Genomic DNA, 115,343 nt, shown 5'->3' on the forward strand with positions numbered 1-115,343 from the left:
GGGTACGTGTTTCTCTAGTTGGTATTGAATTACTTGCAATCGAAGCTCGGATCGTTATTGCTTCTGTTGAAACCTACTTGAAATATGCAGAAGCTATAGGCTTAACACAGTCAGCTGCTGTACCTGCTTAATTATTAAGTAGATACAATCAAATTAGAATTGCTCAAACCATTTCTTTGTGAAGTCAGCTGTGGCAGATTTCCTGGATAACTCATCTCCTTGTGTTTTTCTCTTTGCAGTTCGTTTTCATTGATTGCACATCAGCCTATCTTCATAGAGACTTGGTAGAAGTGATTCTGATTGGTCTTCCGTCTTTCGTCGATTATCTTGATACTTCTCAATCAAGATTTATCAAAGGATAAAATGCCAAGAGCAGATATTGTTTGAGCTACATTATCTGGATATTAATTGTCCAGTTAATGTAGTTTATTCACGATTTTAATAATATTGCGGAGAATCTCATGACGGCTTTAATGGAAAAAATCCGGCAAGAGCATAAGTCGATAGCTGAGGAAGTATCTCAACTATTTAAAGAGACTCATGAATTCTTGTCCACTACAACAGCAAATAGAGAAGAGCAAGCCAAAAAGCAAGCTCAATATCTTCATCAGTTCCACCAAGAACTTAAGCAAACAACCCACGAGTTTCTCACAGAAACTACTAAAGAAAGGCTTGCTCAAGCTCAAGCTCTTCACCAAGAACTTGAGCAAGCAAACCGCGAGTTTCTCACAGAAACTACTAAAGAAAGGTTTGCTCAAGCTCAAGCTCAAGCAAAGTTTTTGCAGGAGTTCTACCAAGAACTTGAGCAAACAACCCACGAGTTTCTCACAGAAACTACTAAAGAAAGGTTTGCTCAAGCTCAAGCTCAAGCAAAGTCTTTGCAGGAGTTCTACCAAGAACTTGAGCAAACAACCCACGAATTTCTAGCAGAAACAGCAAAGAACAGAACTGAGCAAGCCAAAGCACAAAAGCAATATCTGCATCAATTTCGTCAGGATTTGTTTGTGAGCATTTTTGGCACGCACATTTAGTCGTTAGTCAACACTCTGACCAAGGGAGTTAATACCCGTTCTCTAAATTACAGTTCATCCCCCTTTGCTCCTTGCTGTACATCCATAGATTTATTTAGAGAATTGGTAATCTGTTGGCAATACGGTTCAGATAAGCTTTTTTCTCCCCCCCTGCATCCCCTGCATCCCCCTGCTCAAGAACTGCCTGCCTCAACGGATAAATTTCTTAACTGAACCGTATTGAATCTGTTGGCGGACTAGATTAAATAGTAAAACCCCCTAATCTTGCAGTTAAATAACTGGTCAGAAAAGGGGGCAAATTCAACAATGAGTTTTAGTGTAAAAGTTTAGATATTCTATTCTCTCTATTAATTTAGTGTTACTAAGTTATCAAGTCTTAAAGTTTTGCTTGAGCTTGGTTTTTAGAACTAAGAAGCATTAACTTCTGGCTTGGTAATCTGCTTAATTAGAATATCATATCAAGTTACAAGTTGCAACATTCTGAGTTTTTTGTCTCGAAAAGCTATTTTTCATCATCGTAATCTATGACTATCACTGCAAATAACAACAAAAGAGCTGTTCTTCGTGTCCGTCCAGGGCAATTTGTCATCACACCAGCGATTGAGCAGGTAGTAATTCGGGCATTGCGCTATCTCGCATCAGGTTTTGCGATTCACTTGCGTGGCCCAGCAGGTACTGGGAAAACAACCTTAGCCATGCACCTGGCTAACTGTCTAGATAGACCAATCATGTTAATTTTCGGTGATGATGAATTTAAAAGTTCTGATTTGATTGGTAGTGAATCAGGTTACACCCATAAAAAGTTATTGGATAACTACATTCACAGCGTTCTCAAAGTCGAAGACGAATTTAAACAAAATTGGGTTGATTCTAGACTAACTCTAGCTTGTCGAGAAGGCTTAACCTTGGTCTATGACGAATTTAACCGTTCACGACCAGAAGTGAATAACGTCTTGCTCTCTGCTTTAGAAGAAAAAATTCTGACTCTTCCTCCCAGTAGTAATCAGCCAGAATACCTGCACGTTCATCCCCATTTTCGGGCTATTTTCACCTCCAACCCAGAAGAGTACTACGGAGTCCATGCGACTCAGGATGCTTTAATCGATCGGTTGGTCACTATTAATATGCCAGAACCGGATGAGCTAACTCAAACCGAGATATTAGCTAATAAAACAGGCATCAATAGACCAGATGCTCACTTAATTGTGCAGTTGGTTAAAGCATTTCGCTTACGTACAGGTGGCGAGAAGACATCAGGATTGCGGTCTTGTTTGGTGATTGCTAAGGTATGTGCGGAACACAATATTTTGGTATCAGTAGAAAATTCTGATTTTCGGGAAATTTGTGCAGATGTGCTGTTCAACCGCACTAAGTTGTCTGCTAGCGAAGCTACAACGATTTTCCTAGAATTACTGAGCCATATACGCGTACTGGCAGTGGAGAAATCGCAAGATAGTATCACACCAGAGGATACAGATGCGATACCTACGGCGATCGCCTCTGATAGTGAAGAGAGCGAAGCGATCGCTGAAGGCGGATTTCCAACCATCATCGATTCTAATTTTAGCGATCTTCATCCAGAAGACCCAGAACATCCAGCTGTAGATAATTCTGTTCCCTTCGAGAAGGAAATTTATCAGTACCTACAACAGCGCAAAAGTGCAGCATTAGTTGTGATTCAAAAAGAATTCAACCTCAACCGGATCTCAGCAACTAATGCTCTCAATGCTTTAGAGCAAAAAAGATTAGTGAGTAAGAACAACCGTTTATATACAATTGAAGAGCCGAATTAATTGTGACTACTACCCCACTACACCCAACACGTCCTCAAGTTAACTCAAATAGAGTAGTTCCTACATCTACGCAAGGCTCCACCTTAGCAGATATTCTCGAAAGAGTTTTAGATAAAGGAATTGTGATTGCTGGTGACATTTCTATATCTATTGCCTCAACTGAACTGATACATATTCGGATTCGTCTGTTAATTTCTTCAGTTGATAAAGCTCGTGAGATGGGTATAAATTGGTGGGAAAGTGACCCATATCTCAGTACCAAAGCTCAACGTTTAGTTGAAGAAAACCAACAACTTCAACAACGGCTAGAAAGTCTAGAATCACAGCTACGTTTACTCACATCTGCAAATGTGAAAGATGAAGCTACATTCGCAGCGAATAATCAAGACGATCTCCAGCCGATATACGAAGTAAATGGCCAATTGGAAAAGGATTCCCAAGTTGAGGCTTAATCAATTTTTGGAAATGTCAAAGCAATCTATGTCCAATTTATACCAAGATTAAGTCGAATTCAATACTTTTAGAAAAGGTAGATAGCATCATGGCAATGGTTTGTACTCCCTCTGAAAAGTCTCCTGATTTGCTACCTACCACTTCTAAAGCTAACAGCAAAGCGGGTTTAGCTCCTTTACTTTTGACTGTAGTGGAACTAGTACGCCAGCTGATGGAAGCACAAGTAATTCGGCGTATGGAACAAAACTCTCTCAGCGAATCTGATTTAGAACGAGCAGGCGAAAGTTTGCAAAAGCTAGAAGAACAAGTTTTAAACTTGTGTGAGATTTTTGAGATTGAACCAGCAGACTTGAATATACATTTAGGAGAAGTTGGTAGTCTTTTGCCATCACCCGGATCTTATTATCCAGGTGAGATTGGGAATCAGCCTTCTATACTGGAACTACTAGACCGTCTTTTAAATACCGGAATTGTTGTGGACGGTGAAGTAGATTTAGGTATAGCTCAACTCAATCTCATTCATCTTAAGTTGCGGTTAGTTTTAACCTCAAGGCCGTTGTAATTACAAATAAGACTTACACAACCAGCACTCTAGAACAAGAATGAAGCTGGTCAACCAATTTTGGATTTTAGATTTGCGATAGCGTAGCGTTAGCGAGTCCGCGTTCTCGCAGCGTCTCGTAGAGAGCGTCTTTTGGATTGACCCCGACCACTGTCTTCGTAGCGGGACGAAGTACGGGTGCGGGGCTTGGGGATTTTAGATTGACGATTTTAGATTTTTCCACTCCATGTGGGGTGGGGCTTGTACCCCAAAAAATCCAAAATCTAAAATCTAAAATCTAAAATTCGCAGGGTCAATAGTCCACAGTCAAAAATTAAATCAAGTTGGACTATTAACTCTTGATATCCTCATCAATAAATCTCTAATACTTGGGTAAGTTCTGATAATTCCTTTAGTTTGAGTATTCTTTAGCATTATGACATTTGGTCTTTACGTCTACGGGATTTTTCCTGAGCCAATTCCAGAAACAGTTGCTCTTAAAGGATTGGATTCTCAACCTGTCTATAGTCAAGTAATCGATGGATTTACTTTTTTATATTCAGAGGCACAACAGGAAAAATATTTAGCTTCACGACGAAATTTAATCAACCACGAAAAGGTTCTAGAGCAAGCTATGCAAGCTGGATTTAGAACCTTACTGCCTTTACGTTTTGGATTAGTTGTGAAAAATTGGGAAACAGTATCTACACAACTACTTCAACCATATAAAGAGCAGTTACAAGAGCTATTCCAAAAATTAGCTGGGCGCCGAGAGGTCAGTGTTAAGATTTTTTGGGACAGTAAGTATGAATTACAGGCCTTGATGGAGTCTCATAAAGACTTGAAAAACAAGCGAGACCAAATGGAAGGAAAGACATTAAGTATGGAGGAGGTAATTCACATTGGACAATTAATTGAAAATAATTTAGCAATTCGTAAGGAATCAATAATTCAAGTGTTTTTTGATGAGTTAAAACCATTGGCAGATGAGGTGATCGAAAATGCTCCAATGACAGAAGACATGATTTATAATGCTGCGTTTTTGATTCCTTGGGAACAAGAATCTATATTTAGCGAACAAGTCGAAGCGATTGATCAAAAATTTGGTGAACGTTTACGCATTCGTTACAACAACTTTACTGCACCTTATACTTTTGCTCAAATTGTTTCATAGGAGTCAAGATTATGCTAGGGAAAATCTTACTATTACCACTCATGGGCCCAATTAGTGGACTTGTGTGGATTGGAGAACAAATTCAAGAACGGACTAATACTGAGTTTGATGATCAAGAAAATCTCCATAAACAATTATTAAGTCTGCAATTAAAGTTTGACATGGGCGATTTTTCTGAAGAAGAATTTGATGCTCAAGAAGAAGAACTTCTCTTAAAAATTCAAGCTTTGGAATTGGAAGAAGAGTCTCGCCTGGCTCTAGAAGCTGAAAATGAAAATGATGAATATGAAGATTATTCAGTGCAATCTGAGTTTATAGATGTATCTGAAGAGAATGAAGTTTACCAGCAGCAAGACGTATTTATAAAAGAATATGAAGATAATAAAAATCTAGTCTTATCACCATAATAACTAGTCATTATAACGGATGAAAAAGCTAGATACTAAAGGTGAGAAATTAATTTTTTGTTCAGCACTGGATACTAAGCTTCTGACTACAAAAGTTAATTTATTTACCTCTAGCTAGTTAATCTAGAAAATTAAACAATTAATAACCCGCTTTTGCGGGTTAGTTGTTTACTTTTTGTTCTTAATTGCAACTAATTTGGTAAGGACTGAGAGCTTAGTATTCAATGTCAAAAGCCTTGTAGTTATTAGTTTCAAAGAAGATTTTTGGACGCGCTGCTGGAAGAACTCTTGACTCAGAATTACGGAAATGCTTAATATTATCGTCTGTCGTATCTATCTGGGTTTGGAGTATAGACAAACGTTTTGTAAGTAGCCCTTTTCGCTGCTCGATAAAAGCTAACTCTTGCTTAATTCTTTGTTTTTCTGTGATTAGCTTATAAAGTTCTAATTGGTTAGATGCCTCAGATTGATTACGAGGCATAGTGCTAATTTTAGGTCTAATTATTCCTTGGTTACGTATTTTTCTCATGGTATTTATCTGTAGATTTGATAGTATTATAACTAAGATTTAAAGAATGTAAATAGTTTAATAAAATTCAGCAGTTTTTTTATTTTTATGCCAAGATGATTGTTTTAGTTACTATGGTTTATTGTTAAGTTTTTTATCTGGTTAAAATTATGCGATCGCAGAATTTCTACACTTACGCATTTTTCAATACTCCTGATTTGCCTGTGAATTTGCCATCTGGTAATCTTGGTGAATTACTTCTGATTAATGGCAAGAACATCTCAGCTGTTGTAGAACCTGGAATATCTTTAGAATTAAGCCAAAATAACGATGAGCAAGTCATCAAAATGGTTTTAGCTCATGACCGCGTTATCTGTGAACTATCTCGTCAGATAACAGTTTTACCTTTGCGCTTTGGCACTTATTTTATTTCTGAAGATACATTGCTAAATCATATAGAATCCCATGCTCAGGAATATCAAGATAAGCTAAATAACATTCAGGGAAAAAACGAATATACTTTAAAGGTCATTCCCCAGAAAGTTGAAGAACTTGCCAAGCCATCTGGGGCAAATGGCAGAGATTATTTTTTAGCTAAGAAACAATATTATGAGGAGCAAAAAAGCTTTTTTGCTGCCCAAAATGAAGAAAAATCTCATCTAATTAATGTAATTACAGAAACTTATCAATCATCTGCGATCGTTCAAGATCATGCAGAAGAAGTACGGCTGCATCTTTTAGTCGATCGCCATGATAAAGCTTTACTTTTAGAACAAGTATTAACTTTGCAAAAAAAATGTCCTCATTGGAATTTAATCTTGGGAGAACCTCTTCCTCCTTATCACTTTATTTAATTACAAGTTTTGCAAGGACTTTTTAATTATGAACTACTATGATTCATTACATCTAGTTATGTTTAGCGGCAAAGGTGGGGTTGGTAAAACTACCATTTCTTGCAGTTTTGCCCGTTATTGGGCACGAAAGTTTCCTCAAGAAAAAATTCTGTTAATTTCTACAGATCCGGCACATTCTTTAGGTGATGTATTGCAATCAGAAGTTAAAGATATTGCTTTACCATTAACAGATTTACCTAACTTGAGCGTTCAAGCGCTGGATGCTGAAAAACTATTATTGGCATTTAAAGCCAAATATAGCTATTTTTTGGAAATACTGGTAGAACGTGGCAGTTTAGCCGATGGAGGCGATTTAGCGCCGGTATGGGATTTAAACTGGCCTGGCTTAAATGAATTAATGGGATTGCTAGAAATTGAACGTTTACTGTCTGAAAAAAAGGTAGATCGTGTAGTTGTAGACATGGCTCCTTCTGGACATACCTTAAATTTATTAGGCTTAAAAGATTTTTTAGATGTTATTTTAAATTCCTTAGAATTGTTTCAAGAAAAACATCGGGTTATCACCAAAACTTTTTCAGGTAGTTATACGCCTGATGAAGTTGATAACTTTTTAGTAGACATGAAAACCGAATTAGCAGAAGGCAGACGCTTACTGCAAGATGAAAAATTTACAGGTTGTTTGGTGGTGGGTATTTCTGAACCCATGTGTTTTTTAGAAACTGAGCGGTTTTTAAATAGTTTAGAAACTTTAGAAGTTCCTTATGCCGGATTATTCATCAATCGAATTTTGCTAAATTCGGAGCTAGAACCAGATCGTTATGCTGAACAGCAAAATCTCCTGAAAAAATACTTAGAACTTAGCCCTAATCACCCTGTTTTTATCTTACCGGAGCAGAGGGTAGAACCTTTGGGCGACGTGGCTTTAGATTCTCTAGCATTTCAGATTAAACAAATTGAAAGTGTTGAACTTGCTCCACCACCATTTATTCAATGGCCTGCTAAAGTTTTACCTAGCTTCCCTGATTTTCTCAATGAAGGATGCAAATTAATTATTGTTGGTGGTAAAGGAGGTGTAGGTAAAACGACAGTAGCAGCCGCTATCGCTTGGGCTTCTTCCCAACAGCATCCAGATAAAAACATTCGGGTCATTTCTATAGACCCAGCGCATTCTTTAGGAGATGCTTTTGGGACAAAATTAGGACATGAGCCTATATCTTTAGCATCTAATTTGACTGCCCAAGAAATTGATGCTCATCGAGTTTTAGAAAAGTTCCGCGTAGATTATCTTTGGGAATTAGCGGATATGATTAGTGGTGAAGGTTCGCAAACAGATACAACATATAATGTTGCTTATGTTCCAGAGGCATGGCGGCAGATTATGTCTCAGGCTTTACCAGGTATTGATGAGATGCTAGCCCTGATTACTGTGATGGATTTATTGGAGAGTAAGCAGCAAGATTTAGTTATTTTAGATACAGCACCAACTGGTCATCTTCTCCAATTTTTAGAAATGCCATCGGCTTTAGGTGATTGGTTATCTTGGATATTTAAATTGTGGATAAAATATCAAGATGTTTTGGGAAGAGTTGATTTTATTGGACGCTTACGACATTTACGCCAACAAGTTGTGCAAGCGCAAAAGAATTTAAAAAATCCTCAACATACTCAATTTATTGGTGTAATTCAGTCGGAAGTTGCAATCATCTCTGAACACATTCGTTTAACAGAATCTCTCAAAAATATGGGTGTTAATCAGCGTTATGTGGTTCAGAATCGTTACAGTCGAGAGGTAGAAATTGATGGCAGTCTATTTCCAGAGCAAACTATGATTCGCCTAGCTAGTTTACCCCGTTCTGTGGAGCCGATAGCCCGGATTCAAGGAGCGGCAAATCTTTTATTTGAAGTTGAGGAATTAACTAAAAATAAAAGATGAAAAACTCCACGCCACTTACGGGATGGAGTTTTTGGGCATGGGAAATCGGGCAAAAGTAAAGTAGATTTTTGGAGTTATTGTATGAGTGATTTATTCAAGGGATTTGAACAGTTAATTGAATTAGTTAAGACTTTAGAAGAAAAAGTAGAAAAGGGAGAAATTAAGACGGATTTCCAGATTAACTCCCGTTCTATGAGCAATATTCCTCGGTCTGGGAATATGCCGCGTCCTAATAATATGGCTAACGATGTTGGCACAAGCCGTATCCGCACCCAACCCTCTCCTAATTCTGATGCAGGGAATGGAGCTGCACCTGACATTGTTCCACCACCTGATTCTCCTTCTGGTAATGCTTTGAAAGATATCGGGGGACTTAATGAGATTCTCAGAGAACTCAAAGAACTCATTGCTATTCCCTTAAAACGCCCCGATCTGCTAGCTAAACTGGGGCTAGAACCAACCAGGGGAGTACTTTTAGTTGGCCCTCCTGGTACTGGTAAAACCCTGACTGCGCGTGCTTTAGCTGAAGAACTCGGCGTTAATTACATTGCTATTGTGGGGCCGGAAATCATCGGTAAATACTACGGTGAAGCCGAGCAAAGACTGCGCGGCATCTTTGAGAAAGCTGCTAAGAATGCTCCCTGTATTATCTTCATTGATGAAATCGATAGCCTAGCTCCAGACCGCAATTCTGTAGAAGGTGAGGTGGAAAAACGCGTTGTGGCTCAACTATTGGGTCTGATGGATGGTTTTTCTCACAGTCCAGGTGTGATTGTTCTGGCTGCGACAAACCGCCCCGACCATCTTGACCCAGCTTTGCGTCGTCCTGGACGATTTGACCGTGAAGTGCAGTTTCGGATTCCAGATGCTAAAGGACGCAGAGATATTCTGGAAATTCTCACCCGTGCGATGCCTTTGGATGAGACGGTTAACCTAGATGTCATCGCTGAAGGGGCTGTAGGATTTGTGGGAGCAGACTTGAAAGCTGTTTGTCAAAAAGCTGCTTACATAGCCTTGCGTCGGCAAATTCCTTCGATTGAGGGACAAATCCCTGAAAACATGACGGTTAACCAAACCGACTTTTTGCAAGGACTCAAAGAAATTAAACCGGCTGTGTTGCGGAGTGTGGAAGTGGAAGTTCCCCATATCGCCTGGGAAGATATTGGCGGTTTGGATAAGATTAAGGAAACTCTACGGGAATCAGTAGAAGGGGCGCTACTGTATCCAGAACTTTATCTGCAAACGAAAGCACTAGCGCCCAAGGGAATCTTATTATGGGGGCCACCAGGAACGGGTAAAACTTTATTGGCTAAAGCTGTCGCTTCCCAAGCCAAAGCTAATTTTATTAGTGTCAACGGCCCAGAATTACTCACCCGTTGGGTAGGTGCGAGTGAACAGGCTGTGCGGGAATTATTTGCTAAGGCGCGTCAGGCGGAGCCTTGTGTAGTATTTATTGATGAAATTGATACTTTAGCCCCGGCACGCGGCAGTTACAATGGTGATTCGGGAGTGAGCGATCGCGTAGTCGGTCAATTACTGACTGAGTTGGATGGTATAGAAGTGGGAAGCACTATCTTGGTGATTGGGGCGACAAATCGACCTGATGCCCTTGACCCAGCTTTGTTACGAGCTGGACGCTTGGATTTACAAATGAAGGTAGATTTGCCAGATTTAGCTAGTCGCTTGGCAATTCTGGAAGTCCATAGTCAAGGACGACCCCTAGAAGATGTAGATTTAAACTATTGGGCAGAGATGACCAAAGACTGGAATGGTGCAGATTTAACTTTACTGTGCAATCAAGCGGCAGTAGAAGCAATTCGGCGTTTCCGCTCCCAAGGGTTGACAGAGCCAACTGAAATCAGGATTACTACTGATGATTTCAATTATGCTTATCAGGTTCTAACTCAACAGCGCCCAGATTAGCTTTTTCCGAGATCAAAACATAGGTTTTTAGCGATTTATTAACGTAGGGGCAATTCATGAACTGCTCCTACGTTAATACTCAGTTTATCGTAAATTAAAGGGTTTAAGAACCTGCAATCTACATGTAGCACCCATTTCAGTCGGGGTTTGTCTTGAAAAATCGCTCCACTTGGGATGCATCCCAAGACCGCGTTTCTTGCTAAATCCCCGTCTGAAATTTCTTTAATTTTGAATTTTGAATTTTGAATTTTGAATTTTGAATTTTGAATTTTGAATTTTGAATTGTTAAGTCTTATACTTCTGGTTCAATGCCTAAAGTACGCAATTGGGCTGTTAGGCGATCGGCTCTTTCATCACTACTCAATAACAAATTACCTGACAAATCCCACCAGCGTAGCCAAGGTAATTCTACATTTTGATATTCTCCTTGCCATAAGCCTAACTCAATGCCCAAAGGAGTAATTGGATAATGTCCCCGTTCATTTGCTGGTAATAACTGATATTGTCCACCAATTAATTCATAAACTTCCACACTGGCTTTATTCACTTCATAAATGCCGTAAAACGGAGTGCGAATCACCTGCTCATAAATCCAAAATTTACCCTTCCAAGGGGTTTGATCTCGCTCCTCACTTCCATTGCCAGAGACAAATTCCAATACAATCAATGGGGCGATATACTCTTGCCACATTACATAAGAGCGTCGCGTTAGTCCATTTAACAAAAGTGGTACATTTGGTACATAGAACCAGTCAGGAGCCTCTGCACCTCGTTCTGGCGGATCAGTAATACGCCAGTAGATGCCTAAGTCCTGACCAATACAATATTGATTATCAGGATTTAATTGCTTGAGGACAGGTGTAATCGAGTCAGTCAATAAAATACTTTGGGGATGTTCTTGCCAGTTTTTCACAAAAGTTCCATCAGACTCTGGAAGTTGAGTATGGTCTGGGAGGGTAGTTTCAGAGGTGGGTGGGTTGATTGCAGAGGTCACGTTGCTTCGCTCCGAATTAAAAATTAAAAATTAAAAATTAAAAACTAACAATCCCCATAAATAATATTGGTTCTATCATGAGTCTTTTTCGGTCATAAGGCTGCCTTTGTAAGAGTAAGGGTTGTTTTTAGTTTAGCAAAGGTAGACTTGACTACTCTCTCGACTTAAGAGAAAAGTTTTGGGCGAATATAATTCGCTACTACACAATGGCAATCTTGTGACTATTAGACCTCTCCGAAAATGAATGTAGAGACGTAGCAGTGCTACGTCTCTACAAGGGTTTTGGATAACGCATATTTAATTTCTGGAGATGTCTATTGGGGGAAGTGAATGTAGAAGGTAGTACCGCGATGTCTGTGAGAGTTTACACCTTCACGCTCTAAAATAATATTGCCTTTTAGCTGTCTAACTAGATTTTTCACAATTCTTAAGCCTAAAGAGTTGCTATTTTCCCAATCTAATGTTTCGGAAATGCCAATACCATTATCTTTAACTACTAGAGCTAATTGATTTTCTGGGGATTGTTCGAGACAAATTGTAATATTTCCTTTCTCTTGTTCGGAAAATGCGTATTTTAGACAATTAGAAACCAATTCGTTAATTATCAATCCGCAGGGAATAGCTGTATCAAGGGGTAATTTGATGCCATTGGTTTCTATATTGAGAACAATATTTTTTTGACTGACTCCATAGGAACGAAATAAGCTATCTATCAGACTTTTGATGTAGTTATCAAAGTTGATTTCATAAACATCTGCTGACTGATACAGTTGCTCGTGAATCAAAGCCATTGATTGTACACGATCTTGAGATTCTTTAAACAGCAACAAAGTTGTTTCATCACCAGAGCGTCTAGATTGCATCCTGAGCAAACTGGAGATAATTTGCAGGTTGTTTTTGACTCGATGGTGAATTTCTTTAAGTAATGTTTCTTTTTCTTCTAGCGATCGCTGAATTTGTTCTACTGCTTTTTTGCGCTCGCTAATATCAGACAATCGCACCAAATTAATCATCTTCCCGGCGACAGTAATTTGTTTAGTTGCTAAATTCCCCCAAAATAAATTCCCTTTGCGGGTGACATATTCAATTTCCCGACTCCAAGAAGATTTTTGATTCACTTCCTGGATAATTTCATCTAATTCTTGGGGAGTAAATTGGTAACGTTGCAGTGTATTCCCCTTAATATTAATTAATTCTTCCTTTTTTGAAACCTCAAATAACTCAACTGCACGGCGATTGCAATCAAAAATCAAATAGGTTTCGCTGTCTACTAAAAAAAGAGCATCGGTTGATTCATTAAAGATTGCTTCTCGCAAATCACGGTGGTGATTAACTTCTGATTCAATTTCTTTGCGAATGGTGATATCTGTCAGGGTTCCTATATAGCCGACAAGCGTGCCACTGGGGTTGTTTTCGGGTACTATCTGCATATAGAACCAGGAGATGCAACCATCTGGACGCAAATATCTGACCTCTTGCCGATAGGTTTCATGTAGCCCACATCTTTGTTCACAGGGGTCAGACCAGTCTATCAGCAGGCGATCGCACTCTTCTAAATGTATATTTTCTAACCACCCTTTTCCCAATGCTGCTGCTGTTGGTTTACCCATCATCAGACCCCAGCGCTCGTTGACGTAGATACAATTACTAGCAGCATCAAGGCGGAAAATAGCAACTGGGGCTGCTTCTGTCAAGGTAGCATAAAGGTGTTCACTCTCCCGCAGAGCTAACTCTACTTGTTTGCGATCGGTAATATCATAGTTAATACCAACCATGCGCTGTGGTTCACCCCGCTCATTGTGTTGAATTAGAGCAGAGGCTTTGATAAAGCGGATACTGCCATCGGCAAGAATAATCCGAAACTCCGTATCAAGTTCTTTTACCCGTTCTACAGCATTTTGAAAAGTAGTTTCTGCTACAGTTCGATCATCTGGATGGAGCCTATTTGCCCACTCTTGATACGCTAAAATCACGTCAGACCGTTGTAAATCATACAGTTCATACATTCGATCATCCCAGTCGAGATCGTGGAGCATATTCCAGTCCCAAATACCAATATTGGCTGACTTGAGCGCCAAGCCCAATCGATCTGAAAGGTTGCGTAGTTGTTCTTCAGTTTGCTTACGTTTGGTGATATCCAGGATAGTGCTAATTAATTGACATGGTTGATCGTTAATATCTAAGATGAATTCGCCACGTGATAGTAAATAACCCAAACTTCCATCTGCACGATAAAAACGATACTCTATTTCATAAGGCTGTCTCTGTTCAATCGCTTGTAGCAAAACCAAATCACAGCGATCGCGATCGTCTGGATAAATCCAATTGAGCATTTGGTTGTAGCTTGGTGTACCAGACTCAGGATTACGGCCAAATATGCGAAATACCTCTTCTGACCAGATTAATTGTTGCGTTTGTAAGTCCATTTCCCAACGACCCAGATTCGCAATCCGTTGTGCAGATTCGAGGTTAGCCGCATTTTTCCAAAGTTGAGCTTCAATTTGTTTTTGCTGAGTGATATCTTTGGCAATCGCGACACGGCCGATAATTTGTCCTTCTAGATTACACAGGGGTTTAACCGATAGAGCAACAGGAAAGCGCGAACCGTCTTTACGAATGAAAGTCCATTCTACCTCGCAATTATCTTGCTGGGTTTTCAGCATAGATAAATCTCCAAAGGGAATTTCCCTGCCCATCTCCCGCGAGAGTGCATCTGGATCGTGAAACCTGTTTAGTGTTAACTGACCAATAACCTCATTGGCTGTATAACCCAACATTTTCTGAGCAGCCAGGTTAAAAGTTTGAATTATTCCCTCGGAATTGGTAGAAATAATCGCATAATCAATGCTAGCGAGAATAGCCTGTTTCAATCTGGTAACGGCTAATAATGCTGCTTCCGTCTGCTTCCGTTTGCTAATATCCGTTGCCGAGCCACTCATGCGAATGGCATTGCCGAATTCATCCCACAATGCCTGACCCCGGTCTAATATCCATATATAAGAGCTATCTTTGCATTTTATCTGGTATTCTTCTTGGAAAAAGGGTGTTTTATGGGCTAAATGGTCAGCGATCGCCTTCATGATGCGATCGCGATCGTCGAGATGAATTCGGTTTGACCATGCTTCAAAATTGTGGATAAGTTCATTCTCAGCAAAGCCCAGCATTTCTGACCAACGAGCCGAAAAGAAAACTTCACTAGTTTTGATGTTCCAGTCCCAGATACCATCATTGCTGCCTCGTAGTGCCAAGTGCCAACGTTCTTCACTTTCGCGTAAAGCCGCCGTGCGTTCTTCAACTCTGGCTTCGAGTTCTAGATTGAGTTGTTGCAATGCCCGCTCTGCACGAATTTTATCGACTTCTGCATGTTTGCGTTCCGTGATGTCCTGATCTACACCACTCATCCGCACAGGATTACCCTTTTGGTCATAAAAGACACGACCTCTACCTAGCGCCCAATGTAGAGTGCCATCTAATTTGATAAATCGAAATTCGATGTTGTAATCTTCTCGCTCATACACAGCACGATTAATTGCTAGTACAACTGACTCGCGATCGTCCGGGTGGATCATCGTCATAACTGTTTCATACTGACCATCGAAGGTTCCGGGAACCATACCAAAAAGTTTTTCCAAGTTCGCCGACCAGTGAACTTCTCCTGTGGTAATGTTCCAGTCCCAGTTACCCATACGCGCAGCTTCTAGAGCCAGACTCAACCGCTCCTCGTTTTGCCGCAGGGCTTGCTCTACTTGCTTACGTAAGTGAAACTCGTCGTAGACATCGCTAATATCTACACACCAGCCAATATAGCCAAGAAACTCTCCTTCACTGGTGAAACGAGGAGTGCTAGTATCCAAAATCCAACGATATTTTCCATCAAAGCGTTCGAGGCGATATTCCATTTGAAAATGTTGGCGCGCATCAAAGGCATTGATATAGGTATCTAAACAATCTTGTAAGTCATCGGGATGTACTCTTTGCGCCCAGCCATCGCCTACCTCTTCTTCTAAGGTTTTACCAGTAAATTCTAGCCAGGTTTTATTGAAGTATTGACAAGCTTTATCCAATCCAGCCATCCAAATCAGCACCGGAGCAGTATCAGCCATCTGCCGAAAGCGTTGTTCGCTCTCTTGTTGCCGACTTTGTTCTAACTGCTGGGTCAGCAACTTCAGTTCCACGGCATGATGAATGGCACTTTGCAAGATTTCCGGTGTGAGATGGTTTTTCAGCAAATAATCCTGAGCGCCTTTTTTCATGGCACGGACAGCGATCGTCTCGTCTCCTTGTCCTGTGAGCATAATGACGGCAGATTGGCTATTATTCAGGTTTTCTCTCAGGTTTTGCAGAAATCCTAATCCATCGTCATCGGGCAATAGATAATCCAGCAAAATCACATCTGGTATCTGTTGCTGACACCATGTCATCGCCTGTTTTGCTGTCTGAAACTCTAAAATATTATATTTATACAATGTATCTTGTTGCAAATACTGATGATATATCTCCCGATCTTCAGCGCAATCATCAATCAATAGGATGGTTAGGTGGGAACGATGACTCATAAATCACACATATAAACGCGATCGCATTTCATCAAAAAATTGAAATTCTCTATTTGCCAGATTCAAAAGTTTTCTGATATCGAGTCAACCCTGAATAGGGTATTAAAAACAGAATAAATAAAATTCCTGAAGTATTAATACTGATACAAGTCTCTATAAAAAAGTTGTATATCGAGTTTTCAGTATAGTTGAAAATATGTACGTTTTTTTTACAAAGCCTCAGAATGATTAGACATCTCCGAAAATGAATGTAGAGACGTAGCAGTGCTACGTCTCTACAAGGATTCTGGATAACGCATATTTAATTTCTGGAGATGTCTATTGGAAACAAAAATTAAAGTTATTCAAGTAAATCAGTTGCTTACTCCACCTACTTTTTGGATAGCGCACTATTTAGCTAAAAAAAATACTTAACTAGGTAGGCGAGAAAATTTATAACTATATAACTACGAACTGAGTGAAGCGAAGTCTTCGCGTAGCGTCTCTAAGAGTTGCGATCGCAAGGGTTTCAAGCATTTTGTATTTCGTTACATAGTTGGGTTGATTTATGCCTTATTTACTTACTAATATTATAGCAATCCTATTTGATTTGTGAATCACTCGTAGGGAGAGGGAATAGGGAATAGGGAATAGGGAATAGGGAGTAGGTAATAGGGAATAGGGAAGAAAGATGTACTAAGTTTTGTTCAAAAATAAAATAGGAGTCCTATATAAACTACAAATATTTCCAGCTATTTTGCCGACCGAAACAAAAGGGAAGTATACTAAATGCAAGCATCTTGAAAAAGCTAGTAGTAAAGCTTATTCTCATTGCAGTTGAGCAAGTAGCTGCGAGAACCAAAATTTAATGACTGCAACAATCTGTAGATCCTTTACTGCAAGGATCAAGTGATTTAATAGAAGAGGCCAAAAAATATAAACAAGATTAATCATTTTTGTTCGTGAATATTATGACTTTGTTGGCAAAAGTTGGCAAAATATAATTTAACAATTGGACTGCCAATAAAAAACCGTTTCTTTGAAAAATGTTAGGTTTTGATTTAACTTCGTTCTACCAACCTAGTAAATAATCAGAGTTTCAGTAATTCCCTAACAAAGTCATATTATTTGCAAACAACTATTTTTTGTCCCAAGTCCAAATACTAAAACAGATAATACATCTCAAGTAATGACAAAAATCTTAGTAATTGAAGACCAGGAAGATATCCGTAGCGTTATCGTAGAAATGCTGACTGCCGAAAATTTCTATGTTATGGATGCAGAGAACGGAGAAGTCGGCATTAAATTACTACAAGCAGAAATTCCAGATTTGATTATCTGCGACATTACAATGCCTAAGTTAGATGGATATGAAGTTGTTAGCTGGTCTCGTGAAAATCCAGAAACTGAAGCAATTCCTTTCATATTTCTTACAGCTAAAGCTTCTCAGAGTGATATCCGTCAAGGCATAGAATTAGGTGCAGATGATTATCTGATTAAGCCGTTTACAAGAGCAGATTTACTGGGTGCAATAACAGCGATATTTGAAAAGCAAGAAATAATTAATAGACAAACTCAAAGAAAAATAAACAAATATTACAACTGTATTACTCAATCGACTAGCAACGAGTTGTGTAATCCTGTTCAGGAAATTATGTCTATTTCCAAGAAGCTGATAGATAACTATGAATTAATAGATAAAGAGGAAGTATTAAAAAATCTCAAAGAAATTTATAGTTTCAGCGAAAGATTACAGGAAATAAATCTAAATAAATTATGAATCCTATCCAAATTTTGATAGTTGAAGATGAGCAGTTAGTTGCTGATGACCTGAGAGAAACTCTAGAACACTTGGGATATAATGTCCCTGCCTTAGTTGCATCAGGAGAAGAGGCTATTTTCATAGCAGAAACTTTGCAGCCTGACTTAGTACTAATGGACATCAGACTAGAGGGCGAAATGGATGGAATAGAAGCCTCTTTAGAAATCCAGTCTCGCTTGAATTTACCTGTAGTTTACCTAACTGCTAATGCCGATCGAGCGACACTAGAGCGAGCTAAGATTTCCCAACCTTTTGGTTATATTTTAAAACCATTTGATGAAAGAATACTAGCTACCACAATTGAGATGGCTCTTTCCCGACACCAAGCAGAGATTGAAGTTAAGAAAGCGCTGGTTGCTGCCAAAACTAATCAGCAAATTGCTGAGTCCAAAAGTCAGATCAAATCTCAGCACTTTTACATGGCAGCACATGAATTTCGTAACCGTTTGACCACAATTCAGCTTAGTACTGAAATGTTGAAAGCCTATGGCAGTCAGATGTCAGAACAAAGAAAACAAAATCATATCAACGGCATTGATTCTGCCACGCATAGCTTGACAAATCTTTTAGAGAATATACTCACACTAGGCAGATCCGAATCTAACAGTTTTGTATTGAACCCCACACCAATAGATGTGGTAAATTTCTGTGCAGAAATAGCTGAATCTTTGCAGTTTACACTTAAAGATCAGTATGAAGTTAGTTTTTTAGCAGATGCCGAAAGTTGTATTGCCTGTCTAGATGAACAGCTACTATGGCATTTACTAAATAACTTACTTTCCAACGCAGTGAAGTACTCTTCAAAAGGTAGTACAATCTCGTTATCGCTAACTTGCGAAGAGAATAGTGTGTGTTTTCAAGTAACAGACCAAGGAATAGGGATTCCAGCAGAATCTCAAGCTAAACTATTTGAACCTTTTCAACGTGCTACCAATGTTGCTAAAATTCCAGGCTCAGGATTAGGGCTAGCAATTGTTAAGCAATGTGTGGATCTGCACAAAGGCACAATACACGTAGATAGTATACTAGGTAAAGGAACAAGTTTTGTAGTTAGACTTCCATTGAAAGTAGATTCTGTATCTGTTTGATTTTGATAAATAAATTGATTACTTAACAAAAATTAACTAACAAAAATTAACTATAGGACTCATATCTGATTTTTGAACAATATTTCAGATAAAATCCTTATAAAACAGGCTTTTCAGTCTCAGTATGTTTTCAGAAATCAAATCGGAGTCCTATAGTAAGCTCATTTAATCTTAATTAAGATTACCTGAATTAATGAAAATTAAATGGCATGTTTGGAAATTATGTCTCTCTAGACTAAGTTTATCGAACTAACTTTTTCAAAAATTCAACTATATTTCTCTGTTTTTATTGACAAAGGGCAAGATCATACACTAGTATAAATAATTCACTTGTCGCTAATTTAAAAAATTGAATACAATTGATGTCAATTAATTCTTTAATTGAATAAATTTCTGATATCAGCATGGCCAAACGATCTCTCCAAGCTTCAGATGAAGGTATTAGAAAAGCCAAGCAGGCTTTTAATCATAAAGGTTGGACACAAGAATATCTTGCAAGTCAAGTTGGTTTAGACAGCCGCCAACCAATTTGGAAGTTTTTTACTGGCAAACCTGTTGCCCGTCAAATATTCCATGAAATTTGCTTGAGTCTAGCACTAGAACCAGAAGATATTGTTCAAAAACTGGAATTTGAACCAGATGAAGACTTAGCATCTCAGCAGATAATAGAAAGTAAAAATTCTACTATCATTGACCTTTTAGTGATTAAAGTACGTGCTGCTCACTCGGAAAAAATTCAACACCAATGTGGTACGATGCGGTTGCTAGATGTTGCTCGTACTGTAGAATTAGATGAATTATTTGTTGAAGTAAATGTAGTAGAAGAAATTAACAGTCAAAGATGGCTAGATATTTCAGATTTACAAAAATTTGATAATAAAGCTTTAGATAAATTTGACTCTGAGGAAGTTAGTACCAAGAGAATTACAGGTTTACAAGCTATTGACAAATCTTCTAAGCTTATCTTACTTGGAAAGCCAGGAGCAGGAAAAACTACTTTTTTACAATCAATTGCTATCCTTTGTAATCAAGGTAAATTTCAGACTCAAAGGGTTCCCATTTTTATTAGTCTGAAAGATTTTGCTGAAAACATGGATTATGATGATAAAAATTATTTATTAAGCTACTTAATTCAAGAATTTAGCATTTGTAAAATAACTCAACAAGAATTAGAATATCTACTTCATGAAGGTAAAGCTTTAATTTTGCTAGATGGTTTGGATGAAATTGCCGATAAAAATAGTGATAGAATCAATAAAGTAATTAGCAATTTTTTGGATATTTTTTATAAAAATATAGTAATTATTACTTGTCGGATTGCATTTAGACATCAGAAATTTAAAGGGTTTGCGGAAGTAGAAATTGCTGAGTTTACAAAATCACAAATTTCAACTTTTGCTAACAAATGGTTTGCAGCATTTGCTAAAAATAATCTCCGCTTAAGAAAAACATTAGCCTCTAAATTTATTGATACAATAGCGCTTCCCGAAAATCGGCTGGTTCAAAACCTAGCATCTACACCTCTTTTACTAAATCTCACTTGTTTAGTTTTTCAATATTTAGGCGATTTTCCGACTAAGCGTTCCGAAATTTATCAACAAGGATTAGAGTTATTACTGGTACGTTGGGATGAAGCAAGAGGTATAAAAAGAGATGAGGTTTACCGTAATTTAACTTTAACTCAGAAAATTAAATTACTTAGTTATATAGCTGCTATTTCTTTTGAAACAGGGGATTACTTTTTTGAAGAAAGTAAAATTTGTCAATTAATAGCTGACTATCTCTATTTGCTACCCAATGCACCGACTGATATAGAAGATTTGCAAGTAAATAGTAAAGCTGTACTTCAAGCAATTGAGTTACAGCATGGATTATTAGTTGAACAAGCTAGAGGGATTTATTCTTTTTCTCATTTAACATTTCACGAATACTTCACTGCGAGAAACTTTGTTGCTAATGGCGATCAAAAAACATTAGAACAAGTTGTCAATCATTTGTTTGATAAACGCTGGCGTGAAGTTATTTTGCTTACATCTGAAATGCTCAGATCGTTTGATAATTTATTCCAGTTAATGAAGCAACAAATTGAGAAATTAGCTGTTAGAGATGAAACATTAAAGCGTTTTCTCGCTTGGGTGCTGCAAAAGTCTTCAACAGTTACCTCAGATTGTCATCCATCTGCTATCCGTGCTTTTTACTTTACCCTCGTCCTACCTCCTCATTATTTTTTATCGCGCAACCAAACTCTAGCTATATCTTTAGATAACCATCTTGCTGGAAAATTAGCTGATGATTTAGCTTTAGACTTAGCTTTAATCCATATCCTTGCTGTTAGCCTAGCTTTGACTCCAGAGATTTTTTGTAAGCGCATCTCTGCTATAAAATTAGCTCTTGATATTGATTATTTATTACAAGATCATTCATCTTTATATGAATCTCTGCAAAGCCTCAAAAATGAATTGCCTAGTTCACAACAAGATAGAGAGATATTAAAAACATGGTGGCAATCTAACGGGCAATCATGGACTACACAATTAAATGAAGCGATCACAATTAACCGACAGATAGGTTATAATTGGCAATTTAGTGATGAACAGTTGCAGTTAATTCAGCAATACTGGGAGGCAAACAGTTTACTAGTATATTGCTTCAGCACTGCTAGTAATGTTACTCCCAACTTACGAGAGATGATTGAGGAAACTTTGATTTTACTGCCAGATACAACGATGACAACACAGTAGACATCTCCAGAAATTAAATATGCGTTATCGAACAGAATTCAGGAGTCAGGAGTCAGAATTCAGCAATGTTTTCTGTGCGACTGGCGGATGAATAATTGGCGTTTTTGCACCCCCACCAAATTTTCAATTTGGTGGTCTTCAATTCCTGCGCGGTCTGAATCCCCGACTGATTTATTCTGACTCCTGAATTCTGACTTCTGAATTCTTCTTCAACCAGAATCCTTGTAGAGACGTAGCACTGCTACGTCTCTACATTCATTTTCACTCCTATGTCTAATGACTTGCGACTACCTCTCCTTCAAGGCGAACTAGTCGGTCTGCCAAAAGTTTCTCAAGGTCTTCTAGTGCCTTGGTGAAACCTTTGATGCCCTCGTCTAGTTTGTCGGTTGCCATGCGGTCAGCAGCGTGCAATTTGTCATAAGTAGCTTTGTCAATGGATATCTTTTCAATTTCCAAATTTGCTACCTTCGCAGGGTCAAGCTTACGTGGTAGTTCTCCAACAGTTGACTGCAATTCAGACAAAAGTGATGGAGAAATGGTCAGCAAATCACTACCTGCGAGTTCAGTAATTTCACCAAGGTTACGGAAGCTAGCTCCCATAACTTCGGTTTTATAGCCGAATTTCTTGTAGTAGTTGTAGATTTTGGTGACAGACAAAACTCCTGGATCTTCGGTTGCTGGGTAGCTATCGCGTCCGGTATCTTTTTTGTACCAGTCGAGAATCCGGCCAACGAAGGGAGAAATTAAAGTAACGCCAGCTTCGGCACAGGCGATCGCTTGGTGAAGACCAAACAACAAGGTAAGGTTACAGTGAATACCTTCTTTCTCCAGGATTTCCGCAGCGCGAATGCCTTCCCAGGTAGTAGCAATTTTAATCAAAACGCGATCGCGGCCAATTCCAGCAGCTTTATACTGGGCAATTAATTCCCGTGCCTTTGTCAAGGTAGCTTCGGTATCGTAAGACAAGCGAGCATCCACTTCTGTAGACACGCGACCAGGAATAATTTGTAAAATCTTTAATCCAAAGGCAACTGCCAAACGGTCAAAAGCTAAAGAAACGATCTGTGCTTGGGTGGCTCCGGCTCCAGCATCTTTCTTTGCCTGGAGTAAAGTTTGATCGACAATTCCCTGGTATTCCGGCATCTGCGCCGCAGCAGTAATCAGAGAAGGATTGGTGGTGGCGTCTTGGGGTTTGAACTTTTCAATTGCCTTGATATCCCCCGTATCTGCGACTACAACAGTCACTTCTCGCAATTGTTCCAGTAAATTCTTAGACATAAAATACTCCGTGATGTTTGTTTAGGATTTACTAGCGAGTGCTGAGTGCTGAGTGCTAAGTGCTGAGTTAGGAGTAGAGACACGATTTCGCGTCTGTACAAGAGTTATTAGTCTCCTCCTTGTCTCCCTAGTCCTTAGTCCCCAATCACCAGTCCCCAGTCCTTAGTTCCTTCAATTTTGATTCTGGCAATTTTTCAGAATCATTGCCTAAGTTTGCTTACTATTGAGAGCCACAGCCTTATTCTAAGTGCCTTATGCCGAAATTGGCTGTCCAATGGAATGCACTTTGATTAAACTAGTTGTTCCTGATTTACCAATTGGAACGCCAGAGGTAATTACCACTTTATCGCCCTTATTTGCTAAACCCATATCTACAACTGTGTTCACCACATTGGTAAACATCTCTTCGGCATTGTGAACTGGTGGAATTAGTAAAGGTTCCACACCCCAAGAAAGGGCTAGCTGGCGATAAGCGGTGATGTCAGGGGTTAAGGCAATAATTGGAGAAGTTGGGCGGTATTTAGACACCATTCTTGCTGTACTCCCTGAAGAAGTGTTACAGAGAATTGCCCGTGAGCCTGTTTCATAAGCGATGCGACATACCGATTCTGCCACAGATTCGGTGACGCTGAGACTGCCTGCCTCATGACACCAGGAATGTCTGCTACCTTCATCTAGAGCCTGTTCTGTCCGCACAGCAATATTGTGCATCATCTGGACAGCGGCGACGGGATATTCTCCGACAGCTGTTTCACCAGAAAGCATTACTGCATCTGTACCATCAAGGATGGAGTTGGCAACATCCGTTGCCTCGGCGCGGGTGGGGTCAGGAGAACTAATCATCGACTCTAGCATTTGCGTGGCTGTAATCACCGGTTTGCCAGCATGATTACAACGGCGAGTTATATCTTTTTGAATCAGAGGGACTTCATGAATGGGTATTTCTACTCCCAAATCGCCACGGGCGATCATAATCGCGTCGGCAACTTTCAGAATAGAATCAAAGTTTTCTACGGCCTCTGCTCTTTCGATTTTGGCAATTAAGCGGATCGAAGCACCAGCAGCTTCAATCATTCGTCTGGCGGGTTCTAAGTCTTGTGGCGATCGCACAAAGGACACCGCTACCCAGTCTACACCCAACTGAATGCCAAAGCGCAGATCCAGCAAGTCTTTTTCGGTGATGGAACTCACAGGTAAAGGAGTTTGGGGAAGGTTCACTCCCTTGTGGGTGGAAATTAAACCGCCAATTTTTACTTGTGCCCGAATGCGATCGGCATCACGAGCAGTAACAACTAACTTGACGCGACCATCATTAATTAAAATTGGTTCGCCTGGTCGCATCATTGCGAACAAAGTCGGCAATGGTAGAGGTATTTCGTCAATACTCTCACCCTTTTCTTGCAAAACAAAAGTGACTTCAGTACCAGATTCCAGATTTAACCCTTCCGGTGGTAAAGTTCCCAAGCGAATTTTGGGGCCACACAAGTCTTGCATAATTGCGATCGGCTTTTGTCGCTCAGTGCTAATCTGTCTGAGATAGTGAGCCGTTTGGGCGTGGAATTCATAAGCTCCGTGGGAAAAATTTAGCCGCGCCACATTCATTCCAGCTTCTACTAAGGCTTGCAGCTTTTCAGGTGCAGATGTAGCCGGCCCAACAGTACAAATGATTTTGGTTCGACGCATAGGGATTGGGGGTTGAGGAGTAACCTGCAAATTTGGATGCCTCGTACCAATTCGTAATTCGTAATTCGTAATTCGTAATTAAGAGACTTCAGATTTTATTTGGGTTGCCCAGTTTAAATCTTTGCGTCATCGCCCAAAACATCCAAATTTACACGTGCTTCATATCACTGGTTTGCTAAAAAAAGATACTAGATTACGTTTTATTTTCAGGGTATTTACCATCTGACCCAAATCCCAAATTGGGTACTGGGTACTGGGGACTGGGGAAGAAACTTCATAAAGAATGCCCTATGCCCCATGCCCTATGCCCAATTCCCAATGACTAATCAAACCACAGCCGCGATCGGGGCGAGTTTTTCCTTCTGTGACATAGACAACATCAGGTCAATCACGCGATTTGAGTAACCCCACTCGTTGTCATACCAGGCAATTACCTTGAAGAAGTTGGAATTCAACTCAATCCCAGCACCCGCGTCGAAGATACTGGAATGGGTATCGCCTTGAAAATCTGTGGAAACTACTTCTTCATCCGTGTAGCCCAAAATACCTGATAGTGAACCTGCGGCAGCCTCCTTCATCGCAGCACAGATTTCCTTGTAACTGGTGGCTTTGGCAGTTTTAAAAGTTAAATCAACTACAGAGACATCAGGAGTTGGAACTCGTAATGCCATACCAGTTAACCTGCCCTTCAATTCTGGTAAAACCAGTGCTACGGCTTTAGCTGCACCTGTGGAAGAGGGAATAATATTTTGAGATGCACCTCGACCACCCCGCCAGTCTTTTTTGCTGGGGCCATCTACAGTTGGCTGAGTGGCAGTCATGGCATGAACTGTGGTCATCAACCCTTCAGTCAACCCAAAGTTGTCATTAATGACCTTAGCAATGGGAGCTAGACAGTTTGTAGTGCAGCTAGCATTGGAAACAATGATATCCTTGCCAGGGTCAAATAGGTGATGATTGACACCCATCAACAGGGTAGCAACTCTATCTGGATCTTTGGTGGGAGCGGAAATTATCACTCGCTTCGCACCTGCCTTCAGGTGGTTTGCGGCTCCTTCGTAGTCAGTGAAGAGTCCCGTAGATTCTACCACATAATCTGCACCTAATTTACCCCAAGGTAACTCGGCGGGATTCCTAACTGACACACAAGGAATGAAATGTCCGTCAATCAGGATACCGTCTTCTTTGGCTTCAACCTTGTGCTTTAATTTACCGTGGGTTGAGTCGTACTTTAATAGATAAGCGAGGTTATCTGGTGGTACTAGGTCATTAATGCCTACAAACTCAATGTTGGGATTATCAAGACCAGCCCGAAGCACAAGTCGCCCGATTCGACCGAAGCCATTGATACCGACTTTTAATTTAGTCAAGATTAAACCTCCCGTTGTGGAAAGTTGAACAAAAGGAGAAAGTTAAAAGTCAAAATAGATTGCCTTTTACTCTTTACTCTTTGATCCTGACAGTCTCAGTCGGTTAAGGCATATTTACTTGGCATATTTTAAGGATTGGGCATTGGGGATTGGGGACTGGGGATTGGGGACTGCGTAAAAAAGACCTCTCCCTGGTTTTACTACGCAAAACCGTCCCTCTCCGATTCGGAGAGGGAGGATTGGTGTCAACTTAACGTGAAAGCAAGTCTAGAACTAGTTTTTAGATTGCCTCGTTGCCTCGTTCCCAGTCGGAGACTGGGAATGTCTTTGAGGCTCCGCCTCTCTTTCCTGGCGGCAGAGCCGCTTTTGAGTTGCATTTCCAGGCTTCGGCTGGAAACGAGATTTGAAAAGGGTTTTAGCTTAAGTTGACACCAATGGAGAGGGAGAGACTTGAACTAAAGTTCAAGGCTAGGGAGAGGTTTATTGAACTCACGCTAATACTGAGCGAAGTCGTTGGCGCAGCCTCTCGTAGAGAAGTATTAAGATTTGGTTAGGGTATGAACCCATATACTTATTTTCCCAATCCCCAATCCCCAATCCCCAGTCCCCAATCCCCAGTCCCCAATCCCCAGTCCCCAATCCCCAATCCCCAACTCAAGTTGGTTGAACAAATCGCTTAATTTCACCACAGGCAATATAAGACTTGCCATCGGGTGCGGTTTTGACTTCATCAACGACGTAAAGCATTCCTTCTTCCCGAACCGATCGCGGAAAACGCATGTTCCAATCTGGTTCATATCCGTCGGAAACTACCCTCGCACGTAGCTTGCTGCCATCTTTGACACACTGAACTAAAATGCTGTCTCCGACACTATCCGTTGAGGGAAGATCGGCGGCACTGGCGGGGCCTTTGGAAGCTTTACCTGTGTTAGTGAAATTCGATTGTCTAGGGGCAACAAAAATATCTGTTTCGCCGGGTTGAGCAAAACGGGTGATATTACCACGTACACGGTAGAAAGTGGCATCGCTTGAAAGTTCCAGTCCTTCAACAACATAGCGTGCCCCCTCGGCACGAATGGCCCGAGGAAATTGGATGTTTTTGGTGGAATCGTAGCCTTCAGACACGACTTTCACCCGTAGTTTACCCCCTTCACGAATGCAGTGCAATTCAACACCTGAACCAACTTCATTGATAATCGGCATTGCATACACTTCATCGCCAGCAGTCACACCGCGACCCACTAAATCGCTGCGATTGCGTGTCATCGTTTGGTAAGTCTGATCGCGCATCTCTTTGCGTCCGGCATTGCCTAGAGCTTTTTGGGCGATCCGACCTGCGAAATACTCAAGCTGATCGATCTCTTCAGCAATTTCAAAATTCTCGTTTAACCCTTTATCTCGCAAATCTTTCACAAGGGTACGGAGGGTTTCTTCCGCTTCCTGATGCTTGCCATATTCGGCGAGACTAAGGGCAGTCTCCTTGGCTTTAGCGATGGTGAGGCGACTCAGTTCAAGAATGATCTGGCTGGTAGAGGCAAAAGCGGCTTCCTCAACGGTGCCAATTTTGGCGATGACATCTGCTGTACCTGAGATATTTTGAATAACATCATCTTGCACAACATCGGCGCTGTAATGCAGCTTCATCACAGGTAAATTACCAACTTGAGCGCTGGCGATCGCTAAACTTAAACCAAGGAGTTTGTCTTCACCTTCGTACAGTTCTCCCAAGGTGAGGATAGCTTGACCAGCATCATTTTGGCTAACTTTAGCAAGACTTAAGGTATCAACCAAGGTGACACCATCAGCCAATTCCAATGTCACCTTGAGATTCTGTCCTACTACTGCTCTGAGACTATCTAACTCAATACTAAACACTTCAGTTGCTTCATCGATGCTCTGAATGAAGTAGAAGTTGCCCGTAGCAGCCCTTGCCATCCCAATCAGCAGGTCTTCATTGAAACCCTGAGCAAAACCTAAGGTAGTCGTGATAATGCCTTCCTCAGCTTTTTGCCCTGATGTCGCCGTCAGTATTTTGGGGTCTTGAATGCCCATATTAGCGTGACCATCGGTCAGCAACAGAACCCGGTTGATTTTTTGCGGATCGAGTTGCGTCTTTACGTGTTCACAGCCTTTGAGCCATCCCCCCGATAAATTGGTAATACCGCCTGCTCTAACTTTGTGGATAGAATTTTTGAGTGCGGCCTTGTTAGTTACAGCCTGGGGTGGCACAACGCTGTCCACTTCATCGTCGTAAACAACTACTGAGAGAATGTCATTTGGCTCAAGTTGATCTACTACAGACTCAGCAGCTTTTAGGGCGTGATGCAAGGGCGCGCCTGCCATAGAGCCGGAACGGTCAATTACAAGAGAAAGGTTAAGGTTACGTCGGGGAGATTCAGCTATGTCAACACGAAAACGTAGCAGAATATTAGTCTTTAATGAAGATCCTGCGGGGAGGATAGACTGGTCAAATTCGTAACTTGTCTTAATCATTTTTTATATCCCTTCAAATTCTCTTTGATAACCCACAAGCCTTATGATGCGGGGACAGTCAGCGCTTTATTTAGTTTACCCAGAAATAAGTTTATTCAGTACAAAAATGGGATTTTATGTAAGATTTTATAGTTTTTGCATTTCACTAACAATCGCTCTTTCGGGAAAAGTTGGCGATCTGTTGACTTTATTTTTGAATTTTGTTAGCGCAGCGTTAGCGAGTCTGCGTTCGCTTTTAGCGTCTCGTAGAGAGCGTCATTTTGAATTTTGAATTGTTAACCTTCTCCACTCTCTGGTACTGAAAGGCGATCGCATTGGTAACAATTGCGGGAAACTGAAAGCAGAGATGTTAGGAGAGGAGAACCTAATGAGTTGGACTAAAGTTCTGGCAGTCGAAGCACTTTCCCCAGGTGCGCGAGAAGTGGTGAAAGTTGGCGATCGGAAAATTCTGCTTTTGAATCACGAAAATCAGCTTTATGCTGTAGATAATACCTGTCCTCACTTAAAATTACCCCTGAAAAGTGGGAAAATAACCGAAAGTGGGGCAATTGTTTGTTCTTTCCATCACAGTGCTTTTGACCTGCGGACTGGTGAGGTCAAAGATTGGTGTTCTTGGCCTCCTGGTGTAGGTAAGGTACTCTCGTTAGTTTCACAACCAAAGACATTGCCAGTGTTTCCAATTCGTGTGGAAGAAGGTAGCATCTGGATTGATATACAAGAGGAATAGTACCTTCTCCCTGAATTTGCTGAAATAATTTTGAGTCGAATGGCACTAAGTTAAGATACAGCCCTTGCCTTGACTGGTTCCCAGCCTGGAGGCTGGGAACCCATTCTGGGAGGCTCCGCCTCCAGTAGCTTGACGAGAGGCAGAGCCTCTTTTAAATACATTCCCAGCCTGGAGGCTGGGAACGAGGCTACACAAGCTTTTGAGCTTTTCTTAGTGCCATTCAATTCTGAGTCAAAAAAATAAAAATCCCAGCTAAATTTATTAGCTGGGGTTTCTATTAAAATTTACGCAATTTGAACACTTTCTTACGATGTAATTTTGGGTTGTGTGTTAGCATTGCCGGCTTCTATAGAAGCTGTAGCACTTTGAGATTGACCTAAATTGACTTTGAATACCTTGCTTTGCTCTTGCTCCAGTTTGGGTAAAGTCAAAATTAAAATCCCATCTTTCAAGTCTGCCTTAACTTGTTGATTCTGAACTTTGGTTGGTAGAGGTATTACTCTAGTGAACTTACCATACCGGAATTCAGAATGAACTTTAGCGTTAGATTGGGACTGCTTTTCGTAACGATGCTCGCCAACAATTGAAACTGCATCTTGAGTGACTTGAACATCCAGGTCTTTAGCTTCAATGCCTGGAATCTCAACTCTTAATAGCAACTCGGAACCATTATCATGTAATTCAACAGCAGGAACCCATGCTGTTCTCGATGATGGAGAAATCTCAGAGTTGCCGCGCTCGGCTACGGTCAAATCAGAGAAGAGTTGATCCATTTGACGACGCAGAATCTCAATTTCACGGAATGGTTCCCAACGAATGAGTGCCATATTTCAATCTCTCCTTAACTTTCTAATTCAATTTTGGGTAATCAAACAAAGTTTTAGAGGTATCTAGAAGTTTCAGATATTTAAGTAATTCTCGAACCTCTAGTTTTTTTGAGAGGAGCTTTATTTCTTCTCTCTAGTAAGTAATTTAATAAAATCAAAATCTCAAAACAGTTGGGTAAACCGTACAAGCATCGGTTGGATTTACCGTATCAAACAAAAAAAGGATGAAAAGCTTGAGAATAGCTGATATAGGGGTGCGATTTGATTTCTGAAAAAATCTAAGTATCTGTAGGGTGTGTTATGGCGTAGCCTAACGCACCTAAATCGTTAACTGGTGCGTTACGCCAAAGGCTAACGCACCCTACGTATATTTTAGAAATCAAATATGAGTCCTATATCAAAGTAAGTATGCAATAATAAATTAAACCGCTTTACGTAATGTAAATTTAATTACACTCGCTTCTAGTCAAAAGCTCTAGCCCAATCATAAGGGCTAAAATCGCTGATTATTGTATTGACAGATACACGGCACGTAGCTTGATGTAAATGAAAAAGAATAAGCAGTGAGTGCCAAACCATTTGCGTCACAGAGATTTGGCAGTATTAACAAGTTATCCTGCTCAATCTGAAATTTTTCTATACACCCGATGCTGAAGTATGGTGGTAAGGAACGATGATTTTATTTACAATCTGGTGATAGAGTTTTGCTTTCTAATTTCATGTTCAGTTTGATTCAACAAATTACTCTTGATTGAAAATTAACTTAGGAACTGATATGGATGCTCAAAAAATCAAAATTTTATTAGTTGATGACAACTTAGAGAATTTACATTTTTTATCAGACATCCTTCAACACCAAGGTTATCAGGTGCAAAGTGTTATTTCTGGACAATTGGCAATTAATAAGGCGATTGCTTCTCCTCCTGACTTGCTTTTGCTAAATTATCTGATGCAGGAGATGAATGGTTATGAAGTTTGTCAAAGGTTGAAAGCTAACGATAAAACTCAAGAGATGCCGATAATTTTTTTCGGTGCTTTAGATGAATTTTTTGAAAAAACCGATGTTTTCGATTTAGGTAATATTGACTATATTTCTCAACCATTCCAAACTAAAGAAGTTTTATTACGCGTACAAAATCAACTCACGATCCAAAGGCTGAAAAAACAATTAAAAAAGCAAAAGGCTCAACTGCAACAGGAGATTAAAGAACGTCAACTGGTTGCAGTTAAGTTAAATATTCGTAACAGACAAATAGAAGATATTTTTAAAGAAATTCCCGTTAGCATTAGTAAAGCCATTTGTAGAGAAGTTTACCAAAGCGAACGCCTTTTAGTCGAAGCTGCCCTGAAGAAGAGTGAAATTCAGTATCGCCACTTGGTAGAAACATCCCAGGATATGATCTGGTCGGTAGACATTAATGGACTAATTACCTTTGTCAACCCGGTAGTCAAACAGATTTATGGCTATGAACCCCAAGAAATGATCGGGCGCGTCTTGACTGATTTCATCTCGCCTACAGAAATTGCTGAAGATCAAGTAGCGTTTGAGCGGGTTCTTCAGGGAAAGTCGATCTTTCAACATGAAACTACCTGTGTTGCTAAAGATGGTACTTTACTTTATCTCATGTTTAATGCGATCGCATTACGCAACGAAGAAGGTCAAGTTATAGGCATAACGGGTACTGCTAGTAATATTACGCAGCGTCGAGGAGTGGAAAAATTACTCGAAGAAAGCGCAATTAAGCTCCGCAATCATAACCTAGTGCTAACCCAACTGGCACAAAATCAGACACTTTATCAGGGTGATTTAAAAACAGCTTTAAGTAAAATTACAGAAGCAGCTGTTAAGAATATTGGCATGGAACGAGCTAGTGTCTGGCTATATGACAAAACAGGCATGAAAATCCAGTGTTTCGATCTATTTGAAGGTAGTCGCAATCAACACAGTCAAGGACTTTCCTTATCAGTAGCAGACTATCCAGCTTATTTTGCAGCTTTGCAGCAAGAAGAACCAATTGCCGCAGATGATGCCTATACCGATCCCAGAACTAAAGAATTTTCTGCGTCTTACTCAAGATTAAACATTACCTCTGTACTTGATACACCTATTCGGCTGGAAGGAAAGACTGTAGGAGTTTTATGTTTGCAGGCAGTAAAAGTTACTCATCATTGGACGCTAGAAGACCAAAATTTTGCTCGCTCCTTAGGCAATTTAGTCTCCTTAGTGTTGGAGGCAAAAGAACGCCAACGGGCAGAAGCAGCGCGACGAGCTTCTGAAGAAAAGTTAGCATCAGCTTTTCGGTCATCTCCCGATCCAATTGCCTTAATTACGGTTCGCAACAAACGCTATATTGAAGTTAACGACAGCTTTTGTCGGTTTTTTGGTTATTCTCGTTCTCAGGTGATCGATCGCACCGATGAAGAATTAAATTTTTGGGTGAATCCAGAAGAATATAATTTTCTCACCCATATCTTGCAACAAACAAAAGCCATCCGCAACTTTGAGATTGATGTCTGCATTACAACAGGAGAAATCAGGACAACACTGTTGAGTGCAGAAATGATTAAGATTGATGGGGACTGGTACGTACTGGGCACAGCAAAAGATATTACTGAACGCAAGCAGGCAGAAAATGAAAGCCGTTTACTGCTGTTGACAACCCAAGCTATCACTCGCGCCAGTAATGTCAAAAGCGCCTTAGCAGTAGTTTTGCGCTTAATTTGTCAGACCATTAGCTGGGATTTTGGTGAAGCATGGATACCTAATGAAGATGGGACTGTTTTAAAACACAGTCTAGGTTGGTACAGTGAGGAGTGTAGTTTAGCAGAATTTTCCCGCCAAAGCCAAGCGATCAAATTTGCTCTGGGAGTGGGACTACCAGGAAGAGTTTGGCAAAACGAGGAACCAGAATGGATAGAAGATGTTTCTAAAGTTACAGAGCCAATTTTTTTGCGATCGCAACAAGCAGCCAAGGTAGGATTAAAAGCTGGTTTTGGTGTTCCCATAGTGGCTGGAAACCAAGTATTAGCTGTTTTAGTATTTTTTAAACGTAGCTCAGTATTGGTGGATCGGCGTTTACTCTTGCTAGTCAGTGCTGTTGCGGCTCAGTTGGGTGGGTTGATTGAGCGCAAAACCCTAGAACAAGAATTAGCACTTAGAGAAGCTCGTCTCAATGCCTTTTTTAGCAGTGCCCCCGTCGGTATGAACATTTTAGATAAACAACTGCGGTTTGTGCAAATCAATCAACTGCTGGCAGAGATTAATGGAGTACCTCAGCAAGATCATATTGGCCAAACTATCTATGAAATTTTACCTCACATCGCCCCTCTAGTGGAACCAATTTATCAACAGGTTTTGTTGACTGGTCAACCCATTATCAATCAAGAATTAAGCGGCGTATCAGTTAAAGAACCAGATATTATCCGCCACTTTTTAGCTTCTTATTTTCCGATTCTTGGTGAAGACGATCGCCCCTCTGGTGTCGGCACACTTTTAGTAGAAATTAGCTATCGCAAACATGTCGAACAAGAACTGCGTTTAGCCAACGAACGCCTACAATATCTGCTCACCTCTAGCCCTGTGGTCATTTATAGTAACAAAACATCAGAAGATTTTGGCACTACCTTTATTAGTGAAAACGTTAAAGAAATGGTGGGCTACGAAGCGCGAGAATTTATGAATAACTCCAGTTTTTGGCTTGATCACGTCCATCCCCAAGATATTGAACTGATTTCGGACAAATTTTCCCATTTTGTTGAGCAGGAGTACATTTCTTACGAATACCGTTGGTTACACGTTGACGGAACTTATCACTGGTTCTACGAAAAGATGAGATTAATTCGTGACGAAGCTAACTTCCCCATCGAATGGGTTGGTTATTGGGCAGATATTAACGATCGCAAATTGGCAGAATTAGCTTTGCAATCAGGTCAGCAACGATATCAACTTCTAGCAGAAGCCTCACCAGCTTGTATATTTCACACTGATATTAATGGCAACGCCTTATATTTTAATCGACGCTGGAGTGAAATTACTGGATACAGTATAGAAGAGTCTCTGGGAAGAGGTTGGGTAAATGCTGTACATCCAGATGACCTCGAACAGTTGTTGTTGAAATGGAATCAAGCAACAGCTGCTAAGTCAACATATAAATGCGAACATCGCTTCTTACGTAATGATAGTACAGTTCTCTGGGTAATTTGTCAGGCTTTGCCAGAATTTGGAGATGATGGAGAAATCAAAGGTTATATTGGTACAATTACAGATATTACTGAGAGAAAATTGGCAGAAGAAGCCTTGTGTGAGAGTGCAGAAAGAGAAAGAGCGATCGCCCAAGTAATTCAAAGAATGCGCCAAACACTGGATCTAGAGACGATATTTGCAGCTACAACCGAAGAATTACGGCAAGTACTCGACTGCGATCGGGTTGTTGTCTATCGTTTCAATCCCCACTGGAATGGCGAATTTGTCGCCGAGTCGGTGGGTAATGGTTGGATTTCTCTCATAGAAGAACACAACAATCATCCTGATCTCACAGAGGGTGTCTTACAAGATGGCCGTTGCCTAGCAAAAATTTTGGGTAATGCAGATAACCAAGTGGAAGTCCGCGATCTGCAAGCAACCCCAGGTACAAGTTTTCGCTGTGTCCCAGACATTTACAACGCTGACTTTCATCCTGCTTATATCAACCTTTTAGAGCGCTTTCAGGCCAAAGCCTACATTATTGTACCCATTTTGTATGGTAGTCAGCTTTGGGGATTACTGGCGAGTTATCAAAATTCCGATTCCCGCCAATGGAAACCAGAAGAAATCAACATTGTGGTTCAAATTGGCAATCAATTGGGTGTTGCGCTACAGCAGGCACAATTGCTGGCGCAAACTCAAAGACAGTCACAAGCATTGCAAGAAGCAGTAATCATTGCTGATGCCGCTAACCGTGCCAAAAGCGAATTCCTCGCCAACATGAGCCACGAACTGCGTACCCCACTTAACGCCATCCTTGGTTTTACCCAAGTCATGAGCCACGATCATACTTTATCCACTGAACATCAGCAAAATCTAGCAATCATCAATCGTGCTGGCGAACATCTCCTCAACTTAATCAACGACATTTTGGAAATGTCTAAAATCGAAGCCGGCAGAATAACATTAAATCTCAACAGTTTTGACTTAACTCGCCTCTTGGAAAACCTCGAAGAAATGTTGCGCTTCCGTGCCACCTCCAAAGGATTAGAATTAGTCTTTGAATATACATCCCGTCTCCCTCAGTACATCCAAGCTGATGAAAGTAAACTGCGCCAAGTCTTACTTAACCTCCTGGGAAATGCCATCAAATTTACCGATACTGGAAGGGTAACGTTGCGGGTAGGGATGGGGACTGGGGAATGGGGACTGGGGACTGGGGAAAGGGGACTGGGGGCTGGGGAAAGGGGACTGGGGACTGGGGAGCAGAGAAGAATAATTAATCCCCAATGCCCAATGCCCAATCCCCAATGCCCAATCCCCAATCCCCAATCCCCAATGCCCAATCCCCAATCCCCAATCCCTAATCCCCAATCCCCAATGCCCAATGCCCAATCCCCAATCCCTAATCCCCAATCCCCAATCCCCAATCCCCAATCCCTAATCTTCGAGGTACAAGATACCGGTTGCGGTATTGCGCCACAAGAAATTGACTTACTGTTTGAAGCTTTTGGGCAAACTGAAACCGGAAGAAAATCGCAACAGGGAACAGGATTAGGTTTAGCAATTAGCCGCAAATATGTGGAACTAATGGGGGGAAATATTAGCGTCGCCAGCACTATTGACGAGGGAAGTAAATTTGCTTTTGATATTCAAATTAATCTAGCCACAGCTAGCGAAATCCAGGTCAAAAAAACTAGATGTCAAGTTATTAGTTTAGCTCCCGCTCAAAGCGAATACCGAATTTTAGTGGTTGATGATGCTACAGATAGCCGTTTAGTGCTAGTGAAAATTCTGACATCCATTGGTTTTGCAGTCCAGGAAGCAGTAAATGGTACTGAAGCGATCGCACTTTGGCAGAAATGGCAACCACACTTAATCTTAATGGATATGCGGATGCCAATTATGGACGGCTATGAAGCCACAAGAATTATTAAAGCTAGAGAAGAAACCTCAATCCCAAATCGCACAACTATTATTATTGCTTTAACTGCTAATGCCTTTGAAGAACAACGAGAAGCAATAATCAAAGCAGGTTGTGATGATTATATTAATAAGCCTTTTCGCGAAGAACAATTACTAGAAAAATTAAGCGAATATTTAGGAGTTCAATATATTTATCAAGAAGAAAGCTATCAGCTAACAAACCCAAAAGAAGAAGGCTCAAAATTAATGTTGACGCTCACCGATTTAGTAACTCTCTTATCTGCAATGTCACCGGAATGGGTGAAACATTTGTACACTGCCGCAGCCCAATGTAGTGATGATTTGATTTTAGAATTAATTGAGCAAATCCCTTCTGAAAATGCTGTATTAAGAAATTTCATCAAGAATTTGGCTCATGATTTTCAGTTTGAGAAAATTATGGAATTGACGAGTATTGCCGGAGTATTATAGCGGTTCTCATTCACGTGAGGTACACCCGTAGGGGCAATTCATGTAGACGCGAACGCGAGTGCGTCTCCAAGAGTTGCGGCTTCCCGCAGGGTATTGCCCCTACACCTTGCGATATAATTTTGTACCGCATTTGAGTGGGAACCGCTATATCGCTACGGTTCAGTAGAATAGTAGGATTAAGAAGGCTAAAAAACTTAATTTCCTTAAAGAAAGTGGGTTTATACCAATTCTGTATGAAGATGCGCCAAACTATATGAGGAACGTAGACGCAAAGCGGCTTGCCGCAGGCTACCGCAAAGGGCGCATTCGCGCAGCGTCTCGTAAGAGTTGGACACAAAGAAGAAAGAAAATTTGGCGCAGCCTCACAAAGAAACTGGGTTGAGAGTACCTGTAATATGGGAGACTTGGCAATATTCCCTATAAATCAGATTCAAGATGAGTAACACAATTTCGGATATTGCAGTCAAGACCATTAACGGTGAGGATAAACAATTAAATGAGTACACCGGTAAGGTACTCTTAATTGTGAATGTGGCTTCCTACTGCGGTTATACTTCTCAATACGAGGGGTTAGAAAAGCTAAACCAGAAGTATAGAGAAGCAGGGTTACGTATTTTGGGGTTCCCTTGTAACGATTTTGGAGCGCAGGAACCAGGAAGCAATGAAGAAATTGTGCAATTCTGCACGAGCAAATATAGTGTTACATTTGAACTATTCGATAAAGTTCATGCCAAAGGCTCACAGCAGCATCCACTTTATGAGCGACTTACCAAAGCCGTTAAACCAACGGGAACTGTTGCTTGGAACTTTGAAAAATTTTTAGTTAATAAGCAAGGTGAAGTAGTCGCTCGATTTAATAGTAGTGTGCAGCCAAATTCACCAGAAATAATTGCCATAATTGAGAAGGAATTAGCAAAATAGTCATTGGTCATTGGTCATTAGGTAAAATTTTCTATCCTATTAACTGTTGACTATTAGCTCTGGACTGTTAAATTTATTTGCGTCTAGTGCTTTAATTGAGAATATTGTCTCAATGAGTAGTTTAATTTATTTGTGTCTAATTTGTCATGAATGTTGCAATCATTGGTTGTGGTTATGTTGGTTATAAAGTTGCTCAATATTGGCAGCAAAATATGAATTTTGCTGTCAGTGTAACCACAACTTCTCCTGAGCGTCTACCTGCACTAAAATCAGTATCTCAAAGAGTTGTAGTTACCTGTGGTAATGACATAGATAGTCTAAAATCAGTTTTGCACAATCAAGATGTTGTACTTTTGAGTATTGGTGCAAAAAATGGAGAAGTTTATGAAGAGACTTATCTACAAACTGCCCAAGCTGTAGTTTCATGTTTGCAGCAAATTAAGAGTGTGAAACAATTAATATACACAGGAAGCTATGCTGTCTATGGTGACAGAAATGGTGTATGGGTAGATGAAGAAACACCCCTTGCACCCGCTAATTTAAATGCACAAATTCTTAGAAAAACAGAGGAGATATTGCTATCAGCATCTAGCGAACATCTCCGTGTTTGTATCTTCCGCTTAGGAGGAATTTATGGAACCGGCAGGGAACTAGTAAAGATATTTAGCAGATACTCTGGTACAACCCGTCCGGGCAGTGGCGAAGATATCACCAATTGGATTCATTTAGATGATATTGTTGGTGCGATAGAATTTGCCCGTCACCGTCGTTTACAAGGAATTTACAATTTAGTCGATGATGCACATCTTACTAGCCGAGACTTGTTAGATAGCTTATTTGAAAAACATAATTTACCCAAGGTTAAATGGGATACTTCTGTCAAGAGTATCCGCCCATATAATGCTTGGGTATCCAATGAAAAACTCAAAGAAGCTGGATACGAGTTGATTCATCCACAGATGATTTTTTAGTAAGTATTAACAACTAGGAATTATGCAACCATCTGCTGTAGCAAAAACAACCAATTTAACAGCATCTCCTAGCCAGTTTTATAGTTGGCAGAATTATCGTTGTGCCTACGAAGTTCATCAACCAATTAATACAACATCTGAGGGCGTTCCCTTACTGCTAATTCACCCGATTGGCGTTGGATTATCGCGGCAATTTTGGCAGCGATTTTGTCGTGAGTGGTATAATAAAGGTCAACGAAATTCAATTTACAACCCTGATTTACTAGGATGTGGTGAAAGTGATATGCCTCATCTGGCTTACACTCCTAGTGATTGGGCAGAACAGTTGCAGTACTTTTTACAAGAAGTAGTGCAAAAACCTGTAATTGTAGTAGTACAAGGTGCTTTATTGCCAGTTGCAATCCAATTAGTCCAAAAGGAATCAAATTTAATTGCTGGACTGGTTCTTTCTGGGCCGCCAGCGTGGGCTTTAATGACAAATAAATCACCAAAATGGCAAGAAAAATTCCTTTGGAATGTCTTAGATTCGCCTTTTGGAAGTCCTTTTTATCGCTATGCACGCACCCCAAAATTTTTACGTTCTTTCTCGACTCGTCAACTCTTTGCTTCTGAAAATGCTGTGGATGCAGAGTGGTTAAATACATTGGTTGCAGGTGCAGAAAATCTTGCTAGTCGCCATGCAGTGTTTTCTTTTTTAGCAGGGTTTTGGCGAGATGATTATACTAGTTTTATTGCCTCTATTGAGCAACCAACATTGACGGTTGTGGGGGAAACTGCATCGAGTATTAGCCAAGACAATAAAAAAGAAACGCCAGATGAACTTTTGGCTCACTACCTTGCTTGTTTGCCTCAAAGTCGAGGTATAAAAATAAATGGGCGTAATGTTTTACCTTATGAATCAACTACTGAATTTGTAGCTGCGATCGCTCCATTCATTAATGAAGTTTCTTAGCCGATTGACAGTTACATTGTACCAGTTCTCTCATGATAGGTTATGACTGGAATTGATTACTAAAGGCAAGCAAAATTATGTTACCCAATCATCGAGGACAAAGAGTACCCAATGTCACGTTTCATACTCGCAAGGATAACCAGTGGGTGGATGTGACAACTGATGAATTGTTTGCTAATAAGACAGTGGTTGTCTTCTCTTTACCAGGTGCTTATACCCCAACTTGTTCATCAACTCATCTCCCTGGGTACAACGAATTGGCTCCGGTTTTCAAAGAAAATGGTGTCGATGACATTATCTGTATTTCTGTGAATGATGCCTTTGTGATGAACGAATGGGCCAAGGATCAAGAAGCAGAAAATGTCACACTAATTCCTGATGGTAATGGTGAATTTACTGAAGGCATGGGTCTGCTGGTAGATAAATCAGACTTGGGGTTTGGGAAGCGATCGTGGCGCTATTCTATGCTGGTGAGAGATGGTGTAATTAACCAGATGTTTATTGAACCAGAGGAACCAGGAGATCCCTTTAAGGTGTCCGATGCTGAAACAATCCTCAGATACATCAACCCCCAAGCAGTGAAGCCCGAAGTAGTTTCGCTGTTTGCAAAAGTTGGTTGTCCCTTCTGTGCGCGCGCTAAGGCAATGCTCAAGGAACATGGCATTAACTATGAAGAAATTACCTTGGGCAAGGATATCACCACACGCTCGTTACGAGCGGTTACAGGTGCGACAACAGTTCCCCAAGTGTTTATCGATGGTAAATTAATTGGTGGTTCTGAGGCATTAGAAGCCTACTTCGCTGCTAAATAGGTTTCATTAGGGGCGCACATGTGTGCGCCCCTAGAACGTAAGCTGTTCCATATTTAAATTGCATAAGCTGGGCGCTCATGTTGCCCACCCCACAAGAGTTATGTTTAATTCCATTATGCAATTTAGATATTTTTTAGCTTGTTCAAAGATCACCCTTCTTGTGTTGTGAATTTTAGTAACGGCGATCGCGTTCCAAGTCATAAATCACTTTCTCTAAATACCATGTATCTGATTGACCCTGGTGCTTCTGGCGCTGCTGTTTGAGTAATCGTTCGGCTGTTGTCACATCACCGTTAAGTAAAATAAGTAAACGTTTTTGCAGTTTTCTATTTTTCGCGTCACTGAAGTATGGCTTAGAAACATTGCCCCGTGGTTGAGATGACCACACTTTGATTAAGACAAGTGATAAGCTAATGAGCAGAAGCACCACAATCAATCCCATACTGATTGAGATTAAGTATTTATCAATTATATTGTGTAAAAATTTTAATTTTATAGCATCAGTGATTTCTTGGATGTTTTCGTGATGAAACTGAAACAGTAATTTGTAATCAGTGAAGTCGTTAATTAATCTTTTTAACTTAGATATGGAAAAAGTGGAAACAGCTAACAAAGAGAGTAAGTCGCCGCTTGATTTTCTCAAAAACTTGTTAATTGCTCGTTGGCGATCGCTCTTACTGCTGTTGATAGGAGTATATTTACCTTTGCAGGTATTTGAAATCCTGACAGTGAAGATATGGGAGAATCAAGCAGGCTTACCGTGGGATGTGCCTATTTTGTTGACAGTCCATTCTACAGCCAACCCACAGTTAGATATTTTAGCTGTCACCCTTGCTATGATTGGGTTGCCTTGGACGGCGATACCGATTTTAGGTGCGATCGCACTCATATTACTACTTCAAAAACGCTGGCGATCGCTAGCTTATTTACTCACCGCCTCATTGGGAAGTGTGATCATCAACCGCACAGCGAAGCAATTAATGCATCGAGTGCGTCCACAATTGTGGCAGTCTATTGCACCTGAGTCTAGTTTTGCATTTCCCAGTGGTCATGCCATGACGAGTATAACTCTGGTAGCAATTTTGCTATTTTTGACTTGGGCTACCTCCTGGCGCTGGTTGGTTCTCATCTTTGGTAGCTTATATATCATCGCTATTGCCTGGTGTCGTCTTTATCTGGGAGTTCATTTTCCTAGTGACATTCTCGCAGGTTGGATGGTTGCATTAGGTTGGACAATTGGCGTTAGTCTAATTATCAAACCCCATAGTACTAAAGCCCAATCTGTAGATGGCAAACGCCCTGAGGATGAAACTACCTTACTCCCGGAAGAAAGAAAGTTGATCACTGATGACAAATGACTAAATCGGCGCGCGGCTATCCCGGACACCCCTCTTGTTGGGATGGGATTCCCACTGATTTTCGTTGACACAATAAGCTAAACGATCGCCCCTCAATCCTGCAATTAAATTAGCGATCGCCATTGTTGCCATTTTTGAGCGCGTTTGACGGCTGGCACTGCCAATATGAGGCGCAATAATTAGATTATCTAAGGTCAACAATAGGCTATCGCTGGGAATCGGTTCGGGTTCAGTGACATCCACAGCCGCCGCCGCAATTTGACCACTGGCAAGGGCACGATAGAGAGAATTTGGGTCTACAATAGTTCCTCGCGCCGTGTTAATCAAAATAGCCGATCGCTTCATCAATTCAAATTGGCGATCGCTAATTAAATGATAAGTATCATCAGCCGATGGTGTATGCAGTGTCACAAAATCAGATTCTTGCAGTAAGTGTTCTAACGTAGCAAACTCCACACCTAAAGATTGTTCTAACTCTGGGCTGCATCGTTGCCTACTCGTATACAAAATACGCATTTCAAACCCTTTGGCACGACGAGCAACTGCTTGTCCAATGCGCCCAAAACCAACAATCCCCAAAGTTGCACCTGTAACATTTGGCCCCAATAACAAATCTGGTTCCCAAGTCTGCCACAAACCTGCACGAGTAAACCGATCTGCCTCCACTACGCGCCGTGCAGCTGCCATTAGTAATGCCCAGGCAAAATCTGCGGTAGCATCGGTTAACACCCCAGGAGTATGACCGACGGGAATTTGTCGTGCCGTAGCGGCGGCAATGTCAATGTTATCGTAACCCACCGCCATTTGACTGATGACTTTGAGTTTTCCAGACTCAATGAGTTGGCGATCGATTTGGTCAGTCAGCAGACATAGCAATCCATCTATTTCCTTGACTTTTTCTAGTAAAATTTCGTATGGAGGGGGTTGGCGTTCTGGCCAAACTTCCACAATGGCGAGCGATCGCAGTTCCTCTAATTCGATGGGTAGGCGACGAGTAATGAAGACTTTAGCCTGAAGCATAATTTTAAAATAATTTTTGGATAAAGGGACGCTTCTTGCATCAGTTCTCCTTAAAATATCATGGATAAAGTTGGTTTTTATTCTGTGAAAATGAGCCGTGATGTTCCAATCAAGCAGTACAGAGTCTACAGACAATCATCACAAGCCGTTGGAATTCAAAAGCTTGTCAAAATGTTCTGCCATAAACTTACTTGGTGAAGTAGATTTTCTGAGGATTGCTGCAACATTGAAACAGGATCAAAAGCAAAAAGGAAAACTAGGCCAATTTTTGACACCTGCTCCAGTAGCAGAATTAATGGTTGGGATGTTTGGCAAATTCGATCGTCCTCAAATATCTCTACTTGACGCTGGAGCAGGAGTTGGCTCATTACTTGCAGCCTTTGTAGTTAAACTTTGTCAGAGCCAAAAACGTCCAGCAAATTTAGATATTGTTGCCTATGAAATTGATCCTTTTCTGATTGGGTATTTGCATCAGACATTAAAATTATGTGATAGAGAATGTCAAATAGCTGGGATCTCTTTAAACTATGAGATCCGAAATACGGATTTTATTGAGGATGCAGTCAGACTTCTTGGCCCTAGTTTGTTCGATAATCCTGACAATTGCAGATTTACCCACGCTATTCTCAATCCCCCATATTTAAAAATTAACGCTCATTCCAAAGTTCGTGATTTGTTACGTTCTATAGGATTAGAAACCAGCAATCTATATACAGGTTTTATCGCTGCTACAGTTCAGCTTCTTGAATCAAGAGGAGAGCTTGTAGCTATTTCGCCGCGTAGTTTCTGTAATGGGCCATATTTTAGAGACTTCCGCAGAATGTTTTTGGAAATGATGGCTTTAGACCAGATACATCTTTTTGATTCCAGACAGGAAGCTTTTAGTGATGATGAAGTTTTGCAGGAAACAATTATCATCCATGCTATCAAACAAAAACCAAAATTTGACAATGTAATCATCAGTACAAGTTCAAATGCTGATGATGATTTTATGCTGTCAAATTCCTTAGCTTATACAGAGATAGTTATTCCCAACGACTCGCAACAATTTATCCACATTATCCCCGATACATTAAGTCAGCAGGTCATTGAAAAAATGGCTAATTTTACCTGCACATTAAAAGACCTAGAATTAACTGTATCAACGGGACGGGTTGTAGATTTTCGTGCTAAAGAATATCTGTGTTTAACGCCAAAAGAAGACACTGTTCCCTTAATTTATCCATTGAATTTTTCAGGAGGATATGTTGAGTATCCCAAGATAACTAAAAAACACCAAGCTCTAGTCTATGCAGAAGAAACTGTATCTCTTTTAGTACCCAATCAACATTATGTCTTGACTAAACGCTTCTCCTCAAAAGAGGAAAAAAAACGAGTTGTTGCTGTTGTATATGATGCTAATCGAATTAATTATTCTTGGGTAGGTTTTGAAAATCACCTGAATTATTTTCACAAGGACGGAAGAGGACTTAATCTTACTCTAGCACGTGGTCTTGCTGCTTATCTTAACTCTAGTCTCGTTGACGCATTTTTTCGGTTGTTTAATGGACATACTCAGGTTAATGCAACCGATTTACGAAATTTAAAATATCCGACAATAGCACAACTAATGACCGTAGGGCTATATATTACTGAGCATTTTCCATCACAGAAAGAAATTGATCAACTTTTGCAAAAAGAGTTACTGAGTATGAACAATCAGTCTGAAAACAACCCCTTAATAATTAAAACCCGTATTGATGAAGCACTACAAATTCTAATTGAACTTGGACTTCCACGAACACAACTTAATGAGCGTTCAGCCTTAACCCTGCTGGCTCTACTTAACTTAAAGCCAACAGATCCTTGGGAAACTGCTGCATCTCCCCTAATGGGAATTACGCCAATGATGGAATTTATGGCACTGCACTATGGCAAAACATATAAACCTAATACACGGGAAACTGTTCGCCGCCAAACTGTCCATCAATTCTTAGATGCGGCTTTGATAATTGTAAATCCAGATTCACCTGAACGCCCAGTTAACAGTCCGAAAACAGTATATCAGATTGAAGAAAGTGCGCTTGAACTCTTACGTACTTATGGAACTAGTGAATGGAAAAAGAGTATTCGTACTTACCTTGCTTCAGTTGAAACTTTGAAAAAACGATATGCTCAAGAGCGGGAAATATCACGTATCCCTATTGTGATTGAAGGAAAGTTAAAAACTTTATCCCCAGGTGGTCAAAATATTCTAATTGAGAAGATTATTAAGGAGTTTGCAGAACGTTTTACACCTGGAGGAAAACTGATTTATGTTGGTGATACAGATGATAAATTTGCACATTTTAATGAAAAAGCATTGAAAGATTTAGGCGTTACTATTGATTCTCATGGAAAAATGCCTGATGTAATTATCCATTATCTAAAAAATGATTGGCTAGTTTTAATTGAAGCTGTAACTTCTCATGGACCAATTAACCCTAAACGAAAAAAAGAACTTGAAGTTATCTTTGCTGAGATAAAAATTCCGATTGTAATGGTAACAACTTTTTTAAGCCGAAAAGCGATGGTGGAGTATTTGGCTGAAATTGCTTGGGAAACCGATGTTTGGGTTGCTGAAGATTCTACTCATCTCATTCACTTCAATGGAGAATATTTATTACAGGCCTATAAAGTGGATAGAGACTCTGAAACTAAATAAACTATTGTTAAAAATAAGCGATCGCTAGCTTATAAGTTGTCTTTAAAGCGATATCGATATCAACAATATTGTCATATAGATCCAATAGTTCATGCAAAGCGTAGTAGAGTTAAAGTAATAAATCTGAAGGTACGTCGATCGCTCCCAAAGCAAAATTGTCGCCATGACTAACTCAACTCCAATGGATGACGAGAAAAAGCTCCCCAAGAAGAAAGGTAAGTCGCTTCCTCCCAAGCTAATTATCTGGCTAGGGAAGTTTATCTGGACGACTATGTGGCAGATAATGATGTCAAATCTGGCTCCTCGCAATCAGTCGGGAGCATATATTCGTCCTAATAGCCAGTTTCGCAAGTTCATCGGCACAGAAGAAGGGAATCCCCACCCACCAGCAACGGGGCGCTACAAACTCTATGTTGGGCTGGGTTGTCCTTGGGCACATCGAACCTTGGTTGTGCGATCGCTCAAAAAACTCGAAGCGGTAATATCAGTATGTATCGTCTCTCCTTCTCCCATTGAAGGCGGTTGGATATTTAACGATGAAGTTGAAGGTTGTCGCACACTGGCTGAATTTTATCAAAAGGCAGAACCCGGCTACAGTGGACGCTCTACAGTTCCAGTACTATGGGATAACCAAACAAAAGCGATCGTCAATAATGAGAGTTCAGAGATTATCGTCATGCTGAACTCTGAGTTTAACGAGTTTGCCAACAATCCGACGCTAAATCTTTACCCAGAAGAACTTAAAGAGAAAATTGACTGGTGGAATGAAAAGATTTACCACGCGGTAAATAATGGCGTGTATCGCTGCGGCTTTGCCCAAACTCAAGAGGCATACAATCAAGCCTGTAACGAACTGTTCACAACTCTTGATGAAATTGAGATTGCATTGCAGACTAATCGCTATCTCTGCGGTGAACATCTGACACTTGCAGATGTGCGTTTATTCACAACCTTATTTCGGTTTGATAGTGCCTACTATGGGCTGTTTAAATGCAATCGGCAGCGAATTCGAGACTACCAGAATCTCGGAGCTTATTTGCGCGATTTGTATCAGCTTCCAGGTGTGGCTGACACTTGCGACGTAGAAACTGTGAAGCGAGACTACTACGGAAACCTATTTCCACTCAATCCCGGCGGAATTATCCCCAATGGCCCTGATATGTCTTATCTTAATCAACCACACGATCGCGATCGCATCGGGAGCATCCCAATTTTGCAAATTGACTAAGATAACAGATTGTCATTGCGAATGAAGCGAAGTGGAATGTTCGCCCTTGGCGTTCCCGCAGGGTAGCAATCGCAAGGTCTAGGTGTTGCGATTGCTTCTCTTCGAGACGCTACGCGAACGCTCCATTTAATTACGCTCGCAATGACAAAATATGTTTTTACACATTTGGGATGCTCCCATCGCATCGGCAAGGTGAATGCTTCATAAGGTACATTGAGAACTGATACCTCGATGGCTACATTGCGGAGTTAGTGTAATCGTGAACCAGATTAATCGAGTTGCAATTGTCGGTGGAACTCATGGCAATGAGTTTACAGGAGCCTACCTGATCCAAAAATTTGCCCAGTTTCCTGATTTAATTACTAGATCGAGTTTTGAGACAGTCACCCTGTTAGCAAATCCTCATGCTTTTGCCGCCGGGAGGCGATATATAGAGAAGGATTTAAATCGCTGTTTTCTCAAGCTAGACTTACAAGATCCGACTCTGAAAAGTTACGAAGAATTGCAAGCTAAATTAATTCAACATACCCTAACATCAAATGGGGATAAACAAGCAGATTTCATCTTAGACTTGCACAGCAGTACAGCTAATATGGGTCTGACAATTATTCTTGATAACAGTCATCCCTTAAATTTGAAATTGGCTGCTTATCTGAGCCAGATTAATCCTTTGGTTAGGATTTATCGCTGCTCTTTTGAATCTGTTGAAGAAAACCCATTTGTAAATTCTCTGTGCGAATTAGGCTTTGCGTTCGAGGTTGGGCCGATTGCCCAAGGTATCTTAAAAGCAACACTATTTCAACAAACAGAGGAACTTGTTCACGCGCTTCTAGACTATCTAGAACAGTTTAACCAGGGTGAAATCCCATCAAATAACGAAACGTTGATTCTCTATGACCACTTATCAACTGTAGACTACCCAAAGAAATCCGATGGGACAATATTTGGGATGATTCATCCAGAGCTTCAGGACAAGGATTATCAAGCCTTGAATCCAGGAGATCCGATTTTTATAACCTTTGATAATAAAACAATTGTTTATGAGGGTGCATCTACCGTTTGGCCGATTTTTATTAATGAAGCAGCTTACTACGAAAAAGGAATTGCAATGTGTTTGACCCAGAAGCAGCAAATCAATATCTAGATGTGAATAAAATTTTTGTATAATTGCTTTTGATTAGAAATTAGGAGAGAAATTTAACACCCAAATCATTACTTGCTAAAAATACTTATATAAGTTTAAATGTATCTTGTTTATGATATATTAATTACCACTACTTAAGTATCAGGGTAAAAAGTTGTCCAAAGAGCCGATCGAGTCGAGTCAAAGGAGCGCTAAAAAATTATTATCTAAATTCACCCAGAATATTTTCAGAGAAGCAGAATTTCTTTATAAATATGGGACACTCATCTCGGCGATGTCAATTATAGGCTACGCCCGCAGAATACTGTTCTTAAAGTTCAGAAGCAGTAAACATTTTGACATGAGGTTTACACTGAAGATATCCCTAAGTAAAAGTATGAAACTTTACTAATAGCACCTAAAACTAAGACTATTTACGCTTAAAATTGTCCAAATACTTGAACTAATAATGAAAACCAAGCAAAAAGGAAACAGACCAATAGCCAGTCTTTCTTTAGACTTGGATAATATTTGGTCTTATTTAAAAAATCAGGGCGCTTCCGGTTGGGAGACTTTCCCATCTTACCTAGATATCGCAGTGCCTCGTTTCTTAGATATTCTTCAACAATGGGATTTGACAATCACAGTATTCATTGTAGGTCAGGATGCAGCGCTAGAAAAGAATACTAAGGCAATACAAGCGATCGCTAATGCCGGTCACGAAATTGGCAATCATTCATTTTATCACGATCCTTGGCTACATCTATATTCAGAGAATGAAATTGAAGAAGAAGTTGCCCTGGCTGAACAACATATCAAACGCGTCACTCATCAGCATCCTATCGGTTTTCGGGGGCCAGGATACAGTTTTTCTCCAGCAGTATTGAAAGTTCTAGCACGACGGGGATACGAATATGATGCTTCAACTTTTCCCACATTTTTGGGGCCAATAGCACGAGCTTATTATTTAATAACCTGTAAATTAAGCAAAGAAGAACGTAAGAAACGGGAAGCACTTTTTGGCGGTTTTAAAGAGGGTTTGCAGCCTCTAAAACCCTATCAATGGCATCTGGGTAAGGATAAACTAACAGAGATTCCCGTTACCACCATGCCAATTTTCAAAGTGCCAATTCACTTCAGTTACATCATGTTTCTGAGTACATTTTCTTCGGAATTGGCTTTACTCTACTTGCGAATTGCCCTGTGGCTGTGTAAACTTACACGCGTCCAGCCTTCTTTGCTACTCCATCCTACAGACTTTATCAGTCAAGAGGATGTGCCAGAATTATCATTCTTCCCTGGTATGAGTGTCCCTACCTACAAAAAGCTGGCAATAGTGAACAAAAGTTTAGAAATTATATCCAGTCAGTTTAATGTTTTGACTGTTGGACAACACGCCAAATTCGTAGCCGATGGCCGCCAACTGCCTGTATTAGTCCCTCAAAAGAGATGAGGAGGTAGTTAAGAATATTAGGGAAATCCAAGAAATAAATTATCTAATATTGTGGGGTGGGCAACATGAGCGCCTTATGGACTGGGCGCTCATGTTGCCCACCCCACAAGAGTTAATTGGATATTTTTTTATTTGTCAGTCCCTTAGTAGGTTGGGTGAAACAAAGTGAAACCCAACAAACCTTGTAATATATTGGGTTTCTTTTCTCAAGTTGGTAAAAATATGATCCAATTACCAATTACAAGAGGCAAACAAATTAGCAACAATCTCAACTAATTCTCCTGGAGAAACTGGCTTAGATACATGAGTCTGAAATCCAGCTTCCAAAGCGCGAATCCGGTTTTCGCTATCCCCATAAGCAGTTAAGGCAATAGCTGGAACTTTTCCACCCATATCTGGCTTAAGCGCCCGTATTTTTCGGATCAAAGTGTAGCCATCTTCCCCAGGCATACTTATATCACAAATTAAGACATCAGGTTGCAATTGGGGTAAGACTTCCCGTGCTGCTGGTGCTGATGGAACTGCTACAATGGTGGCTCCATCTGCTTCTAATACTGTAGTAAGAAAAAAGCGAATATCATCATCATCTTCAACTACAAGAATATTTAAGCCAGCAAGAGGCAAAGAAGGTTGCATAACAAATTACATTTCAATTTTGTCTAACAACAAATGCCGACTTAAAGATTTTGTTTTACTTTAGCCGTAAGCACAACAATCTTGTAGCTAGCAATAACTTTTAACCATTTTCTATTGTATCTGTCTAGTACATTACATAATGTTAATATTTGTGTGGTGTTTAACAATCTATAAAGATAGATAGTCAATAACTCTGGTATCAATTTTCCCTAAGCTTGCACTTAATAATTACTCCTCTTCTCTTCTCTACGAGACGCTACGCGTTGGCATACTTGGCGGTTCGTTTAATAAATATTAAATGCATGTTCATATAGCGGTTCTCGTTTACGTGAGGTACACCCGTAGGGGCACGGCATGCCGTGCCCCTACAACTTGCTGAATTTTAATGTAACCATATTCATAAATTATCAGGTATAATTTCTAGTTCTTGATAACCTGTTTGTTGGTCAAAAGTTCTATTAAAAGTAAATTTCTCACTCGCACCAATAACTATTTCAGCAGTTGTGTAGATAATGCATCCATCGTCGAGATGTCCGCCGGTAGTTTTGCCTTCTCGATCAGAAATAGCAATGTGCAAATGCACACCTGTAGTTGATATTGTACCGTTGAGAGCGATGATTTCAAATTTTCCAGTTAATAATGTACTAACTTCTTGATTAGCAAAGCGAATTTTTGCTGCTTCTAGGCTACCAATGGCACTTAATATAAATCCTGCTTTGATATCTTCCTGTTTGACAAAATTCTTTAAGCTTTGTCTTAAATCGTCGTGGGGTTTCAATCTGATCGCAAAAACTTTCATTAGTCAATAGTCATTAATTGGTTGTTTAAGTAATATCCAGCAATTAAACCACATGAAAATTATCAGGATTATTACTGAACCATCAAGACAATAAATATTACTAATATATAGATAAGTATTATCAGGATGCCAAATATGTTAGATTTTCCGCTTCAGTGCAAAAATTTGAAAGAGCAGGTTGAATCTATATTACAACTTTTACAACAAGAACCAACCCTACGTTCTGAAGATATTACACCTGTACAAACTTCTTTAAGTAAAGCGATTTCTCCCAAGTTTGAGATTGTGTTTGCAGGTGCGTTTAGTGCTGGCAAATCAATGCTAATCAATGCACTACTAGAGAGGGAATTACTCTACAGCGCAGAGGGACATGCTACAGGTACAGAATGCAAAATCGAGTATGCAGAAGTAGATCAAGAACGTGTTGTTTTAACGTTTTTAAGTGAAGCAGAAATTCGGGAACAAGCAGTTTCTTTGTGTCAGCAACTAGGATTTAAGACAGTACCTAATATCAATCAAGCTGATGTAATTAACTTGCTACGTCAAGGTTCGGAAGCGATTATTCAGCAGGAAGGTGGCGAGAGTAAATCAGAACGTGCAAAACAGGCGAAGGCGTTGATGTTGTTGCTAGAGGGATATATGGCAAACCGCGATCGCATCAGTACTGTGACTAATGCTACATATTCAATGGAGCAATTTAATTTTTCCAATCTCAAGGAAGCTGCGGGATATGCCCGTCGTGGTTGTAATAGTGCCGTGTTGAAGCGGATAGAATATTACTGTAATCACCCGCTACTGCGAGATGGCAATGTAATTATTGATACGCCTGGTATCGATGCCCCGGTAGAAAAAGATGCACAGCTAACTTATGCCAAAATTCAACATCCTGATACTTCGGCGGTGGTATGTGTGCTAAAACCTGCTTCGGCGGGTGAGATGACAAAAGAAGAAACCGAACTTTTGGAATTAATGCGAGAGAACACCGGAGTACGCGATCGCGTCTTCTATATCTTCAACCGCATCGATGAGACTTGGTACAATACCCAACTACGGCAACGATTAGACGATTTAATTAGCGGGCAGTTTCACAATTCCAGCAAGGTTTATAAAACCAGTGGATTATTAGGATTTTACGGCAGTCAGATTAAACAGACAAGCCAAAAAGATAGATTTGGTTTAGACTCTGTTTTCGCAGAAAGTATTAAAGGTTTAGATGGTAAAGAAGAAACACCACAATTCGTCTATGCTTTTAACAATTACTGTGTAAATTCAGGAAAACTGTCTTCCACTAAATTTCGTGTCTCTGTGAATGGCTTTGAAACCCCAAATCAAAATTATGTGCGGATTTTGGGAGATTGGGGAAATGAACTAATACAACAGCTAATTCAAGATAGTGGGACTGAAGAATTTCGGACAGCAATTACTCGCTATCTTACCGAAGAAAAGCGCCCACAATTATTTAAAAATCTTGCTGATGATTTGGAAGATATTTGTATTAAGCTGAAGAAACATTATCAGACTGTCCAACGCAATTTAGATAGTCAGCCTCAAGAAATTGAGACGATGAAGGCGCAAGAATTGCAAGGACTAAATCAGCAACTCCAGCAAATTGGCAAAGATTTTAGTGAGCATATCATAGAAGAAGTTAACCATGTAATTAATAATTCTTGTGATAGTTTTGAAGCAGATTTTAAGCAATTGCAATCACGAATGATTCGCCGTCTAGATGAATTGCTAGATACTTTTTCTGTAGCTTATGCTTATCGACGTGCAACCATCAGCCATCCCCGCAATGCTACTGCACCTTTGATTGCTATTTTAGTAGAGGCATTTTATTACTTAGCAAATCAATTAGAAGATATTTTGGTTGAATCTTCTCAGCAGGTAGTTGCAAATTATTTTCAGCGGTTGATTAAAAAGATTCGTAAGTCAGAATATTATCGCCAATTGTATCGTTTATTAGATTGTGATGGCGGCATTGAACAAGAGATGAGAATTTTAGAAAAACAAGTTAGTCAAGCCTTAGTTAGTGCAGCTAGTGTAGAGTGCGATCGCTTTGTTCGAGAAAGTCCCAGATTTTACGATGAAGGCACTTTTTCTATATATCAATTTCGCCAAACTCTATTACAAACTTCTCAAGGTTACGACGCTGAAAGTATCATAGAAGCAGAGCCAGCAATTAGACAGTTATTGAAGTTAGATTTTGAACCCAAAGTTTCCCAAACTATTCGTAAATCTTTCCGTCAAACCATCAACCAAACGCTCAAAACTCAGTTGTTACCAATGGCAGATCAGCAAGCAGATGAGATTTTGCAGCAATACCCACAGGCGCGTGCTTATCTAGAGAAAACACTAGAACAAGAAGCTGAAGAAAAAATTGCGAATAATCGGCGATTATTAAATATTGTTGAAGAAAATATTGCAGCATATAATTCAGCCGCTTCTAATATTAATAGTTGTTTACAGGCGATGCAATTATACGATCATCTTTTGCCTGTAATTGGTGATTTGTTTGACACTGATGGGAAGTTTGCTAATAATGGGTTTTTGGTTTCAGATGTGGTATAAGAGGTTTAATTTTAATCTCGAAGATGATTTGAGATAATTGTAGCTTTTAGTGAGTGCTAAAGCACTCACTAACTACAGTTTTGTTTTGCGTAAAGAGGTTAAGGAGCATATTTTGGTCGAAATCACAAACAATGGCAGACATCGTAAAAGAAAATCAAAAATTGAGGTTGATATGCAAGATGAATTCAAGCAAATAGAGTGTAATGATGGTGATGTTTTGGACTTCGGAGACAACATATATAAAGTTGCTAAATTAAAACAAGCAATGGATACCTCATCTAACTCCCATCTGGCAAATATATTGAATGAAGAATTAAGGAGGAAGGGAGTAGATATAAACAATTCTCTTGTGAATTTGTTTCAGACCGGGATAGATTGCAAAATTTTAACACTAGGTTCTCAAAGCTGGAAAAAGGGGAAAGTGAAAATTAAAATAAGCGTTGAATTTTATGTTGAAGAGGAAGATATACAAATAACTAACAGCAACAATTCAGAAATCACCGAACCAGAATCGCCTCTTGATGATCTTCGCCGTATGATTAATGAGTAAAATTAGTGAATCAAAATTTACAATATAGCAATCTTATTTGATTTGTGAAAATTCGCGGTGTCCAGATCCCCGACTTCTTTTAGAAGTCGGGGATCTAACTTTTTATGAATGATTTAGGCGTTGCTATAACCTATTAAAATTCGTCATACCATTTCACTTTAATAATGATACAAATACGCTGGTAAGGGCATGGCAATGCCATGCCCCTACGATAAATCTATATGTATCAGGATTTTCGTGAAATGGTATCACTATCCCAATCCCCAGTCCCCAACTAAATGGTTATGAATATCAAACGTCGGGAATTTCTCACAACCTGTGGACTAGCTACCTTCGCTACCCAGATACCATCATTTACCGCCCAAGGTAAACTACCTACAAACACCATCTGCAAGCCGCCCCGCCTGCAAGTGGGTGATACTGTAGGATTGATTTCCCCTGCGGGTATTGTTGACGCTAAAGACATCGAAGCAGCGCAGCAATCATTTTCACAGTTAGGGTTAAAAGTCAAGCTGGGGAAGCATATTTTAGACCGTTACGGCTATTTAGCAGGTAAAGATGCCGATCGCGCTGATGATGTAAACTTGATGTTTAGCGATCGCACCATCAAAGCAATTATTCCGATGCGTGGTGGCTGGGGCTGTAATCGCATTTTACCTTTACTCAACTACTCGCTGATCCGCTCCCATCCGAAAATTATCATCGGGTACAGCGATATTACGACACTATTGTTAGCAATTAATGCCCGTAGTCAAATGATTACTTTTCATGGGCCAGTTGCCACATCTACCTGGAATCAGTTTACAGTTGATTACTTCAAGCGCATCCTATTTAATGGTGAAGCGGTAACTATGCAAAATCTCAACCCTAGCGAAGTGCGGGTGGAGACAATAGCACCGGGAAAGGCGAGAGGTAAACTTGGAGGTGGAAATTTATCAGTGCTATCAGCGATGGTAGGTTCACCTTACCTACCTTCTTGGAACAAAAGCATTCTGTTTGTGGAAGAAGTTGGCGAGGATGTTTACCGTGTAGATAGAATGCTGACGCAATTAAAAACTGCTGGCATACTTAATCAAATTGCTGGCTTTATCTTTGGGCAATGCACTAAATGTAGTCTTGGGGATGAACCGTCATTTACATTAATACAAGTATTGCAACAACACATACTTCCTTTAGGTATTCCTGCTTGGTATGGTTCAATGATTGGTCATATTAAGGATAAATTTACCTTGCCAATCGGTGGGGAAGTGGAAATAGATGCTGAATTTGGGACAATACGAATGTTAGAAGCGGCAGTCAAATAATTTTGGATTTTGGATTTTAGATTTTAGATTGACCCCATACCTAGCAATTTGAGATTTTAACGAGCAATACGGTTCGGTTAAGGTTTTTTGATTAAAATTCTAAATTCCAAAGACGTGATAAATCGCCGTCTCTACAAAGGAATGATTATTGTAGAGACGGCGATTTATCGCGTCTCTTGCCTTAACCGAACAGTATTGGCTCCACGAGAAGCGAGTATAAATTCGGGGGAAATTATTCGAGACACTGTTTGCGTTCAGACATTTTTAAATTTTGGATTTTGAATCTTCAATCCAAAATCCAAAATTTAAAATCTAAAATAAGATGATTTTGATAGACAGTATGCATTTCTCCTCGCCATGTTACGACTAACAGAAGTAAAGCTCCCGCTCGATCATCCTGAAGATGAGATCAAGACTGCCATCCTCAAAAAGCTGCAAATCACAGATGAAGAATTGATCGGCTATTCCATCTTCAAGCGTAGCTACGATGCGCGTAAGAAAGGAGAGATCGCTCTTGTTTATATTCTGGATGTAGAAACAACTCAGGAGACTCATCTACTCAAGCGCCTGAAAAAAGATCCCCATGTGATGGCTACGCCAGACATGAGTTATCGCCCAGTGGCAAAAGCACCGAGCAATTTAGCGATTCGCCCTATCATCATTGGTACTGGGCCTTGTGGCTTGTTTGCGGGTTTGATGCTGGCACAAATGGGGTTCCGTCCCATCATTTTAGAACGTGGGAAAAAAGTTCGCGATCGCACCGCCGATACTTTTGGCTTTTGGAAGAAAAAATCAGACTTTAACCCCGAATCTAATGCCCAGTTTGGTGAAGGTGGTGCAGGTACATTCTCTGATGGCAAACTCTACAGTCAAGTCAAAGATCCTCAGCATTATGGACGCAAAGTACTAACCGAACTCGTCAATGCAGGAGCCTCGCCGGAAATTTTATATATCAATAAACCCCATATCGGCACATTCAAACTGGTAGGAATCGTCCAAAGTATGCGCGCCAAAATCGAATCCCTTGGCGGTGAAATTCGCTTTCAAAGCCGGGTGGCAGATATCAATATCGAAAATGGACAAGTGCGGGGAGTCACCCTCGCCAGTGGGGAATATATCGCCAGCGATCATGTAGTTCTCGCAGTCGGTCATAGCGCCCGCGATACCTTTCAAATGCTATTTGAACGCGGAGTTTACATCGAGCCGAAACCTTTTTCCATCGGCTTTCGGGTTGAACATCCCCAGACTCTCATCGACAAATGTCGTTTCGGCGCTCAAGCTGGTCATAAGCTTTTAGGTGCTGCCGATTATAAACTGGTTCACCATTGCCAAAATGGTCGTTCCGTCTATAGTTTCTGTATGTGTCCGGGGGGCTTGGTAGTTGCAGCCGCATCAGAACCGGGGCGACTTGTCACTAATGGGATGAGCCAATACTCTCGTAATGAGCGCAATGCCAATAGTGCGATCGTTGTGGGTATTACCCCCGAAGATTATCCAGGAAATGCCTTAGCGGGAATTGACTTCCAACGACGCTTGGAAGAAAAGGCTTTTGAATTGGGCGGCGGGACTTATGAAGCTCCAGGACAGTTGGTGGGAGACTTTCTCAACCATCGCCCTTCTACAACATTGGGCACTGTTAAACCTTCTTACACACCTGGGGTACATTTGGGTGATTTGAGTGAGAGTTTACCAGATTATGCGATCGCCGCCATCCGTGAAGCCATTCCCGCTTTTGACAAACAAATTAAAGGTTTTGCGATGGATGATGCCGTGTTGACTGGGGTAGAAACCCGCACCTCATCACCGATTCGGATTAAACGCAAAGAAGATTATCAGAGTTTAAATACAGTCGGTCTTTATCCGGCTGGTGAAGGCGCGGGATATGCAGGGGGGATTCTCTCGGCGGGTATCGATGGGATTAAGGTGGCGGAAGCGGTAGCTTTAAGTATATTGCGAACCGTAGATCACAAAATCTGAGGCGGAAGAGTTTTATGAAAAGAAGTGAGGTTTAAAACCGTACTTCGTCCCGCTACGCTAACGCCCGCAAGTGGCGCGTTCGCGGTAGCGTCTCGCAGAGAAAGAATCATTGTTTCCTAAGGTAGGTAGAAACCCCACCCCTTGTGGGTGGCTGTCTTTAATTTTGAATTTTGAATTTTGAATTTTGAATTGATTCATGGATGATTGTTTCTGAAAGGGGAAAAGCGATCGCAGTGGGGAATTTATCCGATTGTTAAAGCTGGTTCTTTACAGAAGTTAAATAGGGCTGACTCAGTTTCTGATCCATCTTCAAATACAGCAGAGATGTACCATTCACAGGGCGAACCATTCGTATATTCAGCCCAAGCAATTGTTGCTGTTTCACCTGATGGAATCCCTGACTCACCCAAGTTAAATGAAGCCCACTCTTCATCATCGATAGATACCCACAACTCTGTAATTGTCAGTTCAGTTTTATTGGTAACGGTAAAGGTGAATTGGTCTGACATAAATAACCTTTTAGCAATAAATAAATTGCAGATTGTCAGTCACAGATCATACTGGCACTTTTTTAAAAAAAATGTCATGCTATCTCCCATAATATAGGCTCAGATAAGCTTTGAAGCTTTTTTTACTAAAGTTAAATTTCTTAAAGAGTGTTAATACAACTCATATTTCATTAACTGACAGGGCAACGTTCCGTTGTACACGGCAATTCGCTGGGATGATTTTAGCCCTATCGATTGAGACAGTTCCTTGTTGCCACTTAGCACAAATGCAGTCCAGCCTTTGAAGCGTTGCTTCAGTACATCGCCCAAAAGTTTATAGAACGCCCCTAAATCACTATCTCGTCCCAGCCGTTCGCCATAGGGTGGATTGCAGAATAAAATCCCACTGTCTGCGGGGGCGACAACATCAGCAAGTTCCATTTGAGAAAACCATACATGATTATCAACGCCGCAGTTTTCAGCATTGTTAATTGCTTGCTCAATTATATTTTCATCGCGATCGCTTCCCCAAATTGGCGCAGGCAGGGTATCTATTTGGCTGTCCTTAGCTTCTTGCAGCAGCTTTTCTAAAAGGGGCAGGTCAAAATCGAGCCAATTTTCAAATCCAAAGGATTCACGAAACAGCCCTGGTGCAATGTTGAGAGCCTTTAAGCTAGCTTCTAGAGGTAAAGTGCCAGATCCACAGAGAGGATCGTAGAACATTTGGTGTGGCTGCCAACCCGAAAGCTGAATGAGGGCAGCAGCTAGAGATTCCTTGAGAGGGGCTACTCCAACCGCAGGACGGTAGCCTCGGCGATGCAGACTATTTCCAGAACTATCAAGTTTAACGGTACAAAAATCACGTTCAATATGAACATTGACCCGCACATCTGGGTCATGAAGTTCCACATTTGAACGTTCACCCAGATTTTCTTTCTGTTGGTCAACGATCGCATTTTTGACCTGTAAAGATGTGAAGTGGCTGTGGTTGAGGTGCTGGTTTTTGCCCGTGACATTCACCGCCAGCGTCATGTCTGGCGTGAGATAGTTTTGCCAATCGATAGCCTGAATGCCGCGATAGAGATCCTTAGCATCAAGGCATGGAAACTCATGGATATGCACCAAGATGCGGAACGGTAGCCTAGCCCAGAGGTTGACGCGATAAAGTAGAGTGCGATCGCCCTCAAAGGCTACACCACAAAATCCTGGCTCTACAGAATGGGCACCCAGTTGCTCTAACTCCTGAGCCGCCAGGGTTTCTAATCCGCGAGCAACCGTTGCAAAATAATTCATAATTCGTAATTCGTAATTCGTAATTAATGGCTATTAGTAACTCAAATTCTCTTAGTCCACGGAGGTGGACTTTGCTTGTATAGTTGCGTTCGCCCTTGGCGTGCCGGAGGCATCATTCTATTCGCTTCATACTTTTCTACGATTTATCTAGAAATTTCTAAAATCAATCATTGTTTGGCGATAAGCATCTGGCAAACCTGTATCAAAACACTTTCCTTTAACAACATATCCTGTCATTCCTTCTTCCTGACGCAATCTTTCCAGACAGGATGTTAACTGAAATTCACCTCGTTCTCGGAAGTTTTGGTTGATATGTTCTGCTAGAAATTCAAAAATTTTCGGAGTAAGTAAATATAAGCCAAATATACCTAAAAACTCATTTTCTGTCATTCCCTCTAAACGCAAATACCTTTGTGCATAATCAATGGTAGGTTTTTCATAGAGTTGTGTAACTGACAAAATCGAGTTTAATTCTTGCCAAACTCCTGTTACACACCCAGCTTTATGAATAATTTCTGCTGGCATTGTAGTTAAGCCAACAACGCTTTGATTAACTCGTTCGTAAACATCTAAAACTTGACTAGCACAAGATTTTTCAATATCAGACGCATAAATGTGGTCGCCCAACATGAGTAAAAACGGCTCATCTTGCACCCAATCTTTGGCACAAAATACCGCGTGACCATAGCCCAATTGCTCCTCTTGTAGTAAAATGGTAATTCTGCTACCTAAATCTTCAAGATATCGGCTATATTCTTGATTTTGCGGTGAAAGTTTATCTAAAAGTTCTTTTTTAGGTGGCTTTTTTAATAAATCTTCAAAGATTTCTTTGTCATCTGGCTGCACCACAATCCCTACTTCTGCAATTCCAGCACTAATTGACTCTTCAATAATTGCTAAAATCACAGGTTTTGCCCTACCATCTCGATCGATAATCGGGAAAAGTTCTTTTTTCACAACCTTGGTAGCTGGAAACAAACGAGTACCGAAACCAGCTACCGGAATCACAGCTTTTCTAACTTTATTTTTTTGCATAAATGCATCGTCACCCCAACTTTTCAAACAACTCCGCCAACACCACATTAGAAAACAAAAAGCCTTGGGGATCAATCAAACGCAACCTTCCCTCTGCAATTTCTATCCAACCATTCTCAAAATATTCTTGCAAACACTGGCAAATTTCCTTCACTTTCTCTTCGCCAAACCCCTCCGCCAACGCTGCCAAACTCACACCCTCCGCTAAACGCAACCCCAACATTAACGTTTCTAACAATACTTCCTTTGGGGGAGTCACATCACAATCAATCACACCGCCAGCTTGCACCCACTGGTAATACTCCTTCGTTTTGCGTGGACGAGTGAAGCGTTTGCCCTCAACATAACTCGCCGCACCCATCCCAAAGCCGTAATAAGGGCGATTTTCCCAATAAACTCGATTATGCCGACACTGATAACCAGGTTGAGCATAATTAGAAATTTCATAATGCTCATAACCTGCACTAGTTAAAACCTGCTGCCCCATCTGGTACATTTTGACTGTGGCTTCATCCGTAGGCAAAGGTGTATTACCAGGTTTGTAGTAACGACCAAAGGCTGTACCTGGCTCAATAGTGAGATCGTAGATGGAAATGTGAGTGGGTGCGATCGCCACCGCTTTTAAGAGAGAATCCTGCCATTGATCTAAAGACTGATGCGGCAACCCAGAAATTAAGTCTAAGCTAAATACGGGAATCTCCACTTGGTGAATCAGTTCCACAGCTGCAAAAATATCTTCAACTGAGTGCGATCGCCCTGCCTTCTGCAATAATTCTGCTTGAAAGGCTTGTACGCCCAAACTTACCCGGTTTACGCCTGCACTGTGATAGCCTGCTATATGGGCTAAATCAAAGGTGGCTGGGTCAATTTCCATAGAAATTTCTGCCCCAGAAGCAATCCCAAAATACTTTTGTAGCTCTCTCAGTATACGTTGTAGCTGCTCTGTTGATAGCAGCGAAGGAGTACCACCACCGAAGAAAATTGTCTTCAGGGGTTGACCAACTGCTGGTGTCATGGCAATTTCTTGACATAGCACCTCAACATATTGGGAAATAGTACCAGATGTTTCACCCCGCAAGCGATCGCCCACAACAGACACCGGGAAATCACAATAAAAGCACCGCCGTCTGCAAAAAGGAATATGCAGATAAGCAGAACTCACAATTCCAGAAATACTAAAATTTTGACTCATTTTGAGAAAAGTTTGGAGTTAACCCAACTGCAAATTAGAGACAATAAAAATGAGGTAAGAATTCAGGGGTAAGGAGCCAGAATAATCGTAAAATCAAGCGTGCAATAACTTCTTGATTTTATTAAACTTATTAAGTTTCGGTATCAAGCTCTTCTGAATTCTGAATTCTTAAAAAATGAGTAGTTTATTTACAAATTTTTGTCGTTTTACAAAAAAACAATGAAAAATATTAAGATAAGAACCTTTAGTTATAATAATTGCAGATATTGTCAGCCTAAACCCTTAGTGTAAGTCAATATTCATTAGTCTATCTTACCGATACAATAAAAAATACTTAACTTGATCGGTGAACACAGTTGTAGGAAAACAAGACAACCATGCTTGACGCAATTATCATTTTCTCATTTATCCTCGCAGCGTCGGGAATAGGGTTCTACAGCATTGAACTACTACCCAATGGGGCGCTAGATCAGGTAACGAATATAGAAGCTTTACGCTTAGTTGTTGCCGTCTTTGCCGCTATTATTGGTGGTGCGATCGGGCTGAGTTTCCAGACGACATATCGTCGCTTGGAGGCACAAGTCAAAGAAATGCCTCTAGAAGTAATTTTAACGCGTGCGATCGGCTTAGTGATTGGGCTATTGTTAGCTAACCTCATGCTAGCCCCACTATTTTTACTACCCATTCCGGCGGATTTTGGATTTATTAAGCCATTGGTGGCAGTTGTCGGTAGTATTATCCTCTCCGTCACTGGCATGAATTTGGCAGATACCCACGGGCGAGGCTTATTGCGGTTCATTAATCCCAACACCGTCGAATCGATGGTAGTGGAAGGAACGCTAAAACCAGCCAATACCAAAGTTTTAGATACTAGCTGTATTATTGATGGTCGTATTGAAGCCTTACTAGAAACAGGGTTTTTAGAAGGACAAATTCTCGTACCGCAGTTTGTCTTGCAAGAACTGCAACAAGTAGCCGATGCTAGCAAAGACCAAAAACGGGTGCGGGGAAGACGAGGACTAGAAATTCTCAACCGCATTAAGGAAGATTACCCCGATCGCATCCTGATTAATGGAGTTGACTACGACGATATTCCCACAGTGGATGCCAAGTTAGTCCGCTTTGCCCAAGAAATCAGTGGTACATTGCTAACCAACGACTACAACTTGTCTAAAGTTGCCAGTGTTCAGAAAGTACCAGTTTTGAACGTAAATGATTTAGTGAACGCTGTGCGTCCCAGTTATTTACCTGGTGACAACCTTGATTTAAAAATCCTTAAAGAAGGCAAAGAACCCAGTCAAGGTATTGGCTATCTAGATGACGGCACAATGGTAGTCGTTGAAGAAGGCAGCAATTATGTGGGTGGTGAACTGCGAGTAGTAGTTACCAGTGCTTTGCAAACCACCGCAGGAAGAATGATTTTTGCCAAACCCCAAGCTTCAGCATTGGCGTGAGGGAAATGTCCGGTGCAATTAGAGTTAAATTGTGCGTACGCGCAGCGTCGGCGCAGCCATCGGTGCAGTCAACCTGCACCGATTATTTATTTGGATTTATCAGACTTAGTTATCTGTAAATACTGTTGTTGCGTCTCGTGGAGAGCTAAGAATTAATTAAACTGGTGTTAAGCTAAACCACATCTAGTTTGCATATCCAAAATTCATATCACTCTTGTGGGGTGGGCATCTTGCCCGCCTAATTATGCAAGTTGAATGTGGAACAGCTTATCAGTTATTCGCATTCTGAGCATTATGAAGCGCATTTGCACTATGGTTAATATTTTTACAATAACTTCATTATCTGCTTTTGTATTTGCTAGCACCACTAATTTATTGCTAATGCAGACAGTCACAGCTAAACCAGTACAGACAAAAAAGCAAGTCAATCAACCAATACCATTTAACTCAAGAGTAAGAATATACCCCGCAAATAATAGCCTACCAGCAAGTCGCTTGATTACAATTGAACGTGTTCTCAAAAAGTCTAGTAAGATGCAAATAACAGAAGCAAAACTGACAACATACGAGGAATTTGCAGCCAAAACAGGAGAGTACAAATCATCGATTTCTAACAACCGAATGGTGTGGATAGTGAGTGGTTTTGTCCAAGGTGAGTTAAGAATGTCTAAGGGTAGAAGTGTCTGTACTGATAACGCTAAACTTGTGGAATTAACGGATGCTGAAACTGGCGATTCTTTTGGTAGAAGTATTTACTGTCCTCAAAACAACCAAATAAATTTTATGCCGTAAAGTTGACTTAGAATCAAAACAACTTGCCTTCATGAGATTGACTTTTATGACATATATTTCCCCAACAACCCTCACATTTGAAGATTTTCTCTCCCAATACCAAGACAATCCCCGCTATGAACTAGCAGATGGAGAACTAATTGACATGGAACCCACTGGCCCGCATGAAACGGTGAGTGGCAAACTTGCAACCCAAATTGGCATCTACCTTGTTGCAGAACAACTCCCCTGGTTTATTCCTCGCACTTGTTTAATTTACCCATTTGCAGATACAGCTACAGTTCGTCGTCCTGATATTGTGGTTCTTGATGAAACCGTTTTAGATCGTGAACCCCTTTGGCAGCGAGAACCCGTAATTACTCTTGGACGTTCAATTAAATTAGTGGTGGAAGTCGTTAGCACTAACTGGGAAACTGACTATGCAAGAAAGCTTGAAGAATATGCGCTTTTAGGCATCCCTGAATATTGGATTGTCGATTATCGAGGATTAGGTGGTATAGCATTTATTGGGAAACCCAAACAACCTACATTCACTATTTGTCAATTAGTTGAAGACAGCTATACTCAACAACAATACCGACTCAATCAATTAATTAACTCGCTACTTTTGCCTGGTATTAAACTTCGCCTAGATGACATTCTGCCTCGTTAAGTGTAGGTACAGAAGAAGATTTATAAGTGTAGGCATAGTTTATGAATCAATACAGTTCATAATGAGCAACAAAACACTTGTAGAGACGGCGATTTATCGCGTCTCGAAAACCCAAAATTGTTGCCAGTAGCCCTTAACCCAAGCGTATTGGTTTATTAATATAGTAATTTGGGCAGCAAGAAGCCGTAGTTACACTAGTGCCAATACCGTTCGGTTAAGGTTTTTTGATGAAAATTATAAATCTCAAAGACGCGATAAATCGGCGTCTCTACAAAAGACTGATTATTGTAGAGACGCCGATTCATCGCGTCTCTTGCCTTAACCGAACAGTATTGACACTAGTGCGTATTAATACATCAGTTTGGATAGTCAGCCCAATCGATTGCTGCATTGCTCCCGACTGAAATGTCTTTAATTTTGAATTTTGTTAGCGCAGCGTTGGCGAGTCCGCGTTCGCGTAGCGTCTCGTAGAGAGCGTCATTTTGAATTTTGAATTTTTAAAACCTTCCCCACTCCTCACTCATAATATGCGAACATAATTTAAGTTGTAGCTGACTACCTGCACAGAGATTTAAAATGGATACCATTGCAATCCCTGTTCTGAATCGCCCAGTAGATACCACGGTAGAAATTCCTGATTCTAAAAGTATTACCAATCGGGCATTACTCGTCGCGGACTTAGATTATTACTTTTTTTACTCAGCACGGGCGAAACGCCCCGCTACTGCTAACAGCACTGTTTCGGTGAAGACTGACATTTGCTGTCACAGGCTTAAAGGTTCCAGGCATTGTAATAAAAGATCCTGGTTGTACAGCGAAAACTTTTCCCGATTACTTTACTCGATTTTTCCAGATGTTAGAACAATAAAAGGTGAATTGCAATGTCAAATATTCGAGAAGGAATGCCAGTACTTGCCCGTCATGAAGGAGATTGGGTAGGAACTTATACAGTAGTTGATACAACAGGAAAAATCCTCGACAAGTATGAATCTCACTTAACTTGTCAATTTCCCGAAAATGGCCCTCATCCCTACTACCAGATTAATCGCTACAAATGGTCTGATGGTAAACGAGAAGAATATGAATTTCCAGGAATCTATAAAGATAATAAGCTTTGGTTTGACACCGATCGCATAGACGGAAAAGCTTGGGAAGCCGATGATTCGATTGTCATTTTGTGGTTTAGTTATAAGACAAACCCAGAAATGAGCTTATATGAAATGATCTACATTAGTCCTGACAATAACAATCGTGCCCGCACTTGGCATTGGTTTAAGAACAATCAAATCTTTCAACGCACCCTAATTCAAGAAGAACGGCTAAGATAGTAATTTCTCCCTTCAAAGATAAACACTCATTATTCTCCAGTCCGCGCAGGCGGACTTTGTTTATGTAGCCACGACTTTCAGTCGTTAGGCTTTCATCTCCAATCTCAACTTAGTAAGGTACACGCATGGCCAAAGGTGACAAAATAAACTTTTCTACTCCTAGCGGATTTCCAGAATTTCTTCCTAGCGAAAAGCGTCTAGAATTACATTTGTTAGATATCATCCGCAGAGTTTTTGAAAGTTATGGATTTACACCCATTGAAACACCTGCTGTAGAACGTTTAGAAGTCCTGCAAGCTAAAGGTAATCAAGGTGACAATATCATCTATGGCATTGATCCCATACTGCCACCAAATCGACAAGCCGAGAGAGATAAATCTAGCGAAACTGGTTCAGAATCCAGAGCTTTAAAGTTTGACCAAACAGTTCCTTTAGCAGCATACATTGCCCGTCACCTGAATGAGCTAACCTTTCCCTTTGCTCGTTATCAAACAGATGTAGTTTTTCGGGGAGAACGAGCAAAAGATGGGCGCTTTCGTCAGTTCCGTCAGTGCGATATTGATGTAGTTGCTCGTCGTGAACTAAGTTTACTCTATGATGCTCAGATGCCTGCAATTATCACCGAGATATTTGAAGCAATTAATATTGGTGATTTTCTGATTCGCATCAATAACCGAAAAGTTCTTACTGGTTTTTTTAAATCAGTGGGAATTGCCGAAAATCAAATTAAATCGTGTATTGGTATTGTTGACACGCTAGAAAAAATTGGTGAAAGTAAAGTAAAACAAGATTTAGAGAAAGAAGGAATTTTAGAAGAACAGGCGCAAAAAATCATTGAGTTTATCAAAATAAACGGTTCCGTTGATGAAGTCTTAGATAAACTAAAACATCTCGCCCAAAATCTGCCAGAAACAGAGCAATTGAGCTTAGGAATCACCGAATTAGAAACGGTAATTGCAGGAGTGCGTAATCTCGGAGTTGCCGAAAATCGTTTCTGTATTGATTTATCCATTGCCCGTGGTCTTGATTACTATACTGGCACAGTTTACGAAACAACCTTATTAGGACATGAAGCTTTAGGCAGTATTTGTTCTGGTGGTAGATATGAAGAACTAGTCGGGGTATTTTTGGGCGAAAAAATGCCTGGTGTTGGCATTTCTATTGGCTTAACTCGCTTAATTAGTCGTTTGTTAAAAGCTGGTATTCTAAATACCTTAGCTGCGACACCAGCCCAAGTGATGGTAGTGAATATGCAGGAAGATTTAATGCCTACTTATTTAAAAGTTTCTCAACGTCTGCGTCAGGCGGGAATTAATACGATCACTAACTTTGATAAGCGTCCCTTGGGTAAACAATTTCAGTTAGCAGACAAGCAAGGAATTCAATTTTGTGTAATTATTGGTTCTGAAGAAGCCGCAGCACAAAAGTCATCGCTCAAAGACTTGAAAACAGGGGAGCAAGTAGAAGTGCTATTAGAAAATTTGGCAGAGGAAGTTAAAAAAAGACTTACTTAAATAATTCGTAATTCGTAATTCGTAATTCGTAATTCGTAATTAAGTTTTGTGAAAGCGTTGCGGTAGCGAGTCTGCGAGCGTCCGGGGATTTAGACCCCGACCCAAAACTTGCCGGTTATTGAACCGGGGGATTTAAACCCACGCTACTCGGTTAAAATATAAAGTAGCAATTCTCTATGACGATGCGTTACAGCTTCCGCCTTATACACTTTACTTATTTGGAAGTTCTTTATGAGTTTGTCGGATATCCCTAATCTATGGGTTCCTTTAGCACTTTTAGGTTTAATTGTTATAGCTGCGGGATTTTTCAGCCGCAGCAATTGATATTTAAACGATTACAGAAACTAAGTACATGCCCCATGCCCCATGCCCAATGCCCAATTCCCCATAACTAATTCCAATCCTGCTCATCTTTCTTACCGCGACTTTTGTAAATTCCTCCCAAATCGTGGATTTGACGAGTTTTCTCAAAAAGCTCGGCTTCGGTCAAACCCCACTGCTGCAAGACTTTATCTAAGTCTTTTTGGATGTCTCTCGCCCCTGGAAACCCTTGATAACGCATTCGCAGTCTAGCCAATTCTGCTAAGTTATAGTCTGTTGCCTCTTGAGCGAGTAATATATCAATAAGGGGGCGATCGCGGTTATAAAGTGGATGTTGTTGATCTTTACCAGTCGTTGCTTCAGCCATTGTTTAGTCCTGAGTGATAACTTAGGAGTTAGGAGTTAAAAGTTAAGAGTACCGAGTCTTGGTTTTTAAGTTTAGCCGAGAGCAGAGAGCAGAAAAGACAAAATAAAATAATCTTCTGCACTTAAAAGCTAATTGTAAAATTGATAACTCCTTACTTAATCATCACTCCTAACTCATTACTGCTAACTCCTAACTCACATTAGACGGCAAGTACACCTGATGTCTTACGGCTCTCACCACTGCCACTCAAGTTTAAATAAAGTTACATTAGTCCTTAAGAAAATACAAAAAACTTTAGATGAGGGTGAATTTTATCTCACCCAAAGTCCAAGCAGCGAGGGAGCAATAACCCATTATGTTTGAACACTTCACTTCCGAAGCCATTAGAGTAATTATGTTAGCTCAGGAGGAAGCACGTCGCCTGGGACATAACTTCGTAGGAACTGAGCAAATTCTCCTGGGTTTAATGGGAGAAGGAACTGGGGTTGCTGCTAAAGTGCTGGCCGAATTAGGCGTTACCCTCAAAGATGCACGTCGCGAGGTAGAAAAAATTATTGGTAGGGGTTCTGGCTTTGTACCACCAGAAATTCCTTTTACTCCTAAGGTGAAAAGCCTCTTCGAGCAATCGTTTAAAGAAGCTCATAGTTTAGGACAGAATTACATTAACACTGAACACTTACTCTTAGGATTAACTGAGGCTGGTGAAGGTGTCGCCGCCAAAGTACTGCAAAATCTAGGGGTTGACTTCAAGACTGTCCGTAGTGCCATCGTTCGGCGTTTGGGTGAAAATGCACCAGCTTTTGCTGGTAGTAGTGGTAGTCAAAAGCGCACCCAACCGCTAACGATGGAAGAGTACGGCAGAAATTTGACCAAATTAGCCCAAGAAGGCAGACTAGACCCCGTAGTTGGTCGCCAAAAGGAAATTGAGCGGGCGATCCAAATTCTCGGTCGCCGCACTAAGAATAACCCAGTGTTGATTGGAGAACCAGGAGTTGGTAAAACTGCGATCGCAGAAGGTCTAGCTCAACGTATTATCAATCAGGATGTTCCCGAAACCTTACAAGGCAAGCAAGTTATCAGCCTCGATATGGGGTCATTGGTAGCTGGAACTCGCTTCCGTGGCGATTTTGAAGAACGCATCAAAAAAGTTGTGGAAGAAGTTCGCACTGTGGGCAATATCATCCTGGTAATTGATGAAATTCACACCTTGGTTGGCGCTGGTGGTACAGAAGGTGGCTTGGATGCAGCCAACATCCTCAAACCTGCCTTAGCAAGAGGTGAACTCCAGTGTATCGGCGCAACTACTTTGGATGAGTATCGGAAGCATATCGAGCGCGATGCCGCCCTAGAGCGTCGTTTCCAACCGATTAAGGTGGGGGAACCCTCGGTAGAGGAAACCGTACAAATTCTCTACGGCTTGCGCGGTGCTTATGAGCAACACCACAAAGTCACAATTTTGGATGCGGCACTAGTTGCAGCAGCAGAATTATCAGACCGCTATATTAGCGATCGCTTCTTGCCCGATAAGGCAATAGACTTGATTGATGAAGCTGGTTCTCGCGTTCGTCTGCGGAACTCCCAAAGTTCTCCCAATAAAGAACTGAAGCGTGAACTCGCTGGCGTTACCAAAGAAAAAGAAGCAGCAGTCAGAGTCCAAGATTTTGACAAAGCTGTAACCCTACGTGACCAAGAGTTGAAACTCGCAGAACAACTGCAAGCAACCTTTACACAAAACGATCAATCTGTCAATTCGACTGTAGTTGACGAAGAAGATATCGCCCAAATCGTTGCCTCTTGGACTGGCGTACCAGTTAACAAACTGACTGAATCTGAGTCAGAGTTGCTTCTACACCTAGAAGACACTCTACATCAGCGACTCATCGGACAAGAGCAAGCAGTCACGGCTGTATCTCGCGGTATCCGTCGCGCCCGCGTCGGCTTGAAAAATCCCAATCGTCCCATTGCTAGCTTTATCTTCTCTGGGCCCACTGGAGTAGGTAAAACAGAATTGGCGAAGGCATTGGCTGCCTACTTCTTCGGTGCAGAAGATTCGATGATTCGGCTAGATATGTCCGAATACATGGAAAGTCATACCGTCGCCAAGCTGATTGGTTCGCCTCCTGGTTATGTCGGATACGACGAAGGCGGACAACTTACAGAAGCCGTGCGGCGGAAACCATACTCAGTGCTGCTATTCGACGAAATCGAAAAAGCGCACCCCGATGTATTCAATATGCTGCTGCAACTCTTGGATGACGGTCATCTTACCGATGCCAAAGGTCGGAAAGTAGACTTCAAGAACACGCTGATCATTTTGACTTCTAACATCGGTTCCAAGGTGATTGAAAAAGGTGGTAGCGGCTTAGGCTTTGACTTCGACACTCAAGCCGACGCTAGTTATAACCGCATTCGCACCTTGGTAAATGAGGAATTGAAAGCTTACTTCCGTCCTGAGTTCCTCAACCGTCTTGATGAGATTATCGTCTTCACCCAGCTGTCCAAAAATGAAGTTAAGCAAATCGCCGAAATTATGCTTCGCGATGTTGCTAGTCGCTTGACGGAAAGAGGAATTATCCTAGAAGTTAGCGATCGCTTCAAAGAGCTTGTGGTACAAGAAGGTTATAACCCCAGCTATGGTGCTAGACCATTACGCCGGGCAATTATGCGCCTCCTAGAAGATTCTCTGGCTGAAGCAATGCTGTCTGGTGAAATTACAGATGGAGACACAGCCCTTATCGATGTTGATGACGACTCTCAGGTGAGAGTTAAAAAATCAGAAAAACGGGAGTTACTGTTAGCAAGTGCTGGCTAATTTTATACGCGATCGCTTTTTGCTGTAACTTTTGAGAAACAATCTAGCCTCTTGCGTAGAGCAGAGGTACAAACAGGGTCATCTCAGACAAACATTAAGTGAAATAGTATTATTTCTCAGCCCTAGTATAAATGCTAGGGTTTTTTTTATGCAATTCCTTACAACTTACCGTTAGCAGTAGAGATGGCATCTTGATTTTTATCCACAACTCATTACAATGTTGATTCGTCTGGCAACAATTCTGATATTGCTTCATCGTCACCCACTTTACCAGAATTACCAGATGTAGAAAAACCATCTGCCACATCTTTGATAAAAGCAGATACAGGTACAGCGACTAGTAAACCCAAGACTCCGCCAACATTGGTACCGACAAGCAAAGCAATTAATACCCATATTGGTCTAAGTCCAGTAAATTTACCTAATAAACGTGGTGCGATCGCCTGATCGATTAACTGGTCAATGACAACAGCTACCGCCAAAACTTTTACTGCTAGCCAAAAGTCGTGTGTAGCGATTATGAAAGTAATTACAATTAAACTGACGACATCACCAAAAGGAATTAAACTCAAAACCCCAACCGCCAAACCAAAGAGTAAACCAAACTGGACTTGAAAAGCTAAAAACAATAATGTTACTGAAACACCCATCAGCAAAGCCAAAGTTACCTGACCAATCAAGTAATTTTGGAAGTTTTGCTGAATAGACTGGCTTACCTTCTGAGCAAAATTTCCTGGCAACTTCTTAAATATTCCCTGCCAAATTCTTGGCCCATCTAACAACAGGTAAAAGGTCAGGACTACTGTGATTAATGATTCAGAAATACTATCAATAGTATCTATAATAATGCTTAAGAGTTTATCGGAAACAAACTCTAATTCATTGGGCAATTTGTTAGTTATTTGTGTTAATAACTGACTGAGATTTACATTTATTTTATGTCTCAAAAACCAATCATTTACAATCTGAAGTTTTTCTTCGCTAGAATCAATCCATTGGGGAAAAACTTTAACCATTTCATTAAATTGCTCTAAAACAATTGGCCCTAAAGTTACACCCAAAGCAACAACAATTACTAATGCCAATATAAAAACTAACGCTACTGCATAGCCGCGTTTAACTCCGCCATGTTGGAGAATTGAAACAGGATAGTTTAAAATGAATGCAAGCAAAGTAGCCAAGACAAGAATTGTGACAACAGGCTGAAAGTTTTTAACCAGCAAAAATGCTAGCCAACCATTGAGAAACACTAGAGGAAATAGCAGCGTAAAAATTAACCATCTCAGTAGTTGATTCAGTGAAACATTCATAATTAATTTAAAAATCCAAATTATTCTAGTTACCAGATTGAACCGAGTAATTAAATATGCTCAACAGGAAGTAGACAAGAAAATCTTTACCCATTCCCCATTCCCCATTCCCCATTCCCTACTCCCTACTCCCCATTATTCCAATTACTAACTTTCAGCAAAAGCTAAAAATTGCTCCTCATTTATTCGCCCTGCTTGATATAAAGTATTAGTAATTTCAGAAATAGTTAAAACCGCATGACTGCGATAACCATTTTGCTGTAATCTATCTTTCACCCCCTGTTCATGGTCGATAAATACTACAATATCATCAACCTTTAATCCTGCTGATTCTAACTTTCCTGCCCCTTCCATGACGCTTTTGCCACTGATGAGAATATCGTCAACCACTACAACCGTTTCGCCAGGATGAAAGTTACCCTCAATTACTCTCCGAGTCCCATGTGCTTTCACCTCTTTACGCGGGAAAATCATTGGACAATGAAGACGCAAAGCTAAACCAGTCGCAGTCGGTAAAGAACCGTAGGGAATACCTGCTAACCTATCAAAACTAAGATTTTTCAAAATCTCCTCATAAGCTGTGAGAACTTGATTAAAAACTTGGGGATTGGAAATAATTTTGCGTAAGTCGATGTAATAAGGAAATATCGCTCCTGACGCTTGAACAAAGCTGCCAAACATAATACAGTCAATATCATAAAGTTGTAAAATTAAATCTTGTTGGGGGTGCTGATTGAGCAAACAAACATCAGGAAACCACACAGAACACGTGGAATTTTCATAAATAATTTCAGCTTTGATTTGATTAATTTCTGCGCGTAAAGACTGTACTTCTTCAGATAATTGTGTATTCCCCAACATATCTTGAGGAACAGGAATCAGCAAACCATCACCATTAGCATTCAAGCCAACTTCTAAAATTTTCTTTAGGTTTTGACCCTCCGCCCAAATGCTACGCGCCATAATAATTCGTTCTGGCGCAACTGCTCGAATAAGTGCTAAAACTTCAGGATTTGTAGTTCCTACTTCCAAACCCAATTGTTCTTGAGTCCCCCAGGTTTTTGATTCTTTTACCACCTGTAAATAAAGGGGTGATTCCTTTGTAGGATATTGCTGTAAAGCTTCTGCACCTAGATTTGAAGTACAGCATAAAATAAACACCGCTTTACCAGGATAGACCAAAAAAGGTGCGACATGATCTTGTCCTGTATAGGGACTGAGAGTGATTGCATCCACTTGCCATTCTGTAAACACAGTTCGGGCAAAAATTGTACTAGTATTTAAGTCACTGTGTTTTGCATCTAAAATAACAGGGATGTGGGCTGGAATGGCTGCTAAAGTTTTGTACAGCAGTTCTAAACCAGGAATACCTAAGGCTTCATAAAAGCCAAGTGTTGGTTTATAGGCACAAACAAAATCAGCAGTTTCCGCAATAATGAATTGTAACCACTTCTCCAAACCAGTGATGAGTTCTTCAGATTCATAACGCGTAGGCATCATCTCTGGATTTGGATCGAGTCCGACAAACAGTAAGCTTTGATTTTGTAAGATATTACGATTCAATTTATCAAAAAAGTTCATATTTTTTTAAAGAGTCATTGGTCATTTGTCATTTGTCATTTGTCTCCGCTTCCTGAATCTCTCTATCTCCATTAGCATAGTTGGTTTACTAAAACATTGATTCTGTTAGTTGAGTTCCTCCAGCTTTCTGCCCTAATTGATAGTGAATCACTGCAAATAAGATAACCATTGGCACTGAGGCAAAGTGAACGATTCGCAATGCTTGCCAACTGCCAAACAGATCCACAATCCAGGGAAATTGAGCAGGTTTATACATTCCTATTCCTGTAAATAATGCCAGCAGCAAGATAGGAATAATTGCTGTATAAGCAATCCGATGCCAAGCATAAATTAAACGCTGGGAATTTTGAGTTTTTTGTAATGCTTTGAAGTCATTAGCACCTACAAAGCGATGTCGCCAGCGTCGGGTAATTAAAACGTAAATTCCATACCACAACAGATTTAACGAAAATAGCCACATTGCTGCAAAATGCCAGTGTCTACCTCCTGCCAGCCAACCTCCTAATGTAAATATCGGAGGAATGTGCAAACCTGCACGTCCACCAAAAACAGGGTTGGTGTTGTAAATTTGTAGTCCACTGGTGAGCATGATAAACAGACTAATGATATTACAGGAGTGGAAAATTTTAGCTCCTATTGCTTGGGTGGGTGGCTTTCGAGTTGGGGAAGGAACGATGGAAGTCATAGATTTTGACTGATAAAATTCGTTGTTTATCTGTCTTGGGTATATAGCCGAATGGCACTAAGTTAAGATACAGCCCTTGCCCTGACTGGTTCCCAGCCTCCAGGCTGGGAACCCATTCTGGGAGGCTCCGCCTCCAGTAGCTTGACGAGAGGCTCTGCCTCTCGGAATACATTCCCAGCCTCCAGGCTGGGAACGAGGCTACACATGCTTTTGGGCTTTTCTTAGTGCCATTCGGTATATAGCCCAGCAAGTTTGGGAGTGGGCATTACTCACCTTTATTTTCTCATCCTATAATTCAGTATTCTGACATTGATGGTCTACCATCTGCTGTTTTAACTGTCAGTTTAGATAGGGCTAAGTAAGTCGGTGAGAATAAATCAGAGTAGATTAAGTAATGTAAAGAATATTGAGATTAGTTCGTAGTGGGGGCTTCAGCCCTCATAAGAGGACTAAAGTCCTCACTACAAACCTTGAAGAACCGCTATATATTCTTCTTAAAGCGTATTGCATAGGGTGGGCATTGCCTACACCTGAGCTTCAAGTGTACGGAACTTTTTCAAAAATAAAACCTGAGTAGTATATTTCATATTTAAGTGTTCACAACAGTCGTAATTTGGGAACTATAGCAAATAGATAAAATTTTCACATTGTAACTACTGAACAAATAAAAACAAAAAGGATTTATCAAACTAGAAATGCTCAGGCTCGAACCCAGATCAATCAAGCAAAACCATGTCAAGTTAATTACCTAAAAACTGGCGTGTTTTCTCATTACGGCATAGTGTCTTGCTGTTGTATTAATTTCAATTACTAACTCTGTGCCTTGACCTAATTGAGAATTACACTTAAGTTTACCTTGATGTTTTTCAACTATAATTTGCCGACTAATTGATAACCCCAGTCCTTGACCTTTGCCTACTGGCTTAGTCGTAAAAAATGGTTCAAATATATGTCTTTGGATATGGGGCAGTATGCCTTTGCCATTGTCAAAAATGCGAATTATAGCTTTGTGTTTTTTATCCTGTTGGTTGTTGTTTACCCAATGTTCATTACTATTGACCAATGATAAATGGCTGCTAACAATTTCTGTATGAATTAAAATTTTGGGAGTAAAGGAATTATCATGCTTCATCCTCTCTTCTAAGGCATCAATGGCATTTGTTAAGATGTTCATGAATACCTGATTTAGTTCACCTGGATAACACTCGATTAAAGGTAATTCACCAAAGGTTTTAATTACTTGAATCCCGGCTCTATCAGGCTTTTCTTTCAGACGATGCTGCAAAATTCTGAGAACACTATCAAATCCTTGATGGAGGTCAACTTTCTTCATTTGACCTTCGTCAGAGGTTGAAAAGTTCTGCAAGGCGAAAACAATTTCTTTGACGCGTTCCGACCCGGCTCGCATTGACCACAGCAATTTTAAAAAGTCTGTCTTCACAAAACCAAGGTCGAGGCGTTGCAAATGTAAGGCGATGACTGGGGTAGGTGTGGGATAGTGATGTTGATAAAGTTCTATGATTTTGATTAAGTCTTCAGCGTATTGGCTAGCGGGATGGAGATTGCCGTAGATGAAGCTAACGGGGTTGTTAATTTCGTTAGCCATATCCGCCACCAGTTGACCGAGATTAGCCATTTTCTGGTTCTGCAATAACTGCCTTTGGGTATATTTGAGTTCTTCGAGGGTAGTTTCTAGCTGCTGTGATTTTTCCCTAACTTGGTCTTCGATAGACTGGCGTTGGACAATTTCTCTTTGGAGTTGTTCAAAGAATTGGTATTGTTGAGTAGCGTAGGCGCAGCCCGTCGTAGACATCGCCTTATCCTGAGTAATATCCTTGTGCGTCCCCGCCATCCGCACGGGTTTACCGAATTCATCCCACTGAAATACTTTCCCACAAGTCAAAATCCACTTCCATTCCCCGGATTTAGTCAACATTCGCAATTCGACTTCAAACACAGGTGTGTATCCTTGGAGATAATCGTGCAATACTTGGCGAATTCTCGGTAAATCTTGCGGATGTACAAGTTGCTCAAAGGATTGATAATCGTTGTCGATTTCGTCTACTTGATATCCCAGAATGCTTTTCCATTGGGGATCGTAATAAGTTTTATCAGTTACTAGATTCCAATCCCATAACCCCAAGCCACTGGCGATTAATGCCATTTTTAAGGCGGCTTCTGAAGATTCACAAGGATCTAAATTTTCTTGAGATAAGTCTTTTGCTTCTGGGAAATTCTGGGTATCTGGTACTGAAAATGGAGTTTCCGGTTCATAGGTATTGGGTTCTTCGATATGCATAGCTGCTGGTACGATGAGGAAGATATCTTGTAGCTCTCTCTCCACACTGTCTTAGCACCCTGACGATCCAGTTATGATTGATTGGGCTGTAATTTTGGTCAGACATATATCAGCCCAGATCATAAATTTGGATGGAATTAAAAAAAGTAAACAGATGAGTGTAACCTCTGTTGCGATCGCAATTGGTGATTTTTGAGGAAAAGATCGCTTTATTGTGTGCATCTACATTCTAAGATATGTCTAAAAAAAGTAGTTCAAATCACATATAATTACCTAAAAGCTCAGAAAAATTTGTAAAAAAATTGTCAAGGCTTGTTTGTAGCTTTTTTGGTAATAGCTAGCTGCTATTTATACAAGACACAAGCATCATGGTGTGAAAAAATTTCATGCTGAATTTGAGCTAATGAGTAATGACTATAGATGAACTAGTACTGCTACTAAAAGCCAGTCAAGCAACCGGTTTAACGACGCTCCAAGAGTTGATCTTGCGTTACCCGCAGATTTTGTTGTTTGATGAGGCAACATCTGCGTTGGATAATCGCACGCAAGAGATTGTAACTCAAAGTTTAGAACAGTTGGGGGTAACTCGTGTAGCGATCGCCCATCGCTTGAGTACCATTCGTCATTAGACATCTCCAGAAATTAAATATGCGTTACCCATAACCCTTGTAGAGACGTAGCAGTGCTACGTCAAAACAATTCTTTTTCGGAGATGTCTATTATGTTGCATGAAACGTAGACACAAAGGGGCTTATTGCGGCTACCACAGAGACACAGAGAACACAGAGAGAGGATATTTAAAAAGATATTTTTGGGAACATCAAAGCCTCTTGCCAGAGAGCTTTATAGGATACTTTGGGGCTTTTCAAACATCCTCTTAATGGCAAAATATTGTTAGTCAATTAATTCCATCAATTCTTTTGTTTTCAAATCATCTGCTATAGGTGGAGAACATGCAATCTGAGGAGAGATAGAGCAAATTGCCTCTGTGGTTGTTTCAAAACAATTTGATAACCCAATTGTCTTTAACAATCCTGTACGTTCTAGTAGTTGTTGGACTTCGGGTTGTAAACCTGTGAGAATTAAGCGGCAATTGTGCCGTTCTAAGTCATGATAAATATCTTCTAAGGCTACTAACCCAGTTGTGTCCATATTTGGTACAAATCGCAACCGCAGAATTAAATACTTTACTTCCGGTTCATCGCGGAGGAAGGTAGCAAACCGTTCAGCAGCACCAAAAAATACCGGGCCATCTACCCGATAAACGGCAATTTCTTTACCTAATTCCAGAGGAGTACCAGGGGGAAATACTTCGGTTTCAGGTATTTTAACTAAGCTTAAATCGCTCATCCGTTTAATGAACAAGGCTCCGGCTGCAATCAATCCCACTTCGACAGCGAGAACTAAGTCAAACAAGATTGTCACTAGCCAGGTGAGAATCATCACCGCAAAGTCTGAGTAGGTAGCACGCATCAATAAACCAATGGCTTCCCATTCAATCATCCGCAGGCTAACCACCATCAGAATGCCAGCGAGTGCAGCTAAAGGAATCTGCGCTGCTAAGGGTGCTAAAGTTAAAACGATGATGGCTAAAGCAAGTCCGTGAATTACCCCAGATAGTCGGGTTTTGCCGCCAGAACGGACATTCACAGCAGTTCGAGCGATCGCACCTGTGGCGGGGATGCCACCAAAAAATGGCACAATCATATTAGCCAAACCTTGACCAATTAATTCGCGATCGCTATTATGTTTTTCGCTGACTGTCATCCCATCAGCCACTACTGCCGATAGCAACGATTCAATACTTCCCAGCGCCGCTAAAGCCAAAGCCGGATTAATTAGTTCTCGAATCACACTAAAATCATTCCAGTGGGGAATGCCTTGAGGCATCGGTAAAGATTGAGGAATCGTGCCAATTGTTGGTACATTTAGATGGAAAGCAGAAGCGATCGCAGTTGCTAACACCAGTCCCACTAAAGAACCTGGTATTGTCGTATTGATCCTTGGCCACAAAAGATTGGTGGCAATCACCACAACTGCTAAGGCAACAGCCGCCCAGTTTAAGGCTTCTACATGAGTTAGACTTTGCCAAAGTCCGGGCAAAAAATGTTCGCTACGTGGTAATTTTAAACCAAAGAAATTATTTAACTGACCACAAAAAATAATGACGGCAATACCATTAGTAAAACCTGCCGTCACCGGATAAGGAATAAACTTTACTAACTGTCCGAGTTTGGCAACCCCCAAGGCAATCTGGATAATTCCAGCCATCACCCCAGCAATCCAAACTTTCTCAAGGCCGTACTTGGCGACAATTCCCACCAAAACCACAGCCATTGCACCTGTTGGCCCTGTAATCTGTACTGAGGAACCACCAAAAATTGCGGCGACAATTCCCGCCACAATCGCGGTGTAAAGTCCCGCTTTTGGTTCCACACCACTGGCTACCGCAAAGGCTAAAGCCAAAGGCAATGCTACCACTGCTGCTGTTAATCCTCCCGTCAAATCGCCACGCAGTCCACCAAACAAGCGATTCAAGCGCAAAAGCAATGGTTCTTTGAGGATATCAGATGTTGCCATATCGTCATTTTCAACTCTTGTACACAATTTGTTGAAGCACACACAAATGTTATTCCATCTTTTCGGTAGATTTCATCAGAGTTGTGGAAGATTTCGCGATTGCGTATGGGTTTTAGTTCAAGTTCGCCTATTTGCTGATTAATAAAAGCACAGGTTTGCTTGACATAGTGTATATAGTGTGTATTGTATGGTGTGCGATCGCTACAGAGTTATTTAGCACGACTACTGCTGGTTGGTTTGAAGCTTTGCGTGCTTTGGCAGATAAGCCCGAACATGGGGAAGTAAGGCACGGTAGCAGCTAGCGTCAGTGCAGCCGAACTAAAAATTTGATGTTTTTAAGCAAATCGGCATCTTTTTAGTATTAACTTTATAATTTACATAAGTACAAATTTGAGAAATACTAATGTTGCAATCGATTGAAGGAGTGTACAAGAACGGTAATATACAACTTTCAGAATTACCATCTGATGTATCAGAAAGCCGTGTTATTGTAACTTTTTTAGAACCTGAGAAATCTCAAATCCAAAAGCAGATAATGCGGTTTGGTATGTTTTCTGGGCATGAACAATCAATAGAAAAGACGCTATGAACTTCACGATAGAGATTGAACAAGAAGAGGATGGACGCTTTATAGCAGAAGTGATAGATTTTCCTGGTGTACTGGCTTATGGGCAGACACGAGAAGAAGCAGTTGCTAGAGTTCAAGCATTAGCTCTGCGTGTCTTAGCAGATAAGCTGGAACATGGGGAAGTAACTCCAAAGCTAGTCAGCGTTTCATTTGCCGCAGCATGAGTGAGTGGTCTAGCACAAAGACAAAGCGTGTCCTAGCTGCTTTGCTGCGTATTGGTTGGGAGATTAAACGCCAATCAGGTTCGCATAAAATTCTGACACGCCCTGATTGGGCTGATTTTGTGTTTGCCTTTCACGATGGTCAAGAGATTGGACCTCGGATGTTAGCAAGAATTGCTAAAGTGACAGGTTTAACACCTGAAGATTTGTGATCACAGTTTGAATTTTATCTAAATAAGTAAGCGTATCGCACTTCTCTTCTTCCTTTCTAGTTTGTTCTTCTTCTCTCTTCCTCAGTGTTCTCTGCGCCTCTGTGGTTCGTTTCTCCTCAGTCTCCACAAATAACCTTAAACGCGTAGGCGCAGCCCACCGTAGGCATCGCACTCAAATCCATCCAGAACAGAGGTGCTTGAAAGGTAGATTAGAAGCTGATTTCAGCAGATTGTGTTCCCATGACTATGATATAATTGCACCAGAGCAACTGTTCAAAATTTCAGTTAATAGTTTTTTGTAGCGAGTGAACAACGAACATTGCGGTAAAGCTTTAAGTCTTTTCTCAAAATGAATTCATACACTGAAACAGAATTCTTTGTTGGTGCTATTCCGTACCAAATGTACGTTCAATATTACCGCCCAAGTCAAGACAAAAATTCAGTTCCGATTGTGCTTTTACATGGTGCTTTTCATACAGGTACTTGCTTTGTCAAAACACCCGATAATCGTCAAGGTTGGGCAGCATATCTGGCAGAACTTAGCTACCCAACCTATATTGTTGACTGGCCAGGGCATGGTCGGTCAGGCTTTGTGCCAAACTTCCCTGTGATGTCATATCAACGGGTAATCAATGCTACAGTCGCGCTACTCCAACAGATTGGCCCGGCTGTGATTCTTACCCACAGTATGTCTGGTATCGTTGGTTGGCAGACGGCACAAACTCATCCCCAACTTGTTAAAGCTATTATCGGCATTGCACCAAGTTCACCAGCCAATCTATTACCAGTTATCACAAAAAACTCTTCTTTAGCTTTTCCCGAAGATCGTCCACGTATCCAGTCGCGTGAAGATGCTAAAAAGTACTTCACCAACTCAGATACTTTTCCGCAAGAGGCATTTGAGAATTACTTTTGCAGTTTGATTGCTGAGAGTGCGCGGATGAGCAATGAACTCAGAAATGTTGAAGGACTAGGGCTTTATATTAGCGACCCTCAGATACTATCTGGTATTCCCATCTGTGTGATTACGGGCGACCAAGACCCGCGCCATCCTCGTGAGACAGATGCAAAAACTGCAAAATACTTTCGGGGTGATTTCATTTGGCTTCCTGAAGTTGGCCTCCCTGGTCACGGTCATCTGCCAATGCTTGAACACGGTAACTTAGCGATCGCTGACCTGTTTATCAATTGGCTGCATAGCAAAGGATTATAGTTAAAAGCAAAAGTCAAGGCTTAAGTAATTTTTACGAAGACACAAAAGTATAAATTAGTCTACGCTCTGGGTAATAAGGTTACTCAGATAAGTTTATGGGACTTTACGACCAAAATCAATCATCACAGGATGCGCTACGAAAGTTACGCGAAGGAGCAAGCTACTCTAGAGCAGCCCAGGAAATTGCTGAACGAGACTATGCGAAAGCTCAAGCTGAAGCTGATAAATGGGAACAAGAATATCAACTTGCTTTGAAAGGAAGTAATCAGGATTTAATTAGTCAAGCAAAATTCCAAAAGGAACGATACCAAGCAATTGCTAGTAGACTAAAAAAACTTGTAGGGGAACAACAACCACAAGTAGACGCAATTAAAAGTAGTTTGAAATCTTGGGAGCAAAAGGTTTCAGAAGCAGAGAAAGAAGTATTATGCAGCAAGCCTCAAATAAATGATACTATTAGCGATTTTGAATCTCTAAAAAATAAATTTTTAGAGATAGAACCTTATGCACAAGAGGTTTCACACGTATTCATCAATTCTGAAGATGTTGATGAGGAATTACAGCGACTTAAGAAAGAAATGTTGCTGCCACGTAAACCTCAAAATATTGCTATAGATAAAAAAGATAGTAAAGTAATTTTATTAGAAGCTATTGGTGAAACAAAAGAAGCGATAGAAAGTGCTATCTTGAATCAAGAATGCATTCAAGAGATTTATGAAAAAGCTCAAGAAGAAGCTAAATATTGGAAGGATAAAGCTTATATAGCTCTTAAAAATCATGATGATAATCTAGCCCTTGAAGCCATACTCAGTAAAATAGTTCATAGTAAAATTGTGCTTATTCTTCAAACTCAACTTCAGCAGCACGAAGCAACAGTAATTCTACTTGGAAAAAACCTGATTGCCCTAGAAAATTTCAAGAAAACATTAGGCAATGACACAAAACTCTAAAACAGGTGCAGCATTCATTGCAGGCGGAACCATAGCAGGCGTTGGTATTTCCACAACTATAGGCGGGATGGGACTAGCAGGTGGATTTGGCGCTGTTGGCATTGGTGCAACTCCTGTAGTCAGTGCTGGCGCTGTGGCTGGTGCTGCTGCTTATGGCGCTTTTAAAGCCATAGTAGAAGGAGATGCTGCTGCGATCGCTACAATGGGAATTGGTGCAGTCGGTGGTGCTGGTGTTTATAGCGTCGTCGGTGGTATGGGTTTAGTCGCGCCGAAAGTAGGGCTGGCATTTGGGGTTGGTGCAGTACCAATGGCAGGAATTGGTGCAGTAGTCGGACTCGCCGCCTATGGTATTGCCAAACTGTTAGACGAATCTGGAATTAGCGAAACTCCAGCACAGCTTTTTGAGCGGATGGAAGAGAAAGTTTTGCAGATGGGCTACTATTCCGAAGCAGTGATGGAATTAGAAGCATTTTTATCTGGTGACGATCTCAACCAAAAATTTGCTGTTTTGGAAATCGAGGATGAGTTACAAGCGCTTAAGGCTAAATTCAATAAAAAATCAGAATTTTCTACACCTAAAGCTTCTACTCCCAATATTCAACCAGAAAAAATATCTCCGACAACCCAGCTACCTGAAACTTGGAGATGTGTACGCACACTTAAGGGACACTTAGGGGCAGTTAATGCGATCGCAATCAGTCCTGATGGTACTACCTTAATCAGTGGCAGTGATGACAGACAAGTTAATTTGTGGAACTTGAAAACCGGAAAATGGCTTTATACATTCTCTGGACAAGCAGAAGCAGTTTTATCAGTTGCTATCAGCCGTGATGGACAGCAGATTGCAAGTGGTAGTGTCGATTGCAAAATCAGCAGTTGGCAGATAGACACAAAAAAATTTCTCCGCACATTCTTTTATTTAAACTCTAGTTATAGTCATAATGGTTTTGTTAACTCAGTAGCCTACAGTCCTGATGGAACAATTCTTGCTAGTGGTGCTGCCGATAAGACAATTAGAATTTGGGGACGCTCCACGGGAACAGTGAAACGCACCTTGAATGGACACTCAGAGGCAATTTTGTCTGTCACCATCAGTCCCGATGGTAAAATCCTTGCAAGTGGTAGTGCCGATAAAACTATTAGGCTTTGGGATGTCAAAACTTGGGAACAACGCTATATTCTCACTGAACATTTGGGTGCAGTGAATACAGTTGCAATCAGTTTTAACAGTCAAACTCTTATTAGTGGTAGTACAGACGCTACAATTAAACTGTGGAATCTCCAAACTGGAGAATTACTTTCTACTTTGACTGGACACTCAACGGCGGTTTTGTCTGTTGCCATCAGCCCCGATGCAAAAACCCTCGCCAGTGCCAGCAGAGACGGTACAATCAAACTTTGGAACCTCCACACTGGGGAATTACTACAAAATCTTTCCGGGTTTAATCCCGTTGCTTTCAGCCCTGATGGTAAAACGCTGGTAAGTGGCGGTAATGGCGGAAGCATCAAGATTTGGAGTCAATTTACTCTCGACTCTGGATTATCTGGGGAATGGTGGGAAGTCTTGGGCGTAAATCAGAGCGATCGCCCCAATGTTGTTAAAATTGCATACCGCCGATTAGCAAGATTGTATCATCCTGATGTTAATAGTTCTGCGATCGCAAAAGCCTCAATGCAAGCAATTAATCAGGCTTATAAAGAATTCCAGCAGCAGATAACATAAAGTTAGCAGTTTATCGATGCTAGTCAAAATATGAATCAGTAGTCAGACAGAATTAATTACACAATGTCATTGCGAATGCAGCGAAGCGGAATGAAGCAATTCGCTTGCGGCTGGGATTGCTTCATTCCGCTTCGCTCTCTACGAGACGCTACGCGAACGCAATGACAAGTGGGCATTTTTTTACTTGGAGTACTCTTAGTGTTATGCAATATTTAACCCTTGAGAAGTATTGACATATTAAGTTTTTCGAGCATTCATCTTGCATATTTTGAAAAAAAGTTATAAGTTATTAGATAATAGGGGAATAATCTGACTTCTTAGTGTCAAAAACTAATCCTGCTCAAGTAAATATACTGTAACCAGTTTTCACTTCACACAAACCCTAAACAGCACTGAAGATATGTTTTTGTTTCGGAAAGCAAAGATTTCAGGTATAGAACGGAACAATAAATAATCTAAAAATATATCTTGTGTGACTGTTTTTAAGAATCATGTTACTACTTGCGGTGGAGAGCAACAACGATAACTCACCCAAAAGAGTAATGATTATCAGCAATTAACTAACAATAAAGTTGTATAAAGGTCAGCAGATTTATTCCTTGTTAGTTGATTAAATTTTCTCCCAATTATATTTGCTATTCAAGGAATCGTTTTTGTTATGCTGAGAATAGCAAAAATAATAAATAAAGACGCATCTACCACAAATTTACAACCAAAATGGAGTTCTTCTGGCGATGCACCTAAACGAATTGGAAACTACTGAAAATTTAAAAGAAGTGGAAGAAGCCTGGCAAGCACTAGAAAAATCAATTCTCTACTATCAAGGTCGCCCTGTGGGGACAGTAGCGGCTTATGATGCCTCTGTAGAAGCGCTCAATTACGATCAGTGCTTTGTCCGGGATTTTGTCTCTTCTGCTCTAATTTTTCTGATTAAAGGTAGAACAGATATTGTTCGTAATTTCTTAGAAGAAACCTTAAAGTTACAGCCTAAAGAAAAGGCATTAGATGCCTACAAGCCAGGACGAGGATTAATCCCAGCTAGCTTTAAAGTAGTATCAGATAATGGGCAAGAATATTTAGAAGCAGATTTTGGCGAACATGCGATCGCTAGAGTTACCCCCGTAGATTCTTGCTTATGGTGGATTATTTTGTTGCGTGCTTATGTAGTCGCCACAGAAGATTTTTCTCTCGCCTATCAACCTGAATTCCAAAATGGGATTAGGTTAATCATGGAAATCTGCTTGGCGAATCGTTTTGATATGTACCCAACGCTATTGGTTCCCGATGGCGCTTGTATGATTGACCGTCGTATGGGCATTTATGGGCATCCTCTAGAATTGCAAGTTCTTTTCTACACGGCATTACGTGCATCTCGTGAACTGCTAATTTGTCAAGGGAATTATGATATTGTTGCAGCCATTGATAACCGATTGCCTCTTTTATGCGCTCATATCCGACAGCATTATTGGATAGATATTAATCGCCTGAATGCAATTTACCGCTTCAAAAGTGAAGAATATGGCAAGGCTGCGGTTAATCTATTCAATATATATGTAGATTCTGTTCCTTATTATGAATTAGATAAGTGGTTGCCTAAAAAAGGTGGTTATCTAGCTGGTAATGTTGGGCCGTCGCAGCTAGATACTCGTTTCTTTTCACTCGGAAACTTAATGGCAATCATTTCCGACTTAGCCACCGAAGAACAGTCACAAGCAATTATGACTCTCATTGAGGAACGATGGGATGACTTGGTGGGAGATATGCCAATGAAAATTTGTTTCCCCGCTTTAGAACATGAAGAATACAGGATTGTAACTGGATGTGATCCTAAAAATATACCTTGGTCGTACCATAATGCTGGTAGTTGGCCAGTTTTAATGTGGATGTTGGCAGCTGCGGCTGTGAAAACTAACAAAACAAGTCTTGCACAAAAAGCGATTGAAATTGCCCAACCACGTCTCATTGAAGATGAATGGCCAGAATATTACGACGGTAAGAAAGGGCGACTAATTGGGAAACAAGCTAGGAAATATCAAACTTGGACAATTACTGGGTTCTTATTAGCAAAAGAACTGATGGCAAACCCCACATATTTACCATTAATCAGCTTTGGAAAATTACCAGCAGAACAGGTTTCTAGAGCGTGTGAGTTTGAAATCGCCACTGTAGACCCGTATCTGACTCGATAGGGAAGTTATTCAATTTTGAATTTTAGATTTTGGATTTTAGATTTTTACTTCAATCCAAATTCAAATCTAAAATTGATAGAGTTAGGAGCTATTCAATTTTGGATTTTAAATTTTTCTTGAATCCAAAATTGAAAATCTAAAATCTAAAATTGGCAGAGTTGGGAGTTAGAATACAAAAGCCTTCTGACTCCTGAATCAAGTTTCCATGAAAAACCCCCGTCAACTAGCTTTTATCGCCCTGCGAGATGTTCATAAGGGGGCTTATGTTGATGTTGCCCTAGATAGAGTACTGCAAAAAATTGATTTGGCTGATTGCGATCGCCGCTTGGTGACAGAATTGGTTTATGGGAGCGTCAGAAGGCAACGCACTCTCGATACTCTCATCGATCAACTCGCTAAAAAGAAATCTCATCAACAGCCCCAAGACCTCCGCACCATCTTACATCTGGGCTTCTACCAGCTGCGTTATCAAGAGCGTATTCCCGCCTCAGCTGCCGTTAATACCACAGTTCAACTCGCTAAAGAAAACGGTTTTTCTGGACTCACAGGTTTTGTTAACGGTCTATTACGCCAGTATCTCAGAAAAGCAGGGGAGCAAAGGGGCAGGGGGGCAGAGGAGCAGGGGGGCAGGGGGGCAGAGGAGAAAGATTCTTTGTCACTTCCCCAATCCCCAGTCCCCAATCCCCAGTCCCCAGTCCCCAATCCCCAGTCCCCAATCCCCCATTTTGATCCATTACAACTTCCAGAAAACCCAGTGGAACGCTTGGGCATTTTACACAGCTTTCCTGACTGGATTATTCAAGTTTGGCTAGAACAACTGGGTTTAACAGATACAGAAAAACTATGTGAATGGATGAACCAATCACCAACAATTGACTTACGCATCAACCCTCTTCGCACTTCCATCGAAGAAGTTGAGGCGGCTTTGCAATCTGCTGGTATTTTGGTGAGACGGATTCCTTATTTACCCCAAGCTTTACGATTGATTGGTAGTGCTGGGTCAATTCAAAAACTACCGGGTTTCAAAGAAGGTTGGTGGACTGTACAAGATAGTAGCGCTCAATTAGTAGGGCATTTGCTCGACCCCCAACCAGGTGAGGTGGTAATTGATGTTTGTGCTGCACCAGGGGGAAAAACAACCCACATCGCTGAATTAATGGGGGATAAGGGTAAAATTTGGGCTTGCGATCGCACTTCTTCTCGTCTTCGCAAACTCCAAGAAAATTCTCAACGGCTAAATTTACAATCTATTCAAATTTACACCGGCGACAGTCGTCATTTTACCCAATTTCAAAACACCGCAGACCGCCTATTACTCGATGCTCCATGTTCCGGTTTGGGAACCATGCACCGTCATGCTGATGCGCGTTGGCGACAGACGCCAAAATCTGTCCAAGAACTTTCGGTGTTGCAAGAAGAATTAATAACACATACATCAAATTTTGTCAAGCCTGGTGGTGTACTAGTTTATGCCACCTGTACACTGCATCCAGCAGAAAATGAACAAGTAATTTCCGCATTTTTAGCTAATTCACCTGATTGGCAAATTGAGTCTCCCAACGGTCTTGAGTTACCTGATTCTGCCCAGATCGCGCCACAAGGGTGGTTTAAAGTCTGGCCTCATCGCCAGGATATGGATGGGTTTTTTATGGTGCGCTTAAGAAAAACCAATAATTCCGAATGAATACTGTTTGGGATTGTACCATTTGGTGGAGGCCTGAATCTACCAGAGGAGGCAGCAATGGTTTCCCCTTCCAATGTGAAAAAATTAGTAAAAATCCTGATTGGAGCAGCCTGGATCGATGGCAGAATCCAGCCAGAAGAACGGCAATATCTCCGCGAAATAGCGCAAGCAAAAGGTTTAGCTAACGACCCAGAAATTAAGCCTTGGCTGTACGAATTAGTTCCTGTACAGCCAAAAGAATGCTATGAGTGGGTGCGAGAGTATTTAGGCGATCGCCCCAGCCTTGAAGATTGTGAAAATCTGATTGAAGCCATCAGTGGCTTAATTTATAGCGATGGTGAAGTAGCCGTCGAAGAAGCCAGACTCCTGACGGAATTGCAGGATATAGCGAAGCGGAATGATTCTACTCAACCCGCTCACACTCTGCTTCTCAAACAAATTCAAAAGCTTTACCGCCGTTGGGTTGAAGTGCAAAACTAATCATATTGACCGAGGTTGTCACCAACCTCGTTGGTCTTCAAAACCGGATGTGAGACTTTCACCTCATCCGGCTCCTCAATGAATCGGCGCTTATCATGCGTACTTCACAACTGAACCATCTACAGTTGTCTTTTCGTCGTGGCAGTGTCGGTGTAATATCTGGAGCTTTTTGTAATCATCTTTGCCAGACATACTCTTGGGGGTTATGTGGTCAACTTGTAAAAGTTTTCGATCTACTGATATTCTAAGGATTAATCGTTTGACTAGACCAATCTTGCTGGTCATCACGGTGGTAAAGCCATCGATTTTGTGGTTCGCCGCGTAATTCTAAGTGATCTACTTGCACCGGATCGAGTAGCAGGAGACAAAAATTAGGTACTGGCTGTATAGGTTCGGGTGCTGGTGGTGCAAAAGCTTCTGGGGTTTCAACTCTAGGTTTACCAGGATCGGGCCAAGCAAACTGTAAACGCGCCGCATCACTCAATTCTTGCCATATTGCAATCCGCGCTAACTGTAAATCCCGATCGCAATCATCACCACTTACTAGGGTCAAACAACCAGTGATGCGGAATTGTTCTCGTGTATTGGGGAAGTACCAACATACTTCTGCCCAAGGTTGTTGATGTATCTGGTCGGCTTTAGCACTACGAACATCAGTGATAAATTTTAGCTGGTTTGTATCTTCCAGAAAGCCGCGAAAGACTAGGGTACGATTAGCAGGGCGACCATTTGCCTGTACCGTTGCTAGTTGGAGGTAACGGGCATAAACAAGGCTGCGGTTGCGATGGAGTGCATGAGCGATCGCGCTTCGCCAAGGAGCAAGAGACATACTAATTCGTAATTGGTAATTAAGTAAAGTCAGATGAAATCTGGGTTTCCAGATTTGCGTCTGTTGCCTTATTTTAGGGAGTTTTTTTTAAAACCATAACTAGCAAGATTGATATGCGATCGCATTCATCCTTCTGGGCATATATTTTAATAGAGTTTATGTAAGTATTGATTTTGTGTTATTTCAAGGTTTTCTCAACTTAAACAAACCATTTGGCTGGACTTCCCACGACTGTGTGGCGCGGGTGCGAAAATTGTTGCGCCTCAAGCGTGTAGGACATGCGGGAACCTTAGATCCAGCAGCTACAGGGGTTTTACCGATCGCACTTGGTAAAGCCACACGATTATTGCAATATCTCCCAGAAAACAAAGCTTACAAGGCTACGATTCGCCTGGGTGTGCGGACTACAACCGATGATTTAGAAGGTGAAATCATTAATTCTCAAGCTTGTCCTGAATTGAGTTTGGCTGAGGTGAAAACTGCACTAGCGCAATTTGAAGGCAAGATTGAGCAAATACCACCGAATTACAGTGCAATTCAAGTGGATGGTAAACGTCTCTATGATTTAGCACGTAAAGGTGAAATAGTGGAAGTTCCAGTGCGGACTGTGGAAATCTTTCACATAGAAATTTTGGATTGGAGAGAAGGGGATTTTCCCGAATTGGATGTGGCGATCGCCTGTGGATCTGGTACATATATTAGAGCGATCGCTCGTGACTTAGGTGCAATTTTAAAAACTGGTGGCACTCTTGCAGCTTTGATCCGTACCCAAAGCAGTGGTTTCGATTTAACAGACAGTCTCACTTTGACTGACTTAGAAACTAAACTGCAAGGCGGGACATTTCAACCTCTCGCCTCTGATGCAGCTTTACAACATTTGTTGTCTGTGATTTTACCAACAACATCTGCTCAAAAATGGTGTCAAGGTCAGCGAGTTTCTCTAAATTCTGATATGACTGGGATAGTACGAGTTTATGAAGAAGAGACTCGCTTTTTAGGTGTTGGACAATTACAAGATGAGGTGTTAATTCCTCAAATGGTTTTTGAACCAATTTCTTGAAGAAGAATTCAGAAGTCAGAATTCAATTCTGACTCCTGACTCCTGAATTCTTTCTTGTTAAGGGAACTCCAAGAAATAAATTATCCAATATTGTGGGGTGGGCAACATGAGCGCCATCTCGACTGGGCGGGCGAGACGCCCACCCCACAAGAGTTCATTGAATATTTTTTTATTTGTCAGTTCCTTAAACCAAATAACTCGTATTTGGTACGATCGCAAAGAAAGCATACTCATACCAAGCAGTCCAAATAAAACTGCGAATCCATCGCTGGCGCTTTTCGTGGCTCAATTCATATTCAAATGCCCCACGAGATACATCAATGGAAGATAGATGAGAGTTGCAACCGCAGCCATGCTGATAAGTAAAACCGTATTTAGAAGCAATACTTTGCACCTTCATTTGGATAGCAAATACCTTACCTGCATGGAGTATGGCATCCCAAGCGCGTTTGTGTTCGATATCGCGTTGATCAAATCGTAAGGCACGTTCTTCAAAAACATGATCGCGGTAAATTGGTGCTAAATGCACGTGATAGAAGCTGGCAGGTAGTTCATAACCAAACTCATTGAACAAATCTATACCAATGTGAGCTACTTTTACTTCCTTAGCATACTCTGTCCCTTTTGACTCCAAATCGCGGATAATTTCTGCAAAGTTCGGATAGCTGTGTTTGAGAAAGTCTTGCCCAAAAAATTCTAGGGTTTCCCATGCCAGTTGTGCAAATAGCTGGGAGAATGACGGTATTAAGTGAGCTAATTGGGGGCGATCGCTAAATAAGTCAACATCACCATGTTCTAATTTATATAGGAACAACTGTGCCATTTCGACATAGCTTTGAGGTTGGGAAAGTCCGACACTCGTGGTTCCTCTAGCAATGTCTTGCCATGTAGAAGGTAGTTGAGAAACATGAACCGCATTTTCTCCAGCAATGACTGCAACAGGAGGACATTCGAGAAGCTGCATCGACAATCTCCTTTAAGGCTTTAATGTGTAATTTACCTTAAGCGATCGCTAAATCTATCTTCTGAACACAATAAAAAATGTTTGACAGAGTGTCTTTTGACAACCAGCACCATTTTATTACTAATATTTTTTGGTGCATTGGGCATTAAGCATCAACAAAAATCGGCGGTAATCCCATCCCAACAAAAGGGGTGTCCGGGATCATTGGTGTCAACTTAACGTGAAAGCAAGTCTAGAACTAGCTTTTAGATTGCCTCGTTCCCAGGCTCAGACTGGGAATGCTCGTCTTTGGGGCTGCCGCCTCTCGAACTCGCGGCAGCCCAACCACGGGCAACGAGGGAAATCCGCTACTGAGAAATCTCCCCCTATCCCCTACCTCCTTCAATTAAGTTTTTCGTAAGCAGCCAAAATAATTTCTTCGGTTTCTTCCCAGCCAATACATTTGTCAGTTACAGAAACACCATATTTTAATTCTTCTTGTTTACCAGTAATTGCTTGGCCGCCTTCATACAAATGTGATTCCAACATCATGCCAACAATTGATGTATTGCCATCCACTATTTGCTGAATAATATTTTCTAACACAGCACCTTGTAATTTATAATCTTTATTGCTATTGCCGTGGCTACAGTCGATCACAATTCTTGGTGGTAAATTCGCCTGTTTTAATTTCTCTTCTACTAGTTTGACATTTGCTGGATCAAAATTGGGTTGACTACCACCCCTTAAAATTACATGACCGTAGCTATTACCTTTAGTTTGAAAGACACTAACCTGTCCGTTTTGATTAATTCCCAGAAAATTATGCGGATTTCTAGCTGATTGTAGGGCATTCAAAGCTACTTGAATATTACCGTCAGTACCATTTTTAAACCCTACAGGCATGGAAAGCCCACTTGCCATTTCGCGGTGAGTTTGTGATTCGGTCGTCCGCGCTCCAATGGCAGACCATGTAATCAGTTCACTAATATATTGAGGGATAATTGGGTCTAGTGCTTCTGTGCCAGCAGGTAATCCCAACTCTGTAATTTTTAATAATAAATCCCGCGCAATCAATAAACCATTCTCTACATGAAAAGAATCATCCATATCTGGATCGTTAATTAATCCTTTCCAGCCTACAGTTGTTCTTGGTTTCTCAAAGTAAACTCGCATAATTAATAGGAGTTTATCTTGAACCCGATCGGATAATATTTTCAGCCTTTCAGAATATTCAAGCGCTGCTTTTGGGTCGTGAATTGAGCATGGGCCAACTACTATAAATTTTCGGCGATCTTGAAAATCCAGAATATCTTCTATTTCCTGCCTATATCCTAAAACTCTTTGTTCGGCTAATTGTGTTAAAGGTAATTTTGATTTAATTTCATTGGGAGTTAATAAAATGCGATCGTTCTCAATGTTAGCGTTATCGATATTGCTATTAAATAACTTGTTGTGCATGGGTATGCTCTGGCCATTCTATATACGCACTTCAACTCAAAAGTGTAACACAAACCTATGTAATTTTAAAATAGCTTATTTTTTACTTGACAAATTTGTAATTAGACTGTAGACAAATTAAAATAATAACTAAAAAAGGGGGAATATCTTTCCCCGTTTTATTTTGCTATTAAACTACTGACTCAGTGGTAGTGTATATCATTAGACATCTCCAGAAATTAAATATGCGCTACCCAGAACCCTTGTAGAGACGTAGCAGTGCTACGTCTCTACGTTCTTTTTCGGAGATGTCTATTACTGCCATACAAACACTTTAGCTTCGTATGGGCCCAAGTCTATGATGATGCCATCATCACCAGCTTCGATATCATAATTAGCCGTCCACTCATGCCATGTACCAGCACTTGGAAAGTTAGGAACATGATAGCCAGCTAGGAAGTTTTCTGAGAAATTTGCTATTACAACTACACGAGAACCTTCATCATTCCAACGAGTATAAGCTAATACTTTCGCCTCGGCATTTTCGTGGATAAAATCAATATTTTCTGTGTAAAGAGCGTGATTACTTTTACGCAGGTTGGTTAGGCCTTTGTAGGATTCAAATAAACTCCGATTTAAATCATTCCCTAACAGTGTCCAATCGATTTTCGATGAGTCGGGTTGTTTAGGTTTATACTCACCAAATTCCTCTCCCATCCAAATCAGAGGTACGCCCACAGCAGTCATTAGGATGGCTACTCCTAATTTAGCCCGTCTAAAGGCTTCTTCATCAAAAATCTCACGGTTCCCTAATTCAACCATGATATGGTTATGGTCGTGGTTGGTGAGGTAATTTACTACATTAGTAGCACCCAAGAAACCTTGGCGCTTGCAGTCAATGACATCTTTTAGACGCTCTAAATCAAATGTATCACCGCAGATATGTTCTAGAATGCAATGATAAAAACTGTCGTGCCAGCAACCATCCATTGGCCCATCGATATTGGTAATGCTGGTAGTTTCAGGAATGTGTTCAGCAACGTTATAAAAAGGCTTCGCGCCAGCAGTTTTTTTGGCTTCCTGAACAATCCAGTGCATGAAATCGTAGTTAGCAATTTGCCGCGCCGCATCATAACGAATACCATCAAGGTGATACTCTTTAATCCAAAAACGGATTGTCTCACCAATAAATTTCCAGGCTGGCTTAATATCTAATTTTTCATCATAATGTTCGTAATTAAACTCAGGCCCCCAATTATTATCAGGGTCACGAGGTTCGTGATGATACCAATAATCGTGGTCAATTTGTGTTAAGGGTGCAGATGCTTCTGAGTGGTTGTAAATACCGTCAAGAATTACACGAATACCTTTAGCATGACACTCGTCAATCAATTTTTTCAACTCAGCAGTCGAACCATAACTTGATTCTGTAGCGAAAAAGTGACGCGGGTTATAACCCCAACTATAATCACCAGGATATTCTTTAAGTGGCATCAACTCAAGAGCGTTGATTCCTAGTTCACACAAATAATCTAACTTTTCAATGACATGTTTATACTTACCTCGTGCATAAGGATCATCCTCGCCACCAGAAAAGTCACCTACGTGTAATTCATAAATTACTAATTCGTGGTCAGCAGGTAAAGGCTTATCATCATGTTGCCAAATGTATGTATCGGTAATCCTTTCGCCATCTTTGATATGGATAACACCATCATCTTTTCCACTCAGTTCATCTATATCAGTTGCACAGGGATCTGTGACATCAACCCATTGTTCTGGTTCAAAAAACCATGAATTTGACTGAACGCGGAATTTATATTTATAAACGCCATCTTCTAGTTCAACACTTGTGCGAAAATAACCATCATCACCTCTTGCCATTGGAATTTCTTGCCAATCAGAAAAAGAACCAATTAATGCGGCTCCTTTGTTGTAAGGTGCAAATAAATTAAATTCAATTGGCTTTGCCATAGAAGTGTTTGTAATATCAATAGGTGATATAAATATTCTCTGACTATCAATTGACTTTGCAAATCGCTCTATAGAAATAATTAGCTTGCGAGCGCTTCTATCTTCAGGAATAATTGCCAAATACTTCATAAAAATTAATTATATTTATTTTATTTTTGGCTTTTTTTAGCATTTATTAATTGACTAATAGACAGATTTAGTCTATTAAAAATTTTGCCTAATACAACTAATATTTTCAAATACTATTAAATACAACTGCAATAAAGCAATAGTTTTTTATCGAACAGAATTCAGTCGGTAAAATTACTCTATTTTGCCGTGAGTTTGTTGCAGATAACTTAATAACCAATTCGCTGCTGTTGCTCTGCGAGTTTGCCGAGGGCCAAATTCACCAATTTTGTACCCTTTGAAGCCTAGTTTTTCTTTTAGCATTTGTTTATTTGCAGCAGGAATGGAACGAGTCAACTTAACTGTTGCAGGGCGAGATTCAATGAAATCTGGTGGTTGTGGATACTCCTTCTGCCATTCTGGTGCAACTTGGCTAGTATCCCATTGTGCAATTGAGGAATCAAAGCGATAGCCTAAATAATGCCATAGCAATTCGTTAACTGTTGCATCATCAAGCTTCTCGTCAAGAATTGCCCAAATGGTTTCTGTATTGAGTGGTGGGAGGTTAGACATAAGCAACTAAAAATTCTAATAAAAATTCTAAATTGAAAAACAAACTACTGATTAAATTACAGCAATATGCGATCGCAATAAAACCTCTTGCCTCCTGACTTGTAAGTGCTGAGTAATGAGTGCTGAGTGCTGAGTAAAAATACTAATCCCCAGTCCCCAGTCCCCAGTCCCCAATCCCCAATCCCCAATCCCCAGTCCCTCTTTCATCCTCGGAGATGTATTGTGTATACACAAACTAGATCTCCCTGATAATCGAGTAGAGGCCGTTTTTGAAGGGGCGCGAGAGGTTGTAGATGATATGCTTCGCTGGTGTCACTCTGGGCCACCTGCTGCTGTTGTCAAAGATGTTGTGGTTGAGTATGAAGTACCCGAAGGGTTACGGGGATTTGAAGTTAAGCGAGTTAGTTAAGGAGTTAACAGCTAACCATAGTTTACCGCCTATGGAAAATTTTGATTACAATGCAGATGTCTACTTGGCGGCGTGCTGTCTATCTACATAAATCCAGAAGATATCCAATGAGTAATCAATTACAAGACTACAATCCCAGTGGTGTAGGTGAAATAAATGGCAACCTCTTAGGTTTACCCTGCGATTATGAGTCTGCAAACTTGATTGTCTTTGGTGTGCCGTGGGAAGTCACTGTTTCATACGGTGCTGGTACTGCTAATGGCCCACAGCGAATTCTAGATGCTTCAACTCAACTGGATTTGTTCGATTTTGATAACCCTGATGGTTGGAAGCAAGGAATTTTCATGGTGGAAATTCCCCAGGATATTTTAGAGAAGAATATATACTACCGCACCTTGGCAGCAAAAATTATTGAGCGATTAGCCCAAGGGAAGTCACTTTCTGATACGCCAGATTTAATACCTGTCTTGACAGAAATTAATCAGGCTAGTCAACAGGTTAATCAATGGCTGTTTGAAAATTGTCAAGAAGCAATTAATAATGGTAAGCAAGTTGCAGTCATTGGTGGAGATCACAGTTCGCCTTTAGGTTATTTCCAAGCATTAGCGGCTAACTACGCCAACTATGGCATTTTACATATTGATGCCCACGCAGATTTACGCGATGCTTATGAGGGATTTGAGTTTTCTCATGCGTCGATTATGTTTAATGCGATGAAAATACCGCAAATTTCCAAGCTGGTGCAGGTAGGTTTGCGTGATATTAGTCATGATGAAGTGCAAATGATTGACCAATCTAGCGATCGCATTATCGCTTATTACGACCCAGCCATCAAGCAAAAGCTTTACTCTGGACAAACTTGGATTGATTTATGCCGAGAAATTATCAGTCATTTACCTGAGTATGTTTACATTAGCTTTGATGTCGATGGTCTAGATCCAAAACTCTGCCCAAATACAGGTACTCCGGTTCCAGGTGGGTTGGAATTAGAGCAAACTTTTTGTCTATTTCGGGAATTGGTCAATAGTGGGAGAAAAATTATTGGCTTTGATATCTGTGAGGTCGGTGATGCTGAATGGGATGGTAATGTTGGAGCGCGGATAGTTTACAAGCTGGCAAATTTGATGGATTTATCTATTAGTCATTAGTCATTAGACATCTCCAGAAATTAAAACAAGTCGCAAGTCGCAAGTCGCAAGTCGCAAGTAAGTTTTGTGAAAGCGACGCGCAAAGCGAGTCTGCGATAGCGCCGGCGGCAAGCGAGTAATCGAGCGTCGCGTCCGGGGATTTAGACCCCGACCCAAAACTTACCGGTTATTGAACCGGGGGACTTAAACCCACCATACTCTGTTAAATATGCGTTATACAGAATCCTTGTAGAGACGTAGCAGTGCTACGTCTCTACATTCATTTTCACTCCTATGTCTATTAGTCATTAGTCATCAGTACCAATGACTTTCTTACTAAAGCGGCGGGGCGGCTATCGCTCTCCACTTAACTCAAGGGAAAAGAGTTTCCGGCCGCTTTCAATGAAAACTGCTGTAAATAAAATTACTGATAAAAGGCATTTATTTGATCTTAAATCATAAAGTAATATAAAAATTTTGGCACATAATTTTGGTCAAGAGTATAATTTCAGACATTATAAATGATTGTCGTGATGTTTATACTTACCTATAAGTAAATCAAACAGGTGCAATATGAAACTACAAGATTTTTTGGGAAAAGAGGATAAATGGGGATTCGATGCGATCGCTGAAGATGCAGATTTATCTCGTCAGATTCAGGTATTGTTAATTGGTTTAGGTTTGCTGGAACCCCCAGCCGATGGTAAGTTTGGCCCTGTTTCTGTGATAGCTCTCAAAAAATTTCAAGAATTAACAAAGACTGAAGAGAGTGGCTTTTTAGGAGCAATCACAGCCAAGAAACTAATTGAAACTAAACTAGACGATCTTCCTAAACCCCCTTTAAAACTTGGTAATGACATTGCCAGCAGGATTGTAAAATACTTGCAATCTAAAGGTTATCAGGTATTTACCAATCCCAAAGAATACAACATTGTTTATATTGAGGGTATAAATGGAGACTGGACTCTCAATAATGATGCACCCAATGAATTTAACGACCGGCGGATTGTTATTGAAGTCGTAAATGGTGTTCCCAAAATCGTAGATCACTGGGAAGCTACTACAGAACCAGGCAAGTACTACACTGATAATCCGATGAATCCTAAAGGAGCAGCTAGGATTCAGTTTGGGCAATACAAAGCTTGGGCTGTTGGTACTCACGGCACAGCAGAACCTCACGAAGCATTAGTGCAAGTTGGAGATATCACAGTCTCTAGAGATTTGAATAAAGATTATAAACGGACTGGCGACAAGCTTGATACAGGTGATAATTTTCAAGTGAATCAACACTACGGCTTTGATTTTCCTCGGAGTGATATTCGTCGTGCGAGTGCGGGTTGTTTAGTCGGACGTACTCGTGAGGGACATAGAGAGTTTATGGCGATTATTAAACAAGACCGTCGTTATGTCGCTAATGGCAAATATACTTTCTACACTAGCGTGATTCCTGGGGATGATTTACTGAAAACGTTTCCCGGATAGAAATAATGGGTAATTGGTAGCGGTTTTTGTTGTGATGCAATTTGTCTTCTGGGCACACAACTGTCATTGGTGTCAACTTAAGCTAAAACCCTTTTCAAATCTCGTTTCTAGCCTCTGGCTGGAAATGCAACTCAAAAGCGGCTCTGCCGCCAGTAAGAGAGGCGGAGCCTCAACGACGAGCATTCCCAGTCGGAGACTGGGAACGAGGCAAAGTCAAATTAAGGATTTGAAACCCAGGATCGGTAACTTTTGTTTGTATAGACGCGGTTTCTAACCGCCCGTTTCCCGTTAAGTTGACACGTATGCACAACTGTGCGCCTCTACTGTGAGAAGTAATTTTATCTAACCTTGTTCTTGTGGTTGCCCTATTTGTGCCGTCAGTTTCTCTTTATCTTGCCTGCGTTTTTTGGCGTAAAGTTGAATAGTGACTGCCATCAAAATAATCATGGCGAAAATAGCCCAGGCAGCGATATCTGTAGGTAGATTATTTTTAAACACTGCCAGCAGGACGATCGCTACTAACATAACTGTAGGTGCTTCATTTAAAGCACGTAATTGCTGACCACTCCAACGACATTCATTTACTGCCAATTTCCTCATCAGCCGAGCGCAGTAATGATGATAGCCAATTAAAATAGCCACAAACAGCAGTTTGATGTGCAACCAACCCTCTTTTAAAACATCTGGTTCAGTGCTTACTAAACCGATGGCCATTGCGATCGTCACGTACATTCCTGGGTTAGTGATGATATAGTAAAGGCGCTTTTCCATAATTTGATACTGATTTTTCAGTATCGTTTGTGCTGGTTCCGGTTCAAGGTTCGCTTCAACGTGATATATAAAAAGACGTACTAAGTAGAACAAACCGGCGAACCAAACTACAAATCCGACAATATGAAATGCTTTAAACCAGGAATAAGCCATGAATCATAATCTCCTTTACTTGCGGTTGCAATCCATTTTTAATGGTAATAAAAAGTAGTCAGGAGCCAATACTGTTCGGTTAAGACAAAAGACGCGATGAATCGCCGTCTCTACAATAATCAATCTTTTGTAGAGACGGCGATTTATCGCGTCTTTATAATGATTTCTCGGATCTTTGCACTCTACAATTTCCATCAAAAAACCTTAACCGAACCGTATTGAGTCAGGAGCCAGAATGGGCTACGGCCCGCGGCGCTAACAGAATTCAGAATATTCCACCCGTTAAAGGATAGAATTTTAACAAGAAATAACATTTGAATTCTGCCACTTAATCTTTCATTTAGTGGACTAAAGTGATAATTTTGCATCCTCCACTAATTGATTCTGAATTCTGACTCCTGAATTCTGACATTCATTTTTATAATATCGATTTTTGCCAAAGCTATATTCTCAATGAGCATCTTTACGACGCACAAAGGGTAAAAGGTCTTCCAAAATCGCCTCGTGGTAATGTTCTTGAGGATAATGTCCGACGTTATTAAGTTTTATTAATTCAGTATTTGGTACGGAATTGGCAAAGTTTTCGGCAATATCTATAGGTAGCCAAGGGTCAATCATACCCCATTGAATTAGAATTGGCTGTTGCCATTCTTTAAAGCCAGATTGTATTTCTGTCATGGCGGAATCAAGTTGTAAGTTGCGAATACTGGACAATAGACTTCGACCAGATGAAGAACTTTTCAAAAATGGTTTTCGATAAACATCTAAATCTTTATCTCCTATGCGATAACGGCTCCCACCTTCTAGAGTTCTGTCAACTAATAGAGGGTCTTGGGTCATTACTTCACCAGCCAAAGGTAAACCCATTTGTTTAATTTTCCAGGGTAATTTAGCAGCAGTTGAAATTGGTGTATTTAGAATAGCTAAGTTAGCAATTTGTTCTGGATGACGCAAGGCATATTGTAATCCTACAGAACCTAAAAAACCTTGGACAACTAAAGAAAAATGTTCAAGTTTTAAAGCTCTGATAAATCCTTCTAAAGCTGTAATAAAAGCATCGGGAGTGTAAGCAAAATCTCGTTTTTCTGGTTTGGCAGAAAAGCCGTAACCAATCCAATCTGGGGCGATCGCTCTTGTCCCCTGATTCGCCAACGCAGGTATAATATGACGCCAACTGTAACTTTGTGAAACTAAGCCATGTAGCAGCAACACAGGCGCTAAGTCACTTCTGCCGATTGGTAAAGATTCCCGATAAAACCATTCCAGTGAATCTACATTGATTTTATGTTCTTTTATTGACACGTTATTTTTTTATGGATTGGGCATTGGGCATTGAGCATTGGGCATTGGGCATTGGGCATTGGGCATTGGGCATGGGTTATTCTCCTTATCTCCCTCATCCCCCCACTCCCCATTCCCTAAGAAATAATCATCTCACGAATCGCATAAGCTGTGGCGGGTGCTAGCAAAACGCCGTTGCGATAGTGTCCAGTAGCTAGGAGGATGTTACTAAACCCTGGCAACTTACCAATAACTGGGGCTGGGCGTCCTTCAGGGCGGGGACGTAAGCCTGACCAGGTGCGGAGAATAGTTGCTGTGGCTAATTCTGGACAAAATGCGATCGCTTGTTTTCTAACAGATTCCAGCAGTTCTTGATTTGGCGGGATCTCATCGCCATTGCTGGGAAATTCCACAGTTGCGCCTACCCAATAATCTCCACCGCCCACAGGAACAATATGGACATCGTTACCCGTTATCGCTGGCTGGAAGTCGGGATTACCTAATGGATGCCCTACACGCACCTGCAACGCTTGCCCAAGTACGGGGCGGATATCAATTATCTGATTTAATTTTGCTGTCAGTGGTGTTGAACCTAATCCTGCTGCAATTACAAACCAATCTGCGGTTATTTTTCCTTCTGTAGTTTCAAGTTGATGGCAAAGTTCAGGTGTTGAGGTTAGGGTATCCAAAACAGTCACGCCAAATTTGAAAGTTACACCATTTTGCTGGGCAGCCTCAACTAAAGCTAATGTCAGGGCAGTTGGATCGAGCTGACGATCTTGAGGAGAATAGACAGCACCAGTAATTTTTGCGTGATTAATTTGAGGACAGATATTCTGGAGTTTAGCCGTGTCCCAAATTTCTAAATTCCAGCCTTGAGAATGGCGAATTTCTACTAGTTTTTCCCATGCTGACATCTCCTCTAGGGAGGAATCAGATAAAAGCATGAGAATTCCCTGACGATTAAAAGGAATTTTGCGACCTATTAAAGCTTCTAGTTCAGGAATCAAGGTTTCATAGCGTTGGATGCTAGTTTGTCGCATCTGCCAAGCCTTACCCTTGATTTTTTGGCTGATTGCGCCCATTAAAACGCCAAGTGCAGCGCCAGTGGAAGCTTGTGCTGGTGGTTGGCGATCGCAAACTGTGATTTTCAGTCCTTTTACTAGACTTAGTTCATAAGCGATCGCAGCCCCGATTACACCACAACCGATAATAACTACATGACTCATTGCTGTTTGGAAGCGAAGATAGGGGAGATGGGGGAGCAGGGGGAGCAAGTAAAGAATTTTTTCTCTTCCTTATGCCCATCATCATCTCTCATCCCCCTCAGCCCATCTTACCTCGCGCTTAACTTGCCTCTGTGCTGGTCTTAGGAAGCAGTTGGAGAAATTTGTCAATCTCTGCGAAAGCAGCCTGGGATTGCTTCAAGGCAACTAGAGGATTACCAGCACTAGTAGCTTTATCGAGTTTAACCAGGTCTTTAAAAAAATCTCGCGTTATTTGACGTGCTGTGGGTTGGTCTTTGGGTAGAAGGTTGGGAGTGACATAAGTCAGATTCAGCTTTGCTTCTGTTATCGGGCCATGTATAAAGTTACGCACATTGATCCAATCACCTTTTTTAATCAGAGTTGTTAACTCTTCTGAGCGATCGCGCACAGCCTGAATTTCAGGAACATAAGCCTGAATTTTTTCCAGTTGGACTGCTGTGTAAGTCGGAGGTGCGATCGCAACACCAGGGCCACCACAACTAATCAGAAATGTGGCCAATAATACTAGAAAAAACGAAAAAATCGAGCGTTGACGCACCATATATTCAACTTAATTGCTTTTAGTTTACCGATTCACAGTGTCATTTTAGATCGCTAGCGCAATAATTTATCGTTCTCGTCAGCCAAGGATTTTGCACAAAATCTTGATATTTTCTCTAAAGGGCAGAGTTCCATCTGCTTTTGAAGAATTTTTAAGTACAATTACTTAATAGGTGTTAGCCAGTCCCAACCAGAAGCAATTTTTGGCTTCTGTTAGTAACGAAAATTGTTAGGAAAATCTGATTTAGAGTTGCTAAATCTCAAAGCTCTTGATAAGCTGAAACACCAATCATATAAGCCTTCTGGCGGTTTTTCTGTCTTCACATCCCTGAAGATGCCGACGCGATATAGGAGTGTTTTTTAGTGAACGCAGCTGAACAGGCAACGAACCTTGAACTCGCCAGCAACATAGCTACGGTAGTTAATTTGTTCAAATTCGAGTTTCCTGATGCCAAATCCGATCTCAAACCCTGGAAAAATGACCCAGAAACTAGGGAGTTAGTCGATCCAGATTCTATAGATATTGGCTTTCACTTTCCTGGTATTAGCAAATCTTGGCGAAGTCGTAGTATTTTAATTCAAATCCGATTTTATCAAGATCCGATCAACAATTCCCGCCGTGCGATCGGCGTAGAGGTAGCTGGATTCGATCATCGCGGTGAAGCGTGGCGACTTTCTACGGTAGAAAACTGGAATGTTGTTGGTGTATCTTCGCCTTCTGCTGAAATCGCGGATAAGCTCAAACAAATTTGCCGACAGATTTTAGAAGTTTTTAATAAGTGAATGAATTGGGGAATGTTGCATCTGGGTATAAAATTGCTCAGAAAGCTCTCAATCAGTTCAGTTTAGTTGTTTGGGGGGATTGCCAACGGTATCCGTATCCCGGCTCAATATCTAGTACTAGCTGAAACCGCTACTTTTGACATCGAAGACAAAAGTTTGTGCGTCAGAATCAAACTATGTACATCTATAATGTATCCAGCAATATTTTAACCGAGTACCGTGGGTTTAAATCCCCCGGTTCAATAACCGGCAAGTTTTGGGTCGGGGTCTAAATCCCCGGACGCGACTCGAAAATACTCGCTTGCCGCCGGCGCTATCGCAGACTCGCTTTGCGCGTCGCTTTCACAAAACTTAATTTACGAATTACGAATTACGAATTACGAATTATTTAAGATGCAGACTAGTACCAAAAAGTCAACAATTAAATCTTGGGTTGGTGCGATCGCAGAACCAGCAAAAGAATTTCCCCTTACCCAACTATCAATTATTTCTGGCAAAATCCCAGATGGCTTACGTGGGACACTTTACCGCAATGGCCCCGGACGGCTAGAACGTGGTGGCGATCGCGTGGGACACTGGTTTGATGGAGATGGGGCAATTCTCGGCGTCCATTTCACAGATGCAGGAGTTACCGGAGTCTATCGCTATGTGCAAACAGCAGAATATCAAGCTGAAACTCAAGCGGATAGGTTTCTTTATGGTGTCTATGGGATGCATCCGCCAGGGCCTATCTGGAAGCGCTGGGGTCAACAACAGATTAAGAATGCAGCGAATACCTCAGTGTTGGCTTTACCTGATAAATTGTTAGCTTTATGGGAAGCAACCAATCCATACAGCCTTGATTTGCAAACTTTAGAAATCAAAGGATTGGATGATTTAGGTGCTTTGGACAACGGTTTACCTTATTCGGCTCATTACAAGCGCGATTCCCAAACAGGTGAAATTTTTAACTTTGGAATCAGTATCGGCAGTTCTGTACAGCTGAATCTCTACAAAAGTGATGCCACTGGCAAAATTATCCAAAAAACTGTTTTTAAGCTAGATCGCTACTCGATAATACATGATTTTGTTTTAACTCAAAGGTATCTGGTGTTTTTCATGCCACCGATGCGGATGAAAACACTGTCAGTTATCCTTGGTTTGACTACCTTCAGTGAATCTCTGTTGTGGGAACCTCAGTTAGGAACCCAGGTGTTAATCTTCGACCGAGAAAACTTATCCTTAGTTAGTCGTAGTGAAACTGATCCTTGGTTTAATTGGCATTTTGGCAATGGCTATGAAGATGAAGACGGTTCCGTAATTCTGGATACGGTGAGATATGCAGATTTTCACCAAACTAATGAATACCTCAGACAATTTGCAAGTGGTGAAACGCACACAGTAACTAAAGGAACATTGTGGCAAGTGCGCCTCAATCCTCAAACAGGTAAAATTACAGCAATACAGGAAGTTGTCAACCGCAAGTGTGAATTTCCCGTAGTGCAGCGATCGCAAGTTGGACAACCTTGGCGCTATACTTATTTATCATTAATGCCCCAAAGAGGGGATACAGACAAAGAATCCTTTGGTGCGATCGCTCGCTTCGACTACAAAACCGAAACCCTCACCGAAGCAGACTTAGGAGAAAACCGCTATCCTTCAGAACCCATCCACGCCGAAGATGCCCACAACCCTGAGCAAGGCTGGATACTAACCGTTGTATACGATGGTAATACTCATAGTAGTGAAGTTTGGGTATTTGATAGCGATCGCCTGGATGCAGAACCCGTTTGCAAACTAGGATTACCTAGCGTCATTCCTCACAGCTTTCACGGCACTTGGAACCCAGGTTAAGAATTGACTGAGGATTGGGGACTGGGGATTGGGGACTGGGGACAAGGAGAATAACCAATGCCCAATGCCCTCTAAATCTTTGATAATTGCTAAGTGTAAAAACGTAGTATCCTACATATTGGTATCTAAAAAGAAGTCCAAAATCATGAGGAGAAACTCCATAGCATTACTACTTAGCGGAGTGATTGTCAGTTTTGGACTGTCATCATTGTTAGCTCAAGCACAACAACAGGTTTCTGATGCCCAAGTTGCGGCGATGGTAGAGGCGTTGCGACTAGCTGCACCGCAGACCGGTACTGCAAATGATGGACTTTATAGTCAATGGCAAGTTAAACCAGAAACTCTCAAAGGCTGGTCGAAATCTTGTCTCAAAAAAGAACTAACACCAACGCAGTTTGAAAACAGTCCTGTGACAGCACGCCAAGTTGTATCTTGCATCACGCGCCGGGAGTTAAACAAGCAGTTTATCGCTACCAATAATAATGAAACTGCTGCTGTGCGTGGCGTTGGTTGTTGGTGGATGACTGGCAACTACACAGGTTGCAATAGCGGATTTACTGCTACATATCTTCAAAAAGTTGTGGGTTTTTACCAGCAGCAGCGTTCAAAACCAGCAACTACTCCATAGACATCACTAAATTAATTGCCCCGCGCAATTAAGGAAAACCAACTTCTACGCATCTACGTTGACTTTAATAACACAGTTTTAGCCTTAACCCAAGCGGATTGAGTTATATCATCACAAAGGATTGTTTGAACTTTGCCAATGCTGTTAGAATGCATCGATGTCAAAAAAGCAACATTTATTAAACAAAAAGCCCGGCTGGTCTTTGGATGAGCGAGATCCAAAGTTCATAGAATCTCTGATGCCTGTGTTTGGCTTTTTCTATCACCACTATTTCCGAGTTCAAACTAGTGGCTGGGATAATATTCCACCCCAAGAAAAAGTTCTATTTGTCGGTTCGCACAATGGGGGACTCGCAGCACCCGACATGGCAATGGTGATGTATGACTGGTTCCGACGATTTGGTGTCGAACAACCTGTTTATGGTTTGATGCATCCCAAGGCTTGGCAGGTTAGCACACCACTAGCGCAACTGGCCGCCAAGGCTGGAGCAATTATCGCCCATCCGAAAATGGCTTATACTGCCTTACACTCTGGAGCTAGTGTACTAGTTTATCCCGGTGGAGCCGAAGATGTCTTCCGACCGTTTTATTTACGTAACAAAATCTATTTTGCGGGACGGCAAGGATTTATCAAGTTAGCATTACGGGAAAATGTGCCGATTGTGCCTGTGATTTCCTGGGGCGCTCACGATACACTGATTATAATTGCTGACTGCTACAAAATTGTGCGGCAACTCCACGAGTGGGGGATGCCTTGGCTGTTGGGGATTGACCCAGAAGTTTTTCCGATCTATCTTGGATTACCTTGGGGATTAGCAATTGGCCCACTGCCCAATATTCCCTTACCAGTGCCCATGTACACACAGGTTTGTCCACCAATTGTATTTGAGCGCTACGGTAGAGAAGCAGCTAGCGATCGCTATTATGTCAATGAATGTTATGAATTAGTTGTTAGTCAGATGCAGCAAGAGTTAGACCGCTTAGTGGAACTAACTGCTAATGCCAATTCTCTTTGAGTAGTTATCAGTTAGAGAACTCATAACTCATAACTGTTTTCCTAACCACCGCTAACTGGTGGAATCAGCACAACTTCATCCCCATCTTGTAGTAGTGTATCTGGTTCGACAAATATCAAATTAATCCCAAACCGAGTTATATCGCGCCATTGGGAGAGTTCAGGGTGTTCAGCTATGAGGCGATCGCATACTGCTTTAACTGGCATACTATTAGGAAATTCCAGCACCAACTCTGAAACCCTAAAGGCTTCTTGATAAGCAGCAAACAACTTGACGGTAACGGTGATTGCAGATTTAGACATAGAACATACTTTGGCAGTACGAGCAAGTTTTTCAATACTCGACAAGCACCCTGAACTCTTGGGGTTTATTATACATTACTAACTGCATGATTTCATATCATCTCCCGTTCAGTCCGGCTTGAGCTAGAATTAACCCACGCGCAACGGCGTGGGATTGAAGCAAGACCGACAATTAGACATCTCCGAAAATGAATGTAGAGACGTAGCACTGCTACGTCTCTACAAGGGTTTTGGATAACGCATATTTAATTTCTGGAGATGTCTATTAATTGTTCCCCTTTTCCTCTTCCATAACTATTCAGCATTGAGGATTTTTGGTACTTTGAAAAATTCGCCTTCCTGTTCAGGCGCACCATTGAGAATACTTTGTCTGTCAGGATAGGGTTGCAATTCATCCTCTCGTGTGATATTACTGACATCAATTGCCCTTGTTGTTGGGGCTACATCAGTGACATCAAGTTCATTCAGTTGTTCAATATAGTCCAGAATACTTCCCAACTGAGTAGTGAATTGTTCTTCTTCTTGTGGAGTCAATTCTAAACGAGCAAGATTAGCTACCTTGTGAACTTGTTCTTGGTCAATCATATTTTTTAGTGGGGAGTAGGGAGTGGAGAGTTAGGAGTCGATGATTTATAATTCCTAACTCATCACTTTTAGAAGAATACGTCAATTTGCGATCGCCCGGTGGTTTTCAGCCAGTTTTGGGCTTCGATGTAGTTATTGGGAGCCATGCGAATAGCACGAATCCAATAGTCTGCGGCTTGGTCAAAAAGTGCTTCGCCAGCCTCGTTATCTCCAGCTTCTTTTTCCTTTTCGCCTTGGTAGTGATAAATCACGGCGATGTTGTTCAAAGCTTGGGGTAGGCGTGGGTTTAACTCAATTGCCTTGTGATATAGTTCTAAAGCCTTTTGGTGGTCGCCATTGCTGGCATAGATTAGCCCCATATTGTAGAAAATATAGCCGCGATCGTTGGTATCTTCCTCTAGTGTTAGAGCTTCTTCATAGTATTCCAATGCCTCAGCATATTCCCCTTCCGCTTGGGCCGACATACCATCTCGATAATAAACAAACGCTTCTTTAGCTTTTTTGTTGGTTGGCAGGATCTTCAAAATGATATCCGCCATCACTGTAAAGGATTTGTCAACAAAATTATCGTTTTTTTGTGTTCTTGGCATATTTGTCTCTGGGTATTGCGTATTAGGGGCATTGGGGATTGGGGATTGGGGACTTGGGGATTGGGGATTTGAGAAGAAAGATTATTACTTCGACCTCAGAACTTCAGCCTCAGAACTCGTAACTTCAGCTTCAGAACATAAAGTGTCAAGCCTAAAACTTCCCAGTCCCCAATTCCATAATTCACTCAATAGCTAATTTAACTGATTTGCGGGGGCATTCTCCTGACTTAGGGGTACGATACATTCTGAACTATTATGTCGAGAGTTGTTTACCAAGGTGCTAACTGAATATGCAGTCATTGCTGGCGCTGGATAGGGACGCAATAGCTGCTGTAGGGTTTGGGACGTTTGCACTTGGGAATCTAGCCATAAATCGTAATCTTGTGGCTCCAGAATCACTGGCATCCGCTCATGAATGGGTTGGAGTAATTCGTTAGCTGCCGTTGTCAAAATTGTACAAGAGATTATTTCTTCGTTAGCAGGGGTTTTCCATCTCTCCCACAAACCAGCAAAGCCGAAGGGTTGCCCATCTTGGAGACGAAAATAAAATGGCTGCTTCTTACCTGGTTGGCGTTGCCACTCATAAAAGCCATCAGCTAGCACTAAACAGCGTCTATGCTTAAAAGCCGAACGAAAAGCGGGTTTTTCGGCAACTGTTTCAGCCCTGGCGTTAATCAGCTTTGCCCCCATTCCCGCATCTTTCGCCCATGACGGAATTAACCCCCAATGCAACTGCTTAAATTCACGCTTTTTACTTTCGGGATTTTGTAACACTGTTGCCACCATTTGCGTAGGTGCGATGTTATATTCGGCTGCTAAATCTGGAACTGACTCCACATGGAAAACTTGAGATAATCCTGCTGCCGACTGGTTTAGCGTAAATCTTCCACACATAGTTTTATTCTCGGCCACTGATTAAATTAAACATCTCAATCTAGAAATAAATAATACTTTTTTTTATTTTATTAGATAATTTCCTGTAGTACGTTCAGATGCTAAATACAAAAAAAATATCCGGTTTTGGGAAAATCTTTTGGTAAGATATTGTATTTTGAACCTTCACTTATCAGCATTTTCCTAACTGTATTTTAACATGGAACTACTGCGACTGTACGATTTTTTACCTTCTGGCAATGGTTATAAGATACGTCTTTTATTGACACAACTAGGTATGCCTTTTGAGAGGATAGAGCTTAATATCTTGAAAGGTGATACTCGCACACCAGAATTTTTAAGTAAAAATCCCAATGGGAAGATACCTGTTTTAGAAATCGAGCCAGGGAAATATTTGGCAGAATCAAATGCCATATTGGTGTATCTGAGTGAAGGCACAGAATTTTTACCTTATGACCGCTTTTTAAGAGCGCAAGTGCTGCAATGGTTATGTTTTGAACAATATAGTCATGAGCCTTTTATTGCTACATCAAGATTTTGGATTTCTATTTTAGGTAAAACTGAAGAATATAGTGAAGCTATCAAGCAAAAACGTGAACCAGTCTATACAGCACTTAACCTGATGGACAAACACTTAACTTCTCACACTTTTTTTGTAGGAGAGCGCTACACAATTGCTGATATTGCCTTATTCGCTTACACTCATGTAGCTGATGAAGGTGGGTTTGATTTGACACAATTTCCTGCTATCCAAGCTTGGATAAAAAGAGTCAAAGCTCAACCAAGGTATATCAGTATTACACAAGCATAAAAATTCGGTTTTGCAAGTTTTTATCTCTAGTTTCTTGGCTCTAATAGAGGATTTACTAGGTGAGATATAGTCTCATATTTAGAAGGAGGTAGAGTCTTCCAAAAAAGTGTTGTTAAGCAGCAGCTAAGTATCTGTATCAATTTCTATCAGCTTTTGCCGAGAAGACAAACCTGACTTAATTCTGATATGAGATTTGGGTATATCAAATTTATCTGCTAGTAGTTTAATTAACTCTTCATTAGCCTTACCATCGACTGGGGGCGATTTTAAATACACAGTTAGACTACCATCAGGTTGTTCTTCAATCTTTTGCTGTTTTGAATTAGGCTTAACCTTGATTCTTTTGTGCATAACCTATTGTGTATAATTGTCGCAGCCACAACCAACCTAAAACAGAACCAAGTAAATAATGAGGAAAATCCCACCAAACAAAGGTTGTACCAAGTAACAATTTACCTATCAAGGTGGCGCGAATTTCCTCTAATAGTGGTGGATGCCAAAGTTGCAAGAATTCTAGTATGCAGGTGATGACAAAAACCCATATAGGAATTTGGATTACAGCCGCTCGATTTCTGAAAAACCAAAACGCGAACAGACACCAAAATATTTCGTAAAATACAGCCGCTCCGTAGTCGTTAAACCAGTGATGGGCAGGCCCATTATAATACTTAAATAAAAAGCCCATCGGTACAACGATGAGTACAGAAATAATAATAAAGATTGTTTGGTTACGATGTCGAAGCATTTTCTATAGGCTAGAGACTAAGCAAAATTTTAACAGCCCGAACGACTAGTACAAGAAGGCAAAAGTAAAAAGGCAAAAGTAAAAAGAAAGAATGCTTCTTTTGTAAGCTTTCTGGCTATTTTAAATGGTTGGTTTATTTACGCCGTGTTGTACTAGAAGTCTTGACTACACAAACTTAGGTATATCTTTACTCTTAAGCAACGCTTAGGTGGATGTAAATTTTAGTCTATAATTCCTCTTTGTCTGTTTTCTCTGTGCCTCTTATGTCTAGAAGTAATTTATTTAACCGCAGAGGCACAGAGAACGCTGAGAAAAGACCAAATATTTTATGAACTTCTTAACACACCTTGTTTTTTGCTTCTGACTGTGTGATACTTTCGTTTAAATTCATAAAATACTGTATCTCTATTAACTTACAGTATTTATAAAAATATTATGCAGTTGGAAATAATTATAAATTTCGTACACTGGGCGCTCATGTTGCCCACCCCACAAGAGTTATGTTTAATTAAATTATGCAAATTAGATGTTTTTTAGCTGATTACTCAGGAATGTTAAATGCAAGAAGGAAGTTTATTAAAGCAGCTATAAGAGGCATAAAATAATGAAATTCAAGCAATTTCAGTCTTGGAGTTTATTGATTGGATTAGCAATGCTAACCTTTGTGTTTGTGGCTTGCACTTCTGGGAATCAAATAGCTTCAAAAGTTCCAGAAAAAATAACAATTGCCTATCAACCAGGAATCAACTATGCAAATTTACTAATTGTCAAACAGCAGCAGATTTTAGAACAGCAATTTCCACAGACAAAGTTTGAATGGAAAGAATTATCGAATGGTGCAGCAATTCGGGATGGAATTCTTGCAAATCAACTACAAGTTGGTGCAGGTGGCGTTGGCCCATTTCTTGTTGGTTGGGATAAAGGTGTAGGATGGAAAATCTTAGCTTCACTTAATCATAGTGAGTTTTGGTTGGTCGTCAAGAACTCGAACATAAAAAGTTTAAAAGACTTTAAGCCAGGAATGAAAATTGGCTTACCATCTCCTGATTCTCTTCAAGCAATTGTACTACGTCGGGCAGCGCAAAAAGAATTAGGTAATGCTACAGCCCTCGATCAAAATATACAATCTATTGCTCACCCGTTAGGGTTACAATCTCTATTGAATGGTCAAATTGATGCACACTTTACAACACCACCTTTCCAATTTCAAGAAGTTGAAAAAGGTGGTAGAGTGATTCTCAAGAGTTCTGATGTTTTTGGTAAGATTAGTGCTGCCAGCATCTTTACTACGGAGAAATTCTACAATCAATATCCTGAATTTGGGAAAGCTTTGTATACTGCGATCGCAGATGCCACTAAACTCTTGAATGACAAACCTGATGAAGCGGCAAAAATTCTCTCACAGATAGATGGTGCTAAAATCTCAGCAGAGCAATATAAAAAGTGGATTACCGATCAGGCTGTAGAATACGGTCTTGAGCCAAGAGCCTTCCTGAAATATGGAGAATTTATGCATGAAATAGGTATGCTAAATCAGCAGCCTAAATCAATTGATGAATTAATTTTACCGACGCTTAAAGGCGTTGGAGGAGATTGAATTCATGGCGAAATTAGAGCCGTTAATTATAGCAAATAGTGTTCAAATTATCTACAAAGAAGGTAGGCATCGGTTTACAGCTGTAGAAGATGTTAGCTTTGCTGTGAAACCAAAAGAAAAGTTTGTAATTATTGGCCCATCGGGTTGTGGAAAGAGTAGCCTGCTAAAAGCGATCGCAGGTTTTCAGCCCATCAGCAGTGGCGAATTGTTGATGAGAGGCAAAAAAATCACTTCTCCAGGGCCAGATAGGATGGTTGTTTTTCAAGATTTTGAGCAACTCTTGCCTTGGCAAACTGTACGGCAAAACATCGTTTACGCCCTGAATATTACAGGTAAAGCAGCTAGCAAAGCCGCTAATGAAGAGGCTTTATACTATCTCAATTTAGTTGGAGTCTCAGCAGCCATAGATAAATATCCTCATCAGCTATCGGGAGGGATGAAACAACGGGTAGCGATCGCCCGTGCTTTGGCTGTGAAACCGCAAATTCTGCTCATGGATGAGCCTTTTGCTGCCCTAGATGCCCTGACACGTACTCAACTCCAGTACGAAGTCAACGCTATTTGGCAAAACACAGGCGTTACGATTATTTTAATTACCCATTCCATACAAGAAGCCGTGTACTTGGGACATCAAGTTTTAGTGATGACGCCGGTACCTGGAACTGTGAAAGAAATTGTTGATACAACGCAGATTGACGATATTAACAGCAAAGAGTTCGCCAATATGGCCGCCCATCTGCGTAGTTTACTGGGTGCCGATTCCCGTAGTGATACCAAATCAGCAAAGGAGGTATTGTTTCAGGAGTAATAGACTGGGGACTGGGGACTGGGGACTGGGGACTGGGGACTGGGGACTGGGGACTGGGGACTGGGGACTAGGAAGAGTTTTCTTCTCGTGCGTAAGCATAGCTCACCGGAGGCATTGCTGCGCGAATAAAACTTGGGTGGTGGTCTGAATCCCAGAACAATTTTCCCAGTCCCCAGTCCCTAATCCCCAATCCCCAGTCCCTTCTTCAACTAATAAAACTGTTTAAACTCTCTAAAGTACTATTGAGAACAGCACGATCGATTGAGTAGAATCTTGTTTGCCCTTTTTTATAGTTCTTCGCCAAACCTGCTTCCGTCAAAACTTTCAAGTGGTGACAAGAAAGAGACAAGCTAATATCCAACTGCTCGGCAATTTCTGAACAGCTAATTTCGTCAGTACTCAATAGTAAATCTACTAATCGCAGGCGTGTTGGATCTGAAAGAGCCGTGAAGATTTTCGCACGGTTTTCGTAATTTCTTTTCTCAATCATCCCCATATCATAGCAAGCTCTGGCATTTTACTCAAATACTCAAACAATCATTTGACCATTTTGCCAAAATTCTGTTATGCTGAATACTACAATGGTTAAATAAGTATTTAACTATAATTATCTAGGACTGAAGATTCCTGACGAGATCGACGTTAACAAATATCAATTGCTACTTTGAGTCAAACTCTGGCAACATAGCTGAGGCGTGTTGTAAGTTTGCTGACGCCGTTAGATGTAATTGCGATCAATTGCTGAGTATTGAGCGTTAATTACACTGCAACTCTACAGGATCTTATCTGTCTGAACTTCTTGAACAAGGATGTAAGCAATGAGTAGAGACAATCGTTTTTTCTCTGACCTGAAACACGTTGAGGCAGAACTGAACTACCTCACCCCGATGGCAGAAAAGCTTGTCAACTATGCCTATGAACCTCCAGCAGGGGTTCCCCGCTCCAACGGAAAGTATGAGACACACAAAGTTCCAATCCGTAATGCACGGGAAATTTCAGATAAAGTATCCTTAGAGCGCCAAGGCTTCGACTTTACCGCACATAAAAGTAAAGTCAGTGATTTCTATGATGAAGATGAGATCCGCAGCGTTTATTATCCTGAAGCCAAGCAATTATTGAAAGAGGTGATAGGTGCAACGGAAGTACTGATATTCGATCACACTCTTCGTAACGCTCAAATTTCGCAGCCAGGCGAGAACGAAATTAGGGAACCAGTCAAGCGCGTGCATAATGACTTTACAGCCAAATCTGGCTATACTCGCGCCCGCAAGGTATTGACAGAGCAGGGAATAGATAACATCGATCAAGCGCTGCAAAAAAGGTTTGCACTGATTAACATTTGGCGACCGATCGCACCAGTCCAAGAGTCACCATTGGCAGTTTGCGACGCTCTGAGTATCGCACCTACAGACTTGGTGGCGGGCGATCTCTTGTATCCCAATTACGCTGGTGAAACTTACTCAATCACCTATAACCCATCACATCAATGGTTTTATTTCCCGCAGATGCAGCAAGACGAAGCGCTATTTATTAAGTGCTTTGACTCCGCAGAAGATGGACGGGCCAGGTTTGCCGGTCATACTGGCTTTGATGACCCCACTAGCCCATCGGATGCTCCACCTCGTCAGAGTATTGAGTTAAGGACGGTAGTTTTCTACCCTGAATAGATTCATTAGAGAATCACACCAACGTTAAGAAGTAAAAAGTAAAAAGTAAAAAGATAATCCCCATAAATAAATTTAGTTGCTCTGTGACCATTTTTCTTTTTCTTTCTTTTGCCTTTTAACTTTTTACTTTTGCCTTGTTCGGTCAATATTTTTAACTGCGCTTAAGTCTTTATCCTCGCTGTTACTGCACACAGAAAAGATATAAGCGCGGTTTTTTGGGTACTTCTGAGCCTCTGGTTGTTCCGACTGTCTAAAATACAGTAAATAAATACTACGGTAAATGTATCGAGATAGTGTATGATATTTTCAGTTGCGATCGCTTCTTATGAAATTTTGCTTGCACTTGATAGCAAAATTCCACAGGAAACGGACAAATGCGAACACCACTCTATGAATCAAACCCTGGAGAATCTATATGGGCTACAAACATATTGAAGTCAAACAAGTAGCTGGTTTCATCGGTGCTGAAATCGGTAACGTAGACCTTTCCCGTCCTTTGAATGATGATCAAGTCAAAGAAATTCGTAAAGCACTATTAAAGTGGAAAGTCATATTCTTTCGGGGACAGAACATCGATCATGCTGCCCAAGTTGAATTCACATCTCGTTTCGGCGAAGTGACTTTCGCGCATCCACTCGGAGAGCCTGAACCAGTTCCAGGATTTCCGCAGCTCAAACCTGTAGACCGTAAGCTCTATGAGAAGCAGTATGGTTTTCGCACTGGAGGCCCCTGGCACACAGACGTAACAGCGGCAATCAACCCGCCAGCAGCATCAATTTTACGCGCAGTTAATGTTCCTAGTTTTGGTGGTGATACCCACTGGAGTAATTTGGTTGCAGCTTATGAGGGTTTGTCAGCACCTCTGCGGGCGCTAGCAGACACATTGAAAGCTGAACATCGCTTCAATGGAGGCGGGTATCAGCCCAGTAACAACAAGTTCTCCGAGCGGATTGCTGTCAATCCACTAGTTTCCATCCACCCAGTAGTCAGGGTTCATCCTGAAACTGGTGAGCGGGCGTTGTTCGTTAACCCTGGTTTCGTCTCCCACATTGTTGACGTGTCACCACAAGAAAG

General features: G+C 40.9%; 98 protein-coding genes and 2 pseudogenes (1 of these 100 running past the window's edge). 59 read left to right on the forward strand and 41 right to left on the reverse strand.

Going from position 1 to position 115,343, the window contains the following annotated elements:
- From V7K76_RS21170 to V7K76_RS21200, 7 genes and pseudogenes are all read left to right on the forward strand, one after another.
- Positions 1-131 (forward strand): annotated as a pseudogene (locus V7K76_RS21170) (gas vesicle synthesis protein GvpA); the annotation flags it as partial.
- Between the two features lie 330 nt (positions 132-461).
- Positions 462-1,031 carry a gas vesicle protein GvpC gene (gene gvpC / locus V7K76_RS21175; protein ID WP_334779865.1) on the forward strand — a complete coding sequence of 190 codons (570 nt, stop codon included), beginning with the start codon at positions 462-464 and terminating at the stop codon, positions 1,029-1,031.
- 524 nt (positions 1,032-1,555) lie between these two features.
- A complete protein-coding gene (gene gvpN, locus V7K76_RS21180; protein WP_334951907.1) occupies positions 1,556-2,824 on the forward strand; it encodes a gas vesicle protein GvpN in 1,269 nt (422 codons plus the stop codon).
- A gap of 2 nt (positions 2,825-2,826) precedes the next feature.
- Positions 2,827-3,276, forward strand: coding sequence for a gas vesicle protein (locus tag V7K76_RS21185; RefSeq protein WP_334951905.1), 450 nt, complete (start codon positions 2,827-2,829; stop codon positions 3,274-3,276).
- Between the two features lie 95 nt (positions 3,277-3,371).
- The gene (locus V7K76_RS21190) at positions 3,372-3,839 is read left to right on the forward strand and encodes a gas vesicle protein K (protein WP_334779969.1); all 468 of its coding nucleotides are present in this window, start codon (positions 3,372-3,374) and stop codon (positions 3,837-3,839) included.
- Positions 3,840-4,254: 415 nt separating this feature from the next.
- Positions 4,255-4,992: a GvpL/GvpF family gas vesicle protein gene (locus V7K76_RS21195; RefSeq protein WP_334779862.1), complete on the forward strand. Its 738-nt coding sequence runs from the start codon at positions 4,255-4,257 to the stop codon at positions 4,990-4,992.
- 11 nt (positions 4,993-5,003) lie between these two features.
- Positions 5,004-5,399 (forward strand): gas vesicle protein GvpG, encoded by a 396-nt coding sequence (locus V7K76_RS21200; RefSeq protein ID WP_334951902.1) that lies wholly within the window; start codon positions 5,004-5,006, stop codon positions 5,397-5,399.
- Positions 5,400-5,613: 214 nt separating this feature from the next.
- On the opposite strand, the gene V7K76_RS21205 is transcribed toward V7K76_RS21200, so the two are convergent.
- Positions 5,614-5,928 (reverse strand): gas vesicle protein, encoded by a 315-nt coding sequence (locus tag V7K76_RS21205; RefSeq protein ID WP_335029999.1) that lies wholly within the window; start codon positions 5,926-5,928, stop codon positions 5,614-5,616.
- A 149-nt stretch (positions 5,929-6,077) separates the two neighbouring features.
- Between V7K76_RS21205 and V7K76_RS21210 the strand changes: the two genes are divergently transcribed.
- The 3 genes from V7K76_RS21210 to V7K76_RS21220 all read left to right on the forward strand — a co-directional run bounded on the left by V7K76_RS21210 (position 6,078) and on the right by V7K76_RS21220 (position 10,617).
- Positions 6,078-6,761 carry a GvpL/GvpF family gas vesicle protein gene (locus tag V7K76_RS21210; RefSeq protein ID WP_334951900.1) on the forward strand — a complete coding sequence of 228 codons (684 nt, stop codon included), beginning with the start codon at positions 6,078-6,080 and terminating at the stop codon, positions 6,759-6,761.
- Between the two features lie 28 nt (positions 6,762-6,789).
- The gene (locus tag V7K76_RS21215) at positions 6,790-8,694 is read left to right on the forward strand and encodes an ArsA family ATPase (protein WP_334779857.1); all 1,905 of its coding nucleotides are present in this window, start codon (positions 6,790-6,792) and stop codon (positions 8,692-8,694) included.
- 81 nt (positions 8,695-8,775) lie between these two features.
- Positions 8,776-10,617, forward strand: a complete 1,842-nt coding sequence (locus V7K76_RS21220) for an AAA family ATPase (RefSeq protein WP_334779856.1) — start codon at positions 8,776-8,778, stop codon at positions 10,615-10,617.
- Positions 10,618-10,909: 292 nt separating this feature from the next.
- On the opposite strand, the gene V7K76_RS21225 is transcribed toward V7K76_RS21220, so the two are convergent.
- Together V7K76_RS21225 and V7K76_RS21230 are read right to left on the reverse strand one after the other, a co-directional pair.
- The gene (locus V7K76_RS21225) at positions 10,910-11,611 is read right to left on the reverse strand and encodes a Uma2 family endonuclease (RefSeq protein ID WP_334951897.1); all 702 of its coding nucleotides are present in this window, start codon (positions 11,609-11,611) and stop codon (positions 10,910-10,912) included.
- Positions 11,612-11,925: 314 nt separating this feature from the next.
- Positions 11,926-16,167: a PAS domain-containing protein gene (locus V7K76_RS21230; RefSeq protein ID WP_334779854.1), complete on the reverse strand. Its 4,242-nt coding sequence runs from the start codon at positions 16,165-16,167 to the stop codon at positions 11,926-11,928.
- A gap of 1,168 nt (positions 16,168-17,335) precedes the next feature.
- Here V7K76_RS21230 and V7K76_RS21235 point away from each other — a divergent pair.
- The 3 genes from V7K76_RS21235 (at position 17,336) to V7K76_RS21245 (ending at position 21,797) form a co-directional block, all read left to right on the forward strand.
- Positions 17,336-17,926: a response regulator gene (locus tag V7K76_RS21235; RefSeq protein WP_334779853.1), complete on the forward strand. Its 591-nt coding sequence runs from the start codon at positions 17,336-17,338 to the stop codon at positions 17,924-17,926.
- Positions 17,923-19,056: a hybrid sensor histidine kinase/response regulator gene (locus V7K76_RS21240; protein ID WP_334779852.1), complete on the forward strand. Its 1,134-nt coding sequence runs from the start codon at positions 17,923-17,925 to the stop codon at positions 19,054-19,056. Before V7K76_RS21235 ends, V7K76_RS21240 begins: the two co-directional genes overlap by 4 nt.
- Positions 19,057-19,460: 404 nt before the next feature.
- Positions 19,461-21,797: an NACHT domain-containing protein gene (locus V7K76_RS21245; RefSeq protein ID WP_334779851.1), complete on the forward strand. Its 2,337-nt coding sequence runs from the start codon at positions 19,461-19,463 to the stop codon at positions 21,795-21,797.
- Between the two features lie 273 nt (positions 21,798-22,070).
- Here the strand turns inward: V7K76_RS21245 and V7K76_RS21250 are convergent, their stop codons facing one another.
- The 4 genes from V7K76_RS21250 to V7K76_RS21265 all read right to left on the reverse strand — a co-directional run bounded on the left by V7K76_RS21250 (position 22,071) and on the right by V7K76_RS21265 (position 28,621).
- Positions 22,071-23,075: a transaldolase gene (locus V7K76_RS21250; RefSeq protein ID WP_334779850.1), complete on the reverse strand. Its 1,005-nt coding sequence runs from the start codon at positions 23,073-23,075 to the stop codon at positions 22,071-22,073.
- 252 nt (positions 23,076-23,327) lie between these two features.
- Entirely contained in the window at positions 23,328-24,758 is a 1,431-nt protein-coding gene (pyk, locus tag V7K76_RS21255; RefSeq protein WP_334951893.1) for a pyruvate kinase, read from the reverse strand.
- Between the two features lie 326 nt (positions 24,759-25,084).
- Positions 25,085-26,128, reverse strand: a complete 1,044-nt coding sequence (gap, locus tag V7K76_RS21260; protein ID WP_334951891.1) for a type I glyceraldehyde-3-phosphate dehydrogenase — start codon at positions 26,126-26,128, stop codon at positions 25,085-25,087.
- 654 nt (positions 26,129-26,782) lie between these two features.
- The gene (locus tag V7K76_RS21265; RefSeq protein WP_334951889.1) at positions 26,783-28,621 is read right to left on the reverse strand and encodes a vWA domain-containing protein; all 1,839 of its coding nucleotides are present in this window, start codon (positions 28,619-28,621) and stop codon (positions 26,783-26,785) included.
- Between the two features lie 367 nt (positions 28,622-28,988).
- Between V7K76_RS21265 and V7K76_RS21270 the strand changes: the two genes are divergently transcribed.
- Positions 28,989-29,348 carry a Rieske (2Fe-2S) protein gene (locus V7K76_RS21270; protein WP_334779845.1) on the forward strand — a complete coding sequence of 120 codons (360 nt, stop codon included), beginning with the start codon at positions 28,989-28,991 and terminating at the stop codon, positions 29,346-29,348.
- 305 nt (positions 29,349-29,653) lie between these two features.
- On the opposite strand, the gene V7K76_RS21275 is transcribed toward V7K76_RS21270, so the two are convergent.
- Positions 29,654-30,175 (reverse strand): Hsp20/alpha crystallin family protein, encoded by a 522-nt coding sequence (locus V7K76_RS21275; RefSeq protein ID WP_334779844.1) that lies wholly within the window; start codon positions 30,173-30,175, stop codon positions 29,654-29,656.
- Positions 30,176-30,950: 775 nt separating this feature from the next.
- Here V7K76_RS21275 and V7K76_RS21280 point away from each other — a divergent pair.
- The 5 genes from V7K76_RS21280 (at position 30,951) to V7K76_RS21300 (ending at position 40,411) form a co-directional block, all read left to right on the forward strand.
- Complete coding sequence (locus tag V7K76_RS21280) at positions 30,951-36,755, forward strand: PAS domain S-box protein (RefSeq protein WP_334951886.1); 5,805 nt, start codon at positions 30,951-30,953, stop codon at positions 36,753-36,755.
- A gap of 435 nt (positions 36,756-37,190) precedes the next feature.
- Entirely contained in the window at positions 37,191-37,676 is a 486-nt protein-coding gene (locus V7K76_RS21285; protein WP_334779841.1) for a glutathione peroxidase, read from the forward strand.
- Positions 37,677-37,822: 146 nt separating this feature from the next.
- Positions 37,823-38,647: an SDR family oxidoreductase gene (locus V7K76_RS21290; RefSeq protein WP_334779840.1), complete on the forward strand. Its 825-nt coding sequence runs from the start codon at positions 37,823-37,825 to the stop codon at positions 38,645-38,647.
- Between the two features lie 22 nt (positions 38,648-38,669).
- Positions 38,670-39,599 carry an alpha/beta fold hydrolase gene (locus tag V7K76_RS21295; RefSeq protein ID WP_334951883.1) on the forward strand — a complete coding sequence of 310 codons (930 nt, stop codon included), beginning with the start codon at positions 38,670-38,672 and terminating at the stop codon, positions 39,597-39,599.
- 77 nt (positions 39,600-39,676) lie between these two features.
- Complete coding sequence (locus V7K76_RS21300) at positions 39,677-40,411, forward strand: redoxin family protein (RefSeq protein WP_334779838.1); 735 nt, start codon at positions 39,677-39,679, stop codon at positions 40,409-40,411.
- Positions 40,412-40,583: 172 nt separating this feature from the next.
- On the opposite strand, the gene V7K76_RS21305 is transcribed toward V7K76_RS21300, so the two are convergent.
- A complete protein-coding gene (locus V7K76_RS21305) occupies positions 40,584-40,841 on the reverse strand; it encodes a hypothetical protein (RefSeq protein WP_335030000.1) in 258 nt (85 codons plus the stop codon).
- A gap of 157 nt (positions 40,842-40,998) precedes the next feature.
- Here V7K76_RS21305 and V7K76_RS21310 point away from each other — a divergent pair, with 157 nt between their 5' ends.
- On the forward strand, positions 40,999-41,769 hold the full coding sequence (locus V7K76_RS21310; protein ID WP_334779836.1) for a phosphatase PAP2 family protein: 771 nt from the start codon (positions 40,999-41,001) through the stop codon (positions 41,767-41,769).
- Here the strand turns inward: V7K76_RS21310 and V7K76_RS21315 are convergent, their stop codons facing one another.
- A complete protein-coding gene (locus V7K76_RS21315) occupies positions 41,770-42,789 on the reverse strand; it encodes a 2-hydroxyacid dehydrogenase (protein WP_334779835.1) in 1,020 nt (339 codons plus the stop codon).
- 100 nt (positions 42,790-42,889) lie between these two features.
- On the opposite strand from V7K76_RS21315, the gene V7K76_RS21320 reads away from it, so the two are divergent.
- From V7K76_RS21320 to V7K76_RS21335, 4 genes are all read left to right on the forward strand, one after another.
- The gene (locus tag V7K76_RS21320; RefSeq protein ID WP_334951970.1) at positions 42,890-45,472 is read left to right on the forward strand and encodes a BsuBI/PstI family type II restriction endonuclease; all 2,583 of its coding nucleotides are present in this window, start codon (positions 42,890-42,892) and stop codon (positions 45,470-45,472) included.
- A gap of 163 nt (positions 45,473-45,635) precedes the next feature.
- Positions 45,636-46,700: a glutathione S-transferase family protein gene (locus V7K76_RS21325; protein ID WP_334951878.1), complete on the forward strand. Its 1,065-nt coding sequence runs from the start codon at positions 45,636-45,638 to the stop codon at positions 46,698-46,700.
- A 259-nt stretch (positions 46,701-46,959) separates the two neighbouring features.
- Complete coding sequence (locus V7K76_RS21330) at positions 46,960-47,844, forward strand: aspartoacylase (protein WP_334951876.1); 885 nt, start codon at positions 46,960-46,962, stop codon at positions 47,842-47,844.
- Positions 47,845-48,292: 448 nt separating this feature from the next.
- Positions 48,293-49,276, forward strand: a complete 984-nt coding sequence (locus V7K76_RS21335; RefSeq protein ID WP_334779831.1) for a polysaccharide deacetylase family protein — start codon at positions 48,293-48,295, stop codon at positions 49,274-49,276.
- Positions 49,277-49,507: 231 nt separating this feature from the next.
- Here V7K76_RS21335 and V7K76_RS21340 read toward each other — a convergent pair whose 3' ends face one another.
- Complete coding sequence (locus tag V7K76_RS21340; RefSeq protein ID WP_334951873.1) at positions 49,508-49,912, reverse strand: response regulator; 405 nt, start codon at positions 49,910-49,912, stop codon at positions 49,508-49,510.
- A 397-nt stretch (positions 49,913-50,309) separates the two neighbouring features.
- Entirely contained in the window at positions 50,310-50,711 is a 402-nt protein-coding gene (locus tag V7K76_RS21345) for a PPC domain-containing DNA-binding protein (protein WP_334951871.1), read from the reverse strand.
- A 135-nt stretch (positions 50,712-50,846) separates the two neighbouring features.
- On the opposite strand from V7K76_RS21345, the gene V7K76_RS21350 reads away from it, so the two are divergent.
- The 4 genes from V7K76_RS21350 to V7K76_RS21365 all read left to right on the forward strand — a co-directional run bounded on the left by V7K76_RS21350 (position 50,847) and on the right by V7K76_RS21365 (position 57,110).
- Positions 50,847-53,279: a dynamin-like GTPase family protein gene (locus V7K76_RS21350; protein WP_334951869.1), complete on the forward strand. Its 2,433-nt coding sequence runs from the start codon at positions 50,847-50,849 to the stop codon at positions 53,277-53,279.
- Between the two features lie 49 nt (positions 53,280-53,328).
- Positions 53,329-53,829 carry a KGK domain-containing protein gene (locus tag V7K76_RS21355; protein WP_334951867.1) on the forward strand — a complete coding sequence of 167 codons (501 nt, stop codon included), beginning with the start codon at positions 53,329-53,331 and terminating at the stop codon, positions 53,827-53,829.
- A gap of 284 nt (positions 53,830-54,113) precedes the next feature.
- Positions 54,114-55,133: a S66 peptidase family protein gene (locus V7K76_RS21360; protein ID WP_334951865.1), complete on the forward strand. Its 1,020-nt coding sequence runs from the start codon at positions 54,114-54,116 to the stop codon at positions 55,131-55,133.
- 357 nt (positions 55,134-55,490) lie between these two features.
- Entirely contained in the window at positions 55,491-57,110 is a 1,620-nt protein-coding gene (locus V7K76_RS21365; protein WP_334951863.1) for an NAD(P)/FAD-dependent oxidoreductase, read from the forward strand.
- A gap of 242 nt (positions 57,111-57,352) precedes the next feature.
- Here the strand turns inward: V7K76_RS21365 and V7K76_RS21370 are convergent, their stop codons facing one another.
- The 4 genes from V7K76_RS21370 to hemW all read right to left on the reverse strand — a co-directional run bounded on the left by V7K76_RS21370 (position 57,353) and on the right by hemW (position 61,118).
- On the reverse strand, positions 57,353-57,619 hold the full coding sequence (locus tag V7K76_RS21370) for a hypothetical protein (protein ID WP_334779824.1): 267 nt from the start codon (positions 57,617-57,619) through the stop codon (positions 57,353-57,355).
- 150 nt (positions 57,620-57,769) lie between these two features.
- Positions 57,770-58,891, reverse strand: coding sequence for a THUMP domain-containing class I SAM-dependent RNA methyltransferase (locus V7K76_RS21375; protein ID WP_334951860.1), 1,122 nt, complete (start codon positions 58,889-58,891; stop codon positions 57,770-57,772).
- 147 nt (positions 58,892-59,038) lie between these two features.
- Entirely contained in the window at positions 59,039-59,926 is an 888-nt protein-coding gene (locus V7K76_RS21380; RefSeq protein ID WP_334779822.1) for a UTP--glucose-1-phosphate uridylyltransferase, read from the reverse strand.
- 10 nt (positions 59,927-59,936) lie between these two features.
- Entirely contained in the window at positions 59,937-61,118 is a 1,182-nt protein-coding gene (gene hemW / locus V7K76_RS21385) for a radical SAM family heme chaperone HemW (protein ID WP_334951858.1), read from the reverse strand.
- 377 nt (positions 61,119-61,495) lie between these two features.
- Between hemW and V7K76_RS21390 the strand changes: the two genes are divergently transcribed.
- The 5 genes from V7K76_RS21390 to hisS all read left to right on the forward strand — a co-directional run bounded on the left by V7K76_RS21390 (position 61,496) and on the right by hisS (position 66,858).
- The gene (locus V7K76_RS21390) at positions 61,496-62,572 is read left to right on the forward strand and encodes a PIN/TRAM domain-containing protein (protein ID WP_334779819.1); all 1,077 of its coding nucleotides are present in this window, start codon (positions 61,496-61,498) and stop codon (positions 62,570-62,572) included.
- Positions 62,573-62,884: 312 nt separating this feature from the next.
- Positions 62,885-63,364 carry a hypothetical protein gene (locus V7K76_RS21395; protein WP_334951854.1) on the forward strand — a complete coding sequence of 160 codons (480 nt, stop codon included), beginning with the start codon at positions 62,885-62,887 and terminating at the stop codon, positions 63,362-63,364.
- 46 nt (positions 63,365-63,410) lie between these two features.
- Positions 63,411-64,016 (forward strand): Uma2 family endonuclease, encoded by a 606-nt coding sequence (locus tag V7K76_RS21400; protein ID WP_334779815.1) that lies wholly within the window; start codon positions 63,411-63,413, stop codon positions 64,014-64,016.
- Between the two features lie 881 nt (positions 64,017-64,897).
- A complete protein-coding gene (locus tag V7K76_RS21405) occupies positions 64,898-65,344 on the forward strand; it encodes a DUF3598 family protein (protein WP_334779813.1) in 447 nt (148 codons plus the stop codon).
- Positions 65,345-65,469: 125 nt separating this feature from the next.
- A complete protein-coding gene (hisS, locus tag V7K76_RS21410; protein ID WP_334779812.1) occupies positions 65,470-66,858 on the forward strand; it encodes a histidine--tRNA ligase in 1,389 nt (462 codons plus the stop codon).
- A 391-nt stretch (positions 66,859-67,249) separates the two neighbouring features.
- Here the strand turns inward: hisS and V7K76_RS21415 are convergent, their stop codons facing one another.
- Entirely contained in the window at positions 67,250-67,546 is a 297-nt protein-coding gene (locus tag V7K76_RS21415) for a DUF3288 family protein (RefSeq protein WP_334779811.1), read from the reverse strand.
- Positions 67,547-67,901: 355 nt separating this feature from the next.
- Here V7K76_RS21415 and V7K76_RS21420 point away from each other — a divergent pair, with 355 nt between their 5' ends.
- Complete coding sequence (locus tag V7K76_RS21420) at positions 67,902-70,358, forward strand: ATP-dependent Clp protease ATP-binding subunit (RefSeq protein WP_334779810.1); 2,457 nt, start codon at positions 67,902-67,904, stop codon at positions 70,356-70,358.
- 212 nt (positions 70,359-70,570) lie between these two features.
- On the opposite strand, the gene V7K76_RS21425 is transcribed toward V7K76_RS21420, so the two are convergent.
- The 4 genes from V7K76_RS21425 to V7K76_RS21440 all read right to left on the reverse strand — a co-directional run bounded on the left by V7K76_RS21425 (position 70,571) and on the right by V7K76_RS21440 (position 76,278).
- Positions 70,571-71,668 carry an AI-2E family transporter gene (locus tag V7K76_RS21425; protein ID WP_334779809.1) on the reverse strand — a complete coding sequence of 366 codons (1,098 nt, stop codon included), beginning with the start codon at positions 71,666-71,668 and terminating at the stop codon, positions 70,571-70,573.
- A 147-nt stretch (positions 71,669-71,815) separates the two neighbouring features.
- Positions 71,816-73,249, reverse strand: a complete 1,434-nt coding sequence (locus V7K76_RS21430) for a bifunctional orotidine-5'-phosphate decarboxylase/orotate phosphoribosyltransferase (protein WP_334779808.1) — start codon at positions 73,247-73,249, stop codon at positions 71,816-71,818.
- Positions 73,250-73,337: 88 nt separating this feature from the next.
- The gene (locus V7K76_RS21435; RefSeq protein ID WP_334779807.1) at positions 73,338-73,934 is read right to left on the reverse strand and encodes a cytochrome b/b6 domain-containing protein; all 597 of its coding nucleotides are present in this window, start codon (positions 73,932-73,934) and stop codon (positions 73,338-73,340) included.
- A 748-nt stretch (positions 73,935-74,682) separates the two neighbouring features.
- Positions 74,683-76,278: a PAS domain-containing sensor histidine kinase gene (locus V7K76_RS21440; RefSeq protein ID WP_334779805.1), complete on the reverse strand. Its 1,596-nt coding sequence runs from the start codon at positions 76,276-76,278 to the stop codon at positions 74,683-74,685.
- A gap of 28 nt (positions 76,279-76,306) precedes the next feature.
- On the opposite strand from V7K76_RS21440, the gene V7K76_RS21445 reads away from it, so the two are divergent.
- Entirely contained in the window at positions 76,307-76,429 is a 123-nt protein-coding gene (locus V7K76_RS21445) for a hypothetical protein (RefSeq protein ID WP_335030001.1), read from the forward strand.
- Between the two features lie 214 nt (positions 76,430-76,643).
- Entirely contained in the window at positions 76,644-76,862 is a 219-nt protein-coding gene (locus V7K76_RS21450) for a hypothetical protein (protein WP_334779971.1), read from the forward strand.
- A gap of 265 nt (positions 76,863-77,127) precedes the next feature.
- On the opposite strand, the gene V7K76_RS21455 is transcribed toward V7K76_RS21450, so the two are convergent.
- Positions 77,128-78,813, reverse strand: coding sequence for a SulP family inorganic anion transporter (locus V7K76_RS21455; protein ID WP_334779804.1), 1,686 nt, complete (start codon positions 78,811-78,813; stop codon positions 77,128-77,130).
- A gap of 131 nt (positions 78,814-78,944) precedes the next feature.
- On the opposite strand from V7K76_RS21455, the gene V7K76_RS21460 reads away from it, so the two are divergent.
- The 10 genes from V7K76_RS21460 (at position 78,945) to V7K76_RS21505 (ending at position 88,053) form a co-directional block, all read left to right on the forward strand.
- Positions 78,945-79,115, forward strand: coding sequence for a hypothetical protein (locus V7K76_RS21460; RefSeq protein ID WP_334779803.1), 171 nt, complete (start codon positions 78,945-78,947; stop codon positions 79,113-79,115).
- Positions 79,116-79,216: 101 nt separating this feature from the next.
- The gene (locus tag V7K76_RS21465; RefSeq protein ID WP_334951848.1) at positions 79,217-79,402 is read left to right on the forward strand and encodes a hypothetical protein; all 186 of its coding nucleotides are present in this window, start codon (positions 79,217-79,219) and stop codon (positions 79,400-79,402) included.
- Positions 79,399-79,605 carry a type II toxin-antitoxin system HicB family antitoxin gene (locus V7K76_RS21470; RefSeq protein ID WP_334779801.1) on the forward strand — a complete coding sequence of 69 codons (207 nt, stop codon included), beginning with the start codon at positions 79,399-79,401 and terminating at the stop codon, positions 79,603-79,605. Before V7K76_RS21465 ends, V7K76_RS21470 begins: the two co-directional genes overlap by 4 nt.
- Positions 79,602-79,814, forward strand: a complete 213-nt coding sequence (locus V7K76_RS21475; RefSeq protein WP_334779800.1) for a type II toxin-antitoxin system HicA family toxin — start codon at positions 79,602-79,604, stop codon at positions 79,812-79,814. The genes V7K76_RS21470 and V7K76_RS21475 overlap by 4 nt, the downstream gene beginning before the upstream one ends.
- Positions 79,815-80,163: 349 nt before the next feature.
- A complete protein-coding gene (locus V7K76_RS21480; protein ID WP_334779799.1) occupies positions 80,164-81,027 on the forward strand; it encodes an alpha/beta fold hydrolase in 864 nt (287 codons plus the stop codon).
- 95 nt (positions 81,028-81,122) lie between these two features.
- Positions 81,123-81,977 (forward strand): hypothetical protein, encoded by an 855-nt coding sequence (locus tag V7K76_RS21485; RefSeq protein WP_334779798.1) that lies wholly within the window; start codon positions 81,123-81,125, stop codon positions 81,975-81,977.
- Positions 81,961-83,700: a DnaJ domain-containing protein gene (locus tag V7K76_RS21490; protein ID WP_334779797.1), complete on the forward strand. Its 1,740-nt coding sequence runs from the start codon at positions 81,961-81,963 to the stop codon at positions 83,698-83,700. Before V7K76_RS21485 ends, V7K76_RS21490 begins: the two co-directional genes overlap by 17 nt.
- A 734-nt stretch (positions 83,701-84,434) precedes the next feature.
- Entirely contained in the window at positions 84,435-85,889 is a 1,455-nt protein-coding gene (locus V7K76_RS21495) for a glycoside hydrolase 100 family protein (protein ID WP_334779796.1), read from the forward strand.
- Between the two features lie 205 nt (positions 85,890-86,094).
- Positions 86,095-87,573 carry a 16S rRNA (cytosine(967)-C(5))-methyltransferase gene (locus V7K76_RS21500; protein WP_334779794.1) on the forward strand — a complete coding sequence of 493 codons (1,479 nt, stop codon included), beginning with the start codon at positions 86,095-86,097 and terminating at the stop codon, positions 87,571-87,573.
- Between the two features lie 57 nt (positions 87,574-87,630).
- Entirely contained in the window at positions 87,631-88,053 is a 423-nt protein-coding gene (locus V7K76_RS21505; protein WP_334779793.1) for a tellurite resistance TerB family protein, read from the forward strand.
- A 93-nt stretch (positions 88,054-88,146) separates the two neighbouring features.
- Here V7K76_RS21505 and V7K76_RS21510 read toward each other — a convergent pair whose 3' ends face one another.
- Complete coding sequence (locus V7K76_RS21510) at positions 88,147-88,338, reverse strand: HNH endonuclease (protein ID WP_334779792.1); 192 nt, start codon at positions 88,336-88,338, stop codon at positions 88,147-88,149.
- Positions 88,298-88,882: an Npun_F5749 family FMN-dependent PPOX-type flavoprotein gene (locus V7K76_RS21515; protein WP_334779791.1), complete on the reverse strand. Its 585-nt coding sequence runs from the start codon at positions 88,880-88,882 to the stop codon at positions 88,298-88,300. The genes V7K76_RS21510 and V7K76_RS21515 overlap by 41 nt, the downstream gene beginning before the upstream one ends.
- 175 nt (positions 88,883-89,057) lie before the next feature.
- Here V7K76_RS21515 and truB point away from each other — a divergent pair, with 175 nt between their 5' ends.
- A complete protein-coding gene (truB, locus tag V7K76_RS21520) occupies positions 89,058-89,942 on the forward strand; it encodes a tRNA pseudouridine(55) synthase TruB (protein ID WP_334779790.1) in 885 nt (294 codons plus the stop codon).
- 184 nt (positions 89,943-90,126) lie between these two features.
- Here truB and V7K76_RS21525 read toward each other — a convergent pair whose 3' ends face one another.
- The 5 genes from V7K76_RS21525 to V7K76_RS21545 form a co-directional block, all read right to left on the reverse strand.
- The gene (locus tag V7K76_RS21525; protein WP_334779789.1) at positions 90,127-90,906 is read right to left on the reverse strand and encodes a hypothetical protein; all 780 of its coding nucleotides are present in this window, start codon (positions 90,904-90,906) and stop codon (positions 90,127-90,129) included.
- Between the two features lie 381 nt (positions 90,907-91,287).
- A complete protein-coding gene (locus V7K76_RS21530) occupies positions 91,288-92,346 on the reverse strand; it encodes a 3-deoxy-7-phosphoheptulonate synthase (RefSeq protein WP_334779787.1) in 1,059 nt (352 codons plus the stop codon).
- Positions 92,347-92,640: 294 nt separating this feature from the next.
- On the reverse strand, positions 92,641-94,299 hold the full coding sequence (locus tag V7K76_RS21535; protein WP_334951968.1) for an alpha-amylase family glycosyl hydrolase: 1,659 nt from the start codon (positions 94,297-94,299) through the stop codon (positions 92,641-92,643).
- A gap of 303 nt (positions 94,300-94,602) precedes the next feature.
- Positions 94,603-94,980: a DUF1823 family protein gene (locus V7K76_RS21540; RefSeq protein WP_334951841.1), complete on the reverse strand. Its 378-nt coding sequence runs from the start codon at positions 94,978-94,980 to the stop codon at positions 94,603-94,605.
- 51 nt (positions 94,981-95,031) lie between these two features.
- Entirely contained in the window at positions 95,032-95,214 is a 183-nt protein-coding gene (locus tag V7K76_RS21545; RefSeq protein WP_335030002.1) for a hypothetical protein, read from the reverse strand.
- A gap of 4 nt (positions 95,215-95,218) precedes the next feature.
- On the opposite strand from V7K76_RS21545, the pseudogene V7K76_RS21550 reads away from it, so the two are divergent.
- The 3 genes and pseudogenes from V7K76_RS21550 to V7K76_RS21560 form a co-directional block, all read left to right on the forward strand.
- Positions 95,219-95,389: pseudogene (locus tag V7K76_RS21550) on the forward strand (acylphosphatase); the annotation flags it as partial.
- A gap of 107 nt (positions 95,390-95,496) precedes the next feature.
- Positions 95,497-96,537 (forward strand): agmatinase SpeB, encoded by a 1,041-nt coding sequence (gene speB, locus V7K76_RS21555; protein ID WP_334951838.1) that lies wholly within the window; start codon positions 95,497-95,499, stop codon positions 96,535-96,537.
- 552 nt (positions 96,538-97,089) lie between these two features.
- Complete coding sequence (locus V7K76_RS21560) at positions 97,090-97,998, forward strand: peptidoglycan-binding domain-containing protein (protein WP_334951836.1); 909 nt, start codon at positions 97,090-97,092, stop codon at positions 97,996-97,998.
- A gap of 342 nt (positions 97,999-98,340) precedes the next feature.
- On the opposite strand, the gene hemJ is transcribed toward V7K76_RS21560, so the two are convergent.
- The 5 genes from hemJ to psbQ form a co-directional block, all read right to left on the reverse strand.
- Positions 98,341-98,922, reverse strand: coding sequence for a protoporphyrinogen oxidase HemJ (hemJ, locus tag V7K76_RS21565; protein WP_334779782.1), 582 nt, complete (start codon positions 98,920-98,922; stop codon positions 98,341-98,343).
- 15 nt (positions 98,923-98,937) lie between these two features.
- Positions 98,938-99,117: a hypothetical protein gene (locus V7K76_RS21570; RefSeq protein WP_334779781.1), complete on the reverse strand. Its 180-nt coding sequence runs from the start codon at positions 99,115-99,117 to the stop codon at positions 98,938-98,940.
- Positions 99,118-99,372: 255 nt separating this feature from the next.
- Positions 99,373-100,224: an alpha/beta fold hydrolase gene (locus V7K76_RS21575; RefSeq protein ID WP_334951833.1), complete on the reverse strand. Its 852-nt coding sequence runs from the start codon at positions 100,222-100,224 to the stop codon at positions 99,373-99,375.
- Positions 100,225-100,340: 116 nt separating this feature from the next.
- Positions 100,341-101,432, reverse strand: coding sequence for an NAD(P)/FAD-dependent oxidoreductase (locus V7K76_RS21580; RefSeq protein WP_334951830.1), 1,092 nt, complete (start codon positions 101,430-101,432; stop codon positions 100,341-100,343).
- A 118-nt stretch (positions 101,433-101,550) separates the two neighbouring features.
- On the reverse strand, positions 101,551-102,012 hold the full coding sequence (gene psbQ, locus V7K76_RS21585; protein ID WP_334951828.1) for a photosystem II protein PsbQ: 462 nt from the start codon (positions 102,010-102,012) through the stop codon (positions 101,551-101,553).
- Between the two features lie 362 nt (positions 102,013-102,374).
- Between psbQ and V7K76_RS21590 the strand changes: the two genes are divergently transcribed.
- From V7K76_RS21590 to V7K76_RS21605, 4 genes are all read left to right on the forward strand, one after another.
- Positions 102,375-102,794 carry a hypothetical protein gene (locus tag V7K76_RS21590; protein WP_334779777.1) on the forward strand — a complete coding sequence of 140 codons (420 nt, stop codon included), beginning with the start codon at positions 102,375-102,377 and terminating at the stop codon, positions 102,792-102,794.
- 393 nt (positions 102,795-103,187) lie between these two features.
- A complete protein-coding gene (locus V7K76_RS21595) occupies positions 103,188-104,627 on the forward strand; it encodes a carotenoid oxygenase family protein (RefSeq protein WP_334951826.1) in 1,440 nt (479 codons plus the stop codon).
- A 145-nt stretch (positions 104,628-104,772) separates the two neighbouring features.
- A complete protein-coding gene (locus tag V7K76_RS21600) occupies positions 104,773-105,255 on the forward strand; it encodes a hypothetical protein (protein WP_334951824.1) in 483 nt (160 codons plus the stop codon).
- Between the two features lie 157 nt (positions 105,256-105,412).
- Positions 105,413-106,270: a lysophospholipid acyltransferase family protein gene (locus V7K76_RS21605; RefSeq protein WP_334779774.1), complete on the forward strand. Its 858-nt coding sequence runs from the start codon at positions 105,413-105,415 to the stop codon at positions 106,268-106,270.
- Between the two features lie 41 nt (positions 106,271-106,311).
- Here V7K76_RS21605 and V7K76_RS21610 read toward each other — a convergent pair whose 3' ends face one another.
- The 4 genes from V7K76_RS21610 to V7K76_RS21625 all read right to left on the reverse strand — a co-directional run bounded on the left by V7K76_RS21610 (position 106,312) and on the right by V7K76_RS21625 (position 108,641).
- A complete protein-coding gene (locus tag V7K76_RS21610; RefSeq protein WP_229483813.1) occupies positions 106,312-106,572 on the reverse strand; it encodes a MoaD/ThiS family protein in 261 nt (86 codons plus the stop codon).
- Between the two features lie 294 nt (positions 106,573-106,866).
- Positions 106,867-107,157: an Asp-tRNA(Asn)/Glu-tRNA(Gln) amidotransferase subunit GatC gene (gene gatC / locus V7K76_RS21615; RefSeq protein ID WP_334709367.1), complete on the reverse strand. Its 291-nt coding sequence runs from the start codon at positions 107,155-107,157 to the stop codon at positions 106,867-106,869.
- A gap of 68 nt (positions 107,158-107,225) precedes the next feature.
- Entirely contained in the window at positions 107,226-107,747 is a 522-nt protein-coding gene (locus V7K76_RS21620) for a photosystem I assembly protein Ycf3 (protein WP_292854133.1), read from the reverse strand.
- A 192-nt stretch (positions 107,748-107,939) separates the two neighbouring features.
- Positions 107,940-108,641, reverse strand: a complete 702-nt coding sequence (locus V7K76_RS21625) for an SOS response-associated peptidase (RefSeq protein ID WP_334779773.1) — start codon at positions 108,639-108,641, stop codon at positions 107,940-107,942.
- 199 nt (positions 108,642-108,840) lie between these two features.
- Here V7K76_RS21625 and V7K76_RS21630 point away from each other — a divergent pair, with 199 nt between their 5' ends.
- On the forward strand, positions 108,841-109,452 hold the full coding sequence (locus tag V7K76_RS21630; RefSeq protein WP_334779772.1) for a glutathione S-transferase family protein: 612 nt from the start codon (positions 108,841-108,843) through the stop codon (positions 109,450-109,452).
- A 123-nt stretch (positions 109,453-109,575) separates the two neighbouring features.
- Here V7K76_RS21630 and V7K76_RS21635 read toward each other — a convergent pair whose 3' ends face one another.
- Positions 109,576-109,803, reverse strand: a complete 228-nt coding sequence (locus V7K76_RS21635; RefSeq protein ID WP_334779771.1) for a DUF167 domain-containing protein — start codon at positions 109,801-109,803, stop codon at positions 109,576-109,578.
- Complete coding sequence (locus tag V7K76_RS21640; RefSeq protein WP_334779770.1) at positions 109,781-110,197, reverse strand: ribosomal maturation YjgA family protein; 417 nt, start codon at positions 110,195-110,197, stop codon at positions 109,781-109,783. Before V7K76_RS21640 ends, V7K76_RS21635 begins: the two co-directional genes overlap by 23 nt.
- 604 nt (positions 110,198-110,801) lie before the next feature.
- Here V7K76_RS21640 and V7K76_RS21645 point away from each other — a divergent pair.
- Together V7K76_RS21645 and V7K76_RS21650 are read left to right on the forward strand one after the other, a co-directional pair.
- Complete coding sequence (locus tag V7K76_RS21645) at positions 110,802-111,794, forward strand: ABC transporter substrate-binding protein (RefSeq protein ID WP_334779769.1); 993 nt, start codon at positions 110,802-110,804, stop codon at positions 111,792-111,794.
- 4 nt (positions 111,795-111,798) lie between these two features.
- Positions 111,799-112,602: an ABC transporter ATP-binding protein gene (locus V7K76_RS21650; RefSeq protein WP_334779768.1), complete on the forward strand. Its 804-nt coding sequence runs from the start codon at positions 111,799-111,801 to the stop codon at positions 112,600-112,602.
- A gap of 205 nt (positions 112,603-112,807) precedes the next feature.
- Here the strand turns inward: V7K76_RS21650 and V7K76_RS21655 are convergent, their stop codons facing one another.
- On the reverse strand, positions 112,808-113,092 hold the full coding sequence (locus tag V7K76_RS21655; protein ID WP_334951819.1) for an ArsR/SmtB family transcription factor: 285 nt from the start codon (positions 113,090-113,092) through the stop codon (positions 112,808-112,810).
- Positions 113,093-113,420: 328 nt separating this feature from the next.
- Here V7K76_RS21655 and V7K76_RS21660 point away from each other — a divergent pair, with 328 nt between their 5' ends.
- Positions 113,421-114,269 (forward strand): CmcJ/NvfI family oxidoreductase, encoded by an 849-nt coding sequence (locus tag V7K76_RS21660; protein ID WP_334951817.1) that lies wholly within the window; start codon positions 113,421-113,423, stop codon positions 114,267-114,269.
- 415 nt (positions 114,270-114,684) lie between these two features.
- Positions 114,685-115,343, forward strand: the 5' portion of a protein-coding gene (locus V7K76_RS21665) for a TauD/TfdA dioxygenase family protein (protein ID WP_334951815.1). 310 nt of this gene lie beyond the right edge of the window; only the first 659 of its 969 coding nucleotides appear in the window; the start codon lies at positions 114,685-114,687; the stop codon falls past the right edge of the window.

Source organism: Nostoc sp. (assembly GCF_036917975.1).
Classification (GTDB): domain Bacteria; phylum Cyanobacteriota; class Cyanobacteriia; order Cyanobacteriales; family Nostocaceae; genus Nostoc.

What these genes read in the sequence shown, in the direction of transcription:
- V7K76_RS21500 (WP_334779794.1), top strand. Translation starts at nt 86,095, where the DNA reads ATGAAAAACCCCCGTCAACTAGCTTTTATCGCCCTGCGAGATGTTCAT.
- V7K76_RS21340 (WP_334951873.1), bottom strand. Translation starts at nt 49,912, where the DNA reads ATGCAACCTTCTTTGCCTCTTGCTGGCTTAAATATTCTTGTAGTTGAA.
- V7K76_RS21270 (WP_334779845.1), top strand. Translation starts at nt 28,989, where the DNA reads ATGAGTTGGACTAAAGTTCTGGCAGTCGAAGCACTTTCCCCAGGTGCG.
- V7K76_RS21215 (WP_334779857.1), top strand. Translation starts at nt 6,790, where the DNA reads ATGAACTACTATGATTCATTACATCTAGTTATGTTTAGCGGCAAAGGT.
- V7K76_RS21630 (WP_334779772.1), top strand. Translation starts at nt 108,841, where the DNA reads ATGGAACTACTGCGACTGTACGATTTTTTACCTTCTGGCAATGGTTAT.
- V7K76_RS21470 (WP_334779801.1), top strand. Translation starts at nt 79,399, where the DNA reads ATGAACTTCACGATAGAGATTGAACAAGAAGAGGATGGACGCTTTATA.
- gvpC (WP_334779865.1), top strand. Translation starts at nt 462, where the DNA reads ATGACGGCTTTAATGGAAAAAATCCGGCAAGAGCATAAGTCGATAGCT.
- V7K76_RS21345 (WP_334951871.1), bottom strand. Translation starts at nt 50,711, where the DNA reads ATGAAAGTTTTTGCGATCAGATTGAAACCCCACGACGATTTAAGACAA.
- V7K76_RS21510 (WP_334779792.1), bottom strand. Translation starts at nt 88,338, where the DNA reads ATGACCAGCAAGATTGGTCTAGTCAAACGATTAATCCTTAGAATATCA.
- V7K76_RS21600 (WP_334951824.1), top strand. Translation starts at nt 104,773, where the DNA reads ATGAGGAGAAACTCCATAGCATTACTACTTAGCGGAGTGATTGTCAGT.
- V7K76_RS21335 (WP_334779831.1), top strand. Translation starts at nt 48,293, where the DNA reads ATGAAAACCAAGCAAAAAGGAAACAGACCAATAGCCAGTCTTTCTTTA.
- V7K76_RS21300 (WP_334779838.1), top strand. Translation starts at nt 39,677, where the DNA reads ATGTTACCCAATCATCGAGGACAAAGAGTACCCAATGTCACGTTTCAT.
- V7K76_RS21310 (WP_334779836.1), top strand. Translation starts at nt 40,999, where the DNA reads ATGGAAAAAGTGGAAACAGCTAACAAAGAGAGTAAGTCGCCGCTTGAT.
- psbQ (WP_334951828.1), bottom strand. Translation starts at nt 102,012, where the DNA reads ATGGTGCGTCAACGCTCGATTTTTTCGTTTTTTCTAGTATTATTGGCC.
- V7K76_RS21425 (WP_334779809.1), bottom strand. Translation starts at nt 71,668, where the DNA reads ATGAATGTTTCACTGAATCAACTACTGAGATGGTTAATTTTTACGCTG.
- V7K76_RS21620 (WP_292854133.1), bottom strand. Translation starts at nt 107,747, where the DNA reads ATGCCAAGAACACAAAAAAACGATAATTTTGTTGACAAATCCTTTACA.
- V7K76_RS21350 (WP_334951869.1), top strand. Translation starts at nt 50,847, where the DNA reads ATGTTAGATTTTCCGCTTCAGTGCAAAAATTTGAAAGAGCAGGTTGAA.
- V7K76_RS21535 (WP_334951968.1), bottom strand. Translation starts at nt 94,299, where the DNA reads ATGGCAAAGCCAATTGAATTTAATTTATTTGCACCTTACAACAAAGGA.
- V7K76_RS21515 (WP_334779791.1), bottom strand. Translation starts at nt 88,882, where the DNA reads ATGTCTCTTGCTCCTTGGCGAAGCGCGATCGCTCATGCACTCCATCGC.
- V7K76_RS21405 (WP_334779813.1), top strand. Translation starts at nt 64,898, where the DNA reads ATGTCAAATATTCGAGAAGGAATGCCAGTACTTGCCCGTCATGAAGGA.
- V7K76_RS21450 (WP_334779971.1), top strand. Translation starts at nt 76,644, where the DNA reads ATGACTATAGATGAACTAGTACTGCTACTAAAAGCCAGTCAAGCAACC.
- V7K76_RS21370 (WP_334779824.1), bottom strand. Translation starts at nt 57,619, where the DNA reads ATGTCAGACCAATTCACCTTTACCGTTACCAATAAAACTGAACTGACA.
- V7K76_RS21625 (WP_334779773.1), bottom strand. Translation starts at nt 108,641, where the DNA reads ATGTGTGGAAGATTTACGCTAAACCAGTCGGCAGCAGGATTATCTCAA.
- V7K76_RS21365 (WP_334951863.1), top strand. Translation starts at nt 55,491, where the DNA reads ATGTTACGACTAACAGAAGTAAAGCTCCCGCTCGATCATCCTGAAGAT.
- V7K76_RS21490 (WP_334779797.1), top strand. Translation starts at nt 81,961, where the DNA reads ATGACACAAAACTCTAAAACAGGTGCAGCATTCATTGCAGGCGGAACC.
- V7K76_RS21205 (WP_335029999.1), bottom strand. Translation starts at nt 5,928, where the DNA reads ATGAGAAAAATACGTAACCAAGGAATAATTAGACCTAAAATTAGCACT.
- V7K76_RS21220 (WP_334779856.1), top strand. Translation starts at nt 8,776, where the DNA reads ATGAGTGATTTATTCAAGGGATTTGAACAGTTAATTGAATTAGTTAAG.
- V7K76_RS21325 (WP_334951878.1), top strand. Translation starts at nt 45,636, where the DNA reads ATGACTAACTCAACTCCAATGGATGACGAGAAAAAGCTCCCCAAGAAG.
- V7K76_RS21315 (WP_334779835.1), bottom strand. Translation starts at nt 42,789, where the DNA reads ATGCTTCAGGCTAAAGTCTTCATTACTCGTCGCCTACCCATCGAATTA.
- V7K76_RS21430 (WP_334779808.1), bottom strand. Translation starts at nt 73,249, where the DNA reads ATGAACTTTTTTGATAAATTGAATCGTAATATCTTACAAAATCAAAGC.
- V7K76_RS21480 (WP_334779799.1), top strand. Translation starts at nt 80,164, where the DNA reads ATGAATTCATACACTGAAACAGAATTCTTTGTTGGTGCTATTCCGTAC.
- V7K76_RS21595 (WP_334951826.1), top strand. Translation starts at nt 103,188, where the DNA reads ATGCAGACTAGTACCAAAAAGTCAACAATTAAATCTTGGGTTGGTGCG.
- V7K76_RS21645 (WP_334779769.1), top strand. Translation starts at nt 110,802, where the DNA reads ATGAAATTCAAGCAATTTCAGTCTTGGAGTTTATTGATTGGATTAGCA.
- V7K76_RS21475 (WP_334779800.1), top strand. Translation starts at nt 79,602, where the DNA reads ATGAGTGAGTGGTCTAGCACAAAGACAAAGCGTGTCCTAGCTGCTTTG.
- V7K76_RS21245 (WP_334779851.1), top strand. Translation starts at nt 19,461, where the DNA reads ATGGCCAAACGATCTCTCCAAGCTTCAGATGAAGGTATTAGAAAAGCC.
- gvpN (WP_334951907.1), top strand. Translation starts at nt 1,556, where the DNA reads ATGACTATCACTGCAAATAACAACAAAAGAGCTGTTCTTCGTGTCCGT.
- V7K76_RS21275 (WP_334779844.1), bottom strand. Translation starts at nt 30,175, where the DNA reads ATGGCACTCATTCGTTGGGAACCATTCCGTGAAATTGAGATTCTGCGT.
- V7K76_RS21525 (WP_334779789.1), bottom strand. Translation starts at nt 90,906, where the DNA reads ATGCAGCTTCTCGAATGTCCTCCTGTTGCAGTCATTGCTGGAGAAAAT.
- V7K76_RS21635 (WP_334779771.1), bottom strand. Translation starts at nt 109,803, where the DNA reads ATGCACAAAAGAATCAAGGTTAAGCCTAATTCAAAACAGCAAAAGATT.
- hemJ (WP_334779782.1), bottom strand. Translation starts at nt 98,922, where the DNA reads ATGGCTTATTCCTGGTTTAAAGCATTTCATATTGTCGGATTTGTAGTT.
- V7K76_RS21230 (WP_334779854.1), bottom strand. Translation starts at nt 16,167, where the DNA reads ATGAGTCATCGTTCCCACCTAACCATCCTATTGATTGATGATTGCGCT.
- V7K76_RS21320 (WP_334951970.1), top strand. Translation starts at nt 42,890, where the DNA reads ATGTTCCAATCAAGCAGTACAGAGTCTACAGACAATCATCACAAGCCG.
- V7K76_RS21390 (WP_334779819.1), top strand. Translation starts at nt 61,496, where the DNA reads ATGCTTGACGCAATTATCATTTTCTCATTTATCCTCGCAGCGTCGGGA.
- V7K76_RS21465 (WP_334951848.1), top strand. Translation starts at nt 79,217, where the DNA reads ATGTTGCAATCGATTGAAGGAGTGTACAAGAACGGTAATATACAACTT.
- V7K76_RS21435 (WP_334779807.1), bottom strand. Translation starts at nt 73,934, where the DNA reads ATGACTTCCATCGTTCCTTCCCCAACTCGAAAGCCACCCACCCAAGCA.
- V7K76_RS21200 (WP_334951902.1), top strand. Translation starts at nt 5,004, where the DNA reads ATGCTAGGGAAAATCTTACTATTACCACTCATGGGCCCAATTAGTGGA.
- V7K76_RS21190 (WP_334779969.1), top strand. Translation starts at nt 3,372, where the DNA reads ATGGTTTGTACTCCCTCTGAAAAGTCTCCTGATTTGCTACCTACCACT.
- V7K76_RS21580 (WP_334951830.1), bottom strand. Translation starts at nt 101,432, where the DNA reads ATGAGTCATGTAGTTATTATCGGTTGTGGTGTAATCGGGGCTGCGATC.
- V7K76_RS21295 (WP_334951883.1), top strand. Translation starts at nt 38,670, where the DNA reads ATGCAACCATCTGCTGTAGCAAAAACAACCAATTTAACAGCATCTCCT.
- V7K76_RS21400 (WP_334779815.1), top strand. Translation starts at nt 63,411, where the DNA reads ATGACATATATTTCCCCAACAACCCTCACATTTGAAGATTTTCTCTCC.
- V7K76_RS21395 (WP_334951854.1), top strand. Translation starts at nt 62,885, where the DNA reads ATGGTTAATATTTTTACAATAACTTCATTATCTGCTTTTGTATTTGCT.
- V7K76_RS21415 (WP_334779811.1), bottom strand. Translation starts at nt 67,546, where the DNA reads ATGGCTGAAGCAACGACTGGTAAAGATCAACAACATCCACTTTATAAC.
- V7K76_RS21380 (WP_334779822.1), bottom strand. Translation starts at nt 59,926, where the DNA reads ATGCAAAAAAATAAAGTTAGAAAAGCTGTGATTCCGGTAGCTGGTTTC.
- V7K76_RS21655 (WP_334951819.1), bottom strand. Translation starts at nt 113,092, where the DNA reads ATGATTGAGAAAAGAAATTACGAAAACCGTGCGAAAATCTTCACGGCT.
- V7K76_RS21195 (WP_334779862.1), top strand. Translation starts at nt 4,255, where the DNA reads ATGACATTTGGTCTTTACGTCTACGGGATTTTTCCTGAGCCAATTCCA.
- V7K76_RS21570 (WP_334779781.1), bottom strand. Translation starts at nt 99,117, where the DNA reads ATGGAAATTGTAGAGTGCAAAGATCCGAGAAATCATTATAAAGACGCG.
- V7K76_RS21495 (WP_334779796.1), top strand. Translation starts at nt 84,435, where the DNA reads ATGCACCTAAACGAATTGGAAACTACTGAAAATTTAAAAGAAGTGGAA.
- gatC (WP_334709367.1), bottom strand. Translation starts at nt 107,157, where the DNA reads ATGATTGACCAAGAACAAGTTCACAAGGTAGCTAATCTTGCTCGTTTA.
- V7K76_RS21290 (WP_334779840.1), top strand. Translation starts at nt 37,823, where the DNA reads ATGAATGTTGCAATCATTGGTTGTGGTTATGTTGGTTATAAAGTTGCT.
- hemW (WP_334951858.1), bottom strand. Translation starts at nt 61,118, where the DNA reads ATGAGTCAAAATTTTAGTATTTCTGGAATTGTGAGTTCTGCTTATCTG.
- V7K76_RS21285 (WP_334779841.1), top strand. Translation starts at nt 37,191, where the DNA reads ATGAGTAACACAATTTCGGATATTGCAGTCAAGACCATTAACGGTGAG.
- V7K76_RS21265 (WP_334951889.1), bottom strand. Translation starts at nt 28,621, where the DNA reads ATGATTAAGACAAGTTACGAATTTGACCAGTCTATCCTCCCCGCAGGA.
- V7K76_RS21455 (WP_334779804.1), bottom strand. Translation starts at nt 78,813, where the DNA reads ATGGCAACATCTGATATCCTCAAAGAACCATTGCTTTTGCGCTTGAAT.
- V7K76_RS21240 (WP_334779852.1), top strand. Translation starts at nt 17,923, where the DNA reads ATGAATCCTATCCAAATTTTGATAGTTGAAGATGAGCAGTTAGTTGCT.
- V7K76_RS21560 (WP_334951836.1), top strand. Translation starts at nt 97,090, where the DNA reads ATGAAACTACAAGATTTTTTGGGAAAAGAGGATAAATGGGGATTCGAT.
- pyk (WP_334951893.1), bottom strand. Translation starts at nt 24,758, where the DNA reads ATGCGTCGAACCAAAATCATTTGTACTGTTGGGCCGGCTACATCTGCA.
- V7K76_RS21485 (WP_334779798.1), top strand. Translation starts at nt 81,123, where the DNA reads ATGGGACTTTACGACCAAAATCAATCATCACAGGATGCGCTACGAAAG.
- hisS (WP_334779812.1), top strand. Translation starts at nt 65,470, where the DNA reads ATGGCCAAAGGTGACAAAATAAACTTTTCTACTCCTAGCGGATTTCCA.
- V7K76_RS21505 (WP_334779793.1), top strand. Translation starts at nt 87,631, where the DNA reads ATGGTTTCCCCTTCCAATGTGAAAAAATTAGTAAAAATCCTGATTGGA.
- V7K76_RS21640 (WP_334779770.1), bottom strand. Translation starts at nt 110,197, where the DNA reads ATGCTTCGACATCGTAACCAAACAATCTTTATTATTATTTCTGTACTC.
- V7K76_RS21280 (WP_334951886.1), top strand. Translation starts at nt 30,951, where the DNA reads ATGGATGCTCAAAAAATCAAAATTTTATTAGTTGATGACAACTTAGAG.
- V7K76_RS21445 (WP_335030001.1), top strand. Translation starts at nt 76,307, where the DNA reads ATGATTGATTGGGCTGTAATTTTGGTCAGACATATATCAGCCCAGATC.
- V7K76_RS21235 (WP_334779853.1), top strand. Translation starts at nt 17,336, where the DNA reads ATGACAAAAATCTTAGTAATTGAAGACCAGGAAGATATCCGTAGCGTT.
- V7K76_RS21375 (WP_334951860.1), bottom strand. Translation starts at nt 58,891, where the DNA reads ATGAATTATTTTGCAACGGTTGCTCGCGGATTAGAAACCCTGGCGGCT.
- V7K76_RS21360 (WP_334951865.1), top strand. Translation starts at nt 54,114, where the DNA reads ATGAATATCAAACGTCGGGAATTTCTCACAACCTGTGGACTAGCTACC.
- V7K76_RS21610 (WP_229483813.1), bottom strand. Translation starts at nt 106,572, where the DNA reads ATGTCTAAATCTGCAATCACCGTTACCGTCAAGTTGTTTGCTGCTTAT.
- V7K76_RS21530 (WP_334779787.1), bottom strand. Translation starts at nt 92,346, where the DNA reads ATGCACAACAAGTTATTTAATAGCAATATCGATAACGCTAACATTGAG.
- V7K76_RS21660 (WP_334951817.1), top strand. Translation starts at nt 113,421, where the DNA reads ATGAGTAGAGACAATCGTTTTTTCTCTGACCTGAAACACGTTGAGGCA.
- speB (WP_334951838.1), top strand. Translation starts at nt 95,497, where the DNA reads ATGAGTAATCAATTACAAGACTACAATCCCAGTGGTGTAGGTGAAATA.
- V7K76_RS21650 (WP_334779768.1), top strand. Translation starts at nt 111,799, where the DNA reads ATGGCGAAATTAGAGCCGTTAATTATAGCAAATAGTGTTCAAATTATC.
- V7K76_RS21210 (WP_334951900.1), top strand. Translation starts at nt 6,078, where the DNA reads ATGCGATCGCAGAATTTCTACACTTACGCATTTTTCAATACTCCTGAT.
- V7K76_RS21540 (WP_334951841.1), bottom strand. Translation starts at nt 94,980, where the DNA reads ATGTCTAACCTCCCACCACTCAATACAGAAACCATTTGGGCAATTCTT.
- V7K76_RS21420 (WP_334779810.1), top strand. Translation starts at nt 67,902, where the DNA reads ATGTTTGAACACTTCACTTCCGAAGCCATTAGAGTAATTATGTTAGCT.
- V7K76_RS21605 (WP_334779774.1), top strand. Translation starts at nt 105,413, where the DNA reads ATGTCAAAAAAGCAACATTTATTAAACAAAAAGCCCGGCTGGTCTTTG.
- V7K76_RS21250 (WP_334779850.1), bottom strand. Translation starts at nt 23,075, where the DNA reads ATGTCTAAGAATTTACTGGAACAATTGCGAGAAGTGACTGTTGTAGTC.